Origin of the sequence: Mesorhizobium sp. NBSH29, from assembly GCF_015500055.1 — a bacterium.
In the GTDB taxonomy this organism is placed as follows: domain Bacteria; phylum Pseudomonadota; class Alphaproteobacteria; order Rhizobiales; family Rhizobiaceae; genus Neomesorhizobium.
This window is the reverse complement of record NZ_CP045495.1, coordinates 1-113,811: the sequence shown is the minus strand read 5'-3', so window position 1 is coordinate 113,811 and position 113,811 is coordinate 1. Positions and strand designations below refer to the sequence as shown.

The following is a 113,811-nucleotide window of genomic DNA, read 5'->3' as shown; positions in this document are numbered from 1 at the left end:
GGTCTGGGCATGAAGCTCCAGTCCTGCGGTCACGATTTTACTCGCCCGCAACTCCGGACCCAGATGGATTGCCAGCGCCTACTGCGCTGCCCCTGAACTCCGCCTCATGCTACTCCTCTAGATATGTTATACGTTACGTTATAACATATCTTGCATCATGCAAGCTGGGAAACTGATATTCTCCCTTATCCGGGATCGTCATCCCCTATAGACCTATCTCTTCTACTCCTACATCCCATAGCGCCAAGCCTTAGCGATGTGACAAAGTGGATTCCCAAATCGGCTGATCACTGATTCAAGCTGTTCTTTGCGGAGAACAGCCTTGGTTCGTGGATTGATGTCGGATGCGGAATGGCCTCTTTCGAACCGTTCCGTAGTTCGAAAGGGGCCGAGGCGGGGTCTCGCCTCGTGATCACCGCGGTGCTGGACGGGGTGTTTCTGGATTCCGGACGGGACGCCTATCTCACAGCCACTTCGGAACATGGAACTCGTTACCGCCAGTTCCGGCGCTGGACGCTGGCGCGCGCTGGACGCTGGGGTCTGGGACGTGATGCTGGAGGGGATGAACGACACCGGCACGGGCAACGACAGCCTTCAGATCTGAACGGCGACGCCGGGCAGGAGATATTCGACGCCCGCGACCTGCGGCGCATACGCGTCCTCATGAAGAGCAGCCGCGCAAGAACGAATGGCTGCAGGACAAACTGCCATGTCCCGAATGCCATGGCGAAGGCCTGGAGGCGATCGCCAATCCCGATGATGCCCGATCGTCAAAAACGGGCGTGGATATCTGATGTCGCCATGCCTCCACTGTCATGGCATGCGCTAAGTGTCGATCGCGCAGTCAGCTTCGAGCAATATGCATTAGGCACGCCTCAGGAGGCAGCCAAGCGAATGGCTCATGCAGCCATCGTCTCGACACCGGCAAGGTCTGCGACATCGGCGGAGAGCGACGCTTCAATCTCGGAAAGGTGCATACGCTTCGCGGCGAGTTCGTTCGAGAACGAAAACTCCCCGCCCTCACGCGAGCGATAGGACGCCAGCCGCCGCTGAGCATCGGCAAGACGTTGACGAAATCGCTCCTGCTCGTCTTCGAAGCCGGACAGAGCATGTTCGAGACGCGAGATAGCGCCGAGCGGCGTGGTGGTCACCGACAGGTCGATCTCATAGTCGGCGCCGGTTCTCATCAGCATGGTGCTGTAGCGATAGCCGTCCTTGCCAAACCGCTCGCCGGAATAGTCGAGGTGGAATCCACCGAGCGAGGCGATGGTGGTATCCCCTTCCTGTTGAAGTTGCACCAGGGTGAGGATTCCTTCATGAGCGCGCGACCGGCGCGTTTCCGTTCGACAAAGGTCCCGGTCGCCGACCTGCATGTGGAAGGCATCGCCCGTAGTCGGAATAAGCCTTTCGATATCCAGCCCGATCTCGCCGATGCGGCCGGTGGCATATTCGATATCGCGCTCGGCATCGCGGATCTGGCGACGGATGGGCGAACTGGTCGTCCTGATGTGCCGCGCGCAGCCCGCTCGAGCCGCGCGATGTCCGGCTTCGAGGCCGGCCTTCTGCATCAGGCGGGATCCCCGCTGGCAATGGCCTTCGCGATGGCGAACTGGTTTGCCTGTCCTTCGCCCATATCCTCCAAGCGGCGAATAGGAAGTATCGCCGGAAAGTGCAGCCGCGATTGAACCGTGCCTTGCGTTCGTTGTTCTTGCCACATCTGGGTGTCCATCGAGCCTTCCGTGGCATAGGCGTAGATGTCGATGACATCGTGCTGGTTGCCCTGGCGGAGGATGCGGCCCTCGCGCTGCTCGATCTGTGAGGGCAGCCAGGGCACGTCGAGATGGTGGAGGGCTTTCAGGCGGAGCTGGGCATTGACTCCGGTGCCCATCGTGTCGGACGAACCGATCAGGAAGCGCACCTTGCCGGCGCGCACATCGCCGAACAGGCGCTGCTTGGCATCGGACTTCTTTGAAGTCCTGCATGAAGGCGATTTCCGATGCTGGCACACCGATGCGGACCAGCTCGTCACGGATCCAGCGATAGGCCGAGAAGCCACGGCTCTTCTCGACGTTGATCGTGCCGAGATCGGAAAAGATCATCTGCGCCGCGCCCGGCTGATCAAACGGCTTGCCGTCGGAGCGGACATAGGTGCCGCTCGCCGTCTCACGCCAGATGCGCCAGGCATTGGTCACGACGTCATTGAGCTTGTTGTCGGGCTCATTGGCATTGTCGCAATCGACAAGCCGAAGATCGATGGCCGCATGACGGCCGTCGGTGATGACGGAAAGGAGAATATCGTCCCCGGGCTGTGACGGTGTTCGTGCGCCAGCGTCTCGGCAAGCGAGCGCATGGCGCCACCGTCCTCGGCGCGTTCGATGACCAGCACGGCAATCTCGTCCAGCCCTGCGGCGATCGCCTGTTTGACGCGCCTATGGCCTGCATCGATCACATAGCCGTTACCACCGTCGGATTCTGCCGCAACGACGGGCGGCTGCACAATGCCGACGGCACGGATCGTCGCCAACAGCAGCGCGTCGGCCTGCGGGCTGGACTTGGAGCGTCGCGCCTTGTCGGGGTTTTCCTTCAGCGCACGCGGATCGACAAATTTCAGTTCCATGGAAATGCTCCTTCACGGGGGTTCCGGACACCGCCAAGCGCAGCATCCTTCCTCGTCTTCTTCCCGAAGACCTCCCCCGGCCCGCCGAGCGGACGGGCCGGTGCAACTGCGGCCGAGCATCCCTGCCGGGCCGATCAAGCGGGGCTCACAGCCCTGCGAAGAGCGAACGGCCGGGATTGCGAGCGGCGCGGTTGAGCGATAGCGTCAGCGGTCCGCCCGGTCTGCGAGCGGATTATTTCCTTTTCTTCCCCCCTCTCCCCCTCTCCCCACTTGAAGTTCTTGTATATGACGGCAATATACATTGATGATCGATTGGAAACGGATCGCCGGCTTCGACTGGGACGCGGGCAACGCGCGCAAGAGCGTGGAAAAAGCACGATGTCAGCCAGGCGGAAGCAGAGCAGGCATTTTTCAACGAGCCGCTGCTGACGGTCTCTGACGCAAAGCATAGCGCCAGCGAGCCGCGTATCCACGCTCTCGGACGGACCGACGACGGAAGGCTGCTGCATATCACCTTCACGCTTCGGGAAAGTGAGACAAAACTGCGGGTGATTTCGGCCCGCGACATGAGCCGCAAGGAGCGGAGCTATTATGAACAGGACACGTAACACCGTGCCGCATTTCGCAACGGGAGACCGAGGAGCGGGCTTTCTGGGAAAGCCAGGACTCGACCGACCATGTCGACTGGAGCAAGGCCGAAAAGGTGCGGCTGCCCAATCTGAAGCCGTCTTCCACCTCGATATCGCTGCGGCTTCCCAATTCGCTTCTGGAGAGGATCAAGGTCGCCGCGGGAAAGCGCGACGTTCCCTATCAGTCGCTCATCAAGATCTGGCTGGCCGAAAAGATCGATACTTCCGGCACGCAGCGCTGATCCGCTCCACACAAAAATGGCCGGCGCCGCCGCATGACGAGGCCGGCCATGACGTGGCATCAGGCGGCGATAGAATCCCGGATGTCATCGATTTCCATCGCCAGAGCTTCATCGATTTCGGCAAGCTGCCGGCCACTTGTCGGCCAATTCTTCCGAGAAGGAGAATTCCCCACCCTGCCGCGAGCGATAGGATGCGAGGCGACGTTCGGCATCGGCGAGCCGCCTGCGATACCGCTCCTGCTCATCGTCAAAGCCGGACAACGCATGCTCGAGGCGGGCGACTGCGCCGAGCGGGGTCGTCGTCACCGGCAACTCGATCTCGTAGTCGGCACCGGTGCGCATCAGCATGGTGATATAGCGGTATCCGTCCTTGCCGGACCGCTCGCCACAATATTCGAGGTTGAACCCGCCGAGCGAGGCGATCACGGCGTCGCCCTCCTGCTGGGGCTGGATGAGGGTCAGGATTTCCTTCATCAACGCGCGGCCGGCGAGCTTGCGCTCGTTGATGGCCTCGTCACCGACGACCAGACGGAAGGTAGCGCCGGTTGTCGAAACCAACTTGTCGATATCTTGCTCGATCTCGCCAATGCGGCGCGTCGCGTATTCGATATCGCGCTCGGCATCACGGATCTGGCGACGAATGGCGTGCTGGTCATCCATATGCGCGGAGCGCAATCGCTCGAGACGGGCGACATCGGCTTCGAGCCCCGCCTTTTGCATCAGGCGCGGATCGCCCGAGGCAATGGCCTTGGCCATGGCGAACTGGCTCGCCTGCCCTTCTCCCATATCCTCCAGGCGGCGGATTGAGGTATCGCCCGAAAGGGCCGCCGTAATGAACCGGGCCTTGCGCTCGTTGTTCTGCCACATCTGCGCGTCCATCGAGCCTTCAGTGGCATAGGCGAAGATGTCGATGACCTCATGCTGATTGCCCTGTCGCATGATGCGGCCTTCCCGCTGCTCGATCTGGGAGGGCAGCCACGGCACATCGAGGTGGTGGAGCGCCTTCAGACGCAGCTGGGCATTGACGCCGGTGCCCATGGTCTCCGAGCTGCCGATCAGGAAACGGACCTTGCCGGCGCGCACATCACCAAACAGACGCTGCTTGGCGTCCGACTTCTTGAAATCCTGCATGAAGGCGATTTCCGACGCTGGAACGCCCATGCGGACAAGCTCGTCACGGATCCAGCGGTAGGCGGAAAATCCCCTCGTCTTCTCGGCGTTGATGGTGCCTAGATCCGAGAAGATCATCTGAGCGGCACCCGGAAGCTCGAACGGCTTTCCGTCGGTTCGTACATAGGTGGCGTCCGCCGTCTCCCGCCAGATGCGGAAGGCATTCGAGATGAGGTCGTTGAGCTTGTTGTCGGGCTCATTGTCATTGTCGGAATCGACCAGACGCAGGTCGATGGCAGCGTGCCTGCCGTCTGTGATGACGGACAACAGGATGTCATCACCAGGTTCCGGCGGACCATCGCGTTCCTCGATCGCCTTGATGCGGGCATCGAGCAGGATCTGGTAGCGTTTGAAGGCGGGCGATGGCTTGGAGGTGAAAATTTGCCTTGTGCCCGTCGATAGCGCCGGAATTTTCACGTATTCGCGCAGATCCTCGGGCATCACCACATCCGCGAAGGAGCGGAACATGGCAATCAGCTCGGGCACGTTGACGAAGGTGGCAAAGCGCGTCACCGGCTTGTATTTGCCGGAGGGCTGAAGTTCCAGTTCCGTCGTGACATCGCCAAAGATCGAGGCCCAGGCGTCGAACTCATGCAGGCCACGCTGGAGCAGCGCCTCGTAGCCGAGATAGCGCTGCACCGAGAACATCTCGCCGAGCGTATTGGTAATTGGCGTGCCCGAGGCGAGCACAAGCGCCTGCCCGGGTTCTTCGTCTCGACGAACCGGGATTTTACATAGAGATCCCAGGCCCTCTGCGAGCCGTTTGGATCGACGCCCTTCAACGTCGACATATTGGTGGCAAAGGAGAGTTTTCTGAATTCCTGCGCTTCGTCGACGATGATCTGATCGACGCCGATCTCGGAGATGGTGAGGAGATCGTCCTTGCGGGTCGAAAGCGCCTCCAGCCGCTCCTGCAGGCCTTCCTTCAACCGCTCGAGACGCTTGCGCGAAACACGATCATCGCTCTCGACCTTGGCCAGCAGGCTCTCATAGAGCTCCAGCTCGTCGTGGATCATCTGCTGCTCGAAGGCCGATGGCACCGCGATGAAGCGGAACGCGGAATGGGTGATGATGATGGCGTCCCAGGTGGCGGTTGCCGCGCGCGACAGAAACCGATGGCGCTTATCTTTGGTGAAGTTGGTCTCGTCGGCCACGAGGATACGGGCGGTCGGATAGAGCGCCAGGAACTCACGGGCCATTTGCGCCAGGCAATGACCGGGCACAACCAGCATCGCCTTGGCGATTAGGCCAAGGCGGCGCTGTTCCATGACGGCAGCTGCCATTGTCATGGTCTTGCCAGCCCCCACGGCATGGGCGAGATAGGTCGAGCCCGCCGAGATGATGCGCCAGATGCCACGCTTCTGGTGCCCGTAAAGAGAAAAGGCGCCCGAGGCGCCTGGAAGTTGCAGATGGTCCCCGTTGAATTTTCGGGGGGCGATGTCGTTGAAGCGATCATTATAGATCCGCGCCAACCGGTCCGTCCGATCGGGATCAGACCAGATCCAGTTCTGGAATGCGGTCTTGATCTTTTGCAGCTTCTCCTTGGCCGCCTCGGTATCGACGACATTGAGCACACGCTTTTCGCTATCGCCCTCTTTCACCGTGTCGAATATCTGCGGCACGCGGCTGTCGAGAGCATCGGCCAATAACTCGCCGGCATGGCGACGATCGGTGCCCCATTCCGATGTGCCTGCCGCCATCCAGCCCAACTGCCGCGCCTCGACAGTCCATGAGGCAAGCTCCGGCATATGGTGGATTTTGATCTCCACCCCCATCGTCTCGTGCACGAAGGCGACAACATCGGCGGCCGGAATCCACGGCGCACCGAGACGGGCGGTGATATCGGACGGCCGCAGATCGGCAGGTTGGACCTCAATCAACGCCCGCACATTACGCTTGCGCTCGAAGACGGGATCGAGCGACGCGGCGGCTTCGGCGGCCTTGAGCTTGTCGCGGACCTGACCGGACAGATAGGCGTCGGCCGTCTGCCATGCGCCGGTTTCGGGATCGTTGAAGATGGCGTCTCCGAGTTCGGCCAGAACAGCATCGCTGTCGGTGTGCAGCAATTCGGCGATGTGATCGATGTCCACATGGCCACGTTCGTTCAGCACGACGGCAAGCGCATCCGCAGCACTTGCGATGATCGGCGCCGATGGCGGCGCGATCACGCGCGCAGTGAAGATCGGTCCGGGCTTCGCCGTATTGGTCTCGAGGTCATAGTCCTCGATCGAGGCGACCAGCCAGCAATCGGGATCATCGAGAAAGGGCTGGAGATTGGGGCGGCGATGGATTTCGCGCACCTCGCCGGTCTCGGTGTCCTCATTCACCGACACGGTGGTGAAGTTGACCGGCCCGAAGTCCCGCACGAAACTCGACCAGGCGATGCGCAGCTTCACTTGCGCCGGCTTCCACGGCTGATCGAGTTCCTGGGCCCTCAGGACTTCGCGGACGGCATCACGGATCGGGATCAGCTTTCCGATGATGCGTGCGTGCTTTTCCGGCACGCCGTCACTGCTCCTGCCTTTGCGCACCGTGATGGTGACAGGGACCCCGTCGACCATCTGCATGAGAGCGGTGTTCTTCGCGATGAAGAAGCTCCCCTCGCGGACGTGCCACTCGGTGGAGGGACCATCTGCGCCCTGCTGACCGGCATCATCCTCGTGGTCAAAATCGAGCGGCGTCGGTTCGCCTTCATAAAGAGCTTCCGGAAGAAGGGAGATGGCGGCGGCCAGCGCGCCTTCGAGATCCTCAGCCTCACGCGGGAGGCAGGCATAGGTCTCGCCGAAAGGTCCAGAGGTCAGGGCGTGGGTGCCCAGCACGAAATCCGGATGCCGCGCGAACCATCGGTTGACGCGAATGGCGCCCTCGCCCGCCGTCGCCGGCCTGACCTCCTCGGTGTCGAGCCAGGACTGGTCGCCCTCGGGCTCTCCGATCTTACGCTTGCGGAAGAACAACAGATCGACCACGACGTCCGTGCCGGCGTCAGCCCGGAAGCTGCCCTCGGGCAAACGGATCGCGGCAATCAGGTCGGCCGACTTTGCGATATGCTCGCGCGCGGTGCAATCGGCCTTGTCCATCGTGCCGGAGCTGGTAACGAAGGCGGCGAGACCACCGGGCTTCAAAAGATCGACCGAACGGGCGATGAAGTAGTCGTGCAGGCGCAAGCCGAGCGATCGGTAGGCCCGGTCGGAACGAACGCTGCGATCAGAGAAAGGCGGATTGCCGATGGCGAGGTCGAAGCTTGCTGGAAGCTCCGTGCGGCCTAAATCGCCGGTGACGATGCGCGCACGCGGCTGCAACAGTCCCGCGATACGAGCGGTGACAGGATCGAGTTCGACGCCGGTGACGTGCGACAGATCACGAAGGGCTTCCGGCATCAGCGCCGGGAACAGACCCGTACCGATGCCGGGTTCGAGCACCCGACCGCCGCGCCAACCGAGGCGATGCAACCCGGCCCAGATGGCCCGGACGATGAACTCCGGCGTGAAATGCGCATATTGCGTGCAGCGCGCCAGAGACGCGTATTCCTGGCCGGAAACTGCATCCTGTAAATCGGCCCCGATGTCGCTCCAGCCGTCGCGGAAATCAACCTCACCAGGCCGGCGGAACACGCTATTGGCGAGATCCGACGCGCCGAAGCCAGTAAACCTGATCAGCCGCTCCTGCTCCTCAATCGTAGCCGGGCGCTCGTCCTGCTCGATCTCGGACGCCAGACGAATGGCTTCGAGATTGTCGTGAGCCCGCTGTTTCCAGCCCTTGGCCAGCCCGCGCGTACCCGCGAGATGAAAATTCCTGGCCCCCGCAACGCGTGACGGCGAGCTGGCTCGGGCGCCCAACGGCTGCGGTTGCGCGGCAGGCGCCGGCGAGGATGGTGTCGGATCATCATTATCATCATCGTTCGCGGAGAAATCGCCGGCAAAGGCCGTGACGCCAAGGCCGAGCCCCGAGGAAAGACCGGTGGACCCGAAGAGGTCGAGGGTAAAAGGATCGTCATGCGACATGAGAAATTCTCCTGATTGAAGGCGCACGAGACCGCACCGCCGATCGGGATCGGCGGCGGGTCGCGCGCGGAGGTTGACGTCGGTTAGGGCTGGCCCGGCAGCCAGACAGGGGTCAGCGAGATACTCGTGTCGGTCATCTCGACACGGAGATGCGTAACATCAGGCATGGCGTCGAGCAGACGCAGCACCTCGGTGGCATCCAGGAACTTGATGCCGTCATCGCCCCCGAAATGCTGGCGCTTGTAGTGCCAGTAGTCGGGATCGGTCGAAGGGTTGCACTCATCGGCATAGCAAACGAGGGCCTTCTGGCCCTCGGAAAGCTTGCCATTCGACAAGAGATAAACCCCTTCGTCGCCAACCAGCCACAGGCCTGGCTTCTCGCCTTCGCCGGGTCTGATTCCATAGTAGGGATTGCGGAAGCCGCCATTGGCAGCGGCATCGGATTGTCCGCGCGCGATGACCGCGCGGACCTGGTCGACCGGAAAGGTGAACATCGCCCCACCTCATGCCGCAATACGTTCGGGGAGATTACGCAGATGCACCGGCAGCTTCGCCGCGATTTCGTCTTCGGTAAGATCTTCGAGCAGCTTGAGCGTGGTGCCCTGACGTCCACCGTAGTAGAGCACGGTGCGCTTGCTGCGATGTTCCGGCAGCCAGCGTTCCCCGGCATAGCCACGATACTCGTCATGCGTGGCGCTCCAGATGTGCTCAAGACGCTCACCATGCGTCATCGCCTTCACCGGCCAGGATTCGCGTTCGACGATGGCGTCGCGCAGCTCGACCGGCGAACGAGCGACATTCAGATCGCAATAGCCGTGGAAGGAGCGGGGCCGGCCGTCGATACGCAGCGTGTAGAAGACGCTGGTGATCGAGTCCGTGAGGAATTCGCGCAGTGCGAACATCTCACCCCGCATCCAGAGCGGCGGCAGGATATCGAGCATGTAGTCATGCTCGATACGGCCCACTTCAAACCATTCCCCTGCATAAAGAGAACCGGCGTCACCCTCGAAACGGTTGGGACGCTGGGCATGGCGATCGAACACGCGGAACATCTGGCGACGATCTGAGACACCTTGATAGATCTTGCGGATGGGAGAGAGGGTCATCGGCGGGCTCCTTTGGCCTCGTCGGGCCGAAGCGCGAACCATCCTTGTGGATGCCCATCATTTTCAGCCCTTCCTGACCCCTCCCCGCGGCCGCCTCTCCGTCCGGGCGGGTCAAGGGCCGGCGCAGCCGGGCGAAGCTTCACCCTTGACGCGGCCGGCGGGCATGCGGCAGCCGGGTTTCCTTCTCCGTCTCCTTTCCTGCTTTCACATTGTCTGAGCCGCAGCGCGTAGCATGGCGTTCCAATCGTCGGCGGCCGGCTTGAGCCGCTCGAAGTCACTGGAAAGCTCGCCAGCAAGCTCACGCAGCCGCGACACGAATACTTCACCCTGAGGGTTGGCATCGGTGGCGGCCACCAGCCGCGCGTCCTGCCCTGGTGCCAGTAGCCGAATGGCCGCATCGGTCGCCGGCGACCAGCCGCCGCCAGTGCTGACGTAGAGCGTATCCCGCCGAATGTTCTCGATCGCGGCAAGGCTCATGGCGTCGATCGCTGCTTCGGTCACGCAAATGCGCAGGGCGCTAGCAATACCAAGCCGAAACAGCACTTTGCTGCCGCCGGAGGCAAAACCCCGCCATTCCGGACCACGCTCCTCCCAGCCAGTGACGATACCGGCGGTATCGCTATGGGCGGCCCACATGCTGCCCCGCGGTCCCTCCCTCAAGACGTTCTGTGCGATAGCGCTACGGATGACCTGTTCGGGAATGTGCCGCTCGTCGTGCAAATAGCGCCAGGTGGCCGAACCGCGCCATGGCTTGCGCCTCGCTGCCCAACGGTCCGGGATCGATTGATCGGGTTCGCGCGCGCGAGATTGTCGTTGCCATTGCGGCTGGCTTGGCTCGAAGCCGGCAAGCGACGCCACCTGCACGAAGGCTTCCAGGAAATCGCAGCCGTCCAGATGCTGGACCAGCGAATAGACATCACCCTTGGCATCCGACAGCGGGTCAAACCAGCCCTTGCCATCGTGGATGACGATGATGATGTCGTCGCCATGGCGGTATTTGACTGCCTTGGGCGTGCTCTCCTTGAGATCGATCGCAAAGCCGCCGGTCTCCAATACCGCCGCGCAGCCAACCTGGCTTCGCAGCTCTTCAATATCCGCTTTTTCCATTCTTCTCTCCCGGCCTCGTTCTGGCCGGGCCTTTCCTCAAGAGTAACTCCTCCGCACATTTTGCGGAACACTCCGCGACAGCCGCAAAGAGCAAAGGCGGCAAGGGCGCGGGCGGCCAGTGACAGATATTGCAGTCGAGTTGCACATCGCGACCGACTGCGGCGCAGCCTCCCTTGCGGCCTGCCGCTTGGCTGCGGCACGCCGCTCGGCAGTGCCGGTTCAGTGAACCGGCCGGCCTCCTGCGTATGGGCAGTATTCGAAAATTGCCTCGACCTCGTCACCGTCGAGGTCGTCGGCAGGAAGAACGCCGTACTCGTTTTCATCGACCTTGAAGAGGATGACCGGCGTCATCAGGGTGCGCGCGAGGTTCCAGGCGTGGTTCTGAGCGAGGCTGAGTTCGTGCATCATCGTGTGGCTCCCGTTATCGCGAGGACCATTCCCCGCTCGACAGGCGCCCGTCGGGTCCAGCCGGGGCCGCGATCATCGCGATGGCGAAGCCGTGAGCGACGGCACGCTTTGCGTAGTCCGACCCCGCAGCGGGTTGATCGGATAGGTCCGGGCTGGAACTAGGGAAATAAGCCGATAAGAGCGGGGAAATGGGCCTTGCGGCGGAGCCACGTCACCAGCACAAAGCCTCGCGGGTTCAAGCCTCAACACCTTGTGGCTGATCGTAAGCCGACAGCATCAAGGTCTTTGCGAAAGCCTGTTCTTCCGGTACCCACGATGTCGCCATGACAGTGGCGCCGTTACGAGAAACCCGCCTGAACACGACCATGACCGAAGAGATTGCGGAGACGAAAACCGATTCGATCGGGCTGACCACCAATATCGCGGCCGCCTATGTCAGCGAAAATCCGGTCCGACAGCCGAGCTTCCCCGTCTCATTGCCGAGGCCCACGCCGCCAGTGCCGGGGCTCGCGGCTGGCGCCACAGCAGAGCAACCGGAAGAAAAGCCCGTTCCGGCAGTTGCGGTCCGCAAATCCGTGACACCGGATTTCCTGATCTGCCTGGAGATGGCAACCAGTTTAAGTCGTTGAAGCGTCACCTTGCGACCCACTACGACCTGACACCAGATCAGTTCGGCGTCGATGAATTCGATCCCGTCATCACCGCCGAAATGGCGGTGCTTGTAGTGAAACCAGTCGGGATTGCCGACCGGGTGGCACTCGTCCGAATAGACCACGAGCGGGCGGTCACCGTGGCCAAGTTTTCCGTTCGACATGATGTAGACACCTTGGTCTCCGACCAGCCAGAGGCCGGGGTTCTCGCCCTTGCCGGGCTTGAGGCCGTAGCACGGGTTGCGGAATCCGCCATTGGCGGCGGCATCCGCCTTTCCGCGTTCGATGACCTTGCGAACGCCGAGAATGGAAAACGTGAACATGGCCGTCTCCTCACGCCGCGATCGCGTCGGGGAGGGTGCGCAGATGCACCGGGAGCTTGGCGGAGATCTCTTCGTCGGTGAGATCGTCGAGCAGCTTCAACGTCGTGCCCCGGCTTCCGCCGTAGACGGAAATGGTGCGCTCTCCACGTGCATGCTCCGGCCAGCGTTCACCGGCATAGCCGCGATAATCATCATGGGTCACGCTCCAGATGTGATCGAGGCGCTCGGTCCGTGTCATCGCCTTCAGCGGCCGCGATTCCCGATCGACGATCGCATTGCGCATCCGCTCGGGTGATCCCTTGTCGAAAAGGTCGCAATAGCTGTGGAAGTGGCGGAGTTGGCCGTCGATCGTCAGCGCGAAGAAAACACAGGTAACGCTGTCGGTCAGGAATTCGCGCATCGCGAACATATTGCCGCGCATCCAGAGGGGCGGCAGGATCTCCAACATATAGTCGTGGTCGACCGCACCGATCTCGAACCATTCGCCGGCGTAAAGCGCGCTGGCGTCGTTTTCCCAGGGGTTGGGGCGCTGCGCATGGCGATCGAACATGCGAAACATCTGGCGCCGGTAGGCGACGCCCTGGAAGATCTTGCGGATTGAGGAGAGGTGAAGCATGGGAGCGGCTCCTTCAGCCTTGCCGGGGCTGAAGCGCGGCTCATCCTTCCGATTTCGCCGTCACTTCAGCCCTTCCTGACCCCTCCCCGCGGCCGCCTCTCCGTCCGGCCGGGTCAAGGGCCGGCGCTAGCCGGGCGAAGCTTCACCCTTGACGCGGACGGCGGGCATGCGGCAGCCCGGTTTCCTTCTCCTCTCACCCGTCCCACTCGGTCCTCCTGGACGCACGCAGTTCTTCGTTCCAATCCTCGTGTGCAGACGCCAGCCGCTCGTAGCCGCAGCTCGCGGCAACGGCGATCGCCTCGATACGGCCGGCATAGACCTCGCCTTGCGCATTGTTGTCGGTTGCGGCGACGAGCTGCACATTGGGACGGGCCGCAAGCGCCCGAATTGCCGCTTCAGTGGCCGGCGCCCATCCACCACCGGTGCTGAGATAGAGGCTGTCGGACCGAAGGCTTTCGATCGCGGCGAGGCTCATCGCGTCGATCGCCGCCTCAGTGACGCAGAGCCGGGTGGCGCCGATCGATCCGAGTCGAAACAAGACCTTTGCGCCGCCGCTGGCAAAGCCCCGCCATTCCGATCCGCGTTCTTCCCAGCCGGTGACGACGCCGTCGTCATCGACATGAGCGGCCCAGATGCTGCCACGCGGTCCCTCGCGAATCCGATCCTGCCGGATGGCTGCCCAGATGACGGTTTCCGGGACGTCCCGCTCGTCGCGCAGATACCGCCAGCGGGCTCTTCTCGCCCCAGGCGGCGCCGGTCGCGGCTCCGACCTCCATCTCCATCAGCTTCTCGGCGGCAAAGCCGATCATATCGCGCAGGAGATCGGCGTCGGGTGTCTTCTCCACAAGCGCGCGCAGGTTCATCATGTCGTCGGTCATCGGTGTTCCTTCCCAGCAGGAGTTGGTGTCGCAACCAGACCCTACCGGAAAGCGCCGATGACCACCGCGCTACCAAGCTACACCACGTCCTGGGACACGATCGTGGCCTGCTTTTACTCCGCCGCGGTGGCCTGGAATTGCTCCGCCGTTGACACCTGATCCTGAAAGTACAAATGACCGGTGCTCTTCAAGAGGAAGAGTGGAACCGGGTTGGTCTCACCCTGCTCTCGAGCGACGAAGACCGAACCCTTGTGCTTTTCTCTTCAACTGATGAGATCCGTGCCTTTCGAGAGAGGCTTGAGGCTTATGGCCGGGGCACTCCTTCCGGCCAGAAAAACCCTGCCTACGCGGCTTTCATAGCGGCAATTGAATCGATCGATGCGATTGAACCCCGCGATCGCATCGGGATGCGCGCACGCGAGGAGGGACTCACGGAGGTCGACAATTTTCGGCCGGGCACCGACTATGTTCTCGACATAGAAATCTGGGACCTCGGCCGGCGTTAGGCCCGCACCCGCAAAGTCGACGACATCGCAGCCTATGTCGAGGCGCGAAACGGCGAGGAGCTCGACCGATACATCGGCCCGAGCACCACACTGATCCGCGTCCGATGCGACGGCGCGGTGGCACAAACGCTGCTGACCATCGATGAAATTGCCGAAATCGACTTCCTTCCTACACTCGATACGACCAGTGTGCGCAAATGATCGACCTGACGATTGCTGACCTGCCGGATCTCGCAGAACTTCCCGAGAACGCGCCGCTGATCGGCATCATCGACAGCGGCGTAAATGACCATCCGTTGATTGAAGACCTTATTGTTGGTTCGATCGCAGTCCCTGACACTCTGGGAACTGCTGATGATCACGGTCATGGAACGTTTGTTGCGGGAATCTCGACGTTTGGCGATTTGCGAGCCCAGCTGGCAGCAGGCACGCTCAACCGTGTCGCCCGCTTGTGCTCAGCTAAGGTTATTGACCACACCGGCAACTTCCCAAACCAGCGACTGACACCCAATCAGACAACTGGGACGATGACTTCCTGGACCTCGTCGAGGAAGCGCATCTCAGTTCAAGGGTGCGGCGGACGGCGAGATCGCCTTCGGCGCGCTCAAGGGCTTCCTCGACGTCCGCTACGGCGCGCGCGACGGATCGGCCTGCGCGGAGTTTTCCTGGGAAGGAAAAGACGACAATGACCCCGCCTGCGGTCGCGGATGGGCCACCATCGGTATCGCCGGCCGCCTCGTCGGGCACTTCTACATCCATAACGGCGACGATTCAGGCTTCGTCTGCGCGCGCAACTGACTTCCTCAACAGCCTGCTAGTGGTGGCACGAATCACAAGGACACAGTTTCTGCGGATTAGGTCGCCCACCCCGAGACGGCGAGGGGCGGCGTTATGGGCAGCCATACACAGGGGACATGAAGGGGCCTCTGGGGCCGAAAACCTGCGGCGCAAGCCTTCACTCGGCAGAAGCCGTTGTCCAAAGCATCAATGTGGGCGCAATGGCTCTAATCCATCGTAGCAGGGTTAGCTCCCTATAGCGAACATTCGTTCACAGCGTAACTGTGGTTCGCCATAAGTGTGATTTCCGCCGAAGAGACGACATTGGCAAAACGTCATGAGGCTGGAAGACGTGAGAACATGAATGCCCCGCCGCAGTTGGCGGCGAGGCATGTAGGCGTAGGCGCGCTTGTTAAGCCTTCAAAAACGGCATTGCCGCAGCAAGCACAGCTTCCTTGGTCATCGGCTCATCGAATGCACCATCCCAAGCCTTCTTGCCCCCTATCCGGCGGACCTGAGCGGCATGACGTGCTTCGACCGAATGGATCTGGAGCGCGGCCGTAAGGATGTCGTCATTCTCCATCAGATTTCCGGCCTGACCCTTGTAGGCGGCCACACCGAGGTCTTCGAAGGTCTGCGATAGGGTCAAGAAAGTTTCGAAATTCGAGAACACATCGGCATACTTTCCGCCCGCCGTGAAGTCGGCTTCTGGACGCTTGACAGCCGCCGCTCCGAGAGCCCCGGACAGGAAGGCGACGTGTGCCGCTTCATGCAGGCCAATCTGCTGAAACACTGCCTTGTGTTCGGCGGGGATGAAATCCTTCTCCAAAGCGGAACGGTAGAATGCATCCTCGATATGTTCGAGCGTCAGCGCGAAGTTCAACGTATCGACGATCTGTTGCGGCAACCCTGCCGCAAAAGCCTGCTTCGATGCTGCGGCAAGGACCAGCGGAGCCGAGGCAAGTGCGCCAAGCGACAACGCCGCATGGGAGAAGAGGCCGCGACGGCTTGTAACCAGACGGCTCGCCAAATCGGGGTCGAGCGCGCCAAGGATCGTGTTGGTGTTGGTGTTCATGATCATTCCTCCTAGAGGCTCTTTGCCGTGACTTCGGTTTTGATGAACGGATCAGCGGCGGCGAGAACCTTCGCAGGCTCCAACGCTCCGTCGAGGCCGTTCTTGTCGACCACGTCAGGGCCCGCGAATGCAACGCTGCCAGGTTGTAGCAGATCGCGGATCGTAGCCGCATGTCGCGCTTCGACCGATACTATACGACCTGCGGCGACAAGGTAGTCGCCCTTCTCGAGCAATTTCCCCGCGCCATTATAGGCGGCAACGCCGAGGTCTTCGAACGTCTTGGCTGTAGTCAGGACGCTTTCACGGCTGGCAAAATCGACCTTGGAAAAGTCCACTTCGAGATCAGGGATTGCCTTGTCGGCGAGCGCGCCTTTCAGGAAATCACGATGCGCGACTTCATGATCGCGGATGTCAGTGAGGATTGCCTTCTCGTCACCGCTCATCTCCCCGTAGGGGCTTTCGATCACCTTGGTGTAGAAAGCTGCTTCAAGCTGCTCCAAGGCGTAGGCATAGTTCAATATGCCGATATCGCCTTCGCCTAGATCAGCCGCCAACGCCGGCGTGATGCCGAAGTTCGGAAGGCTGCCGCCGAATATGGCAAGCGTGGCGACGACTCCGCCGGTCCATTGGAGGACGGTCCTCCTGGATTTCTGTGCGGACAAAGGTCCAGCACGAGACTCTGTCTGATTGTGTTGCATAGAACTCTCCATTTTGGGATTTGATGCGAAATCATTTCCGCATGGGAGTAGCAACGAAAGCCTCCGCGCAAAGTTTCGTAAGTTATTCAATTTACTCAATTATTTGTGAGTCGTTTGAATTCTGGTCACAATTATGCTGGATCGGAAGCGTATAAATTCAGATATTACTAGAGCGTTGTCGCGGAGGAATGGTTCCGGTGGTTTTATGATTTTCTTCAAACGTGAGCGGCATGTGCGTTTGCTGGTGCCGAAGCGACGGCCGAACTGGCGCGAAGAATTCGATCTTCAAGCTATCTTAAGCTTCAGTGCGCTTCGATGCCGCTCAACCCATATGGGGAGGTGGCAAAAGGATGAACTGGCTATCCGAGGACCAAGTGGCGCTGTCCGTAGTTGACGCGCTGACGGCGAGCATTTGTGTCATCGATCATGACGGAATCGTTCGGGCCGAAAACGCCGCTTGGAAACAATTCTCGTCCCGCAACGGCGGCATCGGTTCGTACATCGGCGTAAACTACCTGGAGATTTGCAGGAAGGCGGGTGGCGACGATTCTGAAGCGGCTCATCGAATTGCAACAGCAATTCGGCAGGTGCTGGATGGAAAGCGTCAACGGTTCGAGGCCGAGTATCCTTGTCATTCGCATACCGAACAACGCTGGTTCTTGACCCGGGCAACGCCGCTTCGATTCGGCTCCGATAATAGTCAGGGCAAACAATCTCTGGGAGCCGTCGTCTCACATCAGGAAATAACAGAAAAAAAGCTGCTCGAAATGCAGCTGAAGGGGTTCGCCGAGACTGACGAGCTTACCGGCCTGAGAAACCGCCGATCCATGATTGATCATATCAGCAAGGCATTCGCGGAACACAAGACGGGATGCACGGTAGCGCTGTTGCTACTGGACTTGGACAACTTCAAGGAAATCAACGACACCTCTGGTCACGATATTGGCGATCTCGTGATCAAGCAGGTGGCGGAACGCTTATCGAGTTTGACCTCGCGGAATCCCTCGACCATCGCTGCTCGAATGGGAGGCGACGAATTCGCTTTGCTCCTTGCGGTCGAACAGCCTTGGAGCGTCGTTCCGCTTGCGGAGGAACTTCTTGGCCTTCTTGACCAGCCTTACCCGATTGACGGCGAACAGGTGCATTCCGCCGCGTCGGTTGGAATCGCCTTCTATCCCACCGACGCGGTTGCGCCCGCATCACTGCTCAAGGCCGCTGACCTGGCTCTATACCGGGCAAAAAATGGCGGCCGAAACCGATACGTATTCTACACGGACAATCTGCGCGACGCAGCGCAGCAGCGCAAGAAGTTGTTCAACCAGGGTCGCTCGGGCATCGTTCGCAACGAGTTCGAGACCTACTTTCAGCCAATCGTGAGCCTGAAAGACAAGTCCTTGTTGGGGTTCGAAGCCCTGATCCGATGGCAGCACCCGGACCTCGGTCTGCTCACCCCGGCGCACTTCCTTCCGCTCCTGAAAGACTGGGGCATGGGGGAGGCGCTCTCACAGGTTGTGCTTCTTCAAGTCATCCAGCATCTTTCGGACTGGCCGGAAATCCGTATAAGCGTCAACCTGACCACAGGCCAACTTCGAAATCCCAATTTTGTGGATTTTCTGTGCCGTGAGACTTTGGCGAACTCGGTCAACGCTGAACAACTGAAACTCGAAATAACAGAAGACGTTGTTCTCGGGGACAGCAACAATGATTTTGAAACCATTCTAACTCGCTTGCGAGATGCCGGGTTCAAAATATCACTGGATGATTTTGGTACCGGTTATGCGTCATTGTCGCACCTTTCTCAATTTCCGCTGGACGAGATCAAGATTGACATGTCGTTTGTCAAACAACTGAATAGCAGCCGTCGTGCTCGCAGTGTAGTGCGCTCGATTACCCATCTTGCTCACGAACTTGGGCTGAGCGTGGTTGCCGAAGGCATCGAAGATGTGGAAATCGAGGGTATTGTCGCGGCCCTCGGATGCGACCACGGCCAGGGGTATCTGTTCGGCAGGCCTCAGCCCGCCTCCGCGATCCCAGACATCATAAAGAAGTGGACTTATCCCTCGCGAGCCCCAAGTGCATTGCCCGCGCCAAATTTAAGGAGCAGTTCGAGATAGCCGGCGGCTACGCGCAGGTCAGTAGGAGTCAAATTTTTCTGATCGGAACGGAGCCGTTCTGCCAAGGCCAGAAGTTCATCCGAGGAATCGGGTTCAAGCTTTTTCAATTCCGATCCAGCGGTTCGGCACGCTGCCAGCAGCACTGAAGTTAGCTGGCACGCTTGATCCACAGAAAGATGCATCTGCGCGGAAATAAGAGGCGGGGGACCTGTCTGGGTAATATTGACCACAACTCCGTCAAGCGTTGACCAACCGACGTCGGCGCTGCCGCTTTGTGTCTGGATAACAGCTGAACGCTCCGTCATGATTACTCCCCAGCGCAATTGGTCAACAGTTGGTTGACACCGCACCTAAAGTAACATACGCGCACTTTCTGTGGCGGTAAATCGGATCGATTGGTCGTCCGCTTTATCCGTCGCTCGCCTATGAGACTGTTTGGAAACTGGGTCGGAGGGGTTTCGTTTGAGGGTTGAATGTGATTCACACTTTGGATGTGGACAGATGAGACCCGAGGCCGGATGGCCAAGATCGCCCGGAAGACCAAGCGGTATCCGCCGGATTTGACGGACGAGGAATGGTCGCGGATCGCGCCGCTGATGCCGGAGCCAGGAACGCTTGGCCGGCCGCGCGAGGTCGATTTCCGCGAGGTCATCAACGCGGTGCGCTATATGGTGCGTTCGGGCTGCGGCTGGCGGATGCTGCCGATCCACTTTGGCCATTGGCGGACGGTTTATGGCTGGTTCCGCGAACTGACGCGCCGCTTCCTGTTCCAGACCATCCATGATGTCGAACTGATGCTCGACCGGGAGCAGCAGGGCCGCGAAGCCAGCCCGACGGCGGCGGTGATCGACAGCCAGACGGACAAGGCTCTGCAAGCCGAAACAAGGGGTTATGACGCCAACAAGAAGATCGTCGGCCGCAAGCCTAACGCGTCTCGATGCAGATAGCCGGCTAGCTTCGGCGCGCAACTCGTCGTGCAGCCAAGCCGTCAGCGAGCAGGCTTCCAGGCCGACTCGTCCCAGCGGCAGCCCGACTTTGCGCAATGCTTCGCTCAGCGTATCCGGCTCGCTCGCAGCGCGCGTTTCCTTGACGATCCGCCCGCTCTCGTCGACGATGCAGATCGCGGTCTCTTCCAAAAACACGTCCAGTCCGGCAAAGTACTTCATGGCTGCTCCTTCCCGATGCTTGTGGCGAATCGACATCGACCACGTTCTCACATCACGACAGTTGCAGCCGCCCTTATCCGGGCTCGGCAGAAACCCCAGTCACCCCATCTGTTTGGAAAGTCATGGATGAGCGTTTCGTCGAATGGGCACACCGCCCATTGCGATGTGGATCATTGCGGTCGAGACGTCGATGCGTTGCTCGTAGTCGCGCACCAGGCGGCGCCAGCGCATCATCCAGCCGAAGGTCCGCTCAACGACCCAGCGCCGCGGCAGGACATGGCAGCCCTTTTGCTCTTCGGACCGGCGGCGTCGGGCCGATCACGGCGCTTACGTTCCGCGCCGCGATCGACCGGCCGGAGCGGTTCGGCTCGTCGCGGGCGGTGGGCGCACATCTGGGGCTGACGCCGGCGCGCTACCAGTCCGGCGAGACCGACATCCAGGGCAAGGTCAGCCGCTGCGGCGACGAACTCGCCGGCACCGCTCCCTATGAGGCCGCGCATTCGCTGCTCGTGCGCTCGAAGAAATGGTCGAGCTTGCGCGCCTGGGGCATGAACATCGCCCGACGCCGCGGCATGGCGCGGGCGCGCGTGGCGGTGGCTCGCAAGCTGGCGGTCATCCTGCACCGCATGTGGGTCGACGCCACCGAATTCCGCTTTGGAAAGGAGCCTGCCGCTGCGGCGGCGTGAACCGGGCTAACGGGCAAAGGAGCAAGGAACAAGAACCGAGTTTTTGCCCGAAAGGGCGATGCCCGGATCGTTTCGTGGGGACGACGGGCGAGGCGATCTCGTTGAGAGTCCCGAGCCTGCCAACCAAAACCACGGCAAGGGTCGTGAAACAGATTGAGACGCCTCTCTCTCCTGACCCCATCATGCGGCGCCCAAGGCGCCGACCGCGAAGAGAAGCGAGTGACCTGCGGAACGGTCCAGGAAAAAGTGCAGGAGCACCTTGACCTCAACGACCCCAATCAGAGAGGACTCTAAAACCCCCGGGGTCAACCTTCTGTTCCAGTTTATGTCACTACTGTCGCCGTGCGCCATCTTCCTGTGATCCGCATGGGGAATGGGCTCGGGATCATCAGGCGCTCAGCTTGCCCCCCTCGCGTTCCAGCACCGCAAAACTCTTGACGCAGTTCCTTCCAGAGTGCTTCGCTGCATAGAGAGCAGTGTCAGCGCGGGCGAGCGCCGCCTCGATATTCTGGTCGGCCGGTCGGAGCTGAGTCACCCCGAAGCTGGCTGTCAATTTGATGTGGTTCTGCCCATCACTTATGGGCATATGGGCGATCGCGCTGCGCAGTTTTTCGGCAACGCTGCATGCTCCCGCATCTTCCGTTCCCGGCAGCAGGATGACGAATTCTTCCCCGCCGTGGCGTGCGAATACGTCCATCTGACGTAGTAACCCGTTGCATATTCGGGTCATACACCGAAGGGCTTCGTCGCCCAAGGCATGACCGTAAGTATCGTTTACTGACTTGAAGTGGTCCACATCCAGCATGATAACGGAAGTCGAACCGCTAAAGCGACGCACCCGCTCCAGTTCAAGGTTTGCTGTCTGCTGAAAGAACCGTCGATTTGGCAACCCTGTCAGCGGATCGGTCGCCGCCAGGCGGGCCAGTTCTAGCTCCACGAGCTTTCGGTCGGTGATATTCAGGTGGGAAATTACGGCGCCCCCTTGCTCTGCCTTGAGCGGCGTCACCCGGCCCAAAAACCATCGGTTCTGCGTCGGGGAATGACAGGGATATTCCATCTGAAAAAGCGCGGTCTTCCTAGTGAGGACAGCCCGGACCCCGATCGCAAAAGGTTCGCCCTCCTCGGAACCAGGACCAGTGGCGCTTCGGCAAATCCTCAGGTAGTGGGTGCCGATATCGGATTGCACAGGCGCGGTTGCATTTTCCCGTTTGAAATTCAGCCAGGCGTGGTTGACGGCGATAATGACACCTTCCCGATCTACGACGCAGAGATGCGATGCGAGCGCGTCTATGACGGCGGCCGCGAAGCCCTTCGATTCGAGTATCGGTGTCACAATCTTATCCTCGACGGCTCACTGTCCCTGTGTTTTCATATCGTGGAAAGGCGATGGCCCTGCCGACGATACACTCGACCATGTGGCCAACCTGTGAAGACCACATTAACGCGCTTGTTAGGCAGGCTGTTCGCATAGCCGGGGAACACTGGTAGCCGAGCAATACGGTGCCGCCCATCCAGATACGTTTGCGCTTCGATGCAGCAATCTTGTCGCGAATGCGCTCTGTCGTGACCTCGCGTTCGAACTGGGCAAACGACAGGAGGACATTGAGGGTCAGCCGTCCCATCGAGGTCGTGGTGGTGAACTGCTGGGTCGGCGCGCAAAATTAGCGGTTTGTCACCGTCAGCTTATCTGTGAGGAATAGAAGCTGCTCATTTGACGATAAAGCCGCGGCCAGCGTGCCAGCGGCCCCCAAATGGGGGTTGGGTGGGAGGTCATGAGATTGGCCTAATGGGCCAAAAGCTCGTGAAGCGAGCCATCACTCGGCATGAGCCGCAACCAAAATGCTTAGATTTGCCGACTGTTATCGTGCGCGTTGATAGGCGCGCAGGACCTTGCTCTTCCATTCCACCGTCTTGCCATCGCCAGCCTCAAGGCGCGCCCGCGGCACCGCAATCTCGGTCATGCCGAGTGACCCCGTCAGCCGGCGCGTCCGGCTGCCGTGGCGGTAACCTGCAATGCCGGCGCTGTCATCCCTGTTCGGCTTCGGTCGGCCGTCGGCCATAACGGGGACGGGCAAGCACCTCGTCCAACTCTGTCTCGAGCAACGTCTCGATGAAGCCGCGCACCCGCTCGCGCAGGCCTGCTTCGATCGGGTCGAACCAGTCGTCAAAAAGATAGGGGGGCGTTTTAGCTCCCGACTTTGCTGAACAGGACTTCCTGATATCGTTCTTCATGGCGTGGTCTCTTGTCCGGCGCTTCAACGCCGGATGATTCGAGGTCGAACACCCCGGAGACTACGCCAACTTCAATTCCAACCACTCCCGCGACGGCACCGTCACTACTGTCGCCGTGCGCCATCGGATGGAGCCGCGTTTGGCCCAAAGAAAGACGAAATCGAAGATGATCGTTGCCTGGGTAGCGGGGGTGGCAGCCTTGGGCTAATTCTCATAGCGCTCTTGCTCTATGCGGCCGTGCGCTGTCCTCTCGAACTTTTCCAGGTCGAATGCGTTGACCTTTGATTCCGATCCGGCCAGCCCCGAAGGCTCTCATGGCATCTTCCTCAATCATCGTCATCGGCGCATCCGCAGGCGGAGTAGGTGCGTTGCGCTTTCTCGCCGCGGCGCTGCCGGATACGTTTCCCGCCCCTGTTCTGGTGGTGCTGCATATCGGCGCCCATCGAAGCGAATTGCCGAAACTTTTGAACGCCGCCGGACCGCTTCTCGCAAATCATACCGAAGATGGCGAAACAATCCATCCTGGCCGCATCTATGTGGCTCCGCCGGATCGCCATATGATCGTCGCCGACGGGCGGCTGCGCCTGTTGCGTGGTCCCAAGGAAAACTGCGCGCGGCCGGCCATCGACCCGCTGTTCCGCAGCGTAGCCGAACACTATGGCGCCGACGCGGTGGGCGTGATCCTGACTGGCAATCTGAACGACGGCACGCTCGGCCTGCTTGAAATCAAGCGGCGCGGCGGCATCGCGATTGCCCAAGCTCCCGACGACGCCGCATATCCGGACATGCCGAAAAGCGCGGCCGCGCACGTCGCGCTCGATTACTGCCCGCCGCTCGCGGAAATGCCGAAATTGCTGATAGAACTGGTCAACGGAAAGGACGGAAAGGATCGAGCCATGCCAATATCCTCTTTTCAACCGGCTTCCGGGCAAAGTCCCGAATTGACCGAGGCCAGAACATTCGCACGGCCCTTGACGGTCACCTGCCCCGAATGTGGCGGCGCGCTGAAAAAATTCGAGGTCGGATCGATCATCAAATTCGGCTGTCACATCGGGCATAGCTATACCGCCGAGGTCATGGCCGGGGCGCAGTTTGAGGAAATGGAAAAAGTCATGCGCGCCGCGGTGCGGTTCCTCAACGAGCGAGCAGAATTTTGCCTTCAGATGGCCGATCACACCCAGTTGGCGGAACACGCCCCCTCCGCCGACTGGCTCGCGGCCAGCAGGCAGGCGCTGGATCGTGCCTATAAGCTCCGCGACCTCGTAGAGCAGGACTGGCTGACGCCGGAGAGCATAGGACGCGTCGCTTCGGCATCCAATGGTTCGGCCCCACTCGCGGAATAGGCCGGCGACCGCTTCCCCTTTCGAAATTCAGCCAGATACAGCGTTATACCGGCGGGCGATCCGCGAAAACCCGCGCGATGGTTCGTTGCAGATCTTCTTGTGCGTATGGTTTACGCAATGCCGGTTCGTCGCGATATCCGTCGGGAAAACCCTCGGCCCCGTATCCGCTTGCAAACGCAAACGGAATGCTGCGCTGCCGCAGTATGTCGGCTACTGGAAAGGACTTCGTGCCGGCGACATTGATATCCAGAATTGCAAAGTCGATGTCGCTTTCACGAGCAAGCTTAATGGCTGCGTCGATACGCGTGGCTTGACCGACCACTTCATGCCCGAGTCCGGTCAGCAAATCTTCCAGATACATCGCGAGCAGGACTTCATCCTCAACGATCAGCACCCGCTTCGGTGTCTGGTCGGTCAACCTGTTTCGTCCTTTCCTGCCCGTCGGGCATCGGCGCATCGATGGTGCAAACGACGCCCGAAGTCTCGTAGGCAACGCTCACCTTGCCGCCCAGTTCCGTAGCCAGCACCCGCTGGAGCAGGCGGGTGCCGAAACCCTTGCGCGTCGGCGCCGTGACAGTCGGGCCGCCGCGCTCAGTCCAGAGCAAGGATAGCCGCCGATCCTCGTCCTGACCGTCGAGGCGCCAGGCGATATCGACTTGGCCATTGCCGGTCGAGAGCGCGCCGTATTTCGCGGCGTTCGTGGCTAATTCATGGATGGCCATGGCAATGGAGAGCGCCGGGCCTGGCGCGAGCCGCAGGCTGGGACCGTCGATCCGGAAGCGGTTCGATCCCCCGGCAAGCGGCTCCAATGTGTCCGAGACGACATCGACCAGATCCGCGCCTGCCCAGTTTTCGCGGGTCAGCAAGTCGTGCGCCTTGCCCAGCGCGACAAGCCGGGACCCGAAAGCGGCGCGGGCTTCGTCTAGCGAAGCAGCGCTGCCCAGCGTCTGCGACGCGATCGCCTGCACCGTCGCCATGACATTCTTGATGCGATGATTGAGTTCGCCGACCAGGACATTCCGATGCTCCTCGAAACGCTTGCGCTCGGTGATGTCCTCGATGGCAAGCAGGATCAGGGCGTCACGGCCTCCTTCTTGTGGCAACTTGCTCGCAGTGAGCAGCATCGATCGTCGTCCGGTCAGATGGAAATCCTGCTCGATTCCGAAATTGTGTATTTCCGCGTTCTCCGAAATAACTCTATCCAGAAGGGGCCGCAGAGGCGGGTTATTCCACTCGCCAGTTCCAAGTTCAAAGATAATATGCCCTTTGGGTTCTTCGTCGAAAACAGCGAATAGTTCGCGGAAAGCCTTGTTGGCGGTTTGGACACGCAAATTCTTGTCCAGAACGATCAGGGGATGCTGAACCGTCCGCACTATGGTTTCGGAGTAGACACGAGCATCGTTGATCGCATCGGCGGCGCGCTTTCGGTCAGTGATGTCGCTAAACGTGACGACGACGCCTGCGATGCGGTTGTCCTGCGTGCGATAGGGAAGCACGCGGCGCACATACCAGCGGCCCGCATCGGTGGGCACTTCGGCCTCGATGGCGGTAAGCTTTTTCAGCACCGTCTCGGCGTCCCGCATCAGATTCTCGTCGGCGAATTTGCGCGCGAAATGGGCGATCGGCCGACCGATGTCGGACGGGACGAAATCGAACAAAGCCTTCATCGCCGGGGCGAACCATGTAATGCGGAAACCGGTATCCAGAAACAGGGTCGCCGTCTCCGATCCGGCCAGCAGATTGTCGAGGTGGTTGGTGGTGCTTTCAAGCTCTCCGATCTTGTGCTGAAGCTGACTGTTGACGGTGTTCAGTTCCTCGTTGAACGATTGCAGTTCCTCCTTCGAGGTCTCCAGTTCCTCATTGGTGGATTGAAGCTCCTCGTTCATGGAGGTGGCTTCCTCGTTCGAGGCCTTCAACTCCTCGTTGGTGGTTTCCTGATACTCAATGGTGTTCTGCAGTTCGGCGCGGGTCGCCTTCAATTCGTCGACAAGGGCGCGTTCGGAGGACGACCCCTCTCCAGCGTCGTCGCGAACAGCGGCCGGGGCGGGATCGGACTGCGCCAAGGCCGGCGCGAAGCTGACGAGAATAAAGCCGCCGCCTTGCGACGATGCGGGCAGCGGCGCAACCGTCATGTCGACGGATCGGCCCGTCTCCCTGATCCGGGCGTTGACGGTCACGCTTCGGTTTTCTTTCGACGCTTCGCGGATCGCGGCGCGCAGTCTGGCGGCCAGCCCGTCGCGCGCCATGGTCAGCAGATCCCTGGTAGGCTCGCCCGCCGGGTGTTCCAGATAGTCCCTGGTTGTGCCGTGGAAATAGAGAACGCGGCCCTTCTGGTCGATCAGCACGGAGGCCGGAGCGTAGCGGTCAAGGAGCGCGCGCCGCGCCAGTTCGGCGGCCGGTGCGATCGCCTCGGGAGACAGCGACGGTTTCTCTCTCGTTCGGGGTTCAGCGGGGCCGCGCGGCGGCGGATAGTCGACGAGGTCGTGCCGGGTCGGCCCGAGCCTTCGGTATATCCGCCATTTCTTCGACACCGTCTCGAACAGGTCTTCGTGCCGTCCGATCGTCTCGGCATTGCCGAGAAAGAGATGCCCGCCAGGGAGCAGCGCGAAATGACAGAGCGCGACGATCCGTTGCTGCGCGTCAGCTTCGAGATAGATGAGCACATTACGGCATGAAACCAGGTCGAGTCGTGAGAACGGTGGATCGCGCAGCAGGTTCTGCGGCGCGAACACAACCATTTCGCGAAGCTCCTTGCTGACTTGGAAGGACCCGTCGAGCTTTTCGAAAAAGCGCTTGAGACGGGTCGATGGAAAGCCCGCCACGGCGGCGGCTGGATAAATGCCATCGCGCGCCTTGCGCAGATTACCTTCCTGGGCGTCGGTCGCGAATACCTTTAATTCGAACCGCTTTTCGGCCGCCTCGGCGAGTTCGGTGACCAGCATGGCGACGGAATAGGCTTCCTCGCCCGTTGAGCAGGCCGGCGCCCACACGCGGATCGAGGCGCCTGTCTCGCGCTCGGCCACCATCGGCGCAATCACCAGTTCGGCAAGCGTCTTCCATGCGTCGGCGTCACGGAAAAATCCCGAGACGCTTATCATAAGGTCCCTGATCAGCGTGGCGGCTTCATCCGGACTGGCGCGCAATTCGTCGATATATTCGTCGAGCGTTTCGATGTTTCTCAGGCCAAGACGCCGGTGAACGCGCCGCCCGAGCGTCGCATGCTTGTAGCCACGAAAATCGTGTCCGCCGCGCGCGCGCAACAGATCCAGAACATGATCGAGCGTCGCCTGGCCACCCGACGAGGCGATCTCGGCATCGACGGGCGCCGAAATGTAATCGTGGCGGATGTAGGCCAGCAGGATCTCCGGCATCTTTTCCGGCGCGAGGATGTGATCTGCCATGCCCGCCGAAATCGCGCTCCTCGGCATGCCGTCGAATTTGGCGGTCTCGGGCGCCTGCACGAGGCTCATGCCACCCTCAGCCCGGATCTCCTTCAGCCCCTCGGTGCCATTGCTTCCCGTACCGGACAGCACGATGGCGATCGCCCGTTCACGCTGGTCCTTAGCGAGCGAGGAGAACAGAACATCGACGGGGTGACCGTGGCCGCGCGGCGCGACCGGCTTGGCCATGTGCAGCGCGCCTTCGCGAACCGTCAGGTCGGAATCGGGCGCGATCACGTAGACGTGGTCGGGCGCAAGCCGCATGCCGTCCTTGACCTGAACGACCGGCATGGCCGTGCGGGCGCCCAGGACGCGCGCCAACTCGCTTTCGCGTTTGGGATCGAGATGCAGCACGACCACGAAGGCGCAACCGCAGTCTGTCGGCATGGCGTCGAAGAAAAAGCCCAGCGCCTCGATGCCGCCGGCCGACGCGCCGATGCCGACAACCGGAATTGCCGCGGTTTCGGCCACGCGGCCCGCTGCCTCTCGCGCGTCATCCGTTTTCGCCTTGGGCTTGCGCCTCGGGCGATTGCCTTCGCGGAGAGATTCTCCAGTCATGGACGCCGCACCCCTACAATCTGCTGGCCCTCATCGAGAGTTCCCCAAAGCAACGCAGCCACGAGACAATGCCCAGCGGCCTGCTGAGTGACTGTTACACACGTGAGCGTGTACCGCAACGGACAAGCCGGCGTTCAGCCTTCGGTCGTTCCGTTGCGTCGCGGGCGACTTTGGCGGCTGGTTCGGCGCGATGGAAAGTCACAAATCATTCGAGCCGGCGCCCAGAGCGCTTCTTGGGTAAGGCCGGAGGCAATGCTCAACGGGTTCTTGACGCGATGGCTCATCTCGCACGGCCCTCCGCCTGCTTGCGACCGGTTACATCGATGAAGATACCGACCATAATCCACCGGACCATGCGGCGTCATCACCCAGTGCAGTCTGAGAATCCATTTCAGTTCGTCCCCGATCATTATGCGGAAGTCGATTTCGTAAGGTCGGACAATGGCACGCGTAGCGTTGCTCGCGCGGCGCGGTCCGCCGCTCAGCCCTGTCCAAGGTTCTGCGGGGTCATTCGACGACAAAATGTGCGGGGGACGAACAAAAACTGATGTCGCCTTGAGAGTTCTCTGCGGTGCCGGTGCAACGGATTCGTTGTGGGATGCGTTGCGCCACAAGTCCAGGTGTTGCGAGTGCCGCCTTTGCTATGGCGGGTCAAATCTATCTTCATTATCTCACGATGCGGAGTTTCCCGATGTCGCTGACTGCATTCGCGCTCAATTGTTCGCTCAAGCCGTCTCATGCCAATGAGAAATCATCGACTGACAAAATCCTGAGCGATCTGATTGCGGCGCTGAAGCCGTATGACGTTATTTCCGGGGGTCCGGTTCGCGTTGCCGACCATAACGTAAAACCGGGCGTATTGTCAGATGAAGGCAACGGCGACGATTGGCCAAAGTTGCGCGCGCAAATCCTGGCAGCAGATATCCTGCTTCTGGGCCTGCCGATCTGGATGGGACAGCCATCGAGCGTCGCCAAGCGTGTGCTCGAGCGAATGGATGCGTTTCTGTCCGAAACAGATGACCTCGGTCGCATGCCTGCTGCTGGGAAGGTGGCAATTGTCGCCATCGTGGGCAACGAAGATGGCGCGCACGCCTGCCACGCTGCGTGCTTCCAATCGCTGAACGATGTTGGCTTTACGATCCCCGCCAACTGTGGCGTCTACTGGGTTGGCGAGGCGATGGGAAATATCGATTACGTCGACTTGCCGTCCGCGCCGAAGAAGGTGGCTGGCATGATAGAAATGGCCGTCTCGAATGCCGTTCATCTGGCCAAACTCTTGAAGGGCGAGAATTATGTCGGCGTTCCTCAATAGGATGACGGTCCTATCGCCATCCTTGACTGGGAAACAAGCGGAAACGCATGGAACGTCGAAGGAAGCCCGCCTTCGCTCGACCGGCACGGTCTTCGATCAGTCGGGCGCAACAGCCGTTGCATGGCGTCGAGGAAATGGCCGATCTCGGCTTCGAATTGTAGCAGATCGAATACTACCAATCAGGCCCGAGAACCGCTGCGGCGGGCCGGTTTTTTGACCAGGTAAGCGGCCTGGTCTGATGGGGCTTGCTGATTTATGCGAAATTCGGGCAAGCTTCGCGCAAGGTCGGGCGTCCAACTTGCGCAATCTGGCACTCCCGCAGGCTCTCACACAAAGGAGCGAAGGTGAACCGACAGGCAAGGATTGTTCTCGCGGCAAGCGTTCTGATTATTTCAGCTCTCCCTGCCCGTGCAGAATGCAACATCTCAGACGCGAAACTGGAGGAGGCGATTCTACAGAAGCCTGAGCTTCGGGATGGCGCCAACCGCCAGATGGTTCGCGACCTCCGAGCCCTCCGCGACTCCGCTTTCATCCTTTGGTCCTACGCCCGCCATGATGATTGCGAGCGAGTTCTGGCCAGTATTCGCGACCTCATTGCGTCGCCGTCAATGGGAAACTTGGGAGACAACGACGAAGACGAAGCAGATCAGCAGCTTGCAGCGCGAGAGCCGATGCTTGAGCGAGGCGGAGCAGTGATCGGCCGGCGCGAGGATGCAGACGCAAAACCTCTCATCGACATTGACGAGCTCGGCCCAGGATTACGGGCCGACGAGATACTGGGGGCCGAGGTCCGAAGTTCCGATGACAAGATCATTGGGGAGGTCCGCAATGTCGTTATAGGCACCAAGGATCGCGAGGATTATGTCGTTGTCGCTTCGGGTGGGTTTTTCACAGTGGGTAAGGACAGCATTGTCGTCCCACTGCGATCGCTGCAGATCTCACAAGGGCGCGAGAGCTTTTATCTTCGTATCCCGGAGAGAGAGATGAGGGATGTGCCTCTCATGCCCGACCAGGACTATTCCTGGCTCTCGGACGCCAAGCCGCCATTCGGCGGACCAAAGCAGGTGCTGGCCTATCCCGGTCGCTACGCCCACCGCGTCGCCATCGCCAATTCTCGCCTGATCATTATGGCCGACCGCAAGGTCGAGTTACGCTGCGGGGATTATCGCCAACGCTGCAAGTCGAGGGTTGTATGTTTGACGCCCACGAGTTCATCCGGCGTTTTGTGCTGCACACCCTGCCGAATGGCTTCCATCGTATGCGCCATTAATTCCTCGTCAACGGCTATCGTGGATCACCGGCTGCCGCGCGATCAGTCGTCCTGGTCGTCAATTGCCGCCTGTCACTGCGGGCGCAACTCGGCAAAGAGTCGCTCAAGATACCCAGTCTTCAACGATTTCGTGCTCTGCTTATTCTTCGCCGTCGCTCTCTCCGCCGCTCAGCCCGGTCGAAATATCTCCTGCCAACAGCTTCTCCTTCGACAGTAGTCCAGCATCCTCGAGTGCCTCAAAATCCGGCAGGTCGCGCAGCGTGTCGAGCCCGAACGCCAGCAGGAATTCTTTTGTCGTGACGTAGGTATACGGCGCGCCCGGCGTCGGGCTGCGCGGACCGGAGGCGATCAGCTTCGCACCGCGCAGCTGGCCGATCAGGTCGCGGGAAATCTCCTTGCCGAAGAACGACGACAGTTCTCCACGGGTGATGGGCTGGAAATACGCCACGCACATCAACACCAAAACCTCCGATTGTGTCAGGTCGGCGGCGTTCTCACTGCCTCCAACCGCGGCACGGATGGCGTCGGCATAGGCCGGCCGGGTCAGGTGTTTCCAGCCGCCGGCGACGGCAACCAGGTCATAGGGCCGCCCGCGCAGTTCCTCGCGAATGTCGTCGATCAACAGGTCGATGCTGCAGCTCGTGCCGACGACGCGCGCCAACGTCTCACGACCCACGGGCTCGCTGGCAGCAAAAATGGTCGCCTCGACGCGATGCATCCATTCGCGCCAGCGGGCTTCCGTCGGCAGATGATCCAATTCCCGATCAAACAAATGGTCATTTGACCGGCCCTCGCCTGATCGATGGCCATCTGACCGGCCTCGCCTCTTGCGCGCTGCTTCAGCCATTTCTTAAAGCCCGTAAATGCGGAAAGTGGTGCGGCCCGACAGTTCGCGCACGGCGCCGAGTTCGACCAACCGGTCGAACAGGCGGCGCAGCCCACGGTCGCTCATGCCGGCGATCTTTTCCGAAGCAACGATCGCATCGTCGGAGAGGAGTCTTTCGACGACAGCATCCGCTCCCTTGGCCCTAAGTTTCGGCGCGACGGCGAGCAGTTTTGCCGCGCGACGTCCGAGCTCGGCCGACAGGTCGATGGCGCGGAGCGCGGCCCGGGCTTGCGCGGCGAGCAGACCTTTCGCTCGGTCAGGTCCGGCCTCGATCCCGACTGCCGCAACAATGGTACTCGCACCTCGCGATCGGGCAGCCCCCAGGCCCACAGCCGCGTCTGTGCCCAGTAACGGCACCGCATGCGGCCAGGACAGACGCTGTGCCAACAGAGCGTCCGCGAGCCAGACCCCGACGCCACGGCCGAAGCCGTGTCGTTCCGCGGCCATGAACGCGCCGGTCAGCACGCCCACCGTACCAGCGCTGGCGGAGAGTTGCCGAAGCTCGTCCGCCAAATCGCTGACCCTTTCGTTGTTGCCGGCGTAACCGAACTCTTCCAACACTGCGGCGAGGGTTTTCTTCGTCAGCAGCTCCTCAGCGGGCCGGGCCGCCAGCCGACGCCAGGCCAGCAGCATCGAACCAGCGGGACCGACGGACGAAAAATCGCCCGGACGGGTGAGCAGCACGGCGTCGCGTAGCGCGCTTTCATCCTCGACGCGCCCGGCCTGCCGCGTGGTCACCGCAGCTGCGCTGAGCGCCAGCCGTTGCCGCCACGCACCCGCCCACCGCTCCTGCCGGCGGACCACTGCATCGAGGGCGCCGATGGCGGCGCCTGCGGTGAGCGCGACTTCCTCAACTTCTTGTCGCGCAAGCTTTTGCGCATCCGGGACGGCGCGGCGCAGCCAAGCCGGGACAGTTGCCTTTGGTGCGCTCGAAAGGGCCTCGGCAAGCGGGGTGTGGTGGCGCGGTGAGGATTTGGGAAGCGGAATCATGAAAGACATCATGAATCATCGCGGCGCTTTTCGCAATCACAATGCGCAGAAACCGCCGCGCCTGTCGCGCATCAATAATGAACGATAATGTTGCATTATCGTTTGTTTTGTTCTCTATAGTATGAATGGCGCAAAACATCGATCAGAACCCCGAAAGTGACGCTCTGAAGGGCGATGGATCGTCCCACAGCGCGAGTGTCGGATGAGCGAAATTCGTGAGATTCGGCATGCAGACGGAAATCTGGAGCACAATTATGAGATTCCTCGCGCATAATTGTGAGACTGGCTGAATCGGAATTTTTGAGACTGCCCGTGCTTCTGGCCGGATTTGACGCCTTCTGCACCTGATGAAGCGCCGCTGCGGGCGACGCGAAGGCGCTGAAGACGTGCATAGATGCGTCTGCGCAACGTGAGCGGCCACGCGCGCAATGTTTCCCTGAGCCTCTCCTCGCCTTCCTCGTCGCTGGCCAGCAGCACAGAGGCGACGTGGCCGACCGGATCCGCGGACAGCCGCCCTACACCGACGGCGAGGGCGTAGTTCTGCAATAGGGAGCCCTGCGCCAGCGCGAGCAGGCCGGAGCGGACCGGCTTGGCGAGAACGGGCGCGACGCGATCGTATTCCGGCACGACAACCAGCAGCGCCTGCCTGGCGATCGGATGCGTGAGGAAATCATGGTTCTCCCTGCGCGCCAGCAGCGACATGCGGGGCTGCTCGGTGAGCGATGGCGGCGAGGATCTGCGATGCCGTGTCGTCAGGAAATCCAGCAATTGAGGAACGGAAGGAAGTCCCTCATCTTTTCCCCGCGCCCAGTTCGCCAAGCGCATGGCGCCGGCGCGCGCATTGAGATCGAGCACGGTCAACTGCGTCTGCGACAACCCTTCCAGATTTCTCCCGCCCCTTGCGGCCAAGCGGACTCCATGTTCCGGGCACCAAAAGTTCCATGGAAGAGCCGTGCTCTTGCGTTGAATTCCGCCCGGACAAAGCGGGCACACATAACGGCTGCCGCGGGTCACCGTCAGGCGTGCATGCGGCGCTATCTCCTCGAAGGTCATCGCCCGTGTCGCTTCGACAGTCATGCCAGTACGGGCGGCAAGCAAAGCCCCCTCCCCTGCCCCGAGCCGCCATTCGAGGTCGGCGACGTCACAACAACTCAGGCCGGAGCATTCCAGAAAGGCCTTGATCGGCATCCCGTAGAATTGCGCCAGACGGCCCAGCCAGCAGGACAGTCGCTCATCGGGCTCAGCCCTCGGCACGACCGGCAACAGCGTCGACCTCGCCACGATATTCATACCGGCTCGCCCAGGAGAGCCAGCACGTTGCGTGTGTCGGCAACGTCGGTAGCCAGAATCCTCTCCTCACCGCTCTCGATCGCCGCGATGGCGAGCATGCCCATCAGCGAAAACACATGCGCGGAGATGCCGCCCGTGACTTCGACAAGGCGCTTCAGCATGCGATCGCCGATCTCGCTCGGCCGACGCAGCGGCAAGGTCCGCTGCAGACTGCCGATAAGACCGCCGAAATCCTCGTCGTTCTGCCAGGGTGGCAAGGCAACAGCCTCGAAGCGGCGCACCAGCTGATCGTCGGTGCGCAGTGCGTTGCGCGCCTGCTGCGTGCCGACGCAGACGAGCGGGATCCTGAGTTCGTTGCCGAGAAATCGCAGCAGGTTGAGGAAGCGGGTCTGCTCTCGCACCGTGCCGGCCTGAAGGCTATGTACCTCGTCGATCACCAGAAGGCCCGGGCGGATTTCCGAGAGCAGGCGCAAAGTCAGGCTTTCCAGCACCGACAGCGTTGCCCGCGGTGGCTCAGGGGCGCCGATTGCCGCCAGCAATCGCTTGTAAAAGCGCGCTTCGTCCGGACCTGCAACCATCTGCACGACAATCACCGGCATGTGCATGCGTCCCGTCGCTTTGTCGAAATGCGAGGGGTGATCACGAGCGAACTTCTCGACGATCATGGTCTTGCCCATGCCACTGGCACCGACGATGAGCAAGTTGGGCATGCGTGCGCGTTGCGGAAAGGCTAACAGAGCCTCCAGCTTTGCCAAGGCCTGCTCGGCGCGGGGATAGTTGATCCATCGATCGGCGCGGATCCTGCGGATGCGTTCTTCGGCACTCAGCGCCGCGATCGTCCGGCTGGCGGGAAAGAGGTGCTCGAACTCGTCAGTCATCCCATTCCTCCACCGCGAAATAGGGTAGCTGCAAGGGCTTGTCGTCTTCGGCAGATGCCGTTTCCGGCGTCAGATCGATCATTTTGCCGCCGCCAAGGTGCTCGCGCCGCGCACTCTCCCGCCGCATGGCTCTCGTCGCGCGCGTTGCCTCGTCGACCAAGGCGCGCTGGGCGAGAATCGTCGAAAAGATGAGTTCCTCATCAAGCGCCTTGCGCCCCTCCGCCCGCAGCGCACGTCGCGCCGCGCGTTGCTCCCACATGGCAATCGACGGTCGGGTGCGGTCGGCGGGGCGCACCTCCAGATACCCCTCCCCTGTCGCGACAAACACGCAAGACAGGTCACGCGGGTCGTATTTGATGGTCAGCCTTTGCCGGTCCCGCCCCATCAGCCAGCGCAGTTCGTCCGACCAATAGCGGATATGGAACAGATGCAGCCCGTCGCGCTGAAGGGTCCGCTCTTCGTAGGGTAGGAAATCGATCAGGAACCGTTGCGGATCTGATGGTTTGCGCACCGAGACATCGGCAATGCGCGCATTCCAGGCGGCCACAGGCGGTAGATCCAGCGCCTTGTGGATGCGAGCGTGATAGGCGCCAACGATCTCGAGCGCGAGATAGGTCTCCAACTCCCTGAGCGTCATCACGGCTTCTGCTTCCGGATCGAGGTCGCCGCGGTCGCGGATGTTCGAGAAGTGCGAGCCGGGGATGAGATGCACCGCCCCCATCATCGTTCCGATCAGCCTTTCGATGTGCCCGCCGAAGCGAGGCGTGCCGGGAGGACGGTAGACGAGATCGATACGGTGTTCGGCGCAGGCGCGCTCGAAGGCCCGCGCGTGGAACTCCGCGCCGTTATCGACATGAATAATCCTGGGAATTCCATGCGACGGCCAATCCACAGCAATACCCCGCGCCGCCAGCCATGCCGTCTTGTCGATCACGCAATGGGTCAAGCACAATGCCACGGCCGTCAGCGACGGCCCTTCCAGCGACAGATAAAAACCCATAGCCATCCGGGTGTTGACATCAATCGCCAAGGTCAGCGTCGGTCGACCGATCGGCAACCGCGTCACCGGATCGACCACCGTGACGTCGACCTTGGTATGGTCGACCTGCACGATGTCCAGAGGAGCAGGTGCTTCCAGTCCCCCCGGCGTCGCCAGAAACACCGGCTCGGATTTGCCAGCGCCTTCGCGCCGCCGCATCAGATCGGCTTGATCCTTTGCCTCGAGCCACCGTCCAAGACGACGGATCGAGGGTGGTTGCAGCCCCGCAGCACGACAATCCGCCGCCACCTCCCGCTGAAAACGGCTCAGTGTCGGCTTGCGACGCGTTGCGTAGAGCTTCTCGAAATGTCCCTCGACGATTACAAGCACCGCCGAACCCAGAGGCTGCATGCCCGCATTCGGGCCGCGCCGACGCGGCAGCAAAGTGCTGGTGCGGTCGTCCTGCCGGAATCGCTTCAGCCAGCGAAACAAGGTTGCACGACTGATCTCAAGCTCGCCGATCACGCTCTGAACCTGCGCCTCGCCCGGCCGATCAGGAAGCTTGGCGAGAATCTCGGCGCGCTGGCGCGCCTCCCACCAACGCTGTTCGTTCTCGATCTGATCTGCCATGGACAGCCTCGTCGTTTGGCTGCAAGTTGGTCTCAGGAATTCCGACTCAGTGCCGCGTCCAGTCTCATTTACCCTGACTCGGTCTCATATTTACGACATGGCTAACCCATTGAAATTAAATGAATGGCGATCTCAAAAACCCCAGCTTTCCGACACTGTGGCTCCGCAAGATCGAGGCCGACATCATCCCCATTGACTCCGAAGTGGTCGATCTGGCGACCCAGGCCTGGTTAACTTACGGCAAGGGCCGGCATCCGGCTGCACTGAACTTTGCCGATTGCTTTTCCTATGCGCTGGCAAAGCGTGCCGACGAACCGCTCCTTTTTATCGGAAAGGACTTCTCCCAAACCGATATCGAGGCGGCATGAGCAAGGCTGGCTACGCTCAAGAATCATCGACAACTTCAGGCAACGACGACCTTCCCGATATCATCGATGTCGTCATGGAAATGGGCCGCGCGCCGGAGGAACGCCCGGCCGATGCCTCCTCCCCTCCCCCGCCTGCGAAGCAGTCTGATTACAAAAGTCGATTGCCGACGCATCTTGAAACACTCGCTGATCGCGCTCGAGATTACGCTGAGGCGGCGAGTTCTGCCAACACGCGGCGCGCCTATGCCGCCGACTGGAAGCATTTTTGCGCCTGGGCGCGGCGCCAGACCCTGGAGGTGCTGCCCCCCGACCCGCAGACTGTCGGCCTCTACATCACCGCCTGCGCGTCCGGAAGTGCCGCGGGCAGCACCGTAGGTGCGGGCACAAGGGACAAAAAACCGAACTCGGTGGCAACGATCGAGCGCCGCCTTTCGTCACTCTCATGGAATTATACCCAGCGTGGCCAGCCGCTCGATCGCAAGGATCGCCATATCGCCACCGTCATGGCCGGCATCCGCAACCGCCACGCCTCCCCTCCCCGGCAGAAGGAAGCGATCCTGCCGGAAGATCTGATCGCCATGCTGGAGACGCTGGATCGTGGGACGCTGCGTGGCCTGCGCGACCGCGCCATGTTGCTTCTCGGTTTCGCCGGGGGGCTACGCCGCTCCGAAATCGTCGGTCTCGACGTTGGTAGAGATCATACCGAAGACGGTCTCGGCTGGATCGAGGTTCTCGAAAAAGGTATTCTTGTAACTCTGCGCGGCAAGACCGGCTGGCGGGAGGTCGAGATCGGGCGTGGCTCGTCCGATGCCACTTGCCCAGTTGTTGCGCTGCAGACCTGGCTAAAGCTCGGACGGATCGCCCATGGCCCCCTGTTTCGACGCGTCTCAGGTCAAGGCAAATCGGTCGGCGGCGACCGGCTCAACGACCAAGAGGTCGCGCGACTGGTCAAGCGAGCCGCACTCGCCGCCGGCGTGCGTGGTGATCTGAGCGAAGGCGAACGCGCAAAACTGTTTGCCGGGCATTCGCTGCGTGCCGGTCTTGCGTCCTCAGCCGAGGTCGATGAACGCTATGTGCAAAAGCAGCTAGGCCATGCCTCCGCCGAGATGACCCGCAAATACCAGCGCCGCCGCGACCGGTTCCGCGTCAACCTCACTAAAGCATCCGGGCTTTAGCTGGCCTGGCAGAACCACTGAAGTCCCATTTCCAGTCGGATAATGCATTATGATCCCAATACAACAGCGCAAGTAACACTGGACGATATGGAAACAAGGGCGGAATATTCCGAGACTGACATTGCACGCGAAGTTGGTGCCAACGCATTTGCCGCCGGTAGAACATATCAGCGGCACGGCCGCGTTGTAGCCTTTGAATGGGCCAGCGACGGACGCATTGCCGCGCAAGTGCAGGGCTCCAACCGCAAGCCTTACCGCCAGAGCATTTCCATATACACAAGCCGCAAGGGACAGGTGGCGATAGAGGGGGATTGTTCCTGCCCGGTCGGCTACAATTGCAAGCATGTCGCCGCCGGCGCGCTGCATGGACTGGCGGTGGTGAACAAACTCGCGCCACGCGCCGGGCCAACACCGCAGCCAATACGCGGCATAGCGGCATACACGCAACCGGCGCTGTCGGCTGCCGTCGTCGATTGGCTCCGCCGCCTGCGCCAGGCGGAAGAAAAGAGCCAACCCAACACTGACGACCTTCCCCAACGGCTGATCTACATTCTGTCTCCGGAACAGAGTCGAACGACCATGCCACGCCTGCGGCTGTCGATCCGATCTGGAAGGGTGCTCAAGGATGGCACGATGTCCACAACATCCAGCGCCTATAGCCTGGACAACTGGATCAGCCGATCCGGGGCGAAATTCCTGCGTGTGGCCGACGGGAAAATCCTGCAAACGATCACCAGCATCCCCCGCTCCGCAATGCAGGATCGCGACTATGCGCTGGCGACCGAACGCGGCGCGGAGATACTCGACGAGATCCTGGCCACCGGCCGCGCCCGCTGGATGACGATCGACGGCATTGCGCTATCGCCGGGAGCGGCGATCTCCGGCCATGTAGCGTGGGCGCCGGGAACTGGCGGAACGCTGCGGACGATCCTGCAGCTTGACGACATGTCACACGCCGCGAGCCTTGTGTGCCTCAACGCCATGCCGCCGGTCTATGTCGATGCTGCGGCCGGCATCGTCGGTCGCATCGTGACGGTGCTCGCACCCACGGTGGTTTACGAAATGCTGGATGGGCCTGACATTCCGGCGGCGCAGGTGGCGCTGGTCGGCGCGCAACTTCGTGCATCCGGGGCGACATTGGCGACCACTGCGCCGCCGCAACTCACGGAAGCCCGCATCGTCAGGGGTCCGTTCCAGCCCGTCCTGAAACTGGCGGCGGTTCGCATGCCTGTTCCCTATCGCCCAGGCGTGTACAGCTACGGGCAGACAGAAGTTGCCGGCATAGCAACCGTCGCGTTCAGCTACGGCCCTTGGGAGGTGGATGCCGGCGAGGAGCCCGCTGTCGCCTTGCGCATGGACAACATGACGCCCGTCGAGGTCCATCGTAACGCAAACCTTGAAAAGGCATCGCTAAAGCAATTGCGGGCCGCCGGTTTCATGCCCGCGCCAAAAGTGCGGGACAGCGTTCCGGCCGCCAACCAGAGAAATTTCCTGCCCGACGAGGGAGAAAGCGGCTGGTACGAGGCGCTCTATCATGACATTCCCGACCTTGAGCGGCAGGGCTGGCGGATCGAGATCGCTGCGGATTTTCCCTATCGATTACGGCGCGGCGACGGTGCGTTCGAGGCACGCCTGAGCGAAAGTTCGGGGCTTGACTGGTTCGAATTTGACCTTGGCGTGATGGTGGGTGGTGAGCGGCTGGATCTGATAGGTCCGCTGGTTCACCTCATGTTGATGGTAGAGCCGGCGACGCTGGAACTGCTGGACGAGGATGAGCCGCTGTTCCTGCCACTCGTGAGTGGCGAGGTGCTGGCGGTTCCCGTCGGGCGCATCCTGCCCATGGTCCGCACGCTGTTCGATCTCTTTAATCTGACCGGCGGTCCCGCGCCAGACGGGCGTGTGCGCCTCTCATCGCTGGATGCCGCAAGCCTTGCCGATCTGGAGACGGCGGCTGGAGCCGGGGTCCTCTGGCAGGGTGGCGAGGGCGTGCGCGCCTTGGGGCGGACCTTGCGCAATCACGGCGGCATTCCCAACGTCGATCTGCCGCCCTGGTTCGGCGCGACTTTGCGTCCCTATCAGGCGCGCGGGCTGGCATGGTTGGCTTTTTTGAAGGACGCAGGGCTTGGCGGCATTCTCGCCGACGACATGGGTCTTGGCAAAACGGTGCAGGCGCTGGGATTGATAGCCATCGAGAAAGCGGCCGGGCGCTTGTCCGGTCCGGTTTTGGTCGTCGCCCCGACGAGCCTGATGCACAACTGGGCGACGGAGACCCAAAGGTTCGCGTCCGAACTCTCCATCCTCGTGCTGCAGGGGGCGGATCGCAAGCAACATTTCGACAGCCTCGACAGCGTCGATCTTGTGCTGACCACCTATCCGCTGCTGGCGCGCGACCATGCGGTTCTTTCAGGCCGCATCTGGGGCATGATCTTCCTCGACGAGGCGCAGGTGATCAAGAACGCAAACGCGGCGACGACGAAACTGGTTCACGGCCTCAAATCGCCGTATCGTTTCTGCCTGACGGGCACCCCGCTGGAAAACCATCTGGGCGAAGTGTGGTCGCTCTTCCACTTCATCGCGCCGGGCTTTCTCGGCGATTTGAAGAGCTTCACCCGGCAATGGCGCACGCCGATCGAGAAAAAGGGCGATACGTCGCGCTCGCGGCTGCTGGCGGGGCGCATCAAGCCATTCCTGCTGCGTCGCACCAAGGAAGAGGTGGCCAGCGATCTGCCACCCAAAACCGTAATCACCGAGAAGGTGGAATTTTCTGCGGGCCAGCGTACGATCTATGAATCTATCCGGCTGGCGATGCATGAAAAAGTTCAGTCCGCTATTGCCGAAAAAGGACTTGCCCGCAGCCATATCGTCATTCTGGATGCTCTGCTGAAGTTGCGCCAGACCTGCTGCGACCCACGCCTGCTGAAACTTGCCTCAACGAAAACCGGCGCCGCGGCTAAGACCGGATCTGCAAAGCTAGACCGGCTGATGGAACTGGTCGGCGAGCTCGTCGATGAGGGTCGCAAAGTAATCGTGTTTTCGCAGTTCACGTCCATGTTGGACCTGATCCGGCCGCTGCTCGACGAGGCAGGCATCGCCTATGCGTTGCTGACAGGCGACACGGTCGATCGCGGAGCCCAGGTAAGGTCGTTCCAGGAGGGAGCGCTGCCGGTGTTCCTCATCAGCCTCAAGGCCGGCGGCGTCGGGCTGAATCTGACGGCGGCCGACACGGTGATCCTCTACGATCCGTGGTGGAATCCGGCGGTTGAAGAGCAAGCCATCGACCGCGCCCACCGCATCGGCCAGGACAAGCCAGTCTTCGTCTACCGACTGGTAGCCGCCGACACGATCGAGGAGAAGATGGACGTGCTGAAAGACAAAAAACGCGCACTTGCCGCCAGCCTGTTCGACCACGACGGTCAGCCAACCCTCGCCATCTCCGAGGCTGATCTCGACCTGTTGCTGGGGTAGCGTGGAGCTGTCGGTTCGCTAAACTTTCGCTTTCGCAATCATGATCGCTTGCTCGTTTTTCGATACCTGTTTGTCGGCCATTCGCTGCGTGCCGGTCTTGCGTCCTCAGTCGAGGTCGACGAGCGCTATGTGCAAAAGCAGCTTGGCCATGCCTCGGCCGAGATGACACACAAATACCAGCGCCGCCGCGACCGCTTCCGGGTCAATCTCACCAAGGCCTCGGGTGTTTAGCGCGCCGGAATAGCCCCCTCCCCTGCCCTGTTGCGGCCCTTTGGCCAATCCCATATAGTCACGATAGTCAAGATGGTCACGGAGGCCAGCAATGCTATCTTCGCCTAACCAGGATGCCAAATGGACCGTCGCTGGGGCAAAGGCCCGTCTCTCGGAAGTGATCGAGCGCGCACAAACTTCGCCACAGACGATCACCCGCAACGGCAAACCGAGCGTCGTTGTCGTCTCGGCCGAGGAATGGCAGCGCAAGATCGCCCGCAAGGGCACGCTTGCGGAATTCCTGCTGGAATCGCCGTTGCGCGGCACCGATTTGGTCATCGAGCGGCTCCGCGACGATCCGCGTGATCTGCCACTGTGAGGCTTCTGCTCGACACCAATGTCCTGTCAGAAGTGACGAAGCCGGCTCCTGAAGTGCGAGTGCTGGAATGGCTGGATAGTCTCGATGAAGATCGCTCCTTCATCAGCGTCGTTTCGATCGCTGAAATCCGGCGCGGCGTGGCCCTTATGGAGGAGGGACGGAAACGAGAAGCCCTCGCCGACTGGCTGGCTCGGGACTTGCCGATGCGCTTCGAGCACAGGGTTTTGCCGGTGGACGAACCGGTTGCCATGGCCTGGGGCGACCTGATGGGGCTGGCGAAGCGCCGCGGACGTGGGATGTCGTCAATGGACGGCCTGATCGCGGCAACAGCGATCTCGCAAGACCTCACCTTGGCGACGCGCAACACCAAGGATTTCGAGGATTTTGGCATCGAGCTTTTCGATCCATGGATGATTTGAACCGACCGAAGCGCGCCCGGAGTGCCTAAGAGGCGTTGGGTTTAAACGGAAACTAAGTGCGAAACGTTATCCTTGTAATCGCGGACAATGGCTCCATAATTGCAAGGATGATTTCCCGCCGTGAAGCGCCCAAGCTCATCGACCTCCTGGATAGCAATCCCGCCGTTGCCCTGTTGGGGCCGCGTCAGGTAGGAAAGACGACGCTTGCCCTAGAAATCGGAGAGCAACGACCCTCCCTCTATCTAGATCTCGAATCCGACGCGGATCGGGCCAAGCTCGCAGAGCCAGAGCTTTACCTTGCCGGGCATGAGGACAAACTCATTATCCTGGATGAGGTCCATCGTGTCCCCGACCTGTTCCAGAACCTTCGCGGCTTGATCGACCGCGGGCGCCGCAAAGGACTGCGCAACGGTCGCTTTTTGCTGCTCGAATCAGCTTCCATGGACTTGTTGAAACAGTCGGGCGAGAGCCTCGCCGGCCGGATCGCCTATCTGGAGCTCGCGCCGATCGACGGTCTTGAGGTAGAAGCCGGAGAACTCGACAAGCTATGGGTTCGAGGAGGGTTTCCGGAAAGCCTCTTGGCGGCAAACGACGCCGTGAGCCAACGTTGGCGCCTCGACTTCATCCGAACCTACCTCGAGCGTGACATCCCGCTACTGGGTCCCAGGATCCCGGCCGAGACGTTGCGTCGCTTCTGGACGATGCTCGCTCATCATCAATCTGGCCTGCTCAATGCCGCCGACTTTGCTCGCGCGCTCGGTGTGGATGGCAAGACGGTCGCATCCTATCTCGATCTCATGGTTGATCTTCTGCTGGTGCGCCGGCTGGAACCCTGGCACAGCAACGCCGGCAAGCGCCTGGTGAAATCGCCGCGCGTTTATGTCCGTGACACCGGCCTGCTTCACGCTTTGCTGGGTCTCACGACGCTTGATGATGTCTTGGGGCATCCGGTCGCGGGAGCGAGTTGGGAAGGTTTCGTCGTCGAAACGGTTCATGCAGTCATACCCCAAGGGGCGCGGACGAATTTCTATCGCACGGCGGCGGGCGCCGAAATAGACCTCGTCGTTACCCTGCCCGGTGGTCGCCGATGGGCGATTGAGATCAAGAGGAGCCTTTCGCCCAAGCTAGAGCGGGGCTTCCACCATGCATGCCTGGATATTGCGCCGGATCGACGCATCGTTGTCTATCCGGGAAACGAAGCATTTCCGCTCGGCAACGATATTCAGGCGCTCCCTCTGCACAAACTCGGCGAACTGCTCGCAGGCGAGCGCCCATGACGCTCGCGGGGGACGTGTCGCGATATCATGATTTCATCGACACGATTACCGGACATGTCGATCCCGTCGACATGTCAACTTGGACCCAGCATCGAACGGGTCCGGCATGAGACCAAAAAAGGGCCGCCTGATCGGCTAAGGCGCACCTCCCAACAAGCGCTGCAATCGCTATCTCTGCTCGGATCGTCAGGATCCACGTCCTGGCTTGTCGAGGCTGCGCCGCAGCGCATCGCTGATTTCCAGGCGCTGTTCCGTCCGAACCACTTTCGCAGCCGTTTCGAGCTCAACAACGCCCTCCCCTGCCCCGCCCCCGACAGCTTTCGAGGCATCGAGCTTCACACGCAGCAGCGCCATGACCATCGGCCAGACCGAGAATTTCCCGGCTTTTGCCTTGTCCGTCAGATTACGCAGGTAGCCTCCGGCGCTGTTAATTTGATCGACCCGCTGGTAAATCGCGGCAATGGTGATCGCCGCCTGGGTTTCGCCCATGGCAATGCGCGCTTCCTCCCAGGCGCTGGGGCTGATCCCCAATGTCGGCCGGGCAACTTCGGCCGCCGCCAGGAAATCGCGCCAGTGCCGGATTTCGCCACCGCCTTTCAGCAGCCATGCCACGTTCGGGCAGGCATCCATCACCATGCTCAAAGGCAGTTCACGCTTCGGCAGGCTTCGTACGTTGTCGGTTTCCGCGGCGTTGCCGCTCGCTTCATTCTTTTCTCGAAAGCCGTTTTCAGATTCAAATTTAGAGTCTGGTTTTGAATTCTGTATGTGACGCTCAATTTGAGACTCATTGGCAGTCAGATTCGTTGTTTTTACGAATGATTCCAATGCGTCTCGCACCTCCGCCCACAAATCATCGAGGTCGGCCGCTATCGCCTCGACGACCTTCCTGGGCGCCGTGCGGGGAATCTGGCTAACGATGGACTGGTAGCTCTGCTGCACCCTGCCCCAGTTCGCAGGCACGCCTTCCTCGATGCCCGTCTCGATCATCTTGACGATGTCGCGGCGGCATATGGTTAACCGCTCCCTAACCACGCGATAGGCCTTGGCTTCGGCGCGAACCGCCTCGGCAAGATCCTTGAACTCTTCAGCCCGCGCCACAATCGGCGAAAGGTCGAAGCCATAGGCCTGCTCGACCTCACCGCCCTGACCCTTGCGGGCGAAGCGCTTGCCGTTGGGACTGTCACGACGGATGACAAGGCCGCAATCAACCAGATTGGCCAGATGCCGGCGCAGCGTCGCCGGCGACATACCGTTAGCCCGTCGGATCAGCTGCTCATTGGATGGCCAGACAATCAGCCCGCTATCGCCATAGAGCGCTGTATCCGGATGGAACGACAGCAATGCATCCAGGATCGCCAGAGCGCGATCGGTTGCGCCCAGAGCCATCCGGGCTTCCTTGATGTTCTGGAAGACATACCATTTATGGACGGATACGCCCGCCGGCATGGCCATGGCCGTGACCTGGCTTGAAATCATGCCAAGTGTCATCGATCGCCGCCCAAAGGGCGTCGTTGAGATATGCGTTTCCATTGTCCTTCACCTGTGTTCAGGCAAAAGAAATCTGCTCGCCGAAACGGCGCTGAGCCTCATCAGCTCTTGACGGTGATTCTCGGAAATGCGATTCTCTAGATACCACTCATGAGAAGGGCTTCCGGGACACTGTTTCGGGGGCCTTTTTCTTTTGCGCGCTACATTTCCGTCTATCTTTCCTCGTTCTCACGCTGCTTGAATTCGCCGTAGAGCCGGTCGAGGTTCGCGGCGAGATACCGGCCAAAGCGACTGGCATCCTTCGATTTGAAGGAAACCGCGAACATCTTGCCGGAATCCGTCAACTCGGCGGACAGGGTTTTGTCCTCCGGTTGCCATTTGGTCTTTGCCGGTTTGACACTTCCGTCCCGGCGCGGCCGGTCGGTGCGCTTCAACTCTGCCAGCAGCAGATCGAAGCGCGCGTCTGATTTTGCTTCGACGAAGGGTTGCGAGGTCACGAACACCTCCGCCGCCGTCCGGTTTGATGGCCTCTCGATCGTTTGGGCGAAGTCGAGCCAACGATCTCGGCCGATTCCCTTGCATGGACCGATCGCTCTTATGAGAGCTTCCGGCACGCGACTTGTCACCGATAGCATTCTCGTCAACATCGGAGCGTCGATCGTTAGGGCTGCCTGAATGGTCGAGCGTTCATAGCTCCGATCCAAAAGCTGCTGTGCAAACACGGCACGCTCGATGAAGGACAGGTTCTCGCGGGCAGAGTTCTCCTGCCCCTGGGCGATCACATGGTCGACGTCGGTGACTGGCTTGATGACAGCTTTTACGGGGCGGCCGAGAAACCGCGCCGCTCGGAGACGGCGATGTCCAAAGACGGCCTCGTAGCGACCCTCCTGCTTCGGATGAGGCCGTGCGAGAATTGGGGTTTCTTGCCCATGCTCACGGATCGCATTCACAAGCTCTTGGAACGACCCGTCGTCGTCGTCTTCCATGCGATCAGACACGAAGGATGAATCGACGAGGGCGGTATCAAGCTCGAGAACGGATGCGCCCTGAAGATAATGGTCGGCTTTCGCCGCTTTCTCGGCTAGCTCCCCAATTGAGGCGAGCATGTTTCGTGAAGCTCCGCGTGCAGCGTAGCTCGGCGCCGGTGCGCGCTCCTGCTGCGAATCGGCCTCCGCACCCTTGATGTTCCGAAAGATATCGCGACGGGCCATCTTACGGCCTCCATATCTTTAAGCCGCTGTTTAGACGCCAGAAATCGCCCGCGTGTACGGCTGACAATTCATTGATCATGACGTCCTGCCCCATGCGGTGAGGATGAGACCGATGATCTCGGAGTTGACCGCATCCAAGGATTCCCGTGCGCGGTCGTAGGTCGAGGGGACGAAAGACGATCGCTCAACCTCGTAGAGGCTTTGTTTGGTCAATCCCGCGTCGGAAATCGCAGTTGATTTCACCATCGGATTTCGGAGCATCTGACGAGCGAACATCGACTGCATCAGCCCAACCATTTCCTGCTGCGGTATGTCTCCTGGCTCGTAACGCGTGACCAGGTATCGGAACCAGTCCAAGGAGACGTTGACGTTTGCAGTTTCTATGCTCTTCAGAATTCCACCGAGCATAAGCAGGAACTGGCTCATCGACATGATATCGAGCATCTGAGGATGAACGGTGATGAGTACCGACGTTGCAGCGGCAAGGGCTGTGAGCGTCAGGTAGCCCAACTGCGGAGGACAATCGATCACCACGACATCGTATCGATCATCCACCTCAGAGAGGGCACCGCCGATACGAGTGTAGAAGGTTCGTCCAGCGACCGAATCTTGGGCGTGCATCGCAATCGGCGTCTCGTACTCGTATTCCTGCAGCTCGAGATTCGCCGGAGCGATATCCAAGGACGGAAAACTGGTCGAACGAATAACCTCCGAGATCGGTTTGCGATTCTCGTCATAGCGAAGTGATTCATACAGGGAGAGATTGCCATCGATTTCCGGCTGAATGCCGAACAGCGCAGTGAGCGACGCTTGAGGGTCGAGGTCGATCGCCAGAACCCGGAAACCTTTCAACGCGAGATGCTGCGAAAGGTGAGCAGCGGTCGTGGTCTTGCCGCTGCCACCCTTGAAATTGACGACGGCGATGACCTGCAACTTGTCGTTCTCCCGCCGACGCGGGGAGCGGTCGAGGAGAGTGCGCAACTCCTCTATCTGCGCGGCAGTGTAGTGGCGTCTGCCGCTCGGCGTCACCTGCGGTTCGACGCCTTTCCCTTGAAGGTGAAGCTTCTTCAGATAGCTCGGCGAAACACCAACAAAATCTGCGACTTCAGCGAGCGAGAAGCGCCGGAGCTTCTTTTGCGCATCGGGCGGAAAGTTCTCGATCCGCAGCATGTCCAGACGACGGGAAATCTCGCTGCTCTGCTGAAGAATGGTATCAGCAAAGGATGCCTCTGGCTTCGAGTCGGGGAGATTCACGCTCATCGTCGCAGGATGTCCTAGTGTCGATATTTTCCCGAAATCCGGAAATTATCGTGACCATCGCTTGTATCCCGATTCTGCGCAAGCGGAATAGGGTTAACAAGACCTTAACGAGGCGAGCGTGAACGGCTGCCAGCCGCTTCAAAAACGAGCCTTTTCTCGTTATAATCCAATGCAATACGGCGCTGGCTCGCGAACGCTGCGACCCAAGGGCGACTAGTACATTTACTAGTGTGTTTTGACCCTTTGAGCGGGGTGAACCGGCAATATTATCCTACGGACCCGACTCAACACGCTCCGCGGCGAGAATCGCACTCATACTTTCGCTAGTCGCGACGAGAACCGCATCGTGGGCAGTTGTCTCCGAAAGAAATCGAATCGGAGCAATACTGATGCAAGCCCTCGCCCTTGCTGCACGAAACCACGCTGAGATGGGTGACACCACCACCGTTGTGGGCTCTCTGCCCGCCGACAAGTCCAGTTTCGTTCGTCCGGCCGGATACGGCTCGACCTTCGACGCTTGCCGCGCGCAGTCTGTGTGAGCAACGAGGACCAAACCCATGGCCCCGCTTCGCTCCCATCCGCGCTTGATCCGCAAACTGCAGGAAGCGCTCGGCGACCAGCTCTGCGTCGCCCTCGACGATCCGACAGTCGTCGAGATCATGCTCAACCCGAACGGCAGGCTGTTCATCGAGCGACTCGGCCACGGCGTGGCGCCCGCCGGTGTGATGAATGCGGCGACAGCGGAGATCGTCATCGGTAGCGTCGCCCACGCGCTCCATTCGGAAGCCGACGACGACCGGCCTATCATCTCGGGCGAAATGCCAATTGGCGGGCACCGTTTCGAGGGATTGCTGCCGCCCGTTGTCGCGTCCCCGACCTTCACCATCCGGCGGCGCGCGTCGCGGTTGATTCCGCTGGATGACTATGTCGCCAGCAAGGTGATGACGGAGCAACAGGTTTGCGTCATCCGCAACGCCATCGCGTCGCGCCTCAACATCGTGATTTCCGGCGGAACCGGATCTGGGAAGACAACGCTCGCGAATGCCGTGATCGCCGAGATTGTCGAGATCGCGCCGGGCGACCGGCTGTTGATTCTGGAGGACACGGCAGAAATCCAGTGTGCGGCCGAGAATGCAGTGGCGCTGCATACCAGTGACACGATCGACATGGCGCGGCTTCTGAAGAGCACGATGCGGCTTCGCCCAGATCGCATCATCGTCGGCGAAGTTCGCGACGGGGCGGCGCTGACGCTGCTGAAAGCGTGGAATACTGGCCATCCGGGCGGCGTAACGACAATCCACTCCAATACGGCCGAGTCGGGACTGCGCCGCCTCGAACAGCTTACGGCCGAGGCAAGCCAGCAGCCGATGCGCGAGGTGATCGGCGAAGCGGTCGATCTGATCGTCTCGATCGAGCGCGCGCCGAAGGGCCGCATCGTTCGCGACATCCTCCATGTGGAGAACTTCACCAACGGCCGCTACCAGACCGAATCCTACTCACGAAAGAAAGAACGCCATGTCGCCTGAACGGATTTGCGCGCTCGCGATCTCGGCCCTTGCTCTTGGCCTACTTGCCGAACCGGCTCTTGCCGCTGGCGGCGGTGGCTTGCCATGGGAGGGTCCACTGCAGCAGATCCAGCAATCGATCACCGGGCCGGTCGCGGGGTTCATCGCGCTCGCCGCCGTTGCGATCGCCGGCGGCATGCTGATCTTCGGCGGCGAGTTGAACGATTTCGCGCGGCGCCTGATATACGTCGTACTCGTCGCAGGCATCCTGCTCGGCGCCACCCAGATCGTCGCTCTGTTCGGTGCGGCCGGCGCATCCATCGGCGATGCAGCGCTCACACCGAAAGTCGAAAGGGCAGGGGAGGGCGCTCGTGTCTGAGACCGCCTCTGTTCCCGGCTCCGGCCTCGACCGATCGCGCATCCATCGGGCATTGTCGCGGCCGAACCTCCTGATCGGCGCGGATCGCGAGTTGGTCTTGCTGACAGGCCTCGCGGCCATCATCCTGATCTTCGTGGTGCTGACACTCTATTCGGCGCTGTTCGGCATCGCGGTCTGGATGGTCGTCATTGCTGCGCTACGGATGATGGCCAAGGCCGATCCCATGATGCGCCGTGTCTACGCACGCCATGTCACGTACCGGCCGCACTATCGGCCAACGTCGACGCCCTGGCGCACGTTCTGAGGGCGACGACATGGCTGCACTGCGCTCCTTCCGCCATTCAGGGCCGTCCTTCTCGGATCTGGTCCCCTACGCCGCGCTCGTCGCCAACGGCGTGATCCTGCTCAAGGATGGATCGCTGATGGCGGGCTGGTACTTCGCCGGCCCGGATTCGGAGAGTTCGACGGATGCCGAGCGCAACGAGGTCTCGCGTCAGATCAACACAGTTCTGTCACGGCTCGGCTCCGGCTGGATGATCCAGGTGGAGGCGGTTCGTGTGGAGACGTCGGATTACCCGGCGCGCGAGCAATGCCATTTTCCCGATCCGGTAACGCTGGCGATCGACGGCGAGCGGCAGGCGCATTTCCAGAAGGAGAGGGGGCATTACGAGAGCCGGCACGCACTGATCCTGACCTGGAGACCCCCGGAGAAGACGCGCTCCGGACTCGCGCGCTATGTCTATTCCGACAGCGAGAGCCGCGCAGCGCGTTATGCCGACACCGTGCTCGACAGCTTCCAGACATCGATCCGCGAGGTCGAGCAGTATCTCGGCAATTTGCTGTCGATCCGGCGCATGGTGACCCAATCGGTCGAGGAGCGCGGCGGCTTCCGGATCGCGCGGTACGACGAGCTGTTCCAATTCATCCGCTTCTGCATCACCGGCGAGAACCATCCGATCCGGTTGCCAGAGATCCCGATGTATCTCGACTGGCTGGCAACGGCTGAGTTCGATCACGGCCTTTCGCCGATGGTCGAGAACCACTACCTCGCGGTAGTGGCGATCGACGGCTTCCCGGCCGAGAGCTGGCCCGGCATCCTCAATTCGCTCGACCTGATGCCGCTCACCTATCGCTGGTCCAGCCGCTTCATCTTCCTCGACGATCAGGAAGCGCGCCAGAAGCTCGAACGCACTCGGAAGAAATGGCAGCAGAAGGTCAGGCCCTTCTTCGACCAGCTCTTTCAGACGCAATCGCGCTCGGTCGACCAGGACGCAATGATGATGGTGGCCGAAACAGAAGACGCGATCGCGCAGGCGTCCTCGCAACTCGTCGCCTATGGCTACTACACGCCGGTCATCGTCCTCTTCGACGACGACGAAGCCCGTTTGCGCGAGAAGGCGGAGGCCGTGCGCCGCCTGATCCAGGCCGAGGGTTTTGGGGCGCGGATCGAGACGGTAAACGCGACCGAGGCCTTCCTCGGCAGCCTGCCGGGCAACTGGTACGCCAATATTCGCGAGCCGCTGATCAACACGCGCAACCTCGCGGACCTGATCCCGCTCAATTCTGTCTGGTCAGGCGCCGCGGCAGCACCTTGTCCGTTCTATCCGCCGGCCTCGCCGCCGCTGATGCTGGTCGCCAGCGGCTCCACTCCCTTCCGGCTGAATCTGCATGTCGACGATGTCGGCCACACGCTGATCTTCGGTCCGACCGGTTCCGGCAAATCGACATTGCTTTCGCTGATTGCGGCGCAGTTCCGCCGCTACACCTTCGCGCAGATCTTCGCCTTCGACAAGGGCCGCTCGATGCTGCCGCTGACGCTGGCCGCCGGCGGCGACCATTACGAGATCGGCGAGACCGAAGGGGAGGGTGGTCCTCGCCTGGCTTTCTGCCCGCTTTCCGATCTCGCGACGGACGGGGATCGGGCCTGGGCGTCGGAATGGATCGAGACGCTGGTTGTGCTGCAGGGCGTGCCCATCACGCCGGATCACCGCAATGCGATCTCGCGGCAGGTCGCGCTGATGGCGGATTCCAGCGGCAGGTCGCTGTCGGACTTCGTCTCCGGCGTCCAACTGCGCGAGGTCAAGGAGGCGTTGCATCACTACACGGTCGACGGACCGTTGGGGCAGCTTCTCGACGCCGAGAGGGACGGCCTGTCGCTGGGCTCTTTCCAGACCTTCGAGATCGAGCAGCTGATGAACATGGGCGAGCGGAGCCTCGTTCCGGTCCTGCTCTATTTGTTCCGGCGCATCGAGACGCGCCTGACGGGAGCGCCCAGCCTAATCATTCTTGACGAGGCCTGGCTGATGCTCGGCCATGCTACTTTCCGCGACAAGATCCGGGAATGGCTGAAGGTGCTGCGCAAGGCCAATTGCGCGGTTGTGCTCGCGACGCAGTCGATCTCGGACGCCGAGCGTTCCGGCATCATCGACGTGCTGAAGGAAAGCTGCCCGACCAAGATCTGTCTGCCTAACGGCGCGGCGCGCGAACGGGGCACGCGGGAGTTCTACGAGCGCATCGGCTTCAACGAGCGCCAGATCGAGATCGTCGCGACTGCCCTGCCGAAGCGCGAATACTACGTCGTCTCACCAGACGGACGCCGCCTGTTCGACATGGCGCTCGGTCCCGTCGCGCTCGCCTTCGCCGGCGCCTCCGGCAAGGAGGACCTGAAGCGTATTCAGGCGCTCAGTGCCGAACACGGCGGCGACTGGCCGGTCCATTGGCTCCAGCAAAGAGGAATAGGCGATGCCGAAACCATCCTTCAACGCGGCTAGGACCGCAGCCGCGGCGTTGGTTGCCACCAGCATGTTCAACGTTTCACCCGCGCTGTCGGGCGGCGTAACCGGGCAGGCGACGGAATGGACGCAGCTTCTGAACAATGGCGAGTTGATCACGATGGTCGGCAAGTCGACAGAGCAGATCAACAATCAGATCACGCAGATCTCGCAGCTGGCTGAGCAGATCCAGAACCAGATCCGTATCTATGAGAACATGCTGCAGAACACGATGCAGCTGCCCAACCACATTTGGGGGCAGGTCGAGAGCGACCTCAACCGCCTCCGCGACATCGCCGCGCAAGGGCAGGGGATCGCGTTTTCCATGTCCAATGCCGACGACGTTTTGAAACAGCGTTTCCAGAGTTTTGCAGATTTCAAGACAGGCCTCGCCAACGGCGAGAGCTTCTCATCAAGCTATCAGAACTGGTCCACAACGAACCGCGATACCATCGCCGGAACACTAAAGGCAGCGGGGCTGACGGCCGATCAGTTCACGTCCGAGGAGTCGACGATGAGCTCTCTCCGTTCGATGTCGGAGAGTGCGGACGGCCAGATGAAGGCCTTGCAGGTCGGCCATGAGATCGCTGCCCAGCAGGTCGCGCAGTTCCAGAAGCTGCGCGGGCTCGTCTCGCAGCAGACGACAATGATGGGCACTTGGTTCCAGTCCGAACAGGCCGACAAGGACCTCGCCCAGGCGCGGCGCGAGAAGTTCTTCAACGCCGGGACACCGAATGTTCGTGGCGGCCAGACCATGGAGCCCCGCTGGTGAGCCGCATCGTAGTCATGGCGCTGAGCGCCGGCGCGCTGGTCGTCGTCGTCCTGATGATCGCATGGTTCGTCGTCGCGCCAGATTCGGCGCCAGCGGCGTCTACGCCGGCCGCAACGGAGAACCGTCGTCAGAAGGCGCATGACTTGCTCGGCGGCGATTCGGATCGCGATATAAGCGGCGGGCAGGAGATGAAGCCGCGATGGTGAGGACGAACCCATCCTGCGCGCTCGAGCTGACCTTCGTCGCCATCGCGCTCGTTCTGCTGGCAAGCGTACCGGCACTCGCCCAGGAGGGCAGTGTGCTGACCACCCTGGAGAACCAGGTGGTGACGGCCGCCAGGGGCTGGGAAACGACCGTCATGAACGCGGCGCGCTCGCTGTTCTGGATTCTTGCCGGGATCGAGATCGGCATCGCCGCCGTCTGGCTCGCCATCAACGCCGCCTCGCTGGATTCGTGGTTCGCGGAACTGGTTCGGCGCATCATGTTCATCGGCCTCTTCGCCTTCATCCTTGATCAAGGTCCGGCTTTCGCCAAGGCCGTGGTCGACAGTTTGTTCCAGATCGGAGCCGATGGCGGATCGGCCTCGCCCGCCAACATCTTTGACGCCGGCATCCGCGTCGCATCGAAGATGTCCGAGCAGGCTCAGTTCGGGCTGTTCGAAGACAATGCGCTGGCGATCGCCGCGGTGTTCGCGATGATCGTCGTCGTGGTCTGTTTCAGCCTCGTGGCGGCGATCTTTGTTGCCGTTATGGTCGAGATGTATGTCGGGCTCCTCGCCGGCATGATCATGCTCGGCCTCGGCGGATCGTCCTACACCAAGGATTTTGCCATCCGCTATCTGGTCTACGCGTTCAGCGTCGGCATGAAGCTGATGGGGCTGGTGATGATCGCGCGCATCGGCTCCGACATTCTGCTCGGCCTGGCTGAGGCGCCGACGGCGACGTCCGACCAGTTCATGACCACGCTGGCCATTGCCGGCATTTCGGTCGTCGTGTTCATCATCGCCATGTACGTGCCGCCCATCATCCAGGGCGTCGTGCAGGGCGCATCAATCGCCGGCGGCATGGAGGCGCTCCGACATGGCGGACAGGCCGCAACGATGGCCGCAGGCGGGGCATTTCTCGGAGCGAGCGCGACGAGATCAGGCGCGTCCGCGGCGAGTTCGGCGCGCGCCGGCGGCTCCTCGATGGCAGGCGCTGCTCTGCGCGGCATGGCATCGGGCATCGGCAATGCCGGCTGGGCGGCCGGCTCCGCGGCCAAGGAAAAGGTCATTGCTTCGCCCGGCGCCTATGCCGGTTCGTTGCTCGGGCTTGCCAACGCCAAGCTCGACCAGACCCGGCAGGAGGCACCGCCTCCCCCTCCGCCGTCGCCCCTGCAGGACAAGTGAGCCGGAGAAGCTGAAGCATGGCCGCACGCACCCCGCCCGATAATCCTTACATCGCCGCCCGCCAGGAGTGGAATGAGCGCTATGGCTCATATGTGAAGGCGGCTGCCGCATGGCGCATAGTCGGCATCGTCGGCATGCTGCTGGCGGTGATCAGCACGTCCTACGCGCTCTATCAAAGCACGCAGGTCAAGCTCGTCCCCTACATCGTCGAGGTCGACAAGCTCGGCACGGCCGCGAGCACCGGCTTCCCGCAGCAGATCGAATATGCGGACCCGCGCGTGGTGCGCGCGACGCTGGGCAGCTTCGTCTCGAACTTCCGGTCGGTGACACCGGATGCCGTCGTGCAAAAGCAGTACATCGACCGCACTTATGCGCTGCTGCGCACCTCCGACCCGGCAACCGAGAAGATCAACGCCTGGTTCCGCGGCAACTCGCCCTTCGACAAGGCAAGGAACGCCACCGTCGCCATTGAGGTGAACAACGTCGTGCCGCTCTCGAACCAGAGCTACCAGATCGACTGGACCGAATATGAGCGCGACCGGAAGGGCAAGGAGACGGCCGTACGCCGCTTTCGCGGCGTCGCGACCGTTACTTTGACCCCGCCGCAGGACGAAGGCGTGATCCGCCTCAATCCGATCGGTCTGTACTTGCGGGACTTCGAATGGACCGCCCAGCTGTGAAAGGCCCGAGCACGCCGATGATCATCACGAAGACAAGAATTTGGGCTGCGCTGATGTCGGCCTCCCTGATCGCAGCGGGCACTATCACCGCCACTGCGCCTGCCTTGGCTCAGGGGATGAGTGCCAACGAAGCGAAGGGCGCCGGGATTTCCGGGCAATGGCGTGGTTCGCGCGGCCTCGTGACCAAGGGGCCTGACGGCAAGGTCATCTTCCTGTTCGGTGAGGTGCAGCCATCGGTGGTCTGCTCGCCCCTGCAGGTATGTGACATCGAGCTTCAGGCCGGCGAAGTGGTTCGCGACGTGCTAGTCGGCGACACCGTGCGATGGAAGGTCGAGCCGGCAACGTCTGGCGCGGTCGGCGGGCAGGCGATCCACCTGATCGTCAAGCCTTCGGAGCCCGGGCTGGTGACGTCCATGGTCGTCACCACTTCGCGGCGGACCTATCACATCCAGCTCAAGTCGCATCAGAGCCAATATATGGCGCGCGTCGGGTTTGAATATCCCGAGGACGTTTCGACAAAGCTCGCCGACATCAATGCGCGGCTGGAAGCAAGCACAATCCCGGGCGCCGGCTTGCCGGCCGAGCAGCTCAATTTCCATTACAGCGTCAGCGGCCGCGCCGGCTGGCGGCCGACGCGGGTCTACTCGGACGGGCAGAAGACCTACATCCAGTTCCCGCGCTCGCTCGCTGGACAGGATGCCCCGGTGCTATTTGTCGTCTCCGGCGGCGAGAACCGCATCGTAAATTATCGCATGAAGGGCGACATGATGGTGGTCGACTACCATGTCGACCGCGCTGTCCTCGTCTCCGGCGTCGGCTGGAAACAGGAGAAGATCACGATCCGGCGGGGAGGGTAGGCGATGCGGACCTACAGTCTCTTTTCCCGGCTTGCCGGTATCGCCGCCCTCGCCGCATTCATCTCCGGCTGCCAGACCCTCGGGGCAGACGGCCTGGTCGCCAGCTCCGCGCCACAGGAACTCTCGGGGCCTGCGGCCAGCGCCATCGCTGGCGACATGGTGAGCCGCCTTGCAGAGCAAGTCGGGCCCGGTGCCGGCACGATCCTGCTGAAGCCGGACGGTTCGCCGTTCGGAAGCGCGCTCGAGGCCTCGCTCAAGGTCTGGGGCTATGCTGTCGTCAGCGACCAGAAGACCGACAAGGAGAAGCTGGTTCCACTCGCTTATGTCATCGACAATTTTGAGGGCCAGGTCCTGGCGCGTCTCTCGACGGGTACGATCGATCTCGGCCGTGCCTATGACGCTACCGCAGCCGGCGCCACGCCGGCCAGCCCGCTTTCCATCATGCGGCACGGATAGGGGAGGGGGAGGATGGTGCAGTCCCTCAAGCTCGGCGACGCGCCCGCGGGTGCGGAACCGAAAATCCGCAGGGTGAACCGGCTGCCGATCATCATCGCGATCGGCCTCGTCATCGCCTTCCTTGCTGTCATTATGTACGGGCTGTCTTCTCGGGGGTTATATTTTGGGGGCGATCCCGGAATCGGAGAGAGTTCCGGTAACCCCGCCTCAACCTATGCCGATCAGCTCAAGCGTGGCGTCTCCGACGGCATCATCGGTGAGCCGGCCGAGGCTCCCGCCTTCCAGCCGACGCCGCTCCGACGCGAGGAAAACGTCAACCCGTTCACGCCGCAGCCGGCGGCGCGCGAAACTGTCGAGCGACAGGAACCGCAGCTTGAGCCGGAAGCGATCTGGAGGGTACGTCTGGAGCGAGAAGCCGAGGAGCAGTATCTGCGCGAGCGCCACCGCCAGCGCATGGCCCGTCTGCAGGCTAACGATGCTGCTTATGATTCACCGCTCGCGGTGAGCACCGACAAGCTTCAGGGGCAGACAGATGCAGGAAACGGTCCGGGGGCGGCCAACGGTAGTTCGCCCGGAATGGGCCAGACCGGCTCGGCCGCCGACCTTTACGCAGCCGCGTTGCAGGCCGGGCTGGGTGGGCAGAATCTCGATCCAAACGCCCAGCGTACCAAGGAGGATTTCTACAACGCCGACATCAAGGAGCTTGGCTATCTCCCGAACCGGGTCGTCCCGCAGCAGTCGCTCTACGAGCTGAAGCGCGGATCGGTGATCCCAGCGACGCTCATCACCGGCATCAACTCAGATCTTCCCGGCCGCATCACCGCGCAGGTCAGCCAGAACGTCTACGACAGCGCCACCGGCCACCGGCTTTTGATCCCGCAGGGCACGAAGCTGTTCGGCCGCTACGACAGCAAAGTCTCGTTCGGCCAGTCCAGGGTGTTGGTGGTCTGGACCGACATCATTTTCCCGAACGGCTCCACCCTTCAGATCGGCGGCATGGCCGGCACCGACGCCAGGGGTTACGGAGGCTTCAAGGACAAGGTCGACAACCGCTATTTGAAGACCTTCGGCTCGGCGATTCTGCTCGCCATTATCGGTACGGGCATGGACATGGCGGTGCCCGAAAGCTCGACGCTCGCCACCCAGGACACGGCGTCCGACGCCGCGAGGAGAAATTTCGCGGAGACGTTCGGCCGCGTCGCCGAACGCACGATCAACAAGAATCTCGACGTTCAACCGACACTGGAGATTCGCCCTGGATACAAGTTCAACGTCCTCGTCGACCAAGACGTCATCTTTCCGGGCGCATTTCGGGGCTGATGGTGGGAGCAAGGATCTTACCTAAGCCTCGATCCAGCATTTGAGGCGGAACGTAAGGCTAAACTCGTTGCATCGGGTGCCGGTGGGCAATCTCGCTCCGTATCCAGCGGTGTTCGTCCATGTCCGCATTATAAACGGTATGGTCACCGGGCTTGGTGTCGCCCCTCTTTCTAAACGGCCTGGCGCGTCCGGTCTTGACGGACCAACTTGCCAGCTATGCTGGTGATGATTTCGACCACCTTACAATGCAAAGCAATGGGCGGCACTGGAGCACGACGTCGAGATCCTTCGACGATATGAGGTGCAAGGACACAACGGGAAGTTGACGGCATTAGCCTCCAAATTGCGACCTTTCATGGAGCCTCAACTGTCCATCGAGAGAGAGCGGATTCTCAATTAGATGCCAAGGTGCCCGCTTCACCCAGCGCGGCTCCTGACCTTCATCGCGCCGTGGCCACCGCCAGGCGCGCCGTGGCAGCGAGCAGGTCCGTCTGCGTAATCAGCCCCTCGATTCGCCCCGCGTCGTCCACCAGGATGACGGCATGCGTGCGCCCATCGGTCAGGGCCGGCAGCAGGCTCATGGCGGGCGCCGATGCGCTCGGCGTCGCCGCACGCGACAGCACATCGCCGACCCGTCCGCGCGCGTCGGCGAGTTCGCGCAACCCGACCGTGCCGGCCAGCCGGCCAGCGGCGTCGATCACCGGCAGGCTGCGGATATTGTGTTCGAGCAGCAGCGCGCGGGCGACGTCCACGTCCGCATCGACATCTACCTGCACGACATCGCGCGACATGATATCGCGGCACAAAAGCGTCCCGCTGTTTCGCGCCAGCGCCTGATACTCGACCTGCCGGAAAAGCCGCTGCAGATCGGCGCGGTCAATGTCGAACGTCTCGTGCAGCGCTTCGAGTGCCGCGTCGATATCCCCAGGCTGGAAGCCCGAGCGCAACTGCGTCGGCGGATCGGCCGTTCCGTGGGTGCTCGCGGCGGGCACCGCGACATGCGGATAGTTTCGCCTGGCCAGCCTGTGGAACACGATGCCGACGCCCACCAGTAGGATGGAGTTCAGCGCCACCGGCACGAAGGCAAACAGCCAGCCGGCATGTTCGACGACCGGCCCGCCGAGCGCTGCGGTCAGCGCGGCCGCGCCGCCCGGCGGGTGCAGGCTGCGCGTCAGCGACATGATGGCGATGGAGAGCGCGACCGCCAGCCCGATGGCGAGCGTCGGGTCGCCCACGACATGGGCGACAGCCATCCCGACCAGCGCCGAGATCGTGTTGCCGCCAATGATCGGCCAGGGCTGCGCCAGGGGGCTTGCCGGCACTGCGAACAGGAGCACGGCGGACGCCCCGATGGGCGCGACGATCAGCGGGTGCAGCCGGTCCACGCCCAGCGCCAGGCCGCACACGGCGCCGGCGAGCGCAATGCCGACAAAGGCACCGAAGCAGGCGAGAACCCGCTCGCGCAGTGTCGCGCCGGCCAGGATGGGAGAAAATAAACGAAACGCCATGGCTCGCTCTCTGCCCTGATGCGGCCACCAACTCAAGGGGAAGAACGCGCCCCCCTGAGGCGAGCTGCCGATCTCGCTTCAACGGACGTCTCAGCCGGTTCCATTCCGATGTTTCGAATCCCACTCGTGCCTGAGACTTCGAAGGCTCTGGCATGAAGAGAACTAGAGGCGCTGGATGCCGCGCTCGCTGGGACTTCTTCGATGCCTGACCAACCACGCGTTGCCATCGAACACCCACGCCATCCTGGCATTTGCCGTGGCGCCTCAAAAGATCGACATTTACTACTGCTGCCCCAAAAGCTGGGGAAAGGGCTGAACCTCTATCCGGCCGACCCGACTGAACTGGCATCAGTTGAATGTTAGGTACGGCAGCTGTTACGCGAGGTCGAGGTGCGTACTCGAGTTCAGGCGCAGGACCTGGAGATTTTCAGAATGAGCCGATCCGCAGCATGCCATCGTTCGCCATGAACCCGGATTGCGGTTGATCAGGACGATTCACTCCTTCATAAACATCTCATCGAAATCATGATCCGAGGGATAGAAACCGAAGGCGTAGGGAGGCCTGACAATTGAGAGTATCGTTCCACGAGCTAACTGACATCTCCTCCATTGCAAGAACTGATGAGATGTTGAAGGAAGCGCTCGCCGAACTCGTGCGAGGACTCGGTTTCGATTGCTACGCATATGTCAATCTACAGCCCGTCAGAACGTACGCCGTGTCAAACTATCCGTCAGAATGGCAGGCTCGATACCTGCTTCAGAAATACACCAAGGTTGATCCCGTCGTCTCTATGGCCAGAGCGAGGATGCAGGCGTTCGCCTGGGCGGCCGAGCACGCTCATAAGTCAGCGGACAAGCGCGTTCGGCGCTTCTTTCATGAAGCGGGGGATTTCGGCATCAAGTCGGGAGTGATCGGCATTTGGGCATATGTCTATGCTGACGCTAGCATCGAATAAGCCAGCCCTGTCGCTTGAAAGGGATATCGACCAGATCGCCGCCGTCACCGCCGTTTCGCTGCTTCATGCTAAGCTCGAACAGCAGGACATCGAACCAACCGCAAGCTTTCATGTCGAACTAAAGGCCCGGCAGGCACTCTGCCTGAAGTGGGCGGCGGAGGGAAAGACGATGAGGGACATCGCCGCGATCGAGAACATCTCCTTTGCAACCGTGAACTTTCATCTGAACAACGCACGCAAAGCGCTCGACGTCGGGACTCTGGCTCACGCAACCGCGTTGGCGACAAAACTCAAGCTGATCTGACCGGATTGGTAGCGAACCTCAGTCCCCTCGGAAGGAAGGAATATAGCCAAGAACGTCGAGCAAGGTCGACAACACAGTCTGCTGGCCGTGCATATCGATCATGGACGTAACATAGGCGATACGGGCGGCTCCTACTGTTTTGCCAGATGGATCGCCAGCCTCTATCGCGTGCCATTCGTTCTGACGTGCTTCTGCCTGGTCACGAAGGCGCCGGTGAGCCTTGATCGCCTGGATTGTGATCTGTTCGAGATCTGCTTTAGGGAGATGCTCTGTCAGGCCGACGACCGCCCTCAAGACAAGTTTATTCTCTGGCTGCACAAGGCCATTATTATTATCTGACATCATTATCTCTACAAGAAGGCGTCTGCGGTACGCCCCCGCCGACAGACATCCTTTGAACCCAAGCCGGGGGTTAGAAAACCGTGTCTACACGGTCCCCGTGACCTTTAATACCGAGGTACCTGGACATACGTCACAGGCCCCCGGCCGAAAGGTCAGAGGATCTGGTGCCGTCACGGCCGGCACCAACCGGTAGACAAGGGGTTTCTAAGCCCCGGGACAGCGCGTACTGCCCTGATGATTCTTGTAGAGAAAAGTTGGGCGAGTTTCCACCCGCTTCGAGTGAAAGGCGTCCCGGAGACTAGGGGGACGACTAGGGGGAGCGGCCGCCAATGCCGGAAAGATCGATTCGGATCGCCGCCTTGTTTGGGTCGCCGGGCAGGGTGTCGCGCTGCACGGAAACGCCGCCTGCTAACGCCCCTTCGGAGGCATACTCTTCCGATGACCCGGGCTCTTTCGATAGTTCGGGCGGCGCCTGCTTCGGCTCGGCAAGACTCATCTCGCCGGGATCCGGTTCGCTGAACACGGCCCTACCTTCGAAGTATCCCGTCTTCCAGGCGTAGATGGAATCGTCCAACGCCTCGTCCACCGCGCTGCCGTACCATTTCGTGACGATGCGATAGACCTTGCCAAACAGCGTCGTACCGATGCGTATGTTGGCGCAGGCGTCGAGAAGCTCGGGCTTTAGTTCCGAGACGTCGGCGACGCCTAGCCCGGCCGGATATTGCGTGACGCCGACCCGCACGACTGCCTTGCCGACATGCTGGCGAATGAGCGCCAATGCCTCTTCCGGAGTGCGCGGCTTCGGCACGAGCACGACACGATCGCCAGCGCCGACGGTCACTGTTAGCGGATCGCTGGAGCCGGCCTCCGCGATGAACTTCTCGACAATCGCGGGCTTCAGGCCGGGGTCGGCGCATTGCTGGATGAGGGCGGCGTCGATCATGGAAAGCTCCCTGTTCAAAGGTTGAAGGCGGTCACGAGCGGAACGCCGAACAGCCGGGCCCAGGCCATGACGCTGGCTTTCTGGATGCCAACGATGGAGGTGCCGGTTGTCCACCAGCCATTGCCCGTGGCGACGATGACCTCGGGCGCGTGCAGCATCGACTGAAGGACCGGCCAAAGGATCAACTGCTCATAGCAGATCAGCGGCGCGATCCGCCGGCCGCCGAGCTCGACGATCGGATTAGCGAAGAAATGCGCCCGCGCGCCCCCGCCCTGCCCCGACCATGCCAGCCATGGCTGCCACATTGAGACGGGGACCGGCATGCGCTCCCGATAGAGAATATCGGCGCGCACGGCGGAGATGGCGAGCATGACATTGTCATAGCCTCGCGCGTCGACGATCACTGAGCCGGCGATCACGGTGATGTCGACGCCGCGCAACTCGTCGCGCCAGAACCGCTCGACGGTCGGCGTCCAGAAGCCCAGAGCGCTTTCGGGCAGCACGACGATACTGGCGCCCTCGCCGGCCGACCGCCGCACCGTGGCGATCAGGTCATGGTGTTGTTCCAGCCTGACATTGCGGCCGAGGCTTTGGCCGAGTTCCAGATCGACGCCTTTCCACCCTTTCGGTGGGGATGGATCTGTCCACGATGCGACGGACCAGAGCCATACCCCTCCTACGACAATCGCCGCAGCCGGCCAGACTCTCGTCGTCATGGTGACAAGGCCGGCTGCGGTGGCCGCCAGGCCAAACCACCCCCATCCGGGGAGCAGCGCGCCGGCGGCCGTCAGCGGATGCGCCCAGCCGACGATCCCGAACGGCGGCACCGCCATCAGGAGCGCAGCCAGACCATACCGCGCCGCCCTCTTCCCTCCCGGCCGGCTCGTCCACAGAGCCGTATGCACGGCGACGAAGCCCAGTGACGCGGTAAACCAGAGCAGAAGACCCGGCCAGAGATCGGAGGCATAGTAATTGGCGACGCCCTGCGGCAGTCCGCGCGAGGCTGCGAGGAAATAACCTCCCGATACCAGGGCTGCGACGATCCGGGACGGCGATAGCGCCCATAGTGTCGGGAATGCGAAGGCGAACGGCAGGGTCAGCGGATCGCCGCTCCAGGCAACAGCGCCAACCAGCGAGGCGGCCGCCGTCAGGATGACAGCACGCACAGTGTCAGGGATCGAAGGTGAGGACCGGGCGGGCGCGGCCGAGAAGACCGGCGCTGGGGATCGGCCCGAAGTATCGTGAGTCATAAGAGCCTGCAAAATCAGAGTGAAGAAAGAGGTGTGCCGGCGGCACGATGCCCCCGGCGAATGGAGCTAGCGTCCTGCCCTGGGCGTCGGCGGCATGCAGCTGCGAATGCGCGAGCGGGCGCCGGTCGATCGAGACGTTGGCGCCAACCTCGACGTGCTGTCCCTCGATCGCCGTGATGGTCTTGATGAGCGGGCTGAACCAGCCAGGGCAGAGACCGCGATGGAGATATCCACGTTCTCGGCCGAGCCGGAATGCCGGCGTGTCTGGTGGGCAGATGAAGACGAGATCTCCGAGAGCAGCCGGGCCATCCATCGGGCCGATGCTCCAGAGCCCGAGCGGGTAGCTGGGCGTCAGATTGAGCCGGAGACCGCCAAGCCAGCTTATGCCGGCCAGTGCTGCGATGCCCGCGCCCGCAATAGCAATCACCGCGATGGTCAGGCGGTGTCTCATTGCTTCAGCACCGGGGACTGTCGCTGTGACAGGCGAAGATTCTCGGTCCGCTTCAGCGTCTCCACCGTGCGCTCATGCGCGGCGAGTTGCTGTGCCGCTCGCATGTTCGGCCAGGCCTCCGCGAGCTTCTGACGCTCTCCTGGCGCCAGACCTTCCGCCGCCCTATCGAACAGCTTGCCGGACGGCTCGCGCGCGGCGTTGGTGAGCAGCGTCCTCTCGCCGAGCCGCTCGGTTATGGCCTTGTTGAAGCCGTCGATTTCGGCCTTTGCCATCCTGTCGGCAAGGGCGTAGCCGAGAGCTGCCGGCAGGTCGTTGCGGTCGATCGCGTCGCGCACGCGCTCGAGAACACAATGGGCGGCGGGCGACAGCGCGGGGATGTCGATCGAGACGCGACGCCGGAGCACCTGCTCGTCGGTTGCGATCTTCTGAACCGCCCCTTCGCGAAGTCGTAGATAGCGCTCGATGTCGCGCTTCAGCGCCGGCGCGTTGACCTCGGCAATGCGCCGGTCCTCGCGGTCGGATTTGCGTGCGAGAAGGCCGTCCTTGCCCTTGAGTGGACCGATCGTTGCTGGCTCATTGACCAGGCGCTCCAGCGTCGTCCTGGCCGTCGACGGATCGGTGAGGACCGCATCGAACTTCATCGCGCGGAAGGCCGTCTCGGGATCGGCGAAGACGAAGCGGAAGCGCGTCGAAACCTCCTCCCACTGCTTCTTCACGACCGGATCGGCAAGCAGCTTTTCCTCGACCGTGTCCTGGACCGATTTCGGGAACAGGGTCACGCCCTTCACCATCGGCGCGGCCTCCTTCAGCGTTTGAGTTGGACGTGTATCGAGAAGGCCAAGGCGTTCGCTCAAGGTCCGAAGGCGCAGCGCCAGATCGGCGAGGCGCTGCTTCTGCCGCAGCGTCCAGTCGACTCGGTCGCGCACAAGCGTGCGGGCGACACGAACCACATGCAGGCCGCGGTTTTCGGCGAAGCGAAGCGCCTGGCGGTAAAGCGTGCCGCGCTCGTAATCGAGCGTCGTTTCCTTGGCATTGCGCTTCGACAGGATCTTGATGAGGCCGCCATGGAACCCGAACGAGCGGCGGCCGTAATAGAGGGCCATGTCCTCGCGGTGACGGGTCATGGCGACATAGGTCAGGTGACGATCCAGCGACAGGGAAGCCAGCACCTTCACCCGGTCGACGGTCGCACCCTGGCTTTTGTGGATCGTCGTCGCGTAGCCATGATCTACGTTGCGGTAGAAACGCTGATCGACCGAAACGCGATGACGCTGATCACCCTCTCCGACCTCGGCGACGATCCGGTCCGCAGCGGCTTCGACCACTCGGCCGATCATGCCGTTCTTCACGCCGAGCGCGCTGTCGTTCTTCAGGAAGACGATCTGGTCGCCGGTGTCGAAGCGCCGTACGCCGTCCTCGGTGTGGAAGACATGGCCCTCCCTGACGAGGCCGCGTTCGACCAATTTCTCGCGCGCCATGACGTTCAGCATGCGCACGTCGCGGCGCAAATGGGCGAGGATCAGCGTGGTCTTCACCGCATCGTAATCGCGGTTCCAGTCGTCGATCAGATTGGCGACCGCCTCGGCCTTCAATTCCGATCCGAGCACCCTGCCCTGTTTGCGGTAGGCGGAGACGGCCTGGTCGACGCGACCGCGCGCCAGGTCGAGCGAGGCAACCCGCATCCACTCCTCACGCTGGCGGTAGATCGTTTCGAGTTCAGCATAACCGGTGCGCTCGACGATCGCTCTGAAGGCTGCACCAGCCTCGATCGGCTGGAGCTGTTCGGGATCGCCGACCAGGACAAGCTTGGCGCCGGTGCGCAACGCTGCCTCGACGAACAGCGCCATCTGCTTCGAGGCCACCATGCCGGCCTCGTCGAGGACGAACACGGTCTTGGCATCGAGTGCGTCCCTGCCATCTTTCCAGCGCAGCTCCCATGACGCCAGCGTGCGGCTGGCGATGCCGGCTTCCTTCTCCAGCCCCTCGGCCGCCTTGCCGGCAAGTGCTGCGCCGACCACGCGATAGCCGGCCATTTCCCACGCCTCGCGCGCGGCCTTCATCATGGTGGTCTTGCCGGCGCCGGCGCGGCCGACGACAGCAGCAATCTGCGCTGCGTCTGCCACATGCTCGATGGCGACGCGCTGCTCCCGCGACAGCTGCGCATGGCGCTCGAAGGTCGCGCGAAGCACCGTCTCCCGGACGCCATGGCTCGTGCGCTGTGAAAGCCAGATCGACTGCTTTGCCATCTCCGCCTCGACGCGGATCAGCTCGCGCGTCGTATAGCGGGCGCGCACCCGTTCCCCGGTTCCGAAATCGACGCTTTCACGTTCGATGCGCAGCAGGTCCGGGCTTTGCAGGATGCGCGCCATCAGCTGCCGGAAGGTCCCGGCATCGTCGACGTAGCGGTGCAGTATCTTGGCGATGTCGCGTTCGTCGAAGACGCTCTTCTCCGAGGAGATCTTGTCCAGCACGACCTCGGGCCGTCGCAGGATTCTGCGGGCGTTTTCTTCGCGTTGCGCCTCAAACAGCTCGATCCGGTCGAGCGCCGGCGTCCATCCCTGCCGCTCGCCCTTGCGTTGGATCGCCTTGGCTCCGACGCCGATATGGGCCGTTGCGACCAGTTCGATACCGCGCTCCGCATAGGAGCGGCCGTCGACGCGCAGATCGATGCCGCCGAGTGCGAGATGCTGGTTCTGAAGGTCGAGCCAGCCGTTGCGTTGTTCGAGAAACTCCTTCTTCTCTCCGGCCCAGAGGCGATACTGGATCTTGCCGGTTTTCGTGCGGAGCGGCTGACCGTCCTCGCCAAGCACGGCGATCTTCTTGGTGCCGAACCCGGTCTCCGTGAGCGGGCGCAGCGTCGTCATCAGATGAACATGCGGATTGCCCGGATCGTCGTGATAGACCCAGTCGGCGACCTGGCCGCGCGAAAGCACCTGCTCGAACACGAATTGGCGCATCAGCGCGATGTTCTGTTCCTTCGTCAGCTCCACCGGCAGCGCGATGATGAATTCCTTCGCGAACTGCGCATCCTCGCGCTTCTCGAAGGCCTCGACCCTGTTCCAGAAGGCTTCTGCCGCACCGGACACCGAGCGGTCGGCGAGCAGCTTGCATACCCAGTCCGGCGCGTCGGGCGGCGCCAAGAATTCTTCATGGGCGAGATTGCGCTTGTTGGAATAGTCGACGGTGCGGGCTTCCATCTCGTAGATCATTTTCGCGCAGTGACGATACGCGGCCGACAGCACGGCGCTGCGGCCATTGCCGCGTCCGATGAGCTGGGGCGTGAAATGTGTGATGGCCACGGCGAAGAGGGCTCCCGGCGAGAAACGAACAGCGTGTTCGTCGGGACTGGAGCCGCCCCCAGCGGGGTCGGAAGCAGAACGTCGCGTCAGCGACGTATTACTGCGCCCTTGGATCCATTCCTTCGGAACGGCGGGATGATCTCAGGCGGCGTCGGCTCTGCCGACTAGCTTTTTTACTAGTCGCCCCTAGCGCGCATCCGGAGGATTCTGGACGAACTCCAGAAACGACCAGATGCAAAAGGCCCAACCGGAATGAAGAGACCATCGTCGAAGATCAGGGAAGAGATCACGAAACTCCAGGACCAGCTCAGGCAGGCCGAGACGCGCGAAGCCGAGCGGATCGGACGCATCGCCCTGAAGGCAGGTCTCGGGGAGATCGAGATCGAGGAAACGGTGCTGCTGGCGGCGTTCGAGGAACTCTCCGCGCGGTTTCGCGATCGCGACGAAAAGGCATCCGGAAAGAGAGGGAACGCCGGCAGAAAGGGCGAGGCGGCCGGGGCCGCGGTGGTCGGGGTTGGCGCGGCTGCGAGCGGCAATAGCGAGGTTTGAGCGCATGCGCCGGTCGACATCCTCCGAGGCCAGAAAGAAAGATACGCGTGAGAAGATCGAGCTCGGCGGCCTGATCGTGAAGGCGGGCCTTCGCTACGAAAAACGCGCGCTGCTGCTCGGCCTGCTGATCGACGCCGGCTCGCGCTTTCGGGTTGATGAACCGGAGCGCGCCCGGCTGTCGGCGATCGGCACGGATGCCTTCGGCAATGACAGCAAATAGGATCCTGCTCGCCGGTTCAGCCGCCACGCTGATGCTCGGCGCCTGCATCGGCATTTCAGGTATCGAGACGTGGCTTGTTACGTTCGGAACTTCGGATGCGGCGCGTCTGATGCTCGGCCGGACCGGCATCGCCCTGCCATATATAGCGGCGGCGGTCATCGGCGTAATCTTCCTCTTCGCCTCGGCAGGCGCGAACGCCATCCGTGCCGCAGGATGGGGCGTTGCTTGCGGCGCGGCCAGCGTGATCGCGATAGCGGTCGCGCGCGAGGCGGTGCGGCTGTCGGCGCTGGCCGATTGCGTGCCGGCCGGCAAAGCGATCCTCTCCTATGTCGATCCGGCGACGATGGTCGGGGCGACGGTCGCGATGATTTGTGGCGGCTTCGCTCTGCGCGTTACGATGCACGGAAACGCAGCTTTCGCGTTGGCTGCGCCTCGCCGTATCCGCGGAAAGCGCGCCGTGCATGGCGAGGCCGACTGGATGTCCATGCCGGCTGCGGCGCGGTTGTTTCCAGACAGCGGCGGGATCGTCATCGGTGAACGCTATCGCGTCGATCGCGACAGCGTTGCGGCGCAATCATTCCGCGCCGACGCGCGAGAAACATGGGGGGCCGGCGGGCGATCTCCCCTCCTCTGCTTCGACGGCTCGTTCGGCTCGTCGCACGGCGTCGTCTTCGCAGGCTCGGGTGGCTTCAAGACTACTTCCGTCACCGTGCCGACGGCGCTCAAATGGGGTGGTAGCCTCGTCGTCCTCGATCCGTCGAGCGAGGTCGCCCCGATGGTCATCGATCATCGAAAGCGCGCGGGCCGCAATGTCTTCCTGCTCGATCCGGGGAACGCGGCGATCGGCTTCAACGCGCTCGACTGGATCGGCCGCTTCGGCAGCACAAAGGAAGAGGACATCGTCGCGGTCGCGACATGGATCATCACAGACAATCCGCGCCAAGCGTCAGCGCGCGACGACTTCTTCCGCGCCTCGGCGCTTCAGCTTCTGACAGTGCTAATCGCCGACGTCTGCCTATCGGGTCATACGGAAGAAAAGGACCAGACGCTCCGGCGGGTGCGGTCGAACTTGTCCGAGCCGGAACCGAAGCTGCGGGAGCGTCTGACGGCAATCCACGACCAGTCGGAATCCGCATTCGTGAAGGAGAATGTCGCGCCGTTCATCGCCATGACCCCCGAAACATTCAGCGGCGTTTACGCCAATGCCGTCAAGGAGACCCACTGGCTCTCCTATTCGAACTATGCTGCATTGGTCTCAGGATCGAGCTTCACAACGGACGAACTCGCGGCCGGCGAGACCGATGTCTTCATCGCGCTCGACCTGAAGGTGCTGGAGACCCATCCGGGTCTCGCCCGAGTCATCATCGGCGCGCTGATGAACGCGATCTATAATCGCAACGGCGAGGTGAAAGGCCGCACGCTGTTCCTGCTGGACGAAGTTGCGCGGCTGGGCTTCCTGCGCGTCCTCGAAACCGCACGCGACGCCGGGCGCAAGTACGGCATCACCATGACGCTGCTCTACCAGTCGATCGGGCAGATGCGCGAAGCCTATGGCGGCCGTGACGCCACCTCGAAATGGTTCGAGAGCGCGTCATGGGTCTCCTTCGCCGCAATCAACGATCCGGAGACGGCGGACTACATCTCGAAGCGTTGCGGCGACACGACGGTCGAGGTCGACCAGACCAGCCGCTCGTCACAAATGTCGGGCTCGTCCCGCACACGCTCCAAGCAGCTCACGCGCCGACCGCTGATTTTGTCGCATGAGGTGATGCAGATGCGGGCCGACGAGCAGATTGTCTTCACCGCCGGCAACCCACCGCTACGCTGCGGCCGCGCCATCTGGTTCCGGCGTGCTGACATGAAGGCCTGCGTCGGCGAGAACCGCTTCCACCGGAAGGAGACCGAGGCGTGATTGTCACCTGGCGTCCAGCCGGCTGGGTGAGCGAGGGGCACCCCTCGTGATAAGGCGGCCGGGCGATCCGGAGGGTCTCATCCCGCGAGAGGATCGCCACCGGCAGGCGGAGACCGCTTGCGGGCTCCGTGAGCGAAGCGAATAGAGCCGTCCGCCGCAGGCGGCTCGCCCAAACCCTCCTGCTCTATGCAGGGCCGGAGCGTGTCCGATCGGTGGCATTTGAATGATCCCGGCAAACAGGACTCAAGCATGAGGGCGTAGTTTCGCCATGACCGAACGGGAGACAGGGCCGGACTTGAGCAACGTCGCCAGATGCAAAAGCCGTCCGCCGAGACGCTTCAGCACAAGGTCCTCATCGTCCGGAAGTTTGAGACGAGGTGCGTCGGTGCGGCAATCGGCGCCGCTCCTGCGTTCCCTCGCAGTTGTGCCGTCATCGCCGTTGAAGCGTTGGGCGCGTTTCATCTGAAGGAGCCGGGCCGCCTCGACAGCATGCTGACGTCTTTCACGGGTCCCGTTGCAGACGCGCTGTCAGCGTCATTCTCGATCTGCGATGCCGGGGCTCAAACCAATTGCGTCGTTGACGGCGACACCTTCCGGCATCAGGGCGAAAAGATCAGGATCACCGATATCGACACGCCGGAACTCAGCCCGCCGCGCTGCGCGCGCGCGAAGCAGCTCGGCGAGGCTGCAAAGCGCCGGCTGCACGCCCTGCTCAATGCCGGCCGCTTCTCGCTCGTCGCCGACTGGCGCGACGAAGACCGGTATGGACGCAAGCCGCATCGTCACGCGCCAGGGCCGCTCGATCGGCGACATACTGGTCTCGGAAGGGCTTGCTCGACGGTGGGACGGATCACGGCATCCCTGGTGTGACTGATGCATCAAGAGCGTGAATCGGTCGGCGTTGATCGATTCACCAAAGTCGTTGGACGTCGCTTCCGGAGGAAGCGAGAATCCGTCCATGCCGAAACCCGAGCCAGGACCGCTTCATCTTCGCCGCATCGATGACTCCCGCAACATGCGACGCTTCTATATGCTGTCCGTTCAGCCAACCTTGTTCGGCGGCGCTTCCTTGATCCGCAACTGGGGCCGGATCGGCACGAATGGCCAGGCGATGATACAGACCTTCGACGACAGTGCGAAGGCGGACGAAGCATTCGGGCGGCTGGAGAGCAGCAAGCGCAGGCGCGGATACCTGGCGCCATAGCGCAGGTGAACGCCGACAATGCTCCCGCAACATGCAGTGAGTCGAGCTACAAAGAGGGCTTACGCCCCTCCTCGAATGCGAGCGCTTCATCGCGCTACCGGATGATGTCGGCCCACGTTCGGCTTCGAGCACCTCGCGCTCTTCGGCCGTGAACAGGCACGCGTGCGAGGTCGGGGCAAGGCTCGTGCATCGACCGGTGGGCCGGCGGACGGACGGACCGAAGAGCCGTAGGATCGGGCGTCAACAGAGAGGAGAACCGCGATCTCGATCAGGGATCGCGTCAGCGTGCCGGATCGAGATCTGGCGCCGACGCCGCACTCTACGCGTCGACGTCGATCCCGTGCTCCTTCAGCCGCACCGCCTCTTCGAGGTGCACGATCTCGTAGTCGTCGGACATGAAACTGTAGCCGCCGTTCCAGACGTCGCCGAGATGGGCCCAGGTTCCGTCCGTCCAGATGGCGATATCGTCGCGGTGGAGGGCTCGTGCTGCCGCGGTTCCGGTAGTGGTCATGTAAGGTCCCTTCGGTTGTGGCTGTCCACTCCCAAGAAGCTGAAGGCCCCGCCTTGCGGCGGAGCCCTCTTGCGGGAGCCTCAGTCCCGGTTGGGCCTGGACCAGATCAGCTGCAGGCCCTCCTCGCCTTCAACCTCGATCAGGGTGGCGTAGATCGGGGCGGGGAAGCTCGGGTCGTCCAGCTTGACCGAGAGGTAGTCGCGCTCCGTCTCCTTCGAGGTCTTCTGCCAGGCGGCGCCGAACTCGGTGTTGCGGCTGTCGAGGATGCGGAAGTCAGGGCCCTTTTCGGAGGTGCGCTCGGCGCGGGCGATCTTGGCCTTGACGTTGAGGTTGAGGGTCTTGATGACGCCGGTGAAGCCGTTGCTGGTGGAGGTGAAGGTGCCGATGGTAGCCATTGTCTCATTCCTTTGTTTCTCGGGCCGCGCCCATCGCGACCTCGATAGCGGTCGACAGACCGGAGGCGATCGACCCGCACCCGAAGGGCCGGAATGAAATGGAGGGCGGCCAAAATCGGCTTTCATGCCTCGCGAGGAATGGCGGCGGAGCCGGCAGGGGAAGAAAGTCGCGAAGGCCGTTGCGGGGATAAGAGCGAGACCGAGCGCAGCGAGATCGGCATTCGGTCAGACCAGCCATATCGAGGACGCAGGTGGGTGTGCCCGTCGCGAAAACGCCCGGAATGAAGACAGGCGACCGGCCACCGGCCTCGCATCCAACCGTGTGACGGCAGCGCGCCATCCAGTCCCGGCTCGCGACAGTGCCGTCAGCCGCAGAGCTCACGCACACCGGGAAATGGCCGTTCCGTGTTCAACTTCACCGGTCGAAACATGGTGCCCCTGCGCAAACCGATGCAGGCGCTAGACGCGCCACCCCATCACGTGGACTAATCCGGCTGTTCGACGCCGCCACCGCCGCACATCGTCGATGAATGCCGGGACCGCGTTGATCTGGCCCCGACCGATGTGACGGATCGCCGAGTGCTTCGCCGCAAGGCGGGGCCTTCAGCGTCAGATCCCGAACGGATCGCCAGCATCGGAACCGGTCATGAAGACGGTGATCGGCTGCGCCGCGACGATGCCGTGCGCGGCCAAAAGAACCAGCGTCGTGGATTGCACCCCGGCGCAGAGGCTCAGCACGCTAAGTCGGATCGGGGATGGCGCATCGCCATCCCCTGTTGCGATCGGAACGTATAGCATCAAGCTGCCTCGGCAACCTGGGCCGCCTGCGGCTGAAGGCCGTGCAGATAAGTCACGGCGCGCTGCGCGTCGGCGGCGGCCGATAAGATCGCCCGCTTGTCGGACTTCAGGAGGGTCAGCCACGATTCCAGGTAACTGGCATGATCGGGCCGCGGCTCCAGCTCCGGTGCGATGCCCAGATCGGCACAAAGGAAGCAGCTGCCGAGTTCAGCAACGCATTCCTCCCGCGCCCTCTCGGTGCGATCTTTTGCATAGCGGCTGAGATCGCGCCCGACCCGTCGGGAGTCCGCCGTCCAATGCACTGTTTCGTGGCTGAGCACCGCAACGTAAGAGGCGGCGTCGCGGAAACTCTCAAACGGCGGCATCTGGATGTGATCGCTCGACGGCGAGTAGAAGGCCGCCGATCCGCCATGCCGGATGACGGCCCTGGTATTGGCGAAGAAGCGGTCGGCGTGCTCGATGCGCTCGACAGGATCGGCTACCGCCTGCGGCCGAACGTGGAAACGATCGGGCAGGCCGTCGATCTGCTCGGTGTTGAAGACGGTGTAGGTCTTCAGGAACGGGATATCGCGCTCGACCTCGCCGCCACGGCCGTCGCTCTCGGTCTTGGTGAAGCGGCTGGCATAGACGACGAGGCTGCCGCTTTCGCCCTTGCGGACGTGGCCGCCAAGTTCAGCCGCCTGCTTGAACGTCATCCACACCGGCGAGGCGAAGCCGCGCGCGACCGCCTCCGACCAGAGGAGGATGACATTCATGCCCGAATAGGGTTCGCCATTGTGGCGAAGCGGCCGGGTTATGCGCCCGGCTGTGTTTGCCACGCTCCAGGGGCGCATCCAGGGCCGGACACCCTTTTCGAGATCGGCAACAATCCGATCGGTGATCCTCGCGTAGATGTCGACTCGCGGCTTCTCTTCTTTCCTGTTCATTTTCCTGAACCTCCGTTTTGGAGGCCGCGTCGATCGCGGCCCCGTCACGGGGTCCGACGGCTGGGGCTACAGGCGAGACCGCGCACCCGGAGGCACGCGACCGCAGGGCGAGAGACGACAGGCCGGAACGAAGTGGAGGACGGCGAAGCCATTGCGCTGTCCGCCGGCCCCGGCAGGACCGCCATCCGGGACGGGGCACGCTCGGCATGCCCCTGTTTCTTCTCGGCCCTTTTCATCTTCTGCGATCGCTGTTGCCTTTGACGGGACATGCGAACAGGCCGGTCCCTCGCGGGACCGGCCTGTTCTGTCGGCCGAAGATGTAATCGGCGGGGCCGGAGCCCCGCCGGGATGGCTAGCCGAGGGCCGCCATCTGGAGTTCGGCCGCCTGGCGGCCGACGGTCTCGCCGGCGTTCTCGACCGGGCGCTCGAAGGGCTTCCAGGTCTCGCCGACGATATGCTCGTAGGAGGCGACGGCGGCCTCGGCCGCCATGCGCAGCGCGTGGGCCTGGAGCGCCATGTCGGCGGCGAACTCGCGCTTTCTCTGCGCCTGGCTGTCGAACCCGACCGGCCCGTCACGATCTTCGTCTCGGGCGTCGTTGGCGAGCTTGGCCGTGGCGTCCCGCGCCTCGGACACCGACCGGCTGTAGAACTGCCCTGCGCCGTGGGCGGAGCCGACATAGGAGCCGACGATGCGCTGGAGATGGATCTGCATGGCCCGGTCGCTCAGGCCTTCGCGGAGCGAGTCGGCCGTCTCGTTGAAGAACCGCTCATGCAGGCTGCGGATGCCGTCGCTGTCGAGGACGGGAAGTCCGAAGCTCTCCGAGATGAGGGCGGTCTGGTTGCTGTCGGGGCAGGAGAGGCGAACCATTTCGATCGTGGAGCCCTTGCGCAGCTGGACGACGCGGGCGGTCTGCCGGGTGCGGGTGGTCTTGGTCATGGGAAAAATCCTTTCCTTCGGTTGCGTCCCTCGGGATCGAGCCGGCCCTTGCCGGTCCCCCTTCGGGTGCGGTCGACCCGAACCGGCGGAAGCTGGACGCTTCAGGGTCCGGGAACCGGCAGGCGAGCGAAGCCGGCTTGCGGACAAGGCGGGCCCGCCCTTCGCTGGAGCCCGCCGCGGGACGCGGGCCTGCTTTGCCGAGAATGGCGGCGCCCGGCCGCTCCGCGGCGCGCAGCGGCCTTGAAGCGGCTGGCCGCCGGTTCAGACCGCAGCAAACCCGACGGGGGGACCGGCACGGCAGTGATGTCAGGAAGAGCAGGCGATCTAGGAAGGGCTGAACAGCCCAAGCAGCTCACCTCCCGGCAGACCGCGAACGTCCAGGCACATGCGTTTCCAAATCGCGCGTTCGCCTTTCGCCGCCGACGCGGCCGATCTCATTCGGGAAGAGGGAAGGAACGGGCTCTCCACAACGGATCACCGCTGCGTGGGCGTTCCGCCAGCACTGCGCCGCGCTGCAAGACCGAATGGCGCCAGGACATGCAAGCCGAGCCAAGGCGGCTCGCTCATTGTTGGACCGTCGGCATCAACGCGCAGGTTTCTCAGATGGGCTGGCCCGCGCCTGAAATGCCGCCTTGCGATGACCGTCACAAGCGCGGATGTGATCGGGCCGGTCGGGTTCGACAGTCTGCCGCCAGGACGTCACGCCGACTCGGCGTAGCGCTCCCAGACCTCCGGCCGCCATCGGCGAATGATCGCCTCGATCTCGACGCGATACGCCTCGGGATACTCGGCCGTGGGCCGGCCCACGAGATAGGAGAAGACGGTGGCCATATCCCGGCCGATTTCGGCGTCGACGGCGAAGAGATCCGCGATGTCGAAACCGCCATGGTCGGCAGCGTTCCACCAGGCCAGGACGAAGGAGGCGACCCGACCCGACTGCCCGGTGTCCGACTGGGCGATCTTAAGCAACCGCTCAAAGGCTGTGCGCGTCGTGTTGTCCATCATGGTCTCCCCCGTCGTCAGGAGGAATGTATAGCCGAGATTTCCCGCGGCCGCACGACGCTGGCGTCTCGAAAAATTCCATCGGCCACGGCAATGGCGGCGAGCGCGCGCAGCAGCCTGGAATCAAAGTCATGTCGCGACAGGCCCATTGGCTGGGCGGGCTCCTTCAGCAAGCGCACGAGCGTGTCGAAAAGCTCGGCCTTGCGTTGCACTGTCTGGACGAACCGCCCGGAAGCAGCGAAAGGCTCGCCTTGATATGCCGTATCCCGGCCTCGCCAGATTCCGGTGACGAATGTCTGGCCGGCCGTCTCATGATCAGGAAGCTCGCATGACCAGTCATCGTCGTCGATGGCGAGTTTGCAGGCTTCGTCGACGGACGCGGCGTCATAGGCGCCCTGACGATAGACGGGAAGGTGATAGGTGGTCTCGATCGTGTGGAGTGGCATGATGCTCTCCTGTCCGTGATGGTTGTGATCGCGCGGATGTCAGGCCGCGCAGATGGTCTTGATCCCGAGCAGGCTGCGAAGCGCGGAGGAACTCCGCTATCGGCGCAACGATTGCCTCCAGGTGCCGGCACGGTCACGTCCGGCAAGTGCGGTCGAGAATAGCGCCCGCCTGCTATAGATGGCTCACGCCACACTGCCGCACGGGATCGGACAAGGCGTTCAACTCCGGCGACAGGGGCGATCATGGCCGATGAAAACGACGACTACATCTACGATGAAGTCACCGGCGAATGGCGTCCGGCCTCGGAGATGGCTGCCGCCGCGGAGACCGGGCGTGTCGTGGCGCTCGATGCCGCCGGCAATGTGCTTGCCGACGGGGATTCGGTGGTCCTGATCAAGGACCTCAAGGTGAAGGGCGCCAACCATGCCCTGAAGCAGGGAACCGTGATCAAGTCGATCCGCCTCACTGACAATCCGGACGAGGTCGATTGCCGGCATGATGCCATCAAGGGACTCGTCCTTCGCACGGAGTTCGTACGCAAGCGCTGACCGTTGCCGGCTGGCCGCAATGCCGAGCGTCGGGTTGGGCGTCGACCGTGTCCAGCCAGTTCCTTGCCTTGAATGCCTCGATGGAGGCATCCTGCCGGGCGAGCTTGCGCAATAGTGCATCGATCTCCGGCTGCCGCGCGGCGGTGATCGCAGCAAGGTTCGAACGATATCGTTCGAGGAATGCGCTCGGGTCAGGAGCCCTGCCGCGCCGATAGCCTGACTGTCGACGTCCCAGGTGCGGGATCAGAGCGGTCATGTGGCGGATGATCTGCCGATCTATCAAATCGAGCTGGCGCTGGGTCTGTCGGCGCGCCTCCTCATGCGGAAAAGTTGAGAGCGCTGTTCGGGAGCGCCCTTCATTGCGTCTTCCTTCCCTGCCAGCCGACGAAGCTCGACGGGCCGTCGAAAAGACGGTGACGAGCTTCATCGATGATGAATCCGAAGCGGCCGCCGCTCGTGCCGTAGTCTTCCGAAGGAACCAGGTAGCGGCGGGTGCCACGTTTTCCGGCGCGATCACCGCCCATCGTGGCTACGACCTCGGTGAAGCCGGGCTCATGGTCGGAGCGGATCGCCGATACGACGATCCAGTCATCGGCATGACGCTTGTAAAACTCGCGTTCGTCCTTCGTCGACGACTGGCCGGGTTCCAGCACCTTCCCGTGGATCGCTTCCCACGCCTCCGGATAACAGTTTCGGATTGTGGACTCCGCGCTGGCCCGTTCGAAATCAGAGAAGAGTTCCGGAAAGGCGTGAGCCACGGCCGCCCAATGACAGTCCTCTTCGTACCAGGCCGGCCCGGCGCGCAACAGCGGATGCACCTTCGCATTGCGCTCCGGGCTGAGATGAAATCCGCCATGGCTGGCCGTCGAGTGGAAAGCGACACCATCGGCATGAACGGTAGCGCCCTGCGACGTTCCCCATGGCGTATGTGCTCGCGACGAAATCTCACGCCGGCCGAGGGCCGCACGCTGCCGCTGATGCAGCGCGTTTTCTTCGACGCGGTCACGGAACGCTACCTCGTCGGCCAATTCGCCCGAATGGCCATAAAAGTCCGCCCGTGTCCATTCGTCGAGCGGGCGGGCAATGCGCCAGCCCGTCGCCAGATAGTGCCGACTGTCCTTCCCGGGGACCATGGCGAAAGCGTTGTCGCCGACGAGAGCAACGGGAAAACCGTCGTGGCTGTGGCCAAACAAAACTCTGGCAAATCCGGGGGAAGTGTCATCGCCCAGTGCCGTCTGGAGGATGGCGGTCATGCGGCCGCCCTCCCCTCTACCGAATCCGCCGCGACAGTATCGGCCGTTACCTCTTCAAGGACGGCATTCGGGTAGCGATGCGTGGTGAGCCAAGATTCTGCATGGGCACGGCTCTCGGCAAGATGGAGCAACTCGGCGTCCTCGCCGGGCCGATCGAGAATGCGAACAGACCCGATTGTCGGACGCTCGGTCACGACGAACTTCAGGTCGGTCGAGACCGAGAAGCTTCTGTGGACGGTCAGCACCACAACGCCGCCACCGCCGTAGTTCCCCTCGTGCAGGGTGATACTGGCCGGCAGCACGGTGTCGCCGACACGGCGCGCGGCCTGCTTGCGGATCAGCCGGCCGCCGCTGTTGCGGTTTTCCCAGGCAGCCAGCTTCTTGCGGAAGCGCTCCGGTGGACGAGGCGCCCCGTCGGAATAGGTGACGGTGGAGCCGAGCGGGGCAAGATCGTAGATGAGCTGTGCGGACATGTTTTTTTCTCCTTTAAACTGCTTGGAACGGAACCGCCGCCGGCATTGCTGCCGGCGGCGGAAATCGTTCGGAAGGATGATGAGGGGGGTGAGCGGCTACTCGGCTGCGACCCGGTAGGCTCCCAACTCCTCCTCGGAGGGCTGGTTCTCGCCACCATCGGCGTCGTCACCGACGAAGTCGTGAGCAGTCGGCGACGTCTGGTCGCCATCAAACTCATCCAGATGCTCCGGCGTGTCGCCGGAATCGGCATCTTCGTCGAGATCGGTGGTGGGCACGTTCTTCGCCATCCAGGACGCCAGCACGACCGCGTCGGGTGCGAACAGTGCTGCGGAATGGACGAAGCGCCCTTCCTTGAAGTGCTCGACAAGGGCTGCGCGGGTGTCATTGACGCGAGCGCGCGGCAGGATCGGCGTGTCCTTGCAGGACGCCTCCAAAGCCTGCCGCGACAGGCACGACAGAAACTCTTCCGTGCCCATGTTGGGCAAGAAGCTGTCGGCGCCGACCACCTCACCAGCAACTCGTGCGACAATGCCACTATCGGAACGGTTCTCTCGGCACGACAACACGTCGACCAGCACAGACCGTGCGGCGATGCGCAGCGTGTCCATGTCAAAGTCAAGCTTGCCGTCCTGGTCCAACAAAGGGACCGCATGACGTGAGAGGCTGGCATAGCCATAATAGGCAACGTCATTCTTGCCGGAGGCGACGGAGACGTTCTGTCCGGCAAAGGCGAGCACGAGCAGTGCCATCAGCGTGTCGTCCTCGATTGGCGCGCGAGAAAACGCTTCGTGGAGAGCATCGGTGCGTAAATCTCCAATCATCTCGTTGCCCTTGCGGGTCACATCGGGACGCGACTTCGCAGCGATCACCCCATCATCGGCGTCGGCAGTATCCACCACTCCGTTCATGCCCTTGGCCTTCTTCGGTGCCGGCATGCGATAAGCCACCGACTGAACGCGCCCATCACGGTCAAGATACATGGCCGTGCAATCGGATTTACCCGGCTTGCCGTAAACCCGCTCGGCCTTGGGCGGAAGCTTGGGCTCGCCATACTGGCCGACCTCAGCGATCACGCCGCGCTTCGGCAGGTGATTGGCCATCCACTCCTGCTGGGCGCCGAGGAAAGCCTCGACATCGGTGGTGTAGCGGCTGTCCTCGTCGGCCGGCGCAAACAGGTCTTCGACCCAGGCGATGCCGTAGGCTTGCGCCAGATCGTCCCCGAAGCTGGCATGTCGCGCAAACATTCGGGTCTTGGTCAGACCCTGCGCAACGCTCCACCACGACACCTGCGGATCGGCCTTCGACGGCTTGTGCTTCTTCCAGACCTCCTTCTGATCGTCGAGCGAGGCGGAAGCGATCGTGCGAAGCTGCTGCTCGTTCGGCATGTCGCCCTTCGCCATATGGTCGAGCATGGCTGGTTGGACATTGGCGAGAAGCCGCAGCTTCCTGATCTGACGCACCGGCAGAGCCAGTGCGACACCGATCGCCTCCTCGGTCCAGCCGAGCGCGACCAGGCGCTCGATCGCCCGCCACTGGTCAACCGGATTCAGCGCTTCGCGCGCGATGTTCTCGACCATCGAACGCATCGCCCCGTTGTCATTGGCGGCCTCGACGACGAGCACATCGATTTCCTCGAGCCCAGCCGCGATGGCTTGCTTTACGCGGCGGTGGCCGGAATCGATGATGAAGCCATTGCCGCCGCCGGTCTCGGCCGCGATGATGGGAGGCTGGACGAGGCCGACGGCCTTGATCGTCGCGAGAAGCAACGCGTCCGCCTGCGGCGTGGATTTGGACTGGCGCGCCTTGTCGGGATTGTCCTTCAACGCGCGCGGATCGACCTTTATGAGGTGCATGGGATATTCTCCTGTTCGGGTTTCCAGACCAGCCCGCTCGGGCGGTCCTTCCTCGTCTTCATCTCGAAGACATCCCCCCGCACGCGGAGCGGACGAGCCGGTGCAACTGCGGGCGAGCATCCCTGCCCGGCCGGCCAAGCGGGGCTGACAGCCCTGCGCGGGACGCCGCGGCCGGGATCGCGAGAGGCGCGGTTGAGCGGAAGCGCCACCGGTTCGGCCGATCGGCGAACCGGGTTTTTTCCCCTCTCCTCTCCCTTCCCCTCCGCACCTCACTATTCCCATTGAATGCCGCTTTAACAGACGCTATATTGCGTCATATTAATTGGCATCGATAACGGCAGGAGGCGGCTATGGGTCTCGTCCAATATTCCGACAACGGCCTCTTCGCACCGCGCAAGATCGCGGAAGCCTTCCGCACGACCAGCGAGGAAGTCGCCCGAACAGCGGGGCTTGGCAGGGACGCGGTCCAGCGCAAGGACCGCATTCGATCCGACAAGACCCAGCGCCGGCTGCGCGAGATGGTCGAGGTGATCAACAAGGTCGAGCCGCGTTTCGGTTCGCAGCTGATGGCCTATGCCTGGTATCGCTCGGAGCCGCTGCCGGGTTTCTCCGGCCAGACGGCGATGCAGCTCGTGCGCAGCGGCCGTGCCGACGACGTGCTGGAGTATGTCGACGCGGTCGACGCCGGCGTGCACGCCTGACACGGTGCTGTATCGTGGAAAGCTCTATCGGGCGCTGAATCCCATCTATGCGCGCGAACCGCTGTCGGGGCGCGGCGCGGAACTCTACGGTGGACGATTCAATCCCAAGGGCGTGCCGGCGCTCTACGGGTCGCTGTCGGTGATGACGGCGCTGCGTGAAGGCAACCAGGTCGGCAATCTCCAGCCGACGACGCTCGTTTCCTACGACGCTGAGATCGACGATCTGTTCGATTGTCGGGATGACCTTGCTCTCAAGGCGAGGGGAATGGACGCCGCTGCGCTCGCCGACGGCACATGGCGCGACGAGATGAAGGCGAGCGGGGAAGCACGAACGCAGGCGTTCGCCCGCAGGCTGATCGCCGGCGGCTATCAAGGCTTGCTGGTGAGAAGCTTCGCCCCAGGTGCTGCCGCCGACGATCTTAACTTGGTGCTTTGGAAATGGGGCGATGCGGCGCCTGCCCGCGTGATCCTGATCGACGACGAGAAACGCCTGTCGAGATAGCTACTTATGCAGCTTTCCGATCAGCTGGCCGGCCATTGCTGTTGCCGGCCAAATCGTCCGAGTCTGCCGCGAGAGCTTTGTCGACGTCGGCGAGCTGCTCGAGCTTCATCGCAAGCTCGGCTTCGAAGGCGAAGGCTTCACCCACGCGCGGTCAATACGACGCAAGGCGCTTGTGGGCGGCGTCGAGCCGCCGGCGATAGTTCTCCTGCTCACCCTCGAAATCGGCAAGAGCATGCTCAAGCCGGGCGATGGCGCCGATCGGCGTCGTGGTGATGGAAAGCTCGACCTCATGCTCGGCGCCGGTGCGTAGCAGCATGGTGGCGTACTGGAAGCCATCCTTCCCGAAACGCTCACCGGAGAATTTTAGATCGAAGCCGCCGACTGAGGCGATGACCGTCTCGCCGTCCTGCTGGAGCTGTACAAGGGTCAGGATTTCCTTCATCAGCGCGCGGCCGGCGAGCTTTCGTACGTCGAACGCCTCGCCAGTCACGGTCATGGCGAAGGCATCGCCTGTCGTTGGCGCCAGACGCTCGATGTCCTGCGCAATCTCGCCGATCCTCCGGGTCGCAAGTTCGATGTCGCGCTCGGCGTCGCGGATCTGCCGGCGGATCGCATGCTGGTCATCGATATGGGCGGCGCGCAACCGGTCGAGGCGGGCGATCTCGGCTTCCAGCCCCGCCTTCCGCATCAGGCGTTGATCGCCCGATGCAATAGCCTTGGCCATGGCAAACTGGTTCGCCTGCCCCTCGCCCATGTCTTCCAGCCGGCGAATGCTGGTGTCGCCGGAGAGTGCGGCGGCAATAAACCGGGCCTTGCGCTCATTGTTCTGCCACATGGTCGCGTCGAGCGAGCCGAGGGTCGCGTAGGCATAGAGGCCGACCTCGTCGTGCTGGTTGCCCTGCCGCACGATGCGGCCTTCGCGCTGCTCGATCTGGGAAGGCAGCCAGGGCACATCGAGATGGTGGAGCGCCTTCAGCCTCGCCTGCACGTTAACGCCGGTGCCCATGGTCTCTGAACTGCCAATCAGCACGCGGACCTTGCCGGCGTTGAAATCGTTGAACAGGCGCTGCTTGGCCTCGGATTTTTTGAAATCCTGCATATAGGCAATTTCCGAAGCGGGAACGCCCATGCGGACCAGTTCGTCGTGGATCCAGCGATAGGCGGAGAAACCCCGGCTCGCCTCGACATTGATGGTGCCGAGATCGGAGAAGACCAGTTGGCCGGCGCCCGATCGATCGAACGGCTTGCCGTCCTTGCGGACATATTCGTTCTCTGCCGTTTCCCGCCAGATGCGAAAAGCATTCTGGATGAGGGCATTGAGCTTGTTGGCCTCTTCATTCTCCATGTCCTGATCTACTAGGCGCAGATCAATCGCCGCATGGCGGCCATCGGTGATGACGGAGAGCAAAATATCGTCGCCGGGCTGGGGCGGCCCGTCGCGCAACTCGATCGCCTTGATGCGCTGGTCGAGGTGTCGCTGATAGGCCTTGAAGGCGGCGGTCGGCTCGGCCGTGATGATCTGGCGCTTGCCGCCTGCAATCTCCGGCACCTTCACATAGGCGCGCAGATCGACCGGCTGGACGACGTCCGCGAACGACCGGAACATGGCGATCAGTTCGGGGACGTTGACGAACTGCGCGAACCTCGTGACCGGTTTGTATTTGCCCGACGGCTGGAGCTCCAGTTCGGTGCTTGTATCACCGAATGTGCTCGCCCAGGCGTCGAACTCGTGCAGGCCACGCTGCGACAGGGCCGCGTGATCCATCAGCCGCTGCACCGTGAACATCTCGCCCAGCGTATTGGTGATCGGCGTGCCGGATGCCAGCACGAGCGCCCTGCCCGGGTTCTTCGTGTCGACAAAGCGGGATTTGACGAACAGGTCCCAGGCTCGCTGCGAGCCGTTCGGATCGACGCCCTTAAGCGTCGACATATTGGTCGCGAAGGAGAGTTTTCTGAACTCCTGCGCCTCGTCGACGATGATCTGGTCGACGCCGATCTCGGCAATGGTCAGCAGATCGTCCTTGCGGGTCGAGAGCGCCTCCAGCCTTTCCTTGTGGCCCTCCTTTATGCGCTCGATGCGCTTGCGCGACAGCCGGTCATCGCGGTCGACCTTGGTCAGCAGCTCCTCGTAGAGCTCGAGTTCGTCTTGGATCATCTGCGCCTCGAACGCCGATGGCACGGCGATGAAGCGGAAGGCCGAATGCGTGATGATGATCGCGTCCCAGTTTGCGGTTGCCGCGCGCGACAGGAAGCGGTGGCGCTTCTCCTTGATGAAATTCGTCTCGTCGGCGACGAGGATGCGGGCGTTCGGGTAGAGCGCCAGGAATTCGCGGGCGGCCTGCGCCAGGCAGTGGCCGGGCACGACCAGCATCGCCTTGTTGATCAGCCCGAGACGGCGCTGCTCCATGACAGCGGCGGCGATTGCCATGGTCTTGCCGGCGCCGACGGCGTGCGCGACATAGGTGCTTCCGGAAGAGATGATGCGCCAGATAACCCGCTTCTGGTGTCCATAAAGAGAAAGTGTGCAGCAAGCGCCCGGTAGCTGGAGATGATCGCCGTTGAAGGCTCGCGGCGCGATGTTGTTGAACGTGTCGTTGTAAAGCCGCGCCAGCCGGTCGGTACGATCAGGGTCGGACCAGATCCAGTTCTGGAAAGCGGTCTTGATCTTTTGCAGCTTCTCCTTGGCCGCTTCCGTCTCGACGGTGTTGAGCACGCGGCGTTCGGTGTCGCCATCCTTCACCGTGTCGAAGATCTGCGGGATGGAGGAATTCAACGCATCGGACAGGAGTTGCCCCGCGTCGCGGCGATGTGTTCCCCATTCCGTGGTGCCAGCGGCGCTCCACCCGAGCTGACGGGCATTCACCGTCCAGCAGGCGAGTGCTGGCGTGTGATGGATGGTGATATCGGCGTCCATCGCCTCCCTGACGAAGGCGACGATATCGGCGGCTGGAATCCAGGGTGCGCCGAGACGCGCGGTGATGTCCGAAGGCCGAAGGTCTGCCGGTTGGACCGCCTTCAACGCCTCGACATTGCGGGAGAAGGCCGGATCGAGCGTCGTGGCGGCCTCGGCCGCGACGAGCTTGGTGCGGACGGCGCCTGAGAGATAGGCATCGGCCGTCTGCCACGCCCCGGACGAGGGATCCTGAAAGATCGCCTGCCCCAGCTCGTCGATCACCTCGGTGACATCCCGATGGAGCAGTTCGGCGATGTGATCGGGATCGACATGCCCGCGCTCGTTCAGAACGACCGCGAGCGCATCGGCTGCGCTGGTGATGACCGGCGGCGGGGGTGGCGCGATGACGCGCTCGGAAAAGATCGGCCCGGGTCTGGCCGTGTTGGTCTCGATGTCAAAATCCTCGATCGAGGCGACCAGCCAGCAATCGGGATCGTCAAGGAACGGCTGGATGTTGGGACGGCGGTGGGTCTCGCGGACCTCACCGGTCTCGCTGTCTTCCGTCGTGGAGACCGTGGTGAAATTGATGGGGCCGAATTCGCGCACGAAGCTCGACCAGGCAATGCGCAGCCTGACCTGCGCTGGCTTCCACGGCCGGTCGAACTCCTGGGCCTTCAGCACTTCGCGTACGGCGTCGCGGATCGGGACCAGCTTGCGGATGATGCGGACATGCTTTTCCGGGATGCCGTCGCCCGTCCTGCCCTTCCGAATCTGGATCGTCACAGGCTCGCCGTCCACCAGCTGCATCAGCGCGGTGTTCTGGCCGATGAAATAGCTGCCGTCGCGGATTGCCGCGCCATCGGCGGCGTTACGGACCGGCGCCTCAACCTGCTCGTCAGCGTCCGCTCCAACCTCTTCAGGCTCGCTGTCATAAATGGCTTCCGGAAGGAGATGCATGGCAGCGGTCAACGCCGCGTCGAGGTTCGTCCCGGGATGAGGCAAGCAGGTATAGGTCTCGCCGAAGGGGCCAGTCCTCAGGGCGTGCTGCCCAAGGACAAAGTCAGGATGCCGGGCAAACCAGCGGTTGACGCGTATCGCCCCTTCATCCTTCGACGCCGGGCGCACCTCCTCAAGGTCGAGCCAGGAGACATCTCCTTCCGGTTCATCCTCTTTGCGCTTGCGAAAGAACAGGACGTCGACCACGACATCCGTTCCGGCATCGGCGCGAAAACTGCCCTCCGGCAGGCGGATGGCAGCGATCAGATCCGCCATTGTGGCGATGTGCTCGCGGGCGCGGGCATCGGCCTTGTCCATCGTGCCGCTGGAGGTAACGAAGGCGGCAAGTCCGCCCGGCTTCAGTCGAGAGACAGCCTTTGCAATGAAGTAGTCGTGCAGCCGGAAGCCATTTGAGCGATATGCGGGGTCGGACCGGACGATCCTGTCCGAGAACGGCGGATTGCCGATCGCCAGATCGAAATGTTCGGCCAAGTCGACCCGCGCGAAATCCTGGTTGAGGATGCGGGCGTTTGGTTGAAGGAGGCGGGCGATCCGTGCCGTGACCGGATCGATCTCGATGCCGGTGACTTGGCTGGCATCGCGCAAAACCTCCGGCATCAGCGCCGGAATCAGACCCGTGCCCATGCCAGGCTCCAGCACGCGGCCGCCGCGGAACCCCAGCCGCTGCAAGCCGGCCCAGATCGCTCGAATAATGTATTCCGGTGTGAAATGGGCATACTGGGTGCAGCGGGCCAGCGAAGCGTAGTCCGCCCCGTCGACGGCTTCCTCCAGCTCGATGCCGATCCCCTCCCAGCCCTTGCGGAAGGTCTGCGCGCCGGGGCGGCGGAATACGCCGTTCGCCAGTTCTGAAGCTCCAAAGCCGGTGAACCGGATCAGCGCTGCCTGTTCCTGGGGCGTGGCAGGCCGCTGCTGGTCGACGATATCGGCGGCGAGCCGTATGGCGGCGAGATTGTTACGAGCCCGGTCCCGCCAGGTTTTGGCAAGGCCGCGGGTCGCCGCGAGTTTGAAGTTTTCGCCCTTGTCGACCAGGTGCGCTCGAGCGGGCGATGCGGCCGCGGCGATTGGCATGGCCGGCGCCGGTGAGACGGGAGGCGGATCGTCATCGTCCGGACTGTCGGCGAAGGACGTCGAAAACGCCGTCACCCCGATGCCGAGGCCCGAGGATAGCGCCGTGTTTCCGAACAGGTCGAGCGTGAAGGGGTCGTCATGGGACATGGGAAATCTCCTGGGATTTTTGGGCGCGCGCGTTTCCCGCGGACGGCGGTTTCGGCCGCGTGAGAGGCTGGCGTGGGGGGTGAAGGGGCTAGCGGGTGATCAAGGACAGCGAGACTTCCGTCTCGGTCAGCTGCACGTGCAGATGCGTGCAGCTGAAGTCCCGGTCGAACAGCGGGATGAGCCTTTCGGCGTCGATGAATTCGATCCCATCGTCACCGCCGAAATGGCGGTGCTTGTAATGAAACCAGTCGGGATTGCCGACCGGGTGGCACTCGTCGGAATAGAACACGAGCGGGCGGTCACCGTCGGCGAGTTTGCCGTTCGACATGATGTAGACCCCCTGGTCTCCGACCAGCCAGAGGCCGGGGATCTCGCCCTTGCCGGGCTTGAGGCCGTAATACGGGTTGCGGAATCCGCCATTGGCGGCGGCATCGGTCTTTCCGCGTTCGATGACCTTGCGAACGCCGAGTACGGGAAACGTGAACATTGCCGCCCCTCTCACGCCGCGATCGCGTCGGGGAGGGTGCGCAGATGCACCGGGAGCTTGGTGGAGATCACTTCGTCGGTGAGATCGTCGAGCAGACTCAGCGTCGTGCCCCGGCTGCCGCCGTATACGGTGATGGTGCGCTTGCCGCGTGACGGCTCCGGCCAGCGTTCACCGGCATAGCTGCGATAATTATCATGGGTCGCGCTCCAGATGTGATCGAGGCGCTCGGTCCGCGTCATCGCCTTCACCGGCCGAGATTCCCGGTCGACGATCGCGACACGCATCCGGTCGGGCGAGGGCTTGTCGGAAAGATCGCAATAGCCGTGGAAGTGGCGAAGCTCGCCGTCTATCGTCAGCGCGAAGAAGACGCTGGTGACGCTGTCGGTCAGGAATTCGCGCATCGCGAACATGTCGCCGCGCATCCAGAATGGCGGCAGTATCTCGAACATATAATCGTGGTCCACCGCGCCGATTTCGAACCATTCGCCGGCGTAGAGTGCGCCGGCATCGTCCTGCCAGCGGTTGGGCCGCTGCGCATGACGGTCGAACATGCGGAACATCTGGCACCGGTCGGGGACGCCCTGGAAGATCTTGCGGATTGAGGAGAGGTGAAGCATGGGAGCGGCTCCTTCGGCCTTGCCGGGGCTGGAGCGCGGCTCATCCTTCCGATTTCGCCGTCAATTCAACCCTTCCTGACCACTCCCCGCGGCCGCCTCTCCGTCCGGCCGGGTCAAGGGCCGCGGAACGCGGGCGAAGCTTCACCCTTGACGCGGACGGCGGGCATGCGGCAGCCGGGTTTCCCCTCTCCCCTCTCCCCTCTCCCCTCACCCGTCTCTCTCCCTCCCTCTGAACGCATGCAGTTCTTCGTTCCAATCCTCGTGTGCAGGCGCCAGCCGCTCGTAGCCGCAGCCCGCAGCAACGGCGATCGCCTCGATACGGCCGGCATAGACCTCGCCTTGCGCATTGTTATCGGTCGCCGCAACGAGCTGCACATTGGGACGGGCGGCAAGCACCCGAATGGCCGCTTCAGTGGCCGGCGCCCATCCGCCACCCGTGCTGATATAGAGGCTGTCGAAGCGGAGGTTGTCGATCGCGGCGAAGCTCATCGCGTCGATCGCCGCCTCGGTAATGCAGAGGCGGGTGGCGCCGATCGGCCCGAGGCGGAACAGGACCTTTGCGCCGCCGCTGGCAAAGCCCCGCCATTCCGGCCCGCGTTCTTCCCAGCCGGTAACGGCGCCGTCATCATCGACATGTGCCGCCCACATGCTGCCGCGAGGCCTGCGCATTTCGCAAAAACGGGACAGTCGTTCCGCTAAGTCGCGGACAGCTGTTTCACTAATTCCCGGACAGCAGGATGGTGTCGGTCCTCAGTTGCCTGATTGAAGTCATTTGCGATTGATTTCGCCGTTTTCGTCGCCGGTCAAGGGCGGCGGTGTTTTTTGCTTTCTCATGCTGTCCCCTTCGAGCGCGATGCGATGGGCATTGTGGATGATCCGGTCAAGAATGGCGTCGGCAATTGTCGGTTCTCCGATCATGCTGTGCCATTGCGCGACGGGGAGTTGCGCGGTGATCAGCGTGGATTTCCGGCGATAGCGCTCCTCGAAGATTTCCAGAAGATCGAGACGTTGCTGGTCGTTCAGTGTGTGGGTGCCCCAATCATCAAGGATCAGCAGTTGCACCCGGGCCAGCTTGTCGACGAGCCGCGGGAAGCGTCCATCGAGGCGCGCCAGGCCGAGATCCTCGAACAGACGCGGCATGCGCAGATAGAGCACCGAATGGTCGAGCCTCGCCGCCTGCCGTCCGATGGCGCAGGCCAACCAGGTCTTTCCGGTGCCGGTCTGCCCGGTGATGATCAGGTTCTCGTGGGCCTTCAGCCATGCGCCCTGGGCCAGCGATAACGTGTTGCGCCGATCGAGACCGCGATGGGCGGCGAAGTCGATGTTCTCGATGCAGGCATCCGCAAAACGCAGCCTTGCCGCGGCGAGCCGATTGGTCAAACGCTTGTCGGCGCGGATGGCTGTTTCACGATCGAGCATCAGGCCGAGCCACTCATCGCGACTGAGCTTATCGGCGTTATTCTGTTCGGCCAGTTCCCGGTAGGCAGTAGCCATTCCGCCAAGGCCGAGGGCCTGCATCTGGTCGAGAGTGGGATGTGTCAGCACGTGTCTGTTCCTTCCTTCATTGATAATAGGAGCCGCCGCGAATGTTGGTGTGCGGCGGTGCTGGTTTGACAGGCGCTGCCGCGGGCGGCGCGCGGTCGAGGCCGGATTTGAGGATGGCGCTGACGGAGGAGTAGGTGATCGCGTTGATCATCAGCGCGCGCTCGCAGGCCGCCTCCAGTCGATCCCGTTCATAGCGCCGGGCCAGCGAGAGGATGCCGAAGGCGGAACGGAATCCCTGCTCTGGGTGAGGTCGATCGCGCATCATGCGCTCGACCAGAATGGCCGTGTTGGCGCCGATGCTGGCCGCCTGCCGGATCAGGCTCGCCGGCGTCGTGTTGGCATAGCGCTGATGGGCCTTGGGCATATGCTCGTTGACGGTGACATGGCCGGAACGCTGCGAGCGACGGACATGACTGGCGACCCGCTTGTGATCATTGAAGATCTCGACCACCCGGTGGGTTAGCCGCACGTCCACGCGCCGGCCGATCAGCGCATGCGGCGCCGAATAGAAGGTTCTGTCGACCTCGACATGGTAGTCGGGATGGACCTTGGCCGATTTCCATTCCGCGTATTCGAACGGCGCCGCCGGCAACGGCGACAGCGCCGAGCGCTCGATCTCCTCGAACATCTCCCGGCGGCTCTTGCCGACATGGCGCATGGGCCGGTTATTCAGGTCTTCCAGCAGCACCGCGATGGCGGCATTCAGATCGGCAAGGCTGAAGAAGCGCCTGTTGCGCAGCCGGGCCAGGATCCAGCGTTCGACGATCAGCACCGCGCCCTCGACCTTTCCCTTGTCGCGCGGCTTGCGGCTTCGGGTCGGCAGGATCGTCGTGTCGTAATGTTCGGCCATGGCGGCGAAGGTCTGGTTGAGCGTCGGCTCGAACCACAGCGCCTTGACAACGCCCGCCTTCAGATTGTCGCAGACGATCGCCTTCGGCACGCCGCCGAAGAAGCTCAAGGCCCGGCACTGCCCCTCGATCCAGTCGGGCAGCTTCTGACTGAAGCTGGCATGAGCGAAGGTGAAGGACGACGCGCCCAGCACGGCCACGAAGATTTGCGCCTGGCGGATGAAGCCGGTATCGGGATCGACAATGGACACCGTTTGGCCGGCATAATCGGTCTGCATCACTGCGCCCGCCACGTGACGGTTGCGGAATGTCGCGCTCGTCCGGCGCTGGAACGCGCCGAACCTGTCGCAGAACCAGGTGTAGCCATAACCGTCGGGATGGGCGGCGCGATATTCCTGCCAAAGCAGCGTCAGCGTCACGCCCTTGCGCTTCAGCTCGAGCGCGATCATCGCCCAATCCGGCTCGCTCAGATCCTGCGGCGGACGGCCCACCCGCCGGAACAGAAGCCCTTCAAGCGCCGCATCATCGTCACAGCCAGGCGGCAGCGGCCAGCCGCAAAGCCCCGCCTCTCGCGCTCGCAACAGATAGGTCGAAACAGAGGTCTTGCTGATCCGCAGCCGCTCCGACACCGCACGCACTGAAAGCCCATGCTCATGCGCCAGCCGCAGGATCGATCGTATGTCCTTCACGCTCGTTCGTCTCGCTTGCTTCCGTCTTGGCATGGCCCCTCTCAACCCGATGGTGAGAGGGCAAAATGTCAGAACGGCGCTCCCGAGAACCGACCGTCATATCCGCCCCGAAAACTGTCCGGGAATTAGCGGAATCACTGTCCCGTATTTACTGAAATCGCTGTCCGCGATTTACCGGAATCGGTGTCCGCGATTTAGTGAAACACGCAGCGAGGCCCTTCGCGAAGCCGATCGTGCTGGATCGCGGCGCGGAGGACGGTATCCGGAAGACCACGTTCATCGCGCAGATAGCGCCAGGTCATGGAGCTCCGCCATGGCCTGCGTCTCGCACTCCATCGCTCGTGAACGCCGAGATGCGGATCGCGCTCGCGGGAGCGCCTCGTCCAGACGGGTTCGCTGGGCACGAACCCGACCAGTTCCAAGACCCGCTGGAGCACCTCTGCGAAGCCGATGTCGTCGAGATGCTCGACAAGCGAGAACACGTCGCCCTTGACGTCGGAGAGAGGATCGAACCAGCCCTTGCCGTCATGGATCACGATGATGATCTCTTCACCCCGCCGGTATTTGACAGCCTTGCGTGTGCTCTCTTTCAGATCGATCGCAAATCCGGCCTTCTCGAGCACGGCCGCGCAGGGAACGCGCTCCCTCAGCTCCTCAATGTCTCTCTTTTCCATTTCTCTTCCCGACACGCCTCCGGGTCGGACCTTTCCCGCTCAAGTTTCCTCTTCCCGCACCTCGCGGGACCATCCCCGCCTCCGCGAAGAGCGAAGGGGGCAAGGGCGCGTCTGGCAACTGATAAAATATGCAGGGCGCGCAGCGCCGTGACATCAACCAGACGCGGCGCAGCGTCCCTTGCGGCCGCCCGCGCGCGAGCGGTACACGCCCGTCAGGGCGAACCCGGCTCAATGAGCCGGGCCGTACTGGTGGGGATCGTACTCATGGACGATGACCACGTCGGCGTCATCGAGTTCGTCACTCGGCAGCACGCCGAACTCTCCATCGACCTGGAACAGTGTGACCGGGACCATCAGGGTGCGGGCGAGCTGGAACGCGTGGGACTGGGCGAGGGAAAGATCGTGCGACATTTGAGGGCTCCACCTTTGAGCGAGGCCGATCCCCGCTCGATGGCTCCGTCAGTGTCCTCAACCGGCCGCGATCACCGCGCAGGCGAAGCCGCAGCGGCGGCATGCTCCGCATAGCCGACCCCTGGCGGGTTGATCGTGGAAGGCCGGGCGGAGGACCAGGAAAGCCATCCATGGAGAGCGGGGTCGGACTTGCTCCGAAGGTGGTCCGTGCCCTCTCGCACGCTCTTTTCCCGGATGCCGAACCACAATGCCGCACCGGGGACACATCCGGTCCGGTCCAGCGCCTCAGGTTGAAAAGACGGCTTCCGTGCCGTGCCGAAGCGATCTCGGCGCGGCCGCCAGTTCAATCGTCATGGCTGCGAGAAGCCTCTCCGCGTCGCGTCTCATCGTCGACGATCGCCTGGACCACTGCGATATCCATATGCGAACGAGGCGAGATCCTCGCGATTTCGGCCGCCACCTTGGCATGCTGATAGGCAACGGACCTGACTCACGTTCAGCCGTTTTCGGACTTCGACGCTGACGCGATGCGTCTCACCCAAGACAAGATGCTGGAATTACGTATCGGGGAGCGGCACCAAATGCCTCGCGCTATCGCGTGCAAAGTTTTCCTCGACCTATTTGCCGACGTGCTCAAATACGATCGAAACACTATCCTTACCCACCGCGAAAACGTCATAGCTGGCTTCGGGATGGCTGCCCATCCCAAGGGAGCCTTTGGGCATACCCGGCACCGCCAAGCCCGCGATCGGCGGCCGCTCTTCTAGCAGACGCGCAATCGCATGGAGCGGCACATGCCCTTCCACATAATAGCCGTCAACCATCGCGGTATGGCACCCCTGCAGCTTGTCCGGAATACCGAGAGACTTTGTCATCGGCCCCAAATCGTCACTGTCATGCAATGTGACCCGATAGCCCGCCTGGCGCAGCGCGGATCGCCCACGCGCCGCAGCAGCCGCACCACGGGTTCTTATGCACCGCCACGGCAGGTTTAACGGCGGCTTGCGCGCCGGTTGCCACCGTTGCCATCAGCAGCAGCAGGATTCGCCTGTTCATGATTAGCGCCTTTCATGTGAACGCGGTCGGACTTCATGCGTCGGAACGCAACATGGAGGAGGAGGGCAACCGCGTGACGGCATTAACTTCATTTGAAGAATTAGCAGTTTTGAGGTGCCGGGGACGGTAGGCTATATTAATCGGGATTCTACGGCCGGTCAGTGCGACGCCCTTCTTGAAGAGCCAGCCACCGGACCTCCTAGCCCTAGGCGTGCGCGCCAGCAGAGCGAAGGACACAACCAGCGTCGCGCCCAACTCTTTGGTCAGCGACTCAAGACGCTGGGCGACATTGACGGCATCTCCGAACACCGTGAACTCGTCGTGGCTGCCGCTATCCAGCACGCCGCCGATCACCATTCCGTAGTGAACACCAATTCCCGCCTGAAAGGTCGCATGATCGACTGTATGGAAGGGCTGCCACGCCTGTAACCGATCGCAAAGCTCCAAGGCGCAGCACAAGGCCCGCTCGGCATCGTCATCCCGAGCCGCCGGCTGGCCAAACACTGCCATGACGCCATCACCAATAAATTTATCGACGGTGCCACCGAAGGCAAAGACCGTACCCGCAACAAGCTGCCGGTATTCAGTTAGCACGTGCGCGAGGTGTGCTGGCGAAGCATGTTCTGCGTAGCTCGTGAAATCGCGCAAGTCGACGAACATGATCGCCGCAGGGCGTCTTTGCAGGGCGAGCGAGCGACCAGCCTCCTGCAGCTCCGCGACAACGAATGGCGAGAAAAATCGCGAAAGATTGTGCCGCCAGCGATCGATCCTGTGCGTTTCACGACGCGCGCGTTGGTGGTCCACCGCCAGGAGGCCGGCCGACATCGCGGTCAATCCGAACGTCAGGGCAAGGCCGGAATCAAGGCTAAGAAAAACCGGCCAGAATGTGCCGGGAGCCTCCGGCTCATGGCGCCAGGCCATCAACGCGAGCATGACGAGCCAGGCGCAGAAAACCACGGACGAGAACAGAACGATCAGGCGCCCTCGCAGGGTCATGCCAACATGGCTTAGGAATAGAAAAGGTATGACAAGGCTAGCCGTCGTCAGTCCGTGAGGCTGTGAGACGAGCGCGCCCAGAATATGCTCATAGAGAACGGCCGTGACAAAAACCGCGTCCAGGATCACCCAATAGAGCTGTTGAGCCGGCGGGTCTGTGCGCCAGAGCGAGAGCGCCGACAGCAGTGCACAGGCGAGCAGATAAACCGCAAGCGCGGGTACGAAGAACAATATCCCACGGCCGCTGCCGACGAAGATCAGCGCGACCGCGGCCAGAACGGCCGCCGTCCGCAGGTAGAGTGACATGATCCTGAGGTCGGCGCCCAGATTGCACGCGATCCCGCGAATATTTACGAGCAGTTGCCTCAAATTGGCAGCATGCAGATAAGCCAGCACGTTCATGTCGCGACTTGAGGGGGACCTCGCCGCGGTCCCAGAGGCCGCGGCAAGGAATTCCTTACTTGATTTCAACGACGGTGATGCGGCCGTTGACGCGGTCGGCTATGAACTCGATCGCCTGCCCCGGCTTGACCTTTTCAAGCATGGCGTCGTCCGCGACGACAAACACCATCGTCATGGCCGGCATGTCGAGATTCTCAAGCGCCTCGTGCTTGATGGTGATTTTCTTCTGTTTAGCGTCCACCTTGGTCACCTCGCCCTTGGTGAACTCGGCGGTAAAACCCGGTTGCGCAGCGGCGAGGCCAAGCATCGCCGCGAGTGCCATTTTGCGTAGGATCATGCGTCTTCTCCTGTATGGATTGTCGAGTTACTTGCCCGAGACTTTCAGAGCCCCCTTCATTCCAGACTCGTAGTGGCCAGGAATGAGGCAGGCGAACGAGAACTCGCCGGCGTTGGCGAAGGTCCAGAGGATCTCGCCGCGTTCGCCGGCCTTGAGACGGATCGCGTTCGGGTCGTCGTGTTCCATTTCCGGGAACTTGGCCATGACTTCCTTGTGCTCCATGACGGCCTCGTGCGTATCCATCACGAACTCATGATCCTGCTCGCCGCTGTTCACGAACTTCAGGCGAATGGTCTCGCCCTGGCGTACGGCGATGGTCGACGGTTCGAAGACCATGCCGCCGTCCGACTTGTCCTTCATGACGACGTTGATGGTGCGCTTGGGCTTTGCTTCGCCCGCCGGCTGGCCGATGGCCATGCCTTCCTCTCCGTGCCCACCGGCATGTTTGCCGGCGGCCAGGGCCGCGGTGACGGTAAGCGCCGCGACAGCAGTCGCGATAAGGATTTTTTTCATGTTAGGTCTACCTTTCTCGTTTTTGGGGATTGGCTTGTCAGCCCTGTTTGCCGTGGTTGCCGTGCGGACCTGCCGGAACCATCGTTTTTGCGTCGCCTGCCTTGACCGGCTGCGGGACCTCGCCGGTCCACTCGTAAGCGACGGTTCCTTCCGGGTGCTCATACCAGCCCGGATCGGCGTAATCGTTCGCGGAGATGCCCTCGCGAACCTTCACGACCGAGAACATGCCGCCCATTTCGATGGCGCCGAACTGGCCCCATCCAGTCATCATCGGAATGGTGTTATCGGGGAGCGGCATCTCCATCTCGCCCATGTCCGCCATGCCGCGATTGCCCATGGGCATGTAGTCCGGCGACACCTGCTGGATCTTCTTGGCCAAGGCGGACTTGTCGACGCCGATGAAGGTCGGCACGTCGTGGCCCATGGCGTTCATGGTGTGATGTGACTTGTGGCAGTGGATGGCCCAGTCGCCGAGATACTTGGCGTCGAACTCGTAGGCCCGCATCGCGCCGACGGGGATGTCGATGGAGACCTCCGGCCAACGCGCCTCGGGTCGCACCCACCCACCGTCCGTGCATGTCACCTCGAAATCATAGCCATGCATATGGATCGGGTGGTTGGTCATGGTGAGATTGCCGACCCTCACCCGAACCCTGTCGTCCTTGTTGACGACAAGGTGGCTGATCCCTGGAAACACCCTGCTGTTCCAGGTCCAAAGATTGAAGTCGGTCATCTCCATGACTCTGGGCACGTACGAGCCCGGCTCGATGTCGAATGCGTTCAGGAGGAACACGAAGTCGCGATCAACCCGGTGCAGCTTCGGATCCTTGGGATGAATGACGAAGAACCCCATCATTCCCATCGCCATCTGGACCATCTCGTCGGCGTGCGGGTGGTACATGAAGGTGCCGCTCTTCACGAGATCGAACTCGTAGACGAAGGTCTTGCCTGGCGGGATGCCCGGCTGCGTCAGGCCCGTCACGCCGTCCATGCCGCATGGTAGGATCATTCCGTGCCAGTGGATCGTAGTGTGCTCGGGCAGCCTATTGGTGACGAAGATGCGGACGCGGTCGCCCTCGACGGCCTCGATCGTTGGTCCGGGCGACTGGCCGTTGTAGCCCCACAGGTAGGCTGTCATGCCGGGCCCGAGTTCGCGCTCGACCGGCTCGGCGACAAGGTGGAACTCCTTGACGCCGTTGATCACGCGATGGGGAGCCGTCCAACCATTCAGGGTTACCACCGGCTGGTAGTCCGGGCCGCTGGACGGGAAGATCGGTGGCTGCATGTCGGGGGATTCCATGATCGGCGCGTCAGGCAACCCCTGCGCCGATGTCTTGGTCCACGCGGCCGCCCCGACCAAAAGGGCGCTAGCGCCAAGCATCTGTCGTCTTGAGAGCATTGTCGTCATTCCTTCTGATTAATGCCCGCCGCCGGCGCTTACGGCGGCCGGCGTGGCTTCTCCGCCTCCAGCTTCCGCAGGCACCCCGCCACCGCCGTAGACAGCAGTGGCTAACGCGGCATCGGCGAGCCAGAAGTCGCGCTTGGCGTTGACGGATTGCAGCAGCGAGTCCGTGCGGGCACGGGTGTCGGCGAGCAGTTCAAATGTGTTGGTGATCATGCCGTTGTAGGTCAGGGTGGCCTGTTCGGCGATCGCCGTTCTGAGCGGCACCACACTGTTGCGGTAGTGGCGGGCGATGTCGTACGTTGCCTGTCGGGCATTGTGGGCCTGGCGCGCCTCGGAACGGATATTGACCGCCCGCTCGGCAAGCAGGTTTGCGGCCCGCATGTAAGCCATTTCGGACTGACGCATGCGGGCTTGGCCGGTATCAAAGATCGGGATCGTGAATTCCAGATCGATGACTGGCAGGACTTCGGTTTTGGTTTTCGGGGAGGTGCCTTCCTCTTCGGCCTCTTCCGTCTCGCGCTCGACCTCCACCCCGGCGAGCAGGTTGACGTCGGAGACGTACCGTGTCGCCTTGGTTAAACCGTAGCTCTGCGCAAGAGCCTCAAGTTCGAGCCTTGCGATCTCGAGATCGACCCGGTTCCTGAGGGCCTCGGCCTCGATTGCCCGCTTATCCGCACCACGCGCAGGCAACTTGGACAATGATCCGGGAAGCTTGTAGTCAATGTCGGCGCCCCACAGCCCCATTGCCCGGTTAAGCGCCTCCCGGGCATTGCGGGCTTCCAGCCGCGCGCTGGCGGACTGTCCCGCCAGTTCGGCATACAGTACATGTTCCCGTGCCTGGGCGGTCTTCGGGAAGGCGCCGGTCTCACCGAGTTTCTTGGCCAGCTCCGATGCTGCGTCCGCTGTCTGCTGGGCTTTGTACAGATAGCCCAGCGCCTCGTTGGACGCGACAGCATTAATCCATGCGCGCCGGGTGTCGGCGGCCAGCCTGAGGGTTGCCTCGGCGGCGACCAGTTGGGCCTGCCGGAAGCGGGCGTCTGCGACCGCCATGCGTCGGCGCCGGGTTATCGCGGACATGATATTGGTTACTACTGCGGACTCGATGACCCGGACCGGATCGATGCCAGTAACACCGATTCCGAATGAGGGATTGACCGGGAGGCTTTCCTGCCAAAGCTCGGCTGCGGACGTGCCGATGTCGGCATAGGCGGCTTGCAACCCCTTATTGTTCAGGAGTGCGACCTTGACCGCGAGGTCGGCATCGATGGTCTTGCCTCTCACGAGGCTCCGGATCTTGTCTGCCGTCGCCTGTGCTTCAGCGTTGGACTGGATCCAGACCGGCTGCTGACCGGTTACCGACGTGGTTCGGCCCGCAACTGCCGTAAAGCCAGCCTTGGGATCACTAACGTCGAGGGTGCCGCTCGTGGCGCAGCCGGCGAGCAGCGCCGAGGTGGCCAGAATGGAAAGGCGAGCGAGCCCGATCATGAGCCCGCTCCCTTGTCTGCGGGCGACAGGTCGTCGTTGAGTTTGCGCCAGTTCTGCGGATCGGTCGGCTCCCTGTGCGTATAGCTTACAACCGGATGATAATGATTGTCGGTGATGCCGTAGGTCGGATCAGCCGGGGTAAAAGCCGGCGTGACCTCGGGAGGCATGGTATTGCAGCCGGCAAGGACAAGCGACGCCCCCAGCGCCGCGGAAACGGAGATGTTCATAAGGGAACCTGAAAGCTGGAACGAAAGTCAGCGGCAACGGCCTAAAGACCGGATGCCGGGCACACTCCGCCTGTCGGCGGACTCGTCAGCTGATGGTTCGGGGCGGTTTGATGACGGATGAAATCTGCCCGGCAGGCAGGGCGTGGCCGAAGTCCGCAGGGAATCGGCTGGCAGCCGGACCATGGATCAAGGGCGATGAGGCAGGCATCGCCTGGCTCATCAGGCAATGCATCTCGCAGCAGAGGTCCATGGAGTCCGGCTGATGATGGTCGCTGCTTTTGCGGTCATGCTGGTCGCCGGCAACATGCCGAGCGGCCTCTTCATCGTGGATTCCGGCGCCATCATGCTGATGGCCGGCAGCAGCGGTGACGGTGCGATTGGTGCCGTCTGTCGATACTGCCGCGGCAAGGCCCGGCTGCAATGAGGCCAGCAGCAGGAACATGCCCGCGATGAACGCGCGCAGCACCGTGCCGAATCTGGACGAACCGCTGACCATAAGTTGTTCCCACACTTGTTCGCTGCAGATGTCAAGCAAACGAACGCAAACGTGAACGCTCCGCCGCATGCGTAAAGTCACTACGTGTTCGCAAAGTGGCAGCAATGATGCTACTGTGTGTAGGTTCTCCTGGGAGGAGATTATGCGTGCCGTCGTGGTAGTCGCAGGCGTGATGTTGGTGGGCACGGCCCAATCCGAACCCCGTGTGTTCTACACTGCGCATTTTCCTGACCAGACCTCCATCCAGATGAGCGTGATCGGTGACCGGGTGCCCGAGGAAGGCGGCTACGATTTCGACGTCTCGATCGGCCTCGCTAAAATCGACGCAACCGGCGCGATGACCTTCTATGACAGGAGCAGTCACCATGCACGGATTCGCTGTGCGGAGCCTGCCTATGTAGGGTTCGGAGACTATCGATTTCAGGTGCATGCTCCGTCACCATCCGACTGGAAGCAGGACCTCTGGAAAGCCTATTGCGAGACCCCCGTTTCGTGACGCGCGGCCACAATACGCGCCTTCATCTCCGCGATCACGGCGGGTAGACCCAAGAATACTGCCTCTCCTACGAGAAAGTGGCCGATATTGAGCTCGGCGATCGGTGGCAGGGCGGCGACTGGCGCCACGTTGCCAAATGTCAGGCCGTGTCCCGCGTGACATTCGATGCCCAGAGCGGCAGCGCGGCTTGCGGCGGATGCCAGTCGGGCGAGTTCGGCTTCATGCCCGTCGTTTTCGGCGTAGGTGCCGGTATGCAACTCCACGACCGGCGCGCCGATGCGCGCGGCGGCTTCCACCTGGGCGATGTCGGGGTCAATGAACAGCGACACCCTTATCTCGGCCTCCTTCAGCCGCGCCACAAATGGCGCCAGCGTTTCGATCATGCCCGCCGCGTCAAGCCCTCCCTCTGTGGTCACTTCCTGCCGCTTTTCGGGCACGAGGCACACGGCGTGGGGCCGGGTGGCTATCGCGATACCCAGCATCTCATCCGTCACGGCCATTTCGAGATTGATCGGCGCGTTGATAGACGCGCGCAGGCGCGCCAGGTCATCGTCCCGAATGTGCCGGCGATCTTCCCTAAGATGCAGAGTGATGCCGTCGGCACCGGCCTTGAGAGCAATTTCAGCTGCGCGTAGCGGATCAGGGTGCAGGCCGCCCCGCGCATTTCGAATGGTGGCGACATGATCGATGTTGAAACCAAGGCGGACGCTTTTCATGGCTTTGTCTTCCGGTGGACGGCAATGGCGGAGGCAAGCTTGAGTGCGGCAATCAGGCTTCCCGGATCGGCTATTCCTTTGCCAGCAATATCAAGAGCCGTTCCGTGATCAGGCGACGTCCTGACGAACGGCAGTCCGAGGGTAACGTTGACACCTTCGTCCACCGCCAGCGTCTTGAGTGGGATCAGCGCCTGGTCGTGGTAGAGACAAAGCGCCACGTCATAGCTGCCGCGGGCCCGTGAACATCGTGTCCGGCGACAGCGGCCCGAAGGCGTCAACACCTTGCGCCCGCAGGCCGGCGATCGCCGGCGTCACGATCGTTTGTTCTTCATCGCCCATATCGCCGTTTTCTCCGGCATGCGGATTTAGGCCGGCGACGGCCATGCGCGGCGTGGCAATGCCAAAGTCGCGCTGCAGCCCGCGCGCAGCGGTAAGCCCGGTCTCGATAATGAGGGCGGGTGTAAGCCTGTCAATCGCGCGGCGTAGCGCTTCGTGAATTGTTACCGGCACAACGCGCAGCCCGCCCCCGGCAAGCATCATGACGGCGCGCGACCCTGGGCCGGATAAAGCCTGAAGAAACTCGGTATGTCCGGGGTGAGGAAATCCGGCCTGATGCAGGCTATGCTTCTGGATGGGATTGGTAACGATGCCGGCGGCCTGCCCCGCCATGGCAAAACGCACTGCCGTCTCGATCACGTTGACGACGGCACCGGCATGGCTGGGCGATGCCGCCCCCGGCGTGACCTCGTCCTCTAGCGGAAAATCTATAACTGGCAGGCCACGATCAAAAGCGGCCCGCGCTTGGGCCGGCTCTGAAATCTTAATCACCGGGATATCAAGCCCCAGGGAGTGCGCGACCGCCTCGACGAGCGCCGCGCTGCCGCAGTAGAAGAAAGCCGGCCCGCTTGCATCCGGCCCCCTTGCATGAAGAGTCTGCCAGGCCTTGATGGTGATTTCCGCACCGACGCCCCCAGGCTCCCCCATAGTTAAAGCGAGGGCAGCGCTCATGGCTCGACCTCGATCACCAGCATCAGGCCGCCACCGCCTTCCGTCTCGACGTTATTATTGGTCGTGTGGTGCGGGATATGGCAATGGACCAGCCACTTGCCCGGCCGCTGCGCGCGCCAGAGAACATCGAAGCGCTGTCCGGGGGCGACATTGACCGTGTCGGCCAGATATCGCGCGCTTTCGGCCAGCGTCATGCCATCGACCGCCGCGACCTGGAACGGTCCGCCATGGATGTGCATCGGATGGATCGCAGTCGTGTGCGAGCCGACGAAGCGAACTTTTAGCGTCTGGCCAATCTTCATCCGAATCGTCTCTGTTTCCGGATAGGATTTGCCGTTGATGGTGAAGAAGTTCGGAAAGCCGCCCTCCATCGGCATCGACGGATAGGTCAGCCACTCGCGCTTTAGCCATTCCTGGAGCTGAACCGTGTATTCCAGATCGGCCGGAATCTCGTCCGCAGGATTGTTCGGGTCGATGATCAGTGCGCCGTAGAGGCCGAGCGATTGCTGGCGGTCGACATGGTCATGCGTGTGATAGAAATAGGTTCCGTGCTGCCCGACGGTGTATTCGTAGGAATAGGTTCCGCCCGGCTGGATGGGGTCCTGCGTGATTTCTGCCGGGCCGTCCATCTCGTTGGGCAGGATGAGACCGTGCCAATGAACCGTCGTAGTTTCCGGCAATCGGTTGGTGACGTTGATGCGGACCCGATCACCCTCGGTCACACGAAGCGTCGGGCCGGGCACCTGGCCGTTGTAGGCATAGGCCTCGACGGTCTCGCCGGGCAGGATGGACCATCGGATGACCGACGCCTCAAGGTCGAAGACCTTCACGCCGTCTTCGATACGCGGCTCCAGCACTTGCCCGCCGCGCGCGTCGGGCGCGGCCTCGAAGGTCGTCAGCCGGGGATCGACCGCAGCCATGTCGCGCATCGCGTCGCCGGGTGTATCGAAATCCATGATCATACCGGGCGCCATGATCGCGCCGCCGACATCGTGGGCGCTGAGATACATGTTGACCTTCATAAAGGGGTAGGCAAAGCCGCCCACAAGCAGAATGGTCGCAAACGACGCCACGGCTCCGATCTGCGTGCGGGTTGGCGCGAAGGCCGGTGGCAGCGCATTCCCGTGCTGGCCGTGGTCACCGTTCCGGCCGTGCTCGCTCGAACCTGAATGCTGGTTGTCATGGGTGGCAGCCGCGTGTCCGGCATGCTGGCTGGCAGGTTTGCCTTCGCGGGTTGCGTCGCGATGGCCGGCGTGCGCCCCCTTCGCTTCAGCGTGCTTTGGCTGCTCGCCGCGCTCGGTCATCAAGCCGTGCTTCAATCCCTTGGAAACGAGCCAGACATTGAACGGATAGGCGGTCAGGAACCCGACGCCGATACCGAGCGCCATCACGCCCCAGAATAGCAGCTCGCCCGGCCACATCGCCCGCATGTCGCGACCCATCATCAGGATCGCCATAACCGGCGCCATGCCGGCCATCATGGCGTTCATGCTGATGAATTCGGGCATGAAGGAATTGCGGACGTTCTCCCAGTAGGTGCCACCCATCATATTTTTCATGAACAGCGCCTGGAAAATGAATAGGCCGAGCGCGAAGCCGGCGATGTACTCGATGATGATATCAACCCACATTGGCAGTCCGAGCATCGCTGTGACGGCAGCAGCGATAATAATGCCGGTCGCGTCGCCGGCGACGCAGTGGATGGTGCTGCCGATGCCCTGTTTCCACAGCGGCGTGATGAACTCCTCATGCGTGCCCGGACGTGGCTCCTTGTCTGCCAGGACATAGAGAAGAAGACCGATCGGCCCCAGATAGACGGTGATCAGGATGAAACCCCACTTCATCACGGCAGGTTCGGGATTGCCGCGGAACTGGTCCCAGGCGACATAGGCGGTGCTCAGGCCCGCGAGAACGAACCACGCTGCGAGAAAATAGTCGATCGGCTGTACGAACATCGTCATTGCGCCTTTTCCCGGAACTTGGCGTGGCAGCTTGCGCAGTCCTGCAGCATCAGGTGAAAGACGTGTTCGGCCGGCATCCTGGAAGGATCTGCCTCAGCCTTGCCCGCCCGCGCTTTTCCAAGGAGACTGCCGCCCGTTATCATCCCCTGCCCCATCCTCATGCTTTTGGTTATGCCGTCTGGAGCGGCGTCTGCCGCAGAGGATAGGGCGGAAGCGAACGTTTCGAGATGACCGGCGAGCGCGGCGAATTCGGCGCGGGATCTGTCAATCTCAGCCGTCGCGTCGGAAAGGCCTCCAAATGAGCCAGGCAGAAACTCCTTGACCAAAACTTCACCGGAGTGACGCCTGATGGTTTCGGCGGCGTCCTTGAAAGCGGCCGCGTCATAGGACAGCTTGCCTTGGAACATACCCGCGATCGTCTTCGCCGCCCGTGCCATTTCCTTCATCGCAGCCTGGCGAGCAGCCACGATCCCGTTGGCGGGGATGTGGACGGCCGCCAAGCCATCGGCGCTCGAGAGCGACAGGATTGCGGCGAGCGCGATCAAGCGCCTCACTGAACCGTGCCACTTCCCGCAAGGCCATCGATGATCGGGCAATCCGGCCGCTCGTCGCCGTTGCAGTTGTGGACGAGGTGGCTGAGCAGATCGCGCAGGCTCGCGAGCTCGGCGATCTTGCGGTCAATCTCGGCTAGCTTCGTTTGTGCGATGGCTTTTACGTCCGCGCTTTCCCTTTCCTTGTCGCCGTAGAGCGACAGGAGCTGGCGACATTCCTCGACCGAAAAGCCAAGGCTGCGTGACCGCTGGAGGAAGCGCAGCCTGTGCACGTCCGACATCGAATAATCGCGGTATCCGTTTCCCGCGCGGTCCGCCTTTAGCAGGCCGATCTCCTCGTAGTAGCGGATGGTCTTGGCGGGCAGGCCGGATTTCTCCGATGCGTTTCCAATGTTCATCGATGTCTCCTAGTCGCTTAATGAGAGAGATAATCCTTCCAGTGGCTGGAAGCTCAAGAACTATTTTCATTGGATCGGAGCAGGAATGCAGGCCGGGCATCCGGCCTCGCTACTAAGCCGATGCTTCCACCTCGACCGTCACATGGGAAAGGTCATGGATGTGCGCGAGCTTTGCGCGATAGAGCGAAGGCGCTTTTGGATTGTCGCTCACAACCGAAACGATCGCCCCGTGATGGCCGGGGCCAAGCTGCCACACATGCAGGTCGATGATTATATCTCCCTCGACTTCGATCGCCGAGCGGATTTCTTCCGGTAAATCCTCGTCCGCCGGAACGTAGTCGACCAACACGCCTCCGGCGGCGTGGATGAGGCCCCACGACCATCTGGCGATGACAAGCGCGCCGACGATGCCCATGGCCGGATCAAGCCACAGCCAGCCATAGACGCCGGCGGCCAGCAGGGCGACGATCGCGAGAACGGAGGTCAGCGCGTCGGCAAGGACATGGAGGTAGGCCGCACGCAGGTTGTTGTCGCGACCGTGGGCATGATGGCGATCGTTGTGGTGGGGTTGATCGTGGTCATGATGATGCCCGTGACCATGGTGCGAAGGGTCGTCCCGCAACAGCCAAGCGCAGACAAGGTTCACGGCGAGACCAATAACGGCCACGGAGATCGCTTGCGGGAAGCTGATGGGGACGGGACTGGCGAGGCGCAGGAAGCTTTCCCACCCGATCAGCAGCGCGATCAAGGCGAGGATTACCGCGCTTGCAAATGCCGCGAGATCACCGAGTTTTCCCGTCCCGAACGTGAACCGCGGATTCCGGGCATTTTTTCGGGCGAAGAGGTAGGCCAAGGCGGCGATGAGCATGGCGGCTGCGTGAGTGGACATGTGCCACCCGTCCGCTACGAGGGCCATCGAGCCGAACACCGTTCCGGCCGCGATTTCGGCCACCATCATCGTTGCCGTCAAGACGATCACGAACCACGTGCGGCGTTCGTTACGCTCGTGATTGTCGCCAAGGAAGATATGGTCGTGGCCGCTCGGCGCCGGGTGCACCGCGCTGTCATATGTCATTTCAGGTATGTCCTTACGACGTCTATAAGTTCGGCGGCTCCCTGCGCGCGATCGCTGTCGGCTTCCTTGTCAGGGTCGACGACGTGCTGGCGAATATGATCCTCGATGAGTTCAACCATCAGGCCGTTCACTGCGCCTCGCACCGAAGCGGCAAGGTTCAAAATCTCGCCGCACGAAGCTTCGGCTTCAAGGGCCCTCTCAACTGCCTCCATTTGACCCTTGAGGCGACGGATGCGCCCAAGGAGCCTGGCCTTTTGTTTAGTTGTATGTGACATGGGATAGGGGAGTACCCTATTATCAAATTGCCTGCAAGCCCTAGCGGAGGGCCTTCGATTGGTTTCCATTTTCGAGAACTTGGGTTGGTTGCTCTATTGAAGTACGATTTCGTTCCACGCGACGACCACCAGGACCAGCCCAGCCAGCAACTGAATAGACCTCGTAACGGCGTCCACGACTTGGGGCCGCGTTTCGAGCGGCCTGACAACTTGCTGTCTTAGGAAAACCGCCCCTAGCGCTACGACGGACAGCGTCAGCGCCACGCCGAGCATCATCGTCGCAGCGAACGCCACTCCGGCGTGGGGCACGGCCCGCGTGATAGCGAACGTCATGACGAACAACGTCAACGGACAAGGGATAAGCCCGGCGGTTAAGCCAACCAGCGAACTCTCGTGAGCGCCGTGATATCCAGAACCCCGAAAGGCCTGCCAGACCATCCACAGCCCGATCAGTCCGAGAAGCCCGCGGCTAATGTTCTCCAGCGCTGGTGCGCGCCCGACACTGCCGAGCGCCACCGAGACAAGCGGCAAGGAGAGAAGCGCTATCACAACCGAAATCGTCACGTGGGTGATGGACAGAACCAGAGATACCAATAGTGCGCGAGGCAACGACGCGGTCGATCCCGTGAGGTAGGCGGCGAGTACCGCTTTGCTGTGCCCCGGCGTCAGCGCATGTACCGCGCCGAACAGGATTCCCATCGGCAGGTAGGCTGCAAGAAGCGTCCAGTCCCCAGTCTTCGCAAATTCTCCGATGCGATCAGCAAAGGCAAGGTATATCTCGCGCTGGATGGCGACGAGTTCCTGAAACAGGCCCATCATGCGATGACGCCCAGCGTGGCGGCCGCGAGCACGACGTAGCGGGCCGTCTTTGCGACGGTGACGAGGAAGACGAAGCTCCACAACGGCTCGCGCAACACTCCGGCGGCGACCGTGAGTGCATCGCCGCCGAACGGCGCCCAACTCAAAAGCAGGCTCCACCGCCCCCAGCGCCGATACCAGCCGGTTGCCCGGTCGAGCAGGGACGGACTGACTGGAAACCAGCGCCGGCCTCGGAGCCGTTCGATCCCCCGCCCCAATGCCCAGTTGACGACGGCTCCAAGCACGTTGCCGAGGCTGGCGACTGCGACCAACAAGTCTGCGGAATGCGTTCCAGCGACGAGCAGACCGACGAGTGTCGCCTCTGATTGCGCCGGCAGGATGGTAGCTGCGACGAAGGCGATGGCGAATAATCCGCCGAGGATCGCGACATCATCCATGCCGGAGGCTTGAACAGTTTTCGCGGGATTCAACGTGCATGCGGCCATGAGTCATGAAGATCGTCGATGACATAGGCATGAGCGTGAGTGTTGCGGCCCTTCACCAAACCTTGCTCCCAGTGGGAGTGGGTGGATGGCAGCCCGTTATGCGAATGCTCGACTACTTCCGGGTCCGAGGCGGGCCACAGCCACACCGCTGCCGCGACCGCGCCGCCGGCGATGATGGCGAGGATGATTGCGGTTGCCGGAAGGCCAAACGCGACCCCCGCCCATCCGGACAGCGGATAGGTGATCAGCCAGCAGGCGTGTGAAAGCGCAAACTGCGCGGCGAACAGTGCCGGGCGATCCTCAGCGTGCGAGGAGCGCCGCAGCAGCCGTCCCGACGGCGTCTGCGCCATCGAATAGCCTGCGCCTATGACGACCCAGAGCGCCAGCAGCCATCCGTACGAAGGCATGGCTGCCGCAGCGATCGTCGCGATCGCTAGGGCCGACGCGCCGGCCAGCATTGCCGTCCGGTCCGGAATGCTTTCGAGAAGCCGCGGCAGGACCAACGCGACGAGCATGGAGCCACCGCCGAAGGCCGCGAGCGCCAAAGCGGTGTCTCTCTGACCGAACCCGAAAGTCGCCTGCACGTATATGACGGTATTGACGATCACCAGCGCGCCAGCCGCCGCGACTGCCATGTTGATCGCCAGCAGTCCACGCAGGCGCGGCGTCGCTAGATAGATGCGGATGCCGCGCGTGGTCCGGTCGTAAATGCTGCGCGGTGAGGCGGGCTTCGGGCTCGGCAAAACGACCGAGACGACCAGTGCCGCCGAGATGAGGAAGCCGACGACTGTTCCGGCGAACAAGTTGTGGAAGGAAATGACGGTCAGAAGCGCGGCTGCTAGCATCGGGCTGGCGACGCTTTCGAGATCGTACGCCAACCGCGAGAGCGAGAGGGCTCGGGTGTATTCCTTCTCGTCCGGCAGCACGTCCGGGATCGTCGCCTGGAAGGTCGGTGTGAAGGCAGCAGATGCCGACTGCAGCACGAAGATCAGGACGTAGATCTGCCAGATCTCGGTTACGAAGGGCAGGAACAGCGCAACGCCCGCCCGCACGAGATCGAGCGCCACCAGCATGGCCCGGCGCGGGACGCGCTCCGCGAAGGCGGACGCGACCGGCGCGACGCCGACATAGGCGATCATCTTGATGGCGAGCGCCGTGCCGAGAACGGCTCCGGCGTTCTCGGCCGCGAGTTCGAAGGCAAGCAGGCCCAGCGCGACGGTCAGCAGCCCAGTGCCGAGCAGCGCGATCACCTGAGCGGCGAACAGATGGCGGTAGGTGCGGTTGGAGAGGACGGCCAGCATCAGAGGTACTTCGCGATTTCCTTGAATTCAACGATCGAACCGCGCTTTTCCAGCGGCAACGGTCCGATGGTCTCCTCAAGACAATGGTCGAGATGATCGTGGATCAGCGTGCGCTTGGCCTGCGCCACCGCCTTCTCGACCGCATGAAGCTGCTGGGCAATGTCGAGGCAGGGTTTGCCGCCCTCGATCATCGTGACGACGCTGCGCAGATGTCCCTCGGCGCGCTTAAGGCGCTTAACGATGTCGGGGTGGGAGGCGTGGCGGTGCTCTATCATGCGACTTACCTATCCCCCTGGTAGGGATATCGTCAACACGCGAATCACGCTATCGCCTTAACCTCGCCTTAACCACCATTTCATACCGCTGGATGACGATGCCGACCCGAATCGCCATGGCGGCCGCAAGGGCCTTCCTGATCTGCCTACTCGCGCTCGCGGTGCTGGGCTTCCGCGCGCCTCTCGCGGAGCATACCAGAGTCGCCGAGGCGGGCGTGTCGACGCATGACCATCACGGCCATTCGCATGACGACGAGGACGAACCCTCCACGCAAACCGGCCACGAACACGACCGCTTCCATGTCGGCGACCACAGTCACGACACGCCGAGCGCGGCCGTTCTGATCGGATTTGGGTTCTTCTCACCCAGGGGTCCCGGACTGGGAACACTGGATGCCCGCGTCGCATCATGGCCTACTCCGCCGGGCGACCGACCTCCCCGGCAGACGTGACGGACTGAATCCGGCTCCGGCCGTCATCATCCTTCACGCAATCACGGAATTTTCATATGACATGTCATCCGCCCGAGGGCGGACGGTTCGCCGCGCGCGCGCCGTTCGTCCTTCCGGTGGCCATCCTGTCGGTCTTCCTGGCCATGCTCCTGTCCACCGGCCTCGCCGCGGCTCACGCCGTCGCCGAGGGGGACAAGGGCTACATCCAGGAGATCACGGGGGTCCACCTCATCCCCTTCATGTATCTTGGGGCCAAGCACATGGTCACCGGATACGACCACCTCCTGTTCCTGCTCGGAGTGGTCTTCTTCCTCTATCGACTGCAGCACATCGCGATCTATGTCAGCCTGTTCGCGATCGGCCATTCAACGACGATGATCCTCGGGGTCTATTTTGGGTGGAACGTCAGTTCCTACCTGATCGACGCCATCATCGGCCTGTCAGTCGTCTACAAGGCGCTCGACAACCTCGGCGCTTTCCAGCGCTGGTTCGGCTATCAGCCGAACACCAAGCTCGCGACGCTGATCTTCGGCTTCTTCCACGGCCTTGGTCTCGCGACCAAGATCCTGGAATACGACATCGCGCAGGACGGGCTCCTGCCCAACCTGCTCGCCTTCAACGTCGGCGTCGAAATCGGCCAGCTCATCGCCCTCGCCATGATCCTCATCGTGATGGGGTACTGGCGGCGCACGGCGAGCTTCTGGAAACACGCCTACACCGCCAATGTCCTCATGATGACCGCCGGGTTCGTGCTGATCGGATATCAGCTCACCGGCTATTTCATCGCCTGATCAAGGAGAATCTCCCCATGTACAATTCCGATACCCCCACCCGCGCCGAACTGCCGTCCGCCGCGCAGCTTTTCAAGTCCACCGCAATCGCCATCGTTTCGGCCGCAGCGATCCTCGTCGCTGTCGTCCTCCCGTCCGAATACGGCATCGACCCGACCGGAGCTGGCAGAATGCTGGGCCTGACCGAGATGGGCAAAATCAAGACCCAGCTTGCCGAGGAAGCGGAAGCTGACCGCAACCGCGACCCGCAGAATGCAGCTCCGGCTTCTGCACCGGCCGTTGCGCCGGCGATCCCGCAGCAGGGGTCTAGTCTCCTGGACCGCATCTATGCCGAATTTCTGGTCGGCAGCGCGTACGCACAGGCAATGCGCACTGACGAGATATCGGTGACGCTCGCTCCAGGCGAAGGCGCCGAAGTCAAGTTGGTGATGGCCAAGGGGGCGAGGGTGAATTTCATTTGGGGTGCAGATGGTGCGCCTGTAAATTTCGATCTGCATGGCGACGGCGGCGGCGAGAACATCTCCTACGAGAAGGGTCGTGGCGTCGAAGAGGACGAGGGCGTGCTTGAGGCCGCCTTCGACGGCAACCACGGCTGGTTCTGGCGCAACCGCACGGATGCGCCCGTCACCGTAACGCTCAAGACCAACGGCGCCTATTCCGACATCAAGCAGATGATGTAGGCGGGCTCGACGGAAGCCGGCGGCCAGAGCCTGGCCCTTGTGCAGGCGGAACGACCCACTTCTCGTCGTTCCGCCTGCATCAGACGACGTTCTGCAGCGTGCATATATTGTTCGCGTCCGTGGCGCTGTCGCTCTATTAGGCCGTGTGGACGAATTTGATCAAGCATAGGCCTGCTGCGAAGCTTACGATTGAGCGGAAATTTCGTGCTGTCTTTTCGCATCGCAGGGCGACGCGTTTGAAGCGCTTGAGCCGCCCGAAGCCTTGTTCGATACGGGCGCGCGCCTTGTAGAGCGTCTGGGCGAAGAAGGCTGGCCTGTTTTTCTCGTTGGCCTTGTGAGGGATCACCGGGGCGATGCCGCGTGTCCGCGCGGCTGCACGATTGGCCTTGCTGGAATAGCCTTTGTCGCCCAGCGCGGCACGTGGGGTGATGTCCGGCCCTATGTCGAGCAGGGTCTCAAAGCGGGTTGTGTCGGCAACTTGGCCACCGGTCAGATCGAACGCAATGATGTCGCCCGAATTGTCCGCCTTGGCGTGGATTTTCGTTGTGAACCCGCCGCGCGAGCGGCCGAGCGCCTGGCCTTGCTGCCCCCCTTTGCGCCCGCTGCCGAGACATGGGCGCGCACAATGGTGGAATCGAACATCTGGATCAGATGGGCCGATGCGCTCATCTCGGCCAACGTGTCGAAGAAGGCTTCGAACACGCCGGCTTTGCTCAGCCGGTCAAAGCGCTTCCACACTGAGTTCCAGTGGCCAAAGCGTTCCGGCAGCGCACGCCAGCGCACATTCTCCACCGTGAAGAAGTGCATGGCTTCCAGAAAAAGCCGGTCGTCCGCAGCCTTGCGGCCTCGCCGTGGCAGGCAAGCGCGGAAAACCTCCAGCGTGTTCGCCCAATCCGTTTCCGTCATCCTCGTGGACATCGCCGACCTCCAAATCAGTCGACAATCCATGAATCAGACTGGATTGGTCAGCGGAACCCCAAAAGCTATACCTGAGTCAATTCGTCCACACGGCCTAGCCGCGCGGCGTTGGAAGCATCGCTCGGAACAAAGCCCGCGGGCCTTCGTTAAATCGACATGTCACAAGCAGGTTTTTTGCGGCTCCTCGATCGGGCGAAATCAGTCTGCGCGATCCTTGTGGCGCTGTGTGTTATCTTTTCCGCAACAGCGTTTGCCGAAATCACTGACAGCAATCATCCATCCGCAGCCTCACTATTGCTCGTTTCACACGCGGCAGAACAACCGAATGTCGCCGCCCGCAAAGCCATCCCATGCACGAATGACGCCCATGGCGTCGGACAATGCTGTTCTGTCCTTCATTGCCTGGTTGGCATAGCGGTAGCTCCACATGCCTTGCCGAATGTGCCACCGGCGTCTCTTGTCAGCGCCGAAACGGCCAGTCTGGGCGCCTCTCTGATGCCGTACCGGTTGGACCGGCCCCCGAAATCCTCGGCGCGCTTCGCCTCGTAGAGCGACGCCAGAGCCAGACGGCTCGTGGACGTCATTGTTCAGCATTCAGGAGAAAGATCATGGGTAACCCCAAACTCGCATTCGCTACAGCACTGCTCCTCTCGGGCTTCGTTTCAGCCGCTGCGGCACAAGAATCAAAACCGATGGCGATGGCTGCGTCGCCATTGCCGGCGCAATGCGGTCAGGCCGCTGACCACAAAATGCCAGACATGGGCGGCATGGACATGTCGGGCATGGATGAAGCCCAGCAGGCAAACATGGCAGGGATGATGAAAATGCAGTCTGCCATGATGCCGGGGATGATGGCCAAAGACCCGGACGTCGCCTTCGCCTGCGGGATGATTGCGCATCATTATGGCGCCATCGACATGGCCGAAGTCGAGCTGAAGTTCGGCGACAACGACGAGGCCAAGCAGATGGCGCAGAAGATCATCGACGCCCAGACCAAAGAGATCGGCGAGTTCACGCAGTGGCTCGAAGCCAACGCAAAGTGAACCCTAGGGAGCGCCGCAGGGCGCTCCCGTCCACACAAGGATCCCGACATGCATCACCTCAGCCCCGAGATGAAAAACTGTATCGATGAATGCCTGCGTTGTTATTCCGTGTGCCTTTCGACCGCGATGGGCCATTGCCTGGAAATGGGCGGCAAACACACCGAAAAACAGCACTTCACGCTGATGTTGGCCTGCGCTGAAATCTGCCGGACCTCGGCGCATTTCATGCTCATCGGCTCCGAGCACCACAAGCATATTTGCGGGGAATGCGCGGAAATCTGCAACGAATGCGCGGATGACTGCGAGCGCCTCGGCGACATGCAGGAATGCGTCGATACCTGCCGTCGCTGCGCGGAGAGCTGCCAGACGATGGCGGCTTAGACAGCCGATTTTTCGAAGGCGCGAGGTTCCATGCCTCGCGCCTCTCGATCAAAGCTGTCACCTGAAAAATACGAACTTCACAAGCGCGGCGATCACGATAACGATGATCGCCAGGACGATCAGGCCGCCTATTCCCATGCCCCACATTATTCCGCCCGACATCATGTCGTTCATCATCGCATTTCTCCCTATTCAGCCGGAACGCCGGCTGGATTTCCGGTTTCGATCGTCTCCCGGACCATCGCCTCGCGCGGCAGCCGCCATCCCTTGACGATCCCGTAGACGGCCGGGATGACGACCAGCGTCAGGATCGTCGACGAGATCATACCGCCGATCATCGGCACGGCGATCCGCTGCATGACTTCCGATCCGGCGCCGGTGCTCCAGAGGATCGGTAGCAAGCCAGCCATGATGGCGACGACGGTCATCATCTTCGGCCTGACGCGCTCCGCCGCGCCGAACATGATGGCGGCATGGAGATCGTCCCGCGTGAACGCGCGTTTTTCAGCTGCGCATCTTGTCTTGACGTCGGTCAGAGCGTGATCGAGATAGATCAGCATGATCACCCCGGTCTCGGCGGCGACTCCCGCAAGCGCGATGAAGCCGACCGCGACCGCGACCGAGGTGTTGAAGCCCAGCCACCACATCAGCCAGATGCCGCCGACCAGCGCGAACGGCAGCGACAGCATGACGATCAGCGTCTCGGTCATCCGGCGGAAATTCAGGAACAGCAGCAGGAAGATCAGCGCCAGCGTCAGCGGCACTACGATCTTCAACCTTGCTTCCGCACGTTCCAGATATTCGAACTGGCCACTCCAGCCGAGCGAATAGCCGGTTGGCAGCTCCACGCCGGCGGCGACCGCGGCCTGCGCGTCGGCGACATAGCCGCCGAGATCGCGGCCGGCGATGTCGACGAAGATGTAGACGGCGAGCTGGCCGTTCTCGGTGCGGATCGAGGTCGCGCCGCGCGTCAGCTCGACCTTCGCAACCTCGCCCAGCGGCACGAAGCCGCCGCCGGGCAGCGCCACCTGCACCTCGCGCGCGATCGCCTGCGGGTCGCTGCGGAGCGCGCGCGGATAGCGGATGGCGACGCCGTAGCGCTCGCGTCCCTCGACCGTCGAGGTGATGACTTCCGCTCCGAGCGCCATCGCGATCACGTCCTGCACGTCGCCGACCGACAGGCCATAGCGGCCGAGGGACTGGCGGTTCGGGACGATGTCGAGGAAGTAGCCGCCGATGACGCGCTCGGCATAGGCGCTGGAAGTGCCGGGCACATTCCGCAGCACCGCCTCGACCTGTCGCGCGAGCTTTTCCATCTCGCCGAGATCGGTTCCATAGACCTTGACGCCGACAGGCGTGCGAATGCCGGTCGACAGCATGTCGATGCGGGCGCGGATCGGCATGGTCCAGGCATTAGACACGCCCGGAAATTGCAGCGCCGCGTCCATTTCGCTCTTCAGGCTTTCGGACGTGACGCCGTCGCGCCATTCCTCCTTCGGCTTCAGGTTGATGATGGTCTCGAACATCTCGATCGGCGCCGGATCGGTCGCGGTCTGTGCCCTCCCGGCCTTGCCAAACACCGATTCCACCTCGGGAAACGACTTGATGATGCGGTCCTGCATCTGCATAAGT

The 113,811-nt window shown here is 62.2% G+C and carries 98 protein-coding genes and 28 pseudogenes; 49 read left to right on the top strand and 77 right to left on the bottom strand.

Going from position 1 to position 113,811, the window contains the following annotated elements; translation table 11 throughout:
- The first annotated feature begins 481 nt into the window (after window positions 1–481).
- Entirely contained in the window at window positions 482–604 is a 123-nt protein-coding gene (locus GA830_RS20260) for a hypothetical protein (protein ID WP_258045747.1), read from the top strand.
- Between the two features lie 295 nt (window positions 605–899).
- On the opposite strand, the pseudogene GA830_RS19705 reads toward GA830_RS20260, so the two are convergent.
- Window positions 900–2,315 (bottom strand): annotated as a pseudogene (locus tag GA830_RS19705) (helicase-related protein); the annotation flags it as partial.
- Window positions 2,316–2,317: 2 nt separating this feature from the next.
- Window positions 2,318–2,617, bottom strand: a pseudogene (locus GA830_RS19700) (ParB N-terminal domain-containing protein); the annotation flags it as partial.
- A gap of 304 nt (window positions 2,618–2,921) precedes the next feature.
- On the opposite strand from GA830_RS19700, the pseudogene GA830_RS19695 reads away from it, so the two are divergent.
- Together GA830_RS19695 and GA830_RS19690 are read left to right on the top strand one after the other, a co-directional pair.
- Window positions 2,922–3,225, top strand: a pseudogene (locus GA830_RS19695) (BrnT family toxin).
- Window positions 3,209–3,488 (top strand): annotated as a pseudogene (locus tag GA830_RS19690) (BrnA antitoxin family protein). The pseudogenes GA830_RS19695 and GA830_RS19690 overlap by 17 nt, the downstream one beginning before the upstream one ends.
- Before the next feature lie 59 nt (window positions 3,489–3,547).
- On the opposite strand, the pseudogene GA830_RS19685 reads toward GA830_RS19690, so the two are convergent.
- The 5 genes and pseudogenes from GA830_RS19685 to GA830_RS19665 form a co-directional block, all read right to left on the bottom strand.
- Window positions 3,548–8,659: pseudogene (locus GA830_RS19685) on the bottom strand (DEAD/DEAH box helicase family protein).
- A gap of 83 nt (window positions 8,660–8,742) precedes the next feature.
- The gene (locus tag GA830_RS19680; protein WP_195165102.1) at window positions 8,743–9,153 is read right to left on the bottom strand and encodes a DUF3085 domain-containing protein; all 411 of its coding nucleotides are present in this window, start codon (window positions 9,151–9,153) and stop codon (window positions 8,743–8,745) included.
- Window positions 9,154–9,162: 9 nt separating this feature from the next.
- A complete protein-coding gene (locus tag GA830_RS19675) occupies window positions 9,163–9,765 on the bottom strand; it encodes a DUF1419 domain-containing protein (RefSeq protein ID WP_195165101.1) in 603 nt (200 codons plus the stop codon).
- Window positions 9,766–9,904: 139 nt separating this feature from the next.
- Window positions 9,905–10,872, bottom strand: a pseudogene (locus tag GA830_RS19670) (DUF3991 and toprim domain-containing protein).
- 219 nt (window positions 10,873–11,091) lie between these two features.
- The gene (locus GA830_RS19665; RefSeq protein ID WP_195165099.1) at window positions 11,092–11,280 is read right to left on the bottom strand and encodes a hypothetical protein; all 189 of its coding nucleotides are present in this window, start codon (window positions 11,278–11,280) and stop codon (window positions 11,092–11,094) included.
- Between the two features lie 323 nt (window positions 11,281–11,603).
- Between GA830_RS19665 and GA830_RS20545 the strand changes: the two genes are divergently transcribed.
- Window positions 11,604–11,909 carry a MucR family transcriptional regulator gene (locus GA830_RS20545; protein WP_374939339.1) on the top strand — a complete coding sequence of 102 codons (306 nt, stop codon included), beginning with the start codon at window positions 11,604–11,606 and terminating at the stop codon, window positions 11,907–11,909.
- 35 nt (window positions 11,910–11,944) lie between these two features.
- Here GA830_RS20545 and GA830_RS19660 read toward each other — a convergent pair.
- The 4 genes and pseudogenes from GA830_RS19660 to GA830_RS19645 form a co-directional block, all read right to left on the bottom strand.
- Window positions 11,945–12,253 (bottom strand): annotated as a pseudogene (locus tag GA830_RS19660) (DUF3085 domain-containing protein); the annotation flags it as partial.
- A gap of 10 nt (window positions 12,254–12,263) precedes the next feature.
- The gene (locus GA830_RS19655) at window positions 12,264–12,869 is read right to left on the bottom strand and encodes a DUF1419 domain-containing protein (RefSeq protein WP_195165097.1); all 606 of its coding nucleotides are present in this window, start codon (window positions 12,867–12,869) and stop codon (window positions 12,264–12,266) included.
- A 193-nt stretch (window positions 12,870–13,062) separates the two neighbouring features.
- Window positions 13,063–13,644, bottom strand: a pseudogene (locus GA830_RS19650) (DUF3991 and toprim domain-containing protein); the annotation flags it as partial.
- A pseudogene (locus GA830_RS19645) lies at window positions 13,601–13,747 on the bottom strand (IS256 family transposase); the annotation flags it as partial. The pseudogenes GA830_RS19645 and GA830_RS19650, both read right to left, overlap by 44 nt.
- A gap of 173 nt (window positions 13,748–13,920) precedes the next feature.
- On the opposite strand from GA830_RS19645, the gene GA830_RS19640 reads away from it, so the two are divergent.
- From GA830_RS19640 to GA830_RS19630, 3 genes and pseudogenes are all read left to right on the top strand, one after another.
- The gene (locus tag GA830_RS19640; RefSeq protein ID WP_195165096.1) at window positions 13,921–14,253 is read left to right on the top strand and encodes a hypothetical protein; all 333 of its coding nucleotides are present in this window, start codon (window positions 13,921–13,923) and stop codon (window positions 14,251–14,253) included.
- 197 nt (window positions 14,254–14,450) lie between these two features.
- Window positions 14,451–14,771, top strand: a pseudogene (locus GA830_RS20540) (S8 family serine peptidase); the annotation flags it as partial.
- Window positions 14,762–15,051: pseudogene (locus tag GA830_RS19630) on the top strand (hypothetical protein); the annotation flags it as partial. The pseudogenes GA830_RS20540 and GA830_RS19630, both read left to right, overlap by 10 nt.
- 391 nt (window positions 15,052–15,442) lie before the next feature.
- On the opposite strand, the gene GA830_RS19625 reads toward GA830_RS19630, so the two are convergent.
- Together GA830_RS19625 and GA830_RS19620 are read right to left on the bottom strand one after the other, a co-directional pair.
- Window positions 15,443–16,105 carry a ferritin-like domain-containing protein gene (locus tag GA830_RS19625; RefSeq protein ID WP_195165094.1) on the bottom strand — a complete coding sequence of 221 codons (663 nt, stop codon included), beginning with the start codon at window positions 16,103–16,105 and terminating at the stop codon, window positions 15,443–15,445.
- An 11-nt stretch (window positions 16,106–16,116) separates the two neighbouring features.
- Window positions 16,117–16,803, bottom strand: coding sequence for a ferritin-like domain-containing protein (locus GA830_RS19620; RefSeq protein WP_258045714.1), 687 nt, complete (start codon window positions 16,801–16,803; stop codon window positions 16,117–16,119).
- A 350-nt stretch (window positions 16,804–17,153) separates the two neighbouring features.
- Between GA830_RS19620 and GA830_RS19615 the strand changes: the two genes are divergently transcribed.
- Window positions 17,154–18,917 carry a putative bifunctional diguanylate cyclase/phosphodiesterase gene (locus tag GA830_RS19615; RefSeq protein ID WP_195165092.1) on the top strand — a complete coding sequence of 588 codons (1,764 nt, stop codon included), beginning with the start codon at window positions 17,154–17,156 and terminating at the stop codon, window positions 18,915–18,917.
- Here GA830_RS19615 and GA830_RS19610 read toward each other — a convergent pair.
- A complete protein-coding gene (locus tag GA830_RS19610) occupies window positions 18,857–19,222 on the bottom strand; it encodes a hypothetical protein (RefSeq protein WP_195165276.1) in 366 nt (121 codons plus the stop codon). The genes GA830_RS19615 and GA830_RS19610 overlap by 61 nt on opposite strands.
- 186 nt (window positions 19,223–19,408) lie before the next feature.
- Between GA830_RS19610 and GA830_RS19605 the strand changes: the two are divergent.
- Window positions 19,409–19,840: pseudogene (locus GA830_RS19605) on the top strand (transposase); the annotation flags it as partial.
- 4 nt (window positions 19,841–19,844) lie between these two features.
- On the opposite strand, the pseudogene GA830_RS19600 reads toward GA830_RS19605, so the two are convergent.
- Window positions 19,845–20,083 (bottom strand): annotated as a pseudogene (locus tag GA830_RS19600) (IS110 family transposase); the annotation flags it as partial.
- 120 nt (window positions 20,084–20,203) lie between these two features.
- Window positions 20,204–20,371 (bottom strand): annotated as a pseudogene (locus GA830_RS19595) (transposase); the annotation flags it as partial.
- A 17-nt stretch (window positions 20,372–20,388) separates the two neighbouring features.
- On the opposite strand from GA830_RS19595, the pseudogene GA830_RS19590 reads away from it, so the two are divergent.
- Window positions 20,389–20,769: pseudogene (locus GA830_RS19590) on the top strand (transposase); the annotation flags it as partial.
- Window positions 20,770–21,157: 388 nt separating this feature from the next.
- On the opposite strand, the gene GA830_RS19585 reads toward GA830_RS19590, so the two are convergent.
- The 3 genes and pseudogenes from GA830_RS19585 to GA830_RS20535 form a co-directional block, all read right to left on the bottom strand.
- Window positions 21,158–22,102, bottom strand: coding sequence for a sensor domain-containing diguanylate cyclase (locus GA830_RS19585; protein ID WP_195165275.1), 945 nt, complete (start codon window positions 22,100–22,102; stop codon window positions 21,158–21,160).
- Window positions 22,103–22,250: 148 nt separating this feature from the next.
- Window positions 22,251–22,430: pseudogene (locus GA830_RS19580) on the bottom strand (recombinase family protein); the annotation flags it as partial.
- A gap of 364 nt (window positions 22,431–22,794) precedes the next feature.
- On the bottom strand, window positions 22,795–23,001 hold the full coding sequence (locus GA830_RS20535; RefSeq protein WP_195165274.1) for a hypothetical protein: 207 nt from the start codon (window positions 22,999–23,001) through the stop codon (window positions 22,795–22,797).
- A gap of 314 nt (window positions 23,002–23,315) precedes the next feature.
- Between GA830_RS20535 and GA830_RS19570 the strand changes: the two genes are divergently transcribed.
- The gene (locus GA830_RS19570; protein ID WP_195165273.1) at window positions 23,316–24,344 is read left to right on the top strand and encodes a chemotaxis protein CheB; all 1,029 of its coding nucleotides are present in this window, start codon (window positions 23,316–23,318) and stop codon (window positions 24,342–24,344) included.
- Window positions 24,345–24,387: 43 nt separating this feature from the next.
- Here GA830_RS19570 and GA830_RS19565 read toward each other — a convergent pair whose 3' ends face one another.
- From GA830_RS19565 to GA830_RS20530, 3 genes and pseudogenes are all read right to left on the bottom strand, one after another.
- On the bottom strand, window positions 24,388–24,762 hold the full coding sequence (locus GA830_RS19565; protein ID WP_258045746.1) for a response regulator: 375 nt from the start codon (window positions 24,760–24,762) through the stop codon (window positions 24,388–24,390).
- Window positions 24,725–28,342, bottom strand: coding sequence for a chemotaxis protein CheB (locus GA830_RS19560; protein ID WP_195165271.1), 3,618 nt, complete (start codon window positions 28,340–28,342; stop codon window positions 24,725–24,727). The genes GA830_RS19565 and GA830_RS19560 overlap by 38 nt, the downstream gene beginning before the upstream one ends.
- Window positions 28,343–28,578: 236 nt before the next feature.
- Window positions 28,579–28,682 (bottom strand): annotated as a pseudogene (locus tag GA830_RS20530) (histidine kinase); the annotation flags it as partial.
- Between the two features lie 351 nt (window positions 28,683–29,033).
- Between GA830_RS20530 and GA830_RS19555 the strand changes: the two are divergent.
- From GA830_RS19555 to GA830_RS20580, 3 genes and pseudogenes are all read left to right on the top strand, one after another.
- Entirely contained in the window at window positions 29,034–29,654 is a 621-nt protein-coding gene (locus GA830_RS19555) for a flavodoxin family protein (RefSeq protein WP_195165145.1), read from the top strand.
- Between the two features lie 491 nt (window positions 29,655–30,145).
- Window positions 30,146–30,619: pseudogene (locus tag GA830_RS20245) on the top strand (PRC-barrel domain-containing protein); the annotation flags it as partial.
- A 57-nt stretch (window positions 30,620–30,676) separates the two neighbouring features.
- Window positions 30,677–30,921: pseudogene (locus GA830_RS20580) on the top strand (transposase); the annotation flags it as partial.
- 142 nt (window positions 30,922–31,063) lie between these two features.
- Here the strand turns inward: GA830_RS20580 and scpB are convergent.
- The 5 genes from scpB to GA830_RS19525 all read right to left on the bottom strand — a co-directional run bounded on the left by scpB (window position 31,064) and on the right by GA830_RS19525 (window position 36,577).
- Window positions 31,064–31,771: an SMC-Scp complex subunit ScpB gene (gene scpB, locus GA830_RS19545; protein WP_195165269.1), complete on the bottom strand. Its 708-nt coding sequence runs from the start codon at window positions 31,769–31,771 to the stop codon at window positions 31,064–31,066.
- Between the two features lie 3 nt (window positions 31,772–31,774).
- The gene (locus tag GA830_RS19540) at window positions 31,775–32,800 is read right to left on the bottom strand and encodes a DUF1403 family protein (protein ID WP_195165268.1); all 1,026 of its coding nucleotides are present in this window, start codon (window positions 32,798–32,800) and stop codon (window positions 31,775–31,777) included.
- A gap of 252 nt (window positions 32,801–33,052) precedes the next feature.
- Window positions 33,053–34,090, bottom strand: a complete 1,038-nt coding sequence (locus GA830_RS19535) for a TniQ family protein (protein WP_195165267.1) — start codon at window positions 34,088–34,090, stop codon at window positions 33,053–33,055.
- On the bottom strand, window positions 34,087–34,968 hold the full coding sequence (locus tag GA830_RS19530) for a TniB family NTP-binding protein (protein ID WP_195165266.1): 882 nt from the start codon (window positions 34,966–34,968) through the stop codon (window positions 34,087–34,089). Before GA830_RS19530 ends, GA830_RS19535 begins: the two co-directional genes overlap by 4 nt.
- Window positions 34,961–36,577, bottom strand: a complete 1,617-nt coding sequence (locus GA830_RS19525; RefSeq protein WP_195165265.1) for a Mu transposase C-terminal domain-containing protein — start codon at window positions 36,575–36,577, stop codon at window positions 34,961–34,963. The genes GA830_RS19530 and GA830_RS19525 overlap by 8 nt, the downstream gene beginning before the upstream one ends.
- A gap of 155 nt (window positions 36,578–36,732) precedes the next feature.
- Here GA830_RS19525 and GA830_RS19520 point away from each other — a divergent pair.
- The 7 genes and pseudogenes from GA830_RS19520 to GA830_RS19490 all read left to right on the top strand — a co-directional run.
- Window positions 36,733–36,945, top strand: a pseudogene (locus GA830_RS19520) (PIN domain-containing protein); the annotation flags it as partial.
- Window positions 36,942–38,120 (top strand): site-specific integrase, encoded by a 1,179-nt coding sequence (locus tag GA830_RS19515; protein WP_195165264.1) that lies wholly within the window; start codon window positions 36,942–36,944, stop codon window positions 38,118–38,120. The pseudogene GA830_RS19520 and the gene GA830_RS19515, both read left to right, overlap by 4 nt.
- A gap of 42 nt (window positions 38,121–38,162) precedes the next feature.
- Entirely contained in the window at window positions 38,163–41,585 is a 3,423-nt protein-coding gene (locus GA830_RS19510; protein WP_258045745.1) for a DEAD/DEAH box helicase, read from the top strand.
- A 66-nt stretch (window positions 41,586–41,651) separates the two neighbouring features.
- Window positions 41,652–41,816, top strand: a pseudogene (locus tag GA830_RS19505) (integrase); the annotation flags it as partial.
- Window positions 41,817–41,907: 91 nt separating this feature from the next.
- Entirely contained in the window at window positions 41,908–42,174 is a 267-nt protein-coding gene (locus GA830_RS19500) for a type II toxin-antitoxin system Phd/YefM family antitoxin (protein ID WP_195165263.1), read from the top strand.
- Entirely contained in the window at window positions 42,171–42,593 is a 423-nt protein-coding gene (locus tag GA830_RS19495; RefSeq protein WP_195165262.1) for a type II toxin-antitoxin system VapC family toxin, read from the top strand. Before GA830_RS19500 ends, GA830_RS19495 begins: the two co-directional genes overlap by 4 nt.
- Window positions 42,594–42,700: 107 nt before the next feature.
- The gene (locus tag GA830_RS19490) at window positions 42,701–43,870 is read left to right on the top strand and encodes an ATP-binding protein (protein ID WP_195165261.1); all 1,170 of its coding nucleotides are present in this window, start codon (window positions 42,701–42,703) and stop codon (window positions 43,868–43,870) included.
- Window positions 43,871–44,056: 186 nt separating this feature from the next.
- Here GA830_RS19490 and repC read toward each other — a convergent pair whose 3' ends face one another.
- From repC to repA, 3 genes are all read right to left on the bottom strand, one after another.
- Entirely contained in the window at window positions 44,057–45,400 is a 1,344-nt protein-coding gene (repC, locus tag GA830_RS19485) for a plasmid replication protein RepC (protein WP_195165260.1), read from the bottom strand.
- 170 nt (window positions 45,401–45,570) lie between these two features.
- On the bottom strand, window positions 45,571–46,569 hold the full coding sequence (repB, locus tag GA830_RS19480; RefSeq protein WP_195165137.1) for a plasmid partitioning protein RepB: 999 nt from the start codon (window positions 46,567–46,569) through the stop codon (window positions 45,571–45,573).
- 75 nt (window positions 46,570–46,644) lie between these two features.
- Window positions 46,645–47,829 (bottom strand): plasmid partitioning protein RepA, encoded by a 1,185-nt coding sequence (repA, locus tag GA830_RS19475; RefSeq protein WP_374939344.1) that lies wholly within the window; start codon window positions 47,827–47,829, stop codon window positions 46,645–46,647.
- Window positions 47,830–48,218: 389 nt separating this feature from the next.
- Here repA and GA830_RS19470 point away from each other — a divergent pair, with 389 nt between their 5' ends.
- From GA830_RS19470 to trbI, 12 genes are read left to right on the top strand one after another with little or no spacing between them, the layout of a single operon-like run.
- Entirely contained in the window at window positions 48,219–48,368 is a 150-nt protein-coding gene (locus GA830_RS19470) for a hypothetical protein (protein WP_195165136.1), read from the top strand.
- 18 nt (window positions 48,369–48,386) lie between these two features.
- On the top strand, window positions 48,387–49,355 hold the full coding sequence (trbB, locus tag GA830_RS19465) for a P-type conjugative transfer ATPase TrbB (protein WP_195165135.1): 969 nt from the start codon (window positions 48,387–48,389) through the stop codon (window positions 49,353–49,355).
- Window positions 49,345–49,713: a TrbC/VirB2 family protein gene (locus GA830_RS19460; protein WP_195165134.1), complete on the top strand. Its 369-nt coding sequence runs from the start codon at window positions 49,345–49,347 to the stop codon at window positions 49,711–49,713. The genes trbB and GA830_RS19460 overlap by 11 nt, the downstream gene beginning before the upstream one ends.
- Entirely contained in the window at window positions 49,706–50,017 is a 312-nt protein-coding gene (locus tag GA830_RS19455; protein WP_258045721.1) for a conjugal transfer protein TrbD, read from the top strand. The genes GA830_RS19460 and GA830_RS19455 overlap by 8 nt, the downstream gene beginning before the upstream one ends.
- A gap of 10 nt (window positions 50,018–50,027) precedes the next feature.
- A complete protein-coding gene (locus tag GA830_RS19450) occupies window positions 50,028–52,484 on the top strand; it encodes a conjugal transfer protein TrbE (RefSeq protein ID WP_195165259.1) in 2,457 nt (818 codons plus the stop codon).
- A 31-nt stretch (window positions 52,485–52,515) separates the two neighbouring features.
- Window positions 52,516–53,256 (top strand): P-type conjugative transfer protein TrbJ, encoded by a 741-nt coding sequence (trbJ, locus tag GA830_RS19445; protein WP_258045749.1) that lies wholly within the window; start codon window positions 52,516–52,518, stop codon window positions 53,254–53,256.
- Complete coding sequence (gene trbK, locus GA830_RS19440; RefSeq protein WP_258045720.1) at window positions 53,253–53,462, top strand: entry exclusion protein TrbK; 210 nt, start codon at window positions 53,253–53,255, stop codon at window positions 53,460–53,462. Before trbJ ends, trbK begins: the two co-directional genes overlap by 4 nt.
- Window positions 53,456–54,643 (top strand): P-type conjugative transfer protein TrbL, encoded by a 1,188-nt coding sequence (gene trbL, locus GA830_RS19435; RefSeq protein ID WP_195165257.1) that lies wholly within the window; start codon window positions 53,456–53,458, stop codon window positions 54,641–54,643. Before trbK ends, trbL begins: the two co-directional genes overlap by 7 nt.
- Before the next feature lie 17 nt (window positions 54,644–54,660).
- On the top strand, window positions 54,661–55,323 hold the full coding sequence (locus GA830_RS19430) for a conjugal transfer protein TrbF (protein WP_195165256.1): 663 nt from the start codon (window positions 54,661–54,663) through the stop codon (window positions 55,321–55,323).
- 17 nt (window positions 55,324–55,340) lie between these two features.
- On the top strand, window positions 55,341–56,180 hold the full coding sequence (gene trbG, locus GA830_RS19425; RefSeq protein ID WP_195165287.1) for a P-type conjugative transfer protein TrbG: 840 nt from the start codon (window positions 55,341–55,343) through the stop codon (window positions 56,178–56,180).
- A 3-nt stretch (window positions 56,181–56,183) separates the two neighbouring features.
- Window positions 56,184–56,636: a conjugal transfer protein TrbH gene (gene trbH / locus GA830_RS19420; RefSeq protein ID WP_195165255.1), complete on the top strand. Its 453-nt coding sequence runs from the start codon at window positions 56,184–56,186 to the stop codon at window positions 56,634–56,636.
- A 12-nt stretch (window positions 56,637–56,648) separates the two neighbouring features.
- The gene (trbI, locus tag GA830_RS19415) at window positions 56,649–57,956 is read left to right on the top strand and encodes an IncP-type conjugal transfer protein TrbI (protein WP_195165254.1); all 1,308 of its coding nucleotides are present in this window, start codon (window positions 56,649–56,651) and stop codon (window positions 57,954–57,956) included.
- A 440-nt stretch (window positions 57,957–58,396) separates the two neighbouring features.
- Here trbI and GA830_RS19410 read toward each other — a convergent pair whose 3' ends face one another.
- On the bottom strand, window positions 58,397–59,464 hold the full coding sequence (locus GA830_RS19410; RefSeq protein WP_195165253.1) for an HPP family protein: 1,068 nt from the start codon (window positions 59,462–59,464) through the stop codon (window positions 58,397–58,399).
- Window positions 59,465–60,090: 626 nt separating this feature from the next.
- On the opposite strand from GA830_RS19410, the gene GA830_RS20235 reads away from it, so the two are divergent.
- Window positions 60,091–60,420 carry an autoinducer binding domain-containing protein gene (locus tag GA830_RS20235; RefSeq protein WP_258045744.1) on the top strand — a complete coding sequence of 110 codons (330 nt, stop codon included), beginning with the start codon at window positions 60,091–60,093 and terminating at the stop codon, window positions 60,418–60,420.
- Window positions 60,398–60,724, top strand: coding sequence for a LuxR C-terminal-related transcriptional regulator (locus tag GA830_RS20230; protein WP_258045743.1), 327 nt, complete (start codon window positions 60,398–60,400; stop codon window positions 60,722–60,724). Before GA830_RS20235 ends, GA830_RS20230 begins: the two co-directional genes overlap by 23 nt.
- 18 nt (window positions 60,725–60,742) lie before the next feature.
- On the opposite strand, the gene GA830_RS19400 is transcribed toward GA830_RS20230, so the two are convergent.
- The 5 genes from GA830_RS19400 to traA form a co-directional block, all read right to left on the bottom strand.
- Window positions 60,743–61,069 (bottom strand): transcriptional repressor TraM, encoded by a 327-nt coding sequence (locus tag GA830_RS19400; RefSeq protein ID WP_195165252.1) that lies wholly within the window; start codon window positions 61,067–61,069, stop codon window positions 60,743–60,745.
- A 307-nt stretch (window positions 61,070–61,376) separates the two neighbouring features.
- Entirely contained in the window at window positions 61,377–62,009 is a 633-nt protein-coding gene (locus GA830_RS19395; RefSeq protein WP_195165251.1) for a TraH family protein, read from the bottom strand.
- Window positions 62,010–62,023: 14 nt separating this feature from the next.
- Entirely contained in the window at window positions 62,024–63,259 is a 1,236-nt protein-coding gene (locus GA830_RS19390) for a conjugal transfer protein TraB (RefSeq protein WP_195165250.1), read from the bottom strand.
- Complete coding sequence (traF, locus tag GA830_RS19385; RefSeq protein WP_195165249.1) at window positions 63,180–63,710, bottom strand: conjugative transfer signal peptidase TraF; 531 nt, start codon at window positions 63,708–63,710, stop codon at window positions 63,180–63,182. Before traF ends, GA830_RS19390 begins: the two co-directional genes overlap by 80 nt.
- Window positions 63,707–67,009 (bottom strand): Ti-type conjugative transfer relaxase TraA, encoded by a 3,303-nt coding sequence (gene traA, locus GA830_RS19380; protein WP_195165248.1) that lies wholly within the window; start codon window positions 67,007–67,009, stop codon window positions 63,707–63,709. The genes traF and traA overlap by 4 nt, the downstream gene beginning before the upstream one ends.
- 252 nt (window positions 67,010–67,261) lie before the next feature.
- Between traA and traC the strand changes: the two genes are divergently transcribed.
- The 5 genes and pseudogenes from traC (at window position 67,262) to GA830_RS19355 (ending at window position 70,894) form a co-directional block, all read left to right on the top strand.
- A complete protein-coding gene (traC, locus tag GA830_RS19375; protein ID WP_195165247.1) occupies window positions 67,262–67,558 on the top strand; it encodes a conjugal transfer protein TraC in 297 nt (98 codons plus the stop codon).
- A gap of 4 nt (window positions 67,559–67,562) precedes the next feature.
- A complete protein-coding gene (traD, locus tag GA830_RS19370) occupies window positions 67,563–67,778 on the top strand; it encodes a type IV conjugative transfer system coupling protein TraD (RefSeq protein WP_195165246.1) in 216 nt (71 codons plus the stop codon).
- On the top strand, window positions 67,765–69,690 hold the full coding sequence (gene traG, locus GA830_RS19365) for a Ti-type conjugative transfer system protein TraG (protein ID WP_195165245.1): 1,926 nt from the start codon (window positions 67,765–67,767) through the stop codon (window positions 69,688–69,690). Before traD ends, traG begins: the two co-directional genes overlap by 14 nt.
- A gap of 489 nt (window positions 69,691–70,179) precedes the next feature.
- Window positions 70,180–70,564: pseudogene (locus GA830_RS19360) on the top strand (thermonuclease family protein).
- An 84-nt stretch (window positions 70,565–70,648) separates the two neighbouring features.
- Window positions 70,649–70,894, top strand: a complete 246-nt coding sequence (locus GA830_RS19355; RefSeq protein ID WP_195165244.1) for a WGR domain-containing protein — start codon at window positions 70,649–70,651, stop codon at window positions 70,892–70,894.
- Window positions 70,895–71,213: 319 nt separating this feature from the next.
- Here GA830_RS19355 and GA830_RS19350 read toward each other — a convergent pair whose 3' ends face one another.
- The 7 genes from GA830_RS19350 to GA830_RS19320 form a co-directional block, all read right to left on the bottom strand.
- Window positions 71,214–71,405, bottom strand: a complete 192-nt coding sequence (locus GA830_RS19350; RefSeq protein WP_195165243.1) for a hypothetical protein — start codon at window positions 71,403–71,405, stop codon at window positions 71,214–71,216.
- An 80-nt stretch (window positions 71,406–71,485) separates the two neighbouring features.
- On the bottom strand, window positions 71,486–71,800 hold the full coding sequence (locus tag GA830_RS19345) for a DUF736 domain-containing protein (protein WP_195165242.1): 315 nt from the start codon (window positions 71,798–71,800) through the stop codon (window positions 71,486–71,488).
- A 609-nt stretch (window positions 71,801–72,409) separates the two neighbouring features.
- Window positions 72,410–72,598 (bottom strand): hypothetical protein, encoded by a 189-nt coding sequence (locus GA830_RS19340; RefSeq protein ID WP_195165291.1) that lies wholly within the window; start codon window positions 72,596–72,598, stop codon window positions 72,410–72,412.
- Window positions 72,598–73,524, bottom strand: coding sequence for an ArdC family protein (locus GA830_RS19335; RefSeq protein WP_195165241.1), 927 nt, complete (start codon window positions 73,522–73,524; stop codon window positions 72,598–72,600). The genes GA830_RS19340 and GA830_RS19335 overlap by 1 nt, the downstream gene beginning before the upstream one ends.
- Before the next feature lie 352 nt (window positions 73,525–73,876).
- Entirely contained in the window at window positions 73,877–74,461 is a 585-nt protein-coding gene (locus tag GA830_RS19330) for a hypothetical protein (protein WP_195165240.1), read from the bottom strand.
- A gap of 699 nt (window positions 74,462–75,160) precedes the next feature.
- Entirely contained in the window at window positions 75,161–75,466 is a 306-nt protein-coding gene (locus tag GA830_RS19325) for a DUF7673 family protein (RefSeq protein WP_308460486.1), read from the bottom strand.
- Window positions 75,467–75,480: 14 nt separating this feature from the next.
- Window positions 75,481–75,909, bottom strand: a complete 429-nt coding sequence (locus GA830_RS19320; RefSeq protein WP_195165239.1) for a hypothetical protein — start codon at window positions 75,907–75,909, stop codon at window positions 75,481–75,483.
- A gap of 243 nt (window positions 75,910–76,152) precedes the next feature.
- Between GA830_RS19320 and GA830_RS19315 the strand changes: the two genes are divergently transcribed.
- Entirely contained in the window at window positions 76,153–76,458 is a 306-nt protein-coding gene (locus GA830_RS19315) for an alkylphosphonate utilization protein (RefSeq protein ID WP_195165238.1), read from the top strand.
- A gap of 356 nt (window positions 76,459–76,814) precedes the next feature.
- Here the strand turns inward: GA830_RS19315 and GA830_RS19310 are convergent, their stop codons facing one another.
- From GA830_RS19310 to GA830_RS19300, 3 genes are all read right to left on the bottom strand, one after another.
- Entirely contained in the window at window positions 76,815–77,711 is an 897-nt protein-coding gene (locus GA830_RS19310; protein WP_195165237.1) for a DUF7007 domain-containing protein, read from the bottom strand.
- Window positions 77,708–78,184 carry a hypothetical protein gene (locus GA830_RS19305; protein ID WP_195165236.1) on the bottom strand — a complete coding sequence of 159 codons (477 nt, stop codon included), beginning with the start codon at window positions 78,182–78,184 and terminating at the stop codon, window positions 77,708–77,710. Before GA830_RS19305 ends, GA830_RS19310 begins: the two co-directional genes overlap by 4 nt.
- A 96-nt stretch (window positions 78,185–78,280) precedes the next feature.
- Window positions 78,281–80,038 (bottom strand): ParB N-terminal domain-containing protein, encoded by a 1,758-nt coding sequence (locus GA830_RS19300; protein ID WP_195165285.1) that lies wholly within the window; start codon window positions 80,036–80,038, stop codon window positions 78,281–78,283.
- 350 nt (window positions 80,039–80,388) lie between these two features.
- On the opposite strand from GA830_RS19300, the gene GA830_RS19295 reads away from it, so the two are divergent.
- On the top strand, window positions 80,389–80,739 hold the full coding sequence (locus GA830_RS19295; protein WP_195165235.1) for an MbcA/ParS/Xre antitoxin family protein: 351 nt from the start codon (window positions 80,389–80,391) through the stop codon (window positions 80,737–80,739).
- A gap of 4 nt (window positions 80,740–80,743) precedes the next feature.
- Window positions 80,744–81,241, top strand: a complete 498-nt coding sequence (locus tag GA830_RS19290) for an RES family NAD+ phosphorylase (RefSeq protein ID WP_195165284.1) — start codon at window positions 80,744–80,746, stop codon at window positions 81,239–81,241.
- A 4-nt stretch (window positions 81,242–81,245) separates the two neighbouring features.
- Here the strand turns inward: GA830_RS19290 and GA830_RS19285 are convergent.
- The 16 genes and pseudogenes from GA830_RS19285 to GA830_RS19210 form a co-directional block, all read right to left on the bottom strand.
- Window positions 81,246–86,366: pseudogene (locus tag GA830_RS19285) on the bottom strand (N-6 DNA methylase).
- 88 nt (window positions 86,367–86,454) lie between these two features.
- Window positions 86,455–86,853: a DUF3085 domain-containing protein gene (locus tag GA830_RS19280; protein WP_195165234.1), complete on the bottom strand. Its 399-nt coding sequence runs from the start codon at window positions 86,851–86,853 to the stop codon at window positions 86,455–86,457.
- Window positions 86,854–86,864: 11 nt separating this feature from the next.
- Window positions 86,865–87,470, bottom strand: a complete 606-nt coding sequence (locus GA830_RS19275) for a DUF1419 domain-containing protein (RefSeq protein WP_195165233.1) — start codon at window positions 87,468–87,470, stop codon at window positions 86,865–86,867.
- Between the two features lie 141 nt (window positions 87,471–87,611).
- Window positions 87,612–88,169 (bottom strand): annotated as a pseudogene (locus GA830_RS19270) (DUF3991 and toprim domain-containing protein); the annotation flags it as partial.
- A 69-nt stretch (window positions 88,170–88,238) separates the two neighbouring features.
- Window positions 88,239–88,988: an IS21-like element helper ATPase IstB gene (gene istB / locus GA830_RS19265; RefSeq protein WP_374939345.1), complete on the bottom strand. Its 750-nt coding sequence runs from the start codon at window positions 88,986–88,988 to the stop codon at window positions 88,239–88,241.
- A 43-nt stretch (window positions 88,989–89,031) separates the two neighbouring features.
- Window positions 89,032–90,585 carry an IS21 family transposase gene (istA, locus tag GA830_RS19260; protein ID WP_195165230.1) on the bottom strand — a complete coding sequence of 518 codons (1,554 nt, stop codon included), beginning with the start codon at window positions 90,583–90,585 and terminating at the stop codon, window positions 89,032–89,034.
- A gap of 176 nt (window positions 90,586–90,761) precedes the next feature.
- Window positions 90,762–91,226 (bottom strand): annotated as a pseudogene (locus GA830_RS19255) (hypothetical protein); the annotation flags it as partial.
- Between the two features lie 228 nt (window positions 91,227–91,454).
- Window positions 91,455–91,637 (bottom strand): hypothetical protein, encoded by a 183-nt coding sequence (locus GA830_RS19250; protein ID WP_195165229.1) that lies wholly within the window; start codon window positions 91,635–91,637, stop codon window positions 91,455–91,457.
- 617 nt (window positions 91,638–92,254) lie between these two features.
- A pseudogene (locus GA830_RS20515) lies at window positions 92,255–92,693 on the bottom strand (DUF411 domain-containing protein).
- A gap of 33 nt (window positions 92,694–92,726) precedes the next feature.
- Entirely contained in the window at window positions 92,727–94,091 is a 1,365-nt protein-coding gene (locus GA830_RS19240) for an adenylate/guanylate cyclase domain-containing protein (RefSeq protein ID WP_195165228.1), read from the bottom strand.
- Between the two features lie 55 nt (window positions 94,092–94,146).
- On the bottom strand, window positions 94,147–94,428 hold the full coding sequence (locus GA830_RS19235; RefSeq protein WP_195165227.1) for a copper-binding protein: 282 nt from the start codon (window positions 94,426–94,428) through the stop codon (window positions 94,147–94,149).
- A 27-nt stretch (window positions 94,429–94,455) separates the two neighbouring features.
- Window positions 94,456–94,941, bottom strand: coding sequence for a cupredoxin domain-containing protein (locus GA830_RS19230; RefSeq protein WP_195165226.1), 486 nt, complete (start codon window positions 94,939–94,941; stop codon window positions 94,456–94,458).
- Between the two features lie 37 nt (window positions 94,942–94,978).
- Window positions 94,979–96,340, bottom strand: a complete 1,362-nt coding sequence (locus GA830_RS19225) for a multicopper oxidase family protein (RefSeq protein ID WP_195165225.1) — start codon at window positions 96,338–96,340, stop codon at window positions 94,979–94,981.
- Window positions 96,341–96,358: 18 nt separating this feature from the next.
- Window positions 96,359–97,831: a TolC family protein gene (locus GA830_RS19220; protein ID WP_195165224.1), complete on the bottom strand. Its 1,473-nt coding sequence runs from the start codon at window positions 97,829–97,831 to the stop codon at window positions 96,359–96,361.
- Window positions 97,828–98,058: a hypothetical protein gene (locus GA830_RS19215; protein WP_195165223.1), complete on the bottom strand. Its 231-nt coding sequence runs from the start codon at window positions 98,056–98,058 to the stop codon at window positions 97,828–97,830. The genes GA830_RS19220 and GA830_RS19215 overlap by 4 nt, the downstream gene beginning before the upstream one ends.
- Before the next feature lie 85 nt (window positions 98,059–98,143).
- Window positions 98,144–98,623: a hypothetical protein gene (locus GA830_RS19210; protein WP_195165222.1), complete on the bottom strand. Its 480-nt coding sequence runs from the start codon at window positions 98,621–98,623 to the stop codon at window positions 98,144–98,146.
- Window positions 98,624–98,696: 73 nt separating this feature from the next.
- Here GA830_RS19210 and GA830_RS19205 point away from each other — a divergent pair, with 73 nt between their 5' ends.
- Complete coding sequence (locus tag GA830_RS19205) at window positions 98,697–99,050, top strand: hypothetical protein (RefSeq protein WP_195165221.1); 354 nt, start codon at window positions 98,697–98,699, stop codon at window positions 99,048–99,050.
- Here the strand turns inward: GA830_RS19205 and GA830_RS19200 are convergent.
- The 11 genes and pseudogenes from GA830_RS19200 to GA830_RS19150 all read right to left on the bottom strand — a co-directional run bounded on the left by GA830_RS19200 (window position 99,026) and on the right by GA830_RS19150 (window position 107,914).
- The gene (locus GA830_RS19200) at window positions 99,026–99,766 is read right to left on the bottom strand and encodes a pyridoxine 5'-phosphate synthase (protein ID WP_195165220.1); all 741 of its coding nucleotides are present in this window, start codon (window positions 99,764–99,766) and stop codon (window positions 99,026–99,028) included. The two genes, GA830_RS19205 and GA830_RS19200, sit on opposite strands and share 25 nt — an antisense overlap.
- A pseudogene (gene pdxA / locus GA830_RS19195) lies at window positions 99,763–100,774 on the bottom strand (4-hydroxythreonine-4-phosphate dehydrogenase PdxA). Before pdxA ends, GA830_RS19200 begins: the two are co-directional and overlap by 4 nt.
- Entirely contained in the window at window positions 100,771–102,729 is a 1,959-nt protein-coding gene (locus GA830_RS19190) for a DUF4396 domain-containing protein (RefSeq protein WP_195165283.1), read from the bottom strand. The pseudogene pdxA and the gene GA830_RS19190 overlap by 4 nt, the downstream one beginning before the upstream one ends.
- A gap of 2 nt (window positions 102,730–102,731) precedes the next feature.
- Complete coding sequence (locus tag GA830_RS19185; protein WP_195165219.1) at window positions 102,732–103,289, bottom strand: c-type cytochrome; 558 nt, start codon at window positions 103,287–103,289, stop codon at window positions 102,732–102,734.
- Window positions 103,286–103,684: a Cu(I)-responsive transcriptional regulator gene (cueR, locus tag GA830_RS19180; RefSeq protein WP_195165218.1), complete on the bottom strand. Its 399-nt coding sequence runs from the start codon at window positions 103,682–103,684 to the stop codon at window positions 103,286–103,288. The genes GA830_RS19185 and cueR overlap by 4 nt, the downstream gene beginning before the upstream one ends.
- A 112-nt stretch (window positions 103,685–103,796) precedes the next feature.
- On the bottom strand, window positions 103,797–104,759 hold the full coding sequence (gene dmeF, locus GA830_RS19175) for a CDF family Co(II)/Ni(II) efflux transporter DmeF (RefSeq protein WP_195165217.1): 963 nt from the start codon (window positions 104,757–104,759) through the stop codon (window positions 103,797–103,799).
- Window positions 104,756–105,034 (bottom strand): metal/formaldehyde-sensitive transcriptional repressor, encoded by a 279-nt coding sequence (locus GA830_RS19170; protein ID WP_195165216.1) that lies wholly within the window; start codon window positions 105,032–105,034, stop codon window positions 104,756–104,758. Before GA830_RS19170 ends, dmeF begins: the two co-directional genes overlap by 4 nt.
- Before the next feature lie 93 nt (window positions 105,035–105,127).
- Complete coding sequence (locus GA830_RS19165; protein WP_195165282.1) at window positions 105,128–105,844, bottom strand: HoxN/HupN/NixA family nickel/cobalt transporter; 717 nt, start codon at window positions 105,842–105,844, stop codon at window positions 105,128–105,130.
- Between the two features lie 5 nt (window positions 105,845–105,849).
- Window positions 105,850–106,290, bottom strand: coding sequence for a YqaA family protein (locus tag GA830_RS19160; RefSeq protein WP_195165215.1), 441 nt, complete (start codon window positions 106,288–106,290; stop codon window positions 105,850–105,852).
- Window positions 106,291–106,319: 29 nt separating this feature from the next.
- Window positions 106,320–107,639 (bottom strand): MFS transporter, encoded by a 1,320-nt coding sequence (locus tag GA830_RS19155; RefSeq protein WP_195165214.1) that lies wholly within the window; start codon window positions 107,637–107,639, stop codon window positions 106,320–106,322.
- Window positions 107,639–107,914 carry a metal-sensing transcriptional repressor gene (locus tag GA830_RS19150; protein WP_195165213.1) on the bottom strand — a complete coding sequence of 92 codons (276 nt, stop codon included), beginning with the start codon at window positions 107,912–107,914 and terminating at the stop codon, window positions 107,639–107,641. Before GA830_RS19150 ends, GA830_RS19155 begins: the two co-directional genes overlap by 1 nt.
- Before the next feature lie 98 nt (window positions 107,915–108,012).
- Here GA830_RS19150 and GA830_RS19145 point away from each other — a divergent pair, with 98 nt between their 5' ends.
- From GA830_RS19145 to GA830_RS19135, 3 genes are all read left to right on the top strand, one after another.
- A complete protein-coding gene (locus tag GA830_RS19145; RefSeq protein ID WP_195165212.1) occupies window positions 108,013–108,366 on the top strand; it encodes a hypothetical protein in 354 nt (117 codons plus the stop codon).
- A gap of 143 nt (window positions 108,367–108,509) precedes the next feature.
- The gene (locus tag GA830_RS19140) at window positions 108,510–109,157 is read left to right on the top strand and encodes a HupE/UreJ family protein (RefSeq protein WP_258045748.1); all 648 of its coding nucleotides are present in this window, start codon (window positions 108,510–108,512) and stop codon (window positions 109,155–109,157) included.
- 17 nt (window positions 109,158–109,174) lie between these two features.
- Complete coding sequence (locus GA830_RS19135) at window positions 109,175–109,837, top strand: transmembrane anchor protein (protein WP_195165210.1); 663 nt, start codon at window positions 109,175–109,177, stop codon at window positions 109,835–109,837.
- A 136-nt stretch (window positions 109,838–109,973) separates the two neighbouring features.
- On the opposite strand, the pseudogene GA830_RS20510 reads toward GA830_RS19135, so the two are convergent.
- From GA830_RS20510 to GA830_RS20205, 3 genes and pseudogenes are all read right to left on the bottom strand, one after another.
- Window positions 109,974–110,387, bottom strand: a pseudogene (locus GA830_RS20510) (transposase); the annotation flags it as partial.
- Window positions 110,327–110,755, bottom strand: coding sequence for a transposase (locus tag GA830_RS20210; RefSeq protein WP_258045393.1), 429 nt, complete (start codon window positions 110,753–110,755; stop codon window positions 110,327–110,329). The pseudogene GA830_RS20510 and the gene GA830_RS20210, both read right to left, overlap by 61 nt.
- A gap of 303 nt (window positions 110,756–111,058) precedes the next feature.
- Window positions 111,059–111,184, bottom strand: coding sequence for a hypothetical protein (locus tag GA830_RS20205; RefSeq protein WP_258045711.1), 126 nt, complete (start codon window positions 111,182–111,184; stop codon window positions 111,059–111,061).
- Between the two features lie 179 nt (window positions 111,185–111,363).
- Between GA830_RS20205 and copM the strand changes: the two genes are divergently transcribed.
- Window positions 111,364–111,798, top strand: coding sequence for a CopM family metallochaperone (copM, locus tag GA830_RS19125; RefSeq protein ID WP_374939337.1), 435 nt, complete (start codon window positions 111,364–111,366; stop codon window positions 111,796–111,798).
- Between the two features lie 48 nt (window positions 111,799–111,846).
- Window positions 111,847–112,179: a four-helix bundle copper-binding protein gene (locus GA830_RS19120; protein WP_195165061.1), complete on the top strand. Its 333-nt coding sequence runs from the start codon at window positions 111,847–111,849 to the stop codon at window positions 112,177–112,179.
- 188 nt (window positions 112,180–112,367) lie between these two features.
- On the opposite strand, the gene GA830_RS19115 is transcribed toward GA830_RS19120, so the two are convergent.
- On the bottom strand, window positions 112,368–113,811 hold a 1,444-nt coding region (locus GA830_RS19115), incomplete at its 5' end, for an efflux RND transporter permease subunit (RefSeq protein WP_195165209.1).

Coding starts and splice junctions, on each gene's coding strand:
- GA830_RS19675 (WP_195165101.1), bottom strand. CDS start 9,765: ATGACCCTCTCTCCCATCCGCAAGATCTATCAAGGTGTCTCAGATCGT.
- GA830_RS19665 (WP_195165099.1), bottom strand. CDS start 11,280: ATGATGCACGAACTCAGCCTCGCTCAGAACCACGCCTGGAACCTCGCG.
- GA830_RS19430 (WP_195165256.1), top strand. CDS start 54,661: ATGGCCGCACGCACCCCGCCCGATAATCCTTACATCGCCGCCCGCCAG.
- GA830_RS19295 (WP_195165235.1), top strand. CDS start 80,389: ATGGGTCTCGTCCAATATTCCGACAACGGCCTCTTCGCACCGCGCAAG.
- GA830_RS19210 (WP_195165222.1), bottom strand. CDS start 98,623: ATGCGGCGGAGCGTTCACGTTTGCGTTCGTTTGCTTGACATCTGCAGC.
- GA830_RS19490 (WP_195165261.1), top strand. CDS start 42,701: ATGATTTCCCGCCGTGAAGCGCCCAAGCTCATCGACCTCCTGGATAGC.
- scpB (WP_195165269.1), bottom strand. CDS start 31,771: ATGGCTGAAGCAGCGCGCAAGAGGCGAGGCCGGTCAGATGGCCATCGA.
- GA830_RS19200 (WP_195165220.1), bottom strand. CDS start 99,766: ATGAAAAGCGTCCGCCTTGGTTTCAACATCGATCATGTCGCCACCATT.
- GA830_RS20210 (WP_258045393.1), bottom strand. CDS start 110,755: ATGTCCACGAGGATGACGGAAACGGATTGGGCGAACACGCTGGAGGTT.
- GA830_RS19235 (WP_195165227.1), bottom strand. CDS start 94,428: ATGATCCTACGCAAAATGGCACTCGCGGCGATGCTTGGCCTCGCCGCT.
- GA830_RS19450 (WP_195165259.1), top strand. CDS start 50,028: ATGGCTGCACTGCGCTCCTTCCGCCATTCAGGGCCGTCCTTCTCGGAT.
- GA830_RS19225 (WP_195165225.1), bottom strand. CDS start 96,340: ATGCTCTCAAGACGACAGATGCTTGGCGCTAGCGCCCTTTTGGTCGGG.
- GA830_RS19300 (WP_195165285.1), bottom strand. CDS start 80,038: ATGCACCTCATAAAGGTCGATCCGCGCGCGTTGAAGGACAATCCCGAC.
- GA830_RS19345 (WP_195165242.1), bottom strand. CDS start 71,800: ATGGCTACCATCGGCACCTTCACCTCCACCAGCAACGGCTTCACCGGC.
- GA830_RS19305 (WP_195165236.1), bottom strand. CDS start 78,184: ATGTCCGCACAGCTCATCTACGATCTTGCCCCGCTCGGCTCCACCGTC.
- traF (WP_195165249.1), bottom strand. CDS start 63,710: ATGAGACACCGCCTGACCATCGCGGTGATTGCTATTGCGGGCGCGGGC.
- GA830_RS19320 (WP_195165239.1), bottom strand. CDS start 75,909: ATGCCACTCCACACGATCGAGACCACCTATCACCTTCCCGTCTATCGT.
- GA830_RS19215 (WP_195165223.1), bottom strand. CDS start 98,058: ATGAACATCTCCGTTTCCGCGGCGCTGGGGGCGTCGCTTGTCCTTGCC.
- GA830_RS19560 (WP_195165271.1), bottom strand. CDS start 28,342: ATGACTGGAGAATCTCTCCGCGAAGGCAATCGCCCGAGGCGCAAGCCC.
- GA830_RS19390 (WP_195165250.1), bottom strand. CDS start 63,259: ATGACTCACGATACTTCGGGCCGATCCCCAGCGCCGGTCTTCTCGGCC.
- GA830_RS19500 (WP_195165263.1), top strand. CDS start 41,908: ATGCTATCTTCGCCTAACCAGGATGCCAAATGGACCGTCGCTGGGGCA.
- istB (WP_374939345.1), bottom strand. CDS start 88,988: ATGCAGGCCCTCGGCCTTGGCGGAATGGCTACTGCCTACCGGGAACTG.
- GA830_RS19315 (WP_195165238.1), top strand. CDS start 76,153: ATGGCCGATGAAAACGACGACTACATCTACGATGAAGTCACCGGCGAA.
- GA830_RS19190 (WP_195165283.1), bottom strand. CDS start 102,729: ATGTTCGTACAGCCGATCGACTATTTTCTCGCAGCGTGGTTCGTTCTC.
- GA830_RS19525 (WP_195165265.1), bottom strand. CDS start 36,577: ATGGCAGATCAGATCGAGAACGAACAGCGTTGGTGGGAGGCGCGCCAG.
- GA830_RS19400 (WP_195165252.1), bottom strand. CDS start 61,069: ATGATGTCAGATAATAATAATGGCCTTGTGCAGCCAGAGAATAAACTT.
- GA830_RS19355 (WP_195165244.1), top strand. CDS start 70,649: ATGCCGAAACCCGAGCCAGGACCGCTTCATCTTCGCCGCATCGATGAC.
- GA830_RS19230 (WP_195165226.1), bottom strand. CDS start 94,941: ATGAAAAAAATCCTTATCGCGACTGCTGTCGCGGCGCTTACCGTCACC.
- GA830_RS19540 (WP_195165268.1), bottom strand. CDS start 32,800: ATGATTCCGCTTCCCAAATCCTCACCGCGCCACCACACCCCGCTTGCC.
- traD (WP_195165246.1), top strand. CDS start 67,563: ATGCGCCGGTCGACATCCTCCGAGGCCAGAAAGAAAGATACGCGTGAG.
- GA830_RS19140 (WP_258045748.1), top strand. CDS start 108,510: ATGCTCCTGTCCACCGGCCTCGCCGCGGCTCACGCCGTCGCCGAGGGG.
- GA830_RS20205 (WP_258045711.1), bottom strand. CDS start 111,184: ATGTGGAGCTACCGCTATGCCAACCAGGCAATGAAGGACAGAACAGCA.
- GA830_RS19120 (WP_195165061.1), top strand. CDS start 111,847: ATGCATCACCTCAGCCCCGAGATGAAAAACTGTATCGATGAATGCCTG.
- GA830_RS19625 (WP_195165094.1), bottom strand. CDS start 16,105: ATGAACACCAACACCAACACGATCCTTGGCGCGCTCGACCCCGATTTG.
- trbI (WP_195165254.1), top strand. CDS start 56,649: ATGGTGCAGTCCCTCAAGCTCGGCGACGCGCCCGCGGGTGCGGAACCG.
- GA830_RS19250 (WP_195165229.1), bottom strand. CDS start 91,637: ATGTCGCACGATCTTTCCCTCGCCCAGTCCCACGCGTTCCAGCTCGCC.
- istA (WP_195165230.1), bottom strand. CDS start 90,585: ATGCCAAGACGGAAGCAAGCGAGACGAACGAGCGTGAAGGACATACGA.
- GA830_RS19310 (WP_195165237.1), bottom strand. CDS start 77,711: ATGACCGCCATCCTCCAGACGGCACTGGGCGATGACACTTCCCCCGGA.
- GA830_RS20235 (WP_258045744.1), top strand. CDS start 60,091: ATGTTGAAGGAAGCGCTCGCCGAACTCGTGCGAGGACTCGGTTTCGAT.
- GA830_RS19555 (WP_195165145.1), top strand. CDS start 29,034: ATGTCGCTGACTGCATTCGCGCTCAATTGTTCGCTCAAGCCGTCTCAT.
- GA830_RS19280 (WP_195165234.1), bottom strand. CDS start 86,853: ATGTTCACGTTTCCCGTACTCGGCGTTCGCAAGGTCATCGAACGCGGA.
- repC (WP_195165260.1), bottom strand. CDS start 45,400: ATGGAAACGCATATCTCAACGACGCCCTTTGGGCGGCGATCGATGACA.
- repA (WP_374939344.1), bottom strand. CDS start 47,829: ATGAGCGTGAATCTCCCCGACTCGAAGCCAGAGGCATCCTTTGCTGAT.
- copM (WP_374939337.1), top strand. CDS start 111,364: ATGGGTAACCCCAAACTCGCATTCGCTACAGCACTGCTCCTCTCGGGC.
- GA830_RS20535 (WP_195165274.1), bottom strand. CDS start 23,001: ATGAAGAACGATATCAGGAAGTCCTGTTCAGCAAAGTCGGGAGCTAAA.
- GA830_RS19570 (WP_195165273.1), top strand. CDS start 23,316: ATGGCATCTTCCTCAATCATCGTCATCGGCGCATCCGCAGGCGGAGTA.
- GA830_RS19325 (WP_308460486.1), bottom strand. CDS start 75,466: ATGATGGACAACACGACGCGCACAGCCTTTGAGCGGTTGCTTAAGATC.
- GA830_RS19535 (WP_195165267.1), bottom strand. CDS start 34,090: ATGAATATCGTGGCGAGGTCGACGCTGTTGCCGGTCGTGCCGAGGGCT.
- GA830_RS19155 (WP_195165214.1), bottom strand. CDS start 107,639: ATGCTGGCCGTCCTCTCCAACCGCACCTACCGCCATCTGTTCGCCGCT.
- GA830_RS20260 (WP_258045747.1), top strand. CDS start 482: ATGGAACTCGTTACCGCCAGTTCCGGCGCTGGACGCTGGCGCGCGCTG.
- GA830_RS19610 (WP_195165276.1), bottom strand. CDS start 19,222: ATGACGGAGCGTTCAGCTGTTATCCAGACACAAAGCGGCAGCGCCGAC.
- GA830_RS19340 (WP_195165291.1), bottom strand. CDS start 72,598: ATGCTATACGTTCCGATCGCAACAGGGGATGGCGATGCGCCATCCCCG.
- GA830_RS19395 (WP_195165251.1), bottom strand. CDS start 62,009: ATGATCGACGCCGCCCTCATCCAGCAATGCGCCGACCCCGGCCTGAAG.
- GA830_RS19350 (WP_195165243.1), bottom strand. CDS start 71,405: ATGACCACTACCGGAACCGCGGCAGCACGAGCCCTCCACCGCGACGAT.
- GA830_RS19640 (WP_195165096.1), top strand. CDS start 13,921: ATGACCGGTGCTCTTCAAGAGGAAGAGTGGAACCGGGTTGGTCTCACC.
- GA830_RS19240 (WP_195165228.1), bottom strand. CDS start 94,091: ATGAACGTGCTGGCTTATCTGCATGCTGCCAATTTGAGGCAACTGCTC.
- trbG (WP_195165287.1), top strand. CDS start 55,341: ATGATCATCACGAAGACAAGAATTTGGGCTGCGCTGATGTCGGCCTCC.
- GA830_RS19620 (WP_258045714.1), bottom strand. CDS start 16,803: ATGCAACACAATCAGACAGAGTCTCGTGCTGGACCTTTGTCCGCACAG.
- GA830_RS19655 (WP_195165097.1), bottom strand. CDS start 12,869: ATGCTTCACCTCTCCTCAATCCGCAAGATCTTCCAGGGCGTCGCCTAC.
- traC (WP_195165247.1), top strand. CDS start 67,262: ATGAAGAGACCATCGTCGAAGATCAGGGAAGAGATCACGAAACTCCAG.
- GA830_RS19470 (WP_195165136.1), top strand. CDS start 48,219: ATGCAAGCCCTCGCCCTTGCTGCACGAAACCACGCTGAGATGGGTGAC.
- GA830_RS19150 (WP_195165213.1), bottom strand. CDS start 107,914: ATGATAGAGCACCGCCACGCCTCCCACCCCGACATCGTTAAGCGCCTT.
- GA830_RS19170 (WP_195165216.1), bottom strand. CDS start 105,034: ATGTCACATACAACTAAACAAAAGGCCAGGCTCCTTGGGCGCATCCGT.
- GA830_RS19615 (WP_195165092.1), top strand. CDS start 17,154: ATGAACTGGCTATCCGAGGACCAAGTGGCGCTGTCCGTAGTTGACGCG.
- cueR (WP_195165218.1), bottom strand. CDS start 103,684: ATGAACATTGGAAACGCATCGGAGAAATCCGGCCTGCCCGCCAAGACC.
- trbH (WP_195165255.1), top strand. CDS start 56,184: ATGCGGACCTACAGTCTCTTTTCCCGGCTTGCCGGTATCGCCGCCCTC.
- GA830_RS19510 (WP_258045745.1), top strand. CDS start 38,163: ATGCATTATGATCCCAATACAACAGCGCAAGTAACACTGGACGATATG.
- GA830_RS19335 (WP_195165241.1), bottom strand. CDS start 73,524: ATGAACAGGAAAGAAGAGAAGCCGCGAGTCGACATCTACGCGAGGATC.
- trbB (WP_195165135.1), top strand. CDS start 48,387: ATGGCCCCGCTTCGCTCCCATCCGCGCTTGATCCGCAAACTGCAGGAA.
- GA830_RS19680 (WP_195165102.1), bottom strand. CDS start 9,153: ATGTTCACCTTTCCGGTCGACCAGGTCCGCGCGGTCATCGCGCGCGGA.
- GA830_RS19530 (WP_195165266.1), bottom strand. CDS start 34,968: ATGACTGACGAGTTCGAGCACCTCTTTCCCGCCAGCCGGACGATCGCG.
- GA830_RS20230 (WP_258045743.1), top strand. CDS start 60,398: ATGCTGACGCTAGCATCGAATAAGCCAGCCCTGTCGCTTGAAAGGGAT.
- GA830_RS19515 (WP_195165264.1), top strand. CDS start 36,942: ATGAGCAAGGCTGGCTACGCTCAAGAATCATCGACAACTTCAGGCAAC.
- trbJ (WP_258045749.1), top strand. CDS start 52,516: ATGTTCAACGTTTCACCCGCGCTGTCGGGCGGCGTAACCGGGCAGGCG.
- GA830_RS20545 (WP_374939339.1), top strand. CDS start 11,604: ATGACAGTGGCGCCGTTACGAGAAACCCGCCTGAACACGACCATGACC.
- GA830_RS19135 (WP_195165210.1), top strand. CDS start 109,175: ATGTACAATTCCGATACCCCCACCCGCGCCGAACTGCCGTCCGCCGCG.
- GA830_RS19220 (WP_195165224.1), bottom strand. CDS start 97,831: ATGATCGGGCTCGCTCGCCTTTCCATTCTGGCCACCTCGGCGCTGCTC.
- traG (WP_195165245.1), top strand. CDS start 67,765: ATGACAGCAAATAGGATCCTGCTCGCCGGTTCAGCCGCCACGCTGATG.
- GA830_RS19160 (WP_195165215.1), bottom strand. CDS start 106,290: ATGGATGATGTCGCGATCCTCGGCGGATTATTCGCCATCGCCTTCGTC.
- GA830_RS19410 (WP_195165253.1), bottom strand. CDS start 59,464: ATGGCGTTTCGTTTATTTTCTCCCATCCTGGCCGGCGCGACACTGCGC.
- GA830_RS19275 (WP_195165233.1), bottom strand. CDS start 87,470: ATGCTTCACCTCTCCTCAATCCGCAAGATCTTCCAGGGCGTCCCCGAC.
- GA830_RS19205 (WP_195165221.1), top strand. CDS start 98,697: ATGCGTGCCGTCGTGGTAGTCGCAGGCGTGATGTTGGTGGGCACGGCC.
- GA830_RS19330 (WP_195165240.1), bottom strand. CDS start 74,461: ATGACCAAGACCACCCGCACCCGGCAGACCGCCCGCGTCGTCCAGCTG.
- GA830_RS19145 (WP_195165212.1), top strand. CDS start 108,013: ATGCCGACCCGAATCGCCATGGCGGCCGCAAGGGCCTTCCTGATCTGC.
- dmeF (WP_195165217.1), bottom strand. CDS start 104,759: ATGACATATGACAGCGCGGTGCACCCGGCGCCGAGCGGCCACGACCAT.
- GA830_RS19460 (WP_195165134.1), top strand. CDS start 49,345: ATGTCGCCTGAACGGATTTGCGCGCTCGCGATCTCGGCCCTTGCTCTT.
- trbL (WP_195165257.1), top strand. CDS start 53,456: ATGGTGAGGACGAACCCATCCTGCGCGCTCGAGCTGACCTTCGTCGCC.
- repB (WP_195165137.1), bottom strand. CDS start 46,569: ATGGCCCGTCGCGATATCTTTCGGAACATCAAGGGTGCGGAGGCCGAT.